The organism is Paenibacillus sedimenti (assembly GCF_014534655.1).
GTDB lineage: Bacteria > Bacillota > Bacilli > Paenibacillales > NBRC-103111 > Paenibacillus_E > Paenibacillus_E sedimenti.
Genome location: NZ_JACVVD010000003.1, coordinates 517,739 through 632,215 on the forward strand (window position 1 = coordinate 517,739; position 114,477 = coordinate 632,215).

Annotated in this window: 122 protein-coding genes and 2 riboswitches (2 of these 124 only partly in view); of the genes, 28 read left to right on the forward strand and 94 right to left on the reverse strand. The window is 47.3% G+C overall.

Annotated elements, in window-relative coordinates:
- Window positions 1-122, reverse strand: partial view of a glycosyltransferase family 2 protein gene (locus ICC18_RS11160; protein WP_188174463.1) — the 5' portion only. The gene continues 583 nt to the left of window position 1, outside the view; the window shows 122 of its 705 coding nt (coding positions 1-122); it begins with the start codon at window positions 120-122; its stop codon lies beyond the left edge, outside the window.
- The gene (steA, locus tag ICC18_RS11165) at window positions 119-1,273 is read right to left on the reverse strand and encodes a putative cytokinetic ring protein SteA (protein ID WP_188174464.1); all 1,155 of its coding nucleotides are present in this window, start codon (window positions 1,271-1,273) and stop codon (window positions 119-121) included. Before steA ends, ICC18_RS11160 begins: the two co-directional genes overlap by 4 nt.
- Window positions 1,274-1,401: 128 nt before the next feature.
- Between steA and ICC18_RS11170 the strand changes: the two genes are divergently transcribed.
- Complete coding sequence (locus tag ICC18_RS11170) at window positions 1,402-1,587, forward strand: hypothetical protein (protein ID WP_188174465.1); 186 nt, start codon at window positions 1,402-1,404, stop codon at window positions 1,585-1,587.
- 62 nt (window positions 1,588-1,649) lie between these two features.
- Here ICC18_RS11170 and ICC18_RS11175 read toward each other — a convergent pair whose 3' ends face one another.
- Window positions 1,650-1,826 (reverse strand): hypothetical protein, encoded by a 177-nt coding sequence (locus ICC18_RS11175; RefSeq protein WP_188174466.1) that lies wholly within the window; start codon window positions 1,824-1,826, stop codon window positions 1,650-1,652.
- A 257-nt stretch (window positions 1,827-2,083) separates the two neighbouring features.
- Between ICC18_RS11175 and brfA the strand changes: the two genes are divergently transcribed.
- Entirely contained in the window at window positions 2,084-2,365 is a 282-nt protein-coding gene (gene brfA / locus ICC18_RS35040; RefSeq protein WP_512699395.1) for a ribosome rescue factor BrfA, read from the forward strand.
- On the opposite strand, the gene ICC18_RS11180 is transcribed toward brfA, so the two are convergent.
- Window positions 2,284-2,535, reverse strand: a complete 252-nt coding sequence (locus ICC18_RS11180) for a hypothetical protein (RefSeq protein WP_188174467.1) — start codon at window positions 2,533-2,535, stop codon at window positions 2,284-2,286. The genes brfA and ICC18_RS11180 overlap by 82 nt on opposite strands.
- A gap of 144 nt (window positions 2,536-2,679) precedes the next feature.
- On the opposite strand from ICC18_RS11180, the gene ICC18_RS11185 reads away from it, so the two are divergent.
- On the forward strand, window positions 2,680-2,946 hold the full coding sequence (locus ICC18_RS11185; RefSeq protein ID WP_188174468.1) for a hypothetical protein: 267 nt from the start codon (window positions 2,680-2,682) through the stop codon (window positions 2,944-2,946).
- A gap of 53 nt (window positions 2,947-2,999) precedes the next feature.
- Here ICC18_RS11185 and ICC18_RS11190 read toward each other — a convergent pair whose 3' ends face one another.
- The 13 genes from ICC18_RS11190 to ICC18_RS11250 all read right to left on the reverse strand — a co-directional run bounded on the left by ICC18_RS11190 (window position 3,000) and on the right by ICC18_RS11250 (window position 15,807).
- On the reverse strand, window positions 3,000-4,385 hold the full coding sequence (locus tag ICC18_RS11190; protein ID WP_188174469.1) for a cobyrinic acid a,c-diamide synthase CobB: 1,386 nt from the start codon (window positions 4,383-4,385) through the stop codon (window positions 3,000-3,002).
- Complete coding sequence (locus tag ICC18_RS11195; RefSeq protein WP_188174470.1) at window positions 4,385-5,527, reverse strand: cobalt-precorrin 5A hydrolase; 1,143 nt, start codon at window positions 5,525-5,527, stop codon at window positions 4,385-4,387. The genes ICC18_RS11190 and ICC18_RS11195 overlap by 1 nt, the downstream gene beginning before the upstream one ends.
- On the reverse strand, window positions 5,524-6,300 hold the full coding sequence (cobM, locus tag ICC18_RS11200; protein WP_188174471.1) for a precorrin-4 C(11)-methyltransferase: 777 nt from the start codon (window positions 6,298-6,300) through the stop codon (window positions 5,524-5,526). The genes ICC18_RS11195 and cobM overlap by 4 nt, the downstream gene beginning before the upstream one ends.
- Entirely contained in the window at window positions 6,301-7,011 is a 711-nt protein-coding gene (cobI, locus tag ICC18_RS11205) for a precorrin-2 C(20)-methyltransferase (RefSeq protein WP_188174472.1), read from the reverse strand.
- Complete coding sequence (cbiE, locus tag ICC18_RS11210; protein WP_188174473.1) at window positions 7,004-8,239, reverse strand: precorrin-6y C5,15-methyltransferase (decarboxylating) subunit CbiE; 1,236 nt, start codon at window positions 8,237-8,239, stop codon at window positions 7,004-7,006. Before cbiE ends, cobI begins: the two co-directional genes overlap by 8 nt.
- Window positions 8,240-8,241: 2 nt before the next feature.
- Window positions 8,242-9,366 carry a cobalt-precorrin-5B (C(1))-methyltransferase gene (locus ICC18_RS11215; RefSeq protein WP_188174474.1) on the reverse strand — a complete coding sequence of 375 codons (1,125 nt, stop codon included), beginning with the start codon at window positions 9,364-9,366 and terminating at the stop codon, window positions 8,242-8,244.
- Window positions 9,367-9,375: 9 nt separating this feature from the next.
- The gene (locus ICC18_RS11220) at window positions 9,376-10,026 is read right to left on the reverse strand and encodes a precorrin-8X methylmutase (RefSeq protein ID WP_188174475.1); all 651 of its coding nucleotides are present in this window, start codon (window positions 10,024-10,026) and stop codon (window positions 9,376-9,378) included.
- A 5-nt stretch (window positions 10,027-10,031) separates the two neighbouring features.
- Window positions 10,032-10,808, reverse strand: a complete 777-nt coding sequence (gene cobK, locus ICC18_RS11225; RefSeq protein ID WP_188174476.1) for a precorrin-6A reductase — start codon at window positions 10,806-10,808, stop codon at window positions 10,032-10,034.
- Window positions 10,805-11,737, reverse strand: coding sequence for a sirohydrochlorin chelatase (locus tag ICC18_RS11230; protein ID WP_188174477.1), 933 nt, complete (start codon window positions 11,735-11,737; stop codon window positions 10,805-10,807). Before ICC18_RS11230 ends, cobK begins: the two co-directional genes overlap by 4 nt.
- A gap of 56 nt (window positions 11,738-11,793) precedes the next feature.
- Window positions 11,794-13,488: a precorrin-3B C(17)-methyltransferase gene (gene cobJ / locus ICC18_RS11235; RefSeq protein WP_188174760.1), complete on the reverse strand. Its 1,695-nt coding sequence runs from the start codon at window positions 13,486-13,488 to the stop codon at window positions 11,794-11,796.
- Between the two features lie 144 nt (window positions 13,489-13,632).
- Window positions 13,633-13,828: riboswitch (cobalamin riboswitch) on the reverse strand.
- Between the two features lie 43 nt (window positions 13,829-13,871).
- The gene (locus tag ICC18_RS11240; RefSeq protein WP_188174478.1) at window positions 13,872-14,033 is read right to left on the reverse strand and encodes a hypothetical protein; all 162 of its coding nucleotides are present in this window, start codon (window positions 14,031-14,033) and stop codon (window positions 13,872-13,874) included.
- Between the two features lie 161 nt (window positions 14,034-14,194).
- Window positions 14,195-14,623 (reverse strand): hypothetical protein, encoded by a 429-nt coding sequence (locus ICC18_RS11245; protein ID WP_188174479.1) that lies wholly within the window; start codon window positions 14,621-14,623, stop codon window positions 14,195-14,197.
- Between the two features lie 86 nt (window positions 14,624-14,709).
- Window positions 14,710-15,807, reverse strand: a complete 1,098-nt coding sequence (locus ICC18_RS11250) for an MBL fold metallo-hydrolase (RefSeq protein ID WP_312029515.1) — start codon at window positions 15,805-15,807, stop codon at window positions 14,710-14,712.
- A 216-nt stretch (window positions 15,808-16,023) separates the two neighbouring features.
- Here ICC18_RS11250 and ICC18_RS11255 point away from each other — a divergent pair, with 216 nt between their 5' ends.
- Entirely contained in the window at window positions 16,024-16,863 is an 840-nt protein-coding gene (locus ICC18_RS11255) for an ATP-dependent DNA ligase (protein WP_223192473.1), read from the forward strand.
- A gap of 86 nt (window positions 16,864-16,949) precedes the next feature.
- On the opposite strand, the gene ICC18_RS11260 is transcribed toward ICC18_RS11255, so the two are convergent.
- From ICC18_RS11260 to ICC18_RS11400, 29 genes are all read right to left on the reverse strand, one after another.
- Window positions 16,950-17,162: an alpha/beta-type small acid-soluble spore protein gene (locus ICC18_RS11260; protein WP_188174480.1), complete on the reverse strand. Its 213-nt coding sequence runs from the start codon at window positions 17,160-17,162 to the stop codon at window positions 16,950-16,952.
- 144 nt (window positions 17,163-17,306) lie between these two features.
- Window positions 17,307-17,984, reverse strand: a complete 678-nt coding sequence (locus ICC18_RS11265) for a hypothetical protein (protein WP_188174481.1) — start codon at window positions 17,982-17,984, stop codon at window positions 17,307-17,309.
- A gap of 378 nt (window positions 17,985-18,362) precedes the next feature.
- Window positions 18,363-19,214, reverse strand: a complete 852-nt coding sequence (locus ICC18_RS11270) for a hypothetical protein (RefSeq protein WP_188174482.1) — start codon at window positions 19,212-19,214, stop codon at window positions 18,363-18,365.
- A gap of 207 nt (window positions 19,215-19,421) precedes the next feature.
- The gene (spo0A, locus tag ICC18_RS11275) at window positions 19,422-20,219 is read right to left on the reverse strand and encodes a sporulation transcription factor Spo0A (protein WP_188174483.1); all 798 of its coding nucleotides are present in this window, start codon (window positions 20,217-20,219) and stop codon (window positions 19,422-19,424) included.
- A gap of 230 nt (window positions 20,220-20,449) precedes the next feature.
- Window positions 20,450-21,778 (reverse strand): SpoIVB peptidase, encoded by a 1,329-nt coding sequence (spoIVB, locus tag ICC18_RS11280; RefSeq protein ID WP_188174484.1) that lies wholly within the window; start codon window positions 21,776-21,778, stop codon window positions 20,450-20,452.
- Window positions 21,779-21,896: 118 nt separating this feature from the next.
- Window positions 21,897-23,624: a DNA repair protein RecN gene (gene recN, locus ICC18_RS11285; RefSeq protein WP_188174485.1), complete on the reverse strand. Its 1,728-nt coding sequence runs from the start codon at window positions 23,622-23,624 to the stop codon at window positions 21,897-21,899.
- Between the two features lie 15 nt (window positions 23,625-23,639).
- Entirely contained in the window at window positions 23,640-24,089 is a 450-nt protein-coding gene (gene ahrC / locus ICC18_RS11290; RefSeq protein WP_188174486.1) for a transcriptional regulator AhrC/ArgR, read from the reverse strand.
- Window positions 24,090-24,091: 2 nt separating this feature from the next.
- The gene (locus tag ICC18_RS11295; protein WP_188174487.1) at window positions 24,092-24,544 is read right to left on the reverse strand and encodes a hypothetical protein; all 453 of its coding nucleotides are present in this window, start codon (window positions 24,542-24,544) and stop codon (window positions 24,092-24,094) included.
- Between the two features lie 106 nt (window positions 24,545-24,650).
- Entirely contained in the window at window positions 24,651-25,478 is an 828-nt protein-coding gene (locus ICC18_RS11300; protein ID WP_188174488.1) for a TlyA family RNA methyltransferase, read from the reverse strand.
- Window positions 25,479-25,525: 47 nt separating this feature from the next.
- Window positions 25,526-27,415, reverse strand: a complete 1,890-nt coding sequence (dxs, locus tag ICC18_RS11305) for a 1-deoxy-D-xylulose-5-phosphate synthase (protein ID WP_188174489.1) — start codon at window positions 27,413-27,415, stop codon at window positions 25,526-25,528.
- A 112-nt stretch (window positions 27,416-27,527) separates the two neighbouring features.
- On the reverse strand, window positions 27,528-28,418 hold the full coding sequence (locus ICC18_RS11310) for a polyprenyl synthetase family protein (RefSeq protein WP_188174763.1): 891 nt from the start codon (window positions 28,416-28,418) through the stop codon (window positions 27,528-27,530).
- A gap of 16 nt (window positions 28,419-28,434) precedes the next feature.
- Window positions 28,435-28,689 carry an exodeoxyribonuclease VII small subunit gene (gene xseB, locus ICC18_RS11315; protein WP_188174490.1) on the reverse strand — a complete coding sequence of 85 codons (255 nt, stop codon included), beginning with the start codon at window positions 28,687-28,689 and terminating at the stop codon, window positions 28,435-28,437.
- A complete protein-coding gene (gene xseA, locus ICC18_RS11320; RefSeq protein ID WP_188174491.1) occupies window positions 28,679-30,046 on the reverse strand; it encodes an exodeoxyribonuclease VII large subunit in 1,368 nt (455 codons plus the stop codon). Before xseA ends, xseB begins: the two co-directional genes overlap by 11 nt.
- 8 nt (window positions 30,047-30,054) lie before the next feature.
- Window positions 30,055-30,921, reverse strand: a complete 867-nt coding sequence (gene folD / locus ICC18_RS11325) for a bifunctional methylenetetrahydrofolate dehydrogenase/methenyltetrahydrofolate cyclohydrolase FolD (RefSeq protein WP_188174492.1) — start codon at window positions 30,919-30,921, stop codon at window positions 30,055-30,057.
- 44 nt (window positions 30,922-30,965) lie between these two features.
- Window positions 30,966-31,433, reverse strand: coding sequence for a transcription antitermination factor NusB (gene nusB / locus ICC18_RS11330; RefSeq protein ID WP_188174493.1), 468 nt, complete (start codon window positions 31,431-31,433; stop codon window positions 30,966-30,968).
- An 85-nt stretch (window positions 31,434-31,518) separates the two neighbouring features.
- Entirely contained in the window at window positions 31,519-31,746 is a 228-nt protein-coding gene (locus ICC18_RS11335; RefSeq protein WP_188174494.1) for a DUF2273 domain-containing protein, read from the reverse strand.
- 12 nt (window positions 31,747-31,758) lie between these two features.
- Window positions 31,759-32,319 carry an alkaline shock response membrane anchor protein AmaP gene (gene amaP, locus ICC18_RS11340; RefSeq protein WP_188174495.1) on the reverse strand — a complete coding sequence of 187 codons (561 nt, stop codon included), beginning with the start codon at window positions 32,317-32,319 and terminating at the stop codon, window positions 31,759-31,761.
- Window positions 32,320-32,409: 90 nt separating this feature from the next.
- Window positions 32,410-32,823 (reverse strand): Asp23/Gls24 family envelope stress response protein, encoded by a 414-nt coding sequence (locus tag ICC18_RS11345; protein WP_188174496.1) that lies wholly within the window; start codon window positions 32,821-32,823, stop codon window positions 32,410-32,412.
- Window positions 32,824-32,945: 122 nt separating this feature from the next.
- Complete coding sequence (gene accC / locus ICC18_RS11350) at window positions 32,946-34,304, reverse strand: acetyl-CoA carboxylase biotin carboxylase subunit (protein WP_188174497.1); 1,359 nt, start codon at window positions 34,302-34,304, stop codon at window positions 32,946-32,948.
- Window positions 34,305-34,369: 65 nt separating this feature from the next.
- Complete coding sequence (gene accB / locus ICC18_RS11355) at window positions 34,370-34,870, reverse strand: acetyl-CoA carboxylase biotin carboxyl carrier protein (RefSeq protein WP_188174498.1); 501 nt, start codon at window positions 34,868-34,870, stop codon at window positions 34,370-34,372.
- 156 nt (window positions 34,871-35,026) lie between these two features.
- Window positions 35,027-35,794: a SpoIIIAH-like family protein gene (locus ICC18_RS11360; RefSeq protein ID WP_188174499.1), complete on the reverse strand. Its 768-nt coding sequence runs from the start codon at window positions 35,792-35,794 to the stop codon at window positions 35,027-35,029.
- A 40-nt stretch (window positions 35,795-35,834) separates the two neighbouring features.
- Window positions 35,835-36,473, reverse strand: a complete 639-nt coding sequence (spoIIIAG, locus tag ICC18_RS11365) for a stage III sporulation protein AG (protein WP_188174500.1) — start codon at window positions 36,471-36,473, stop codon at window positions 35,835-35,837.
- A 4-nt stretch (window positions 36,474-36,477) separates the two neighbouring features.
- Window positions 36,478-37,224: a stage III sporulation protein AF gene (spoIIIAF, locus tag ICC18_RS11370; RefSeq protein ID WP_188174501.1), complete on the reverse strand. Its 747-nt coding sequence runs from the start codon at window positions 37,222-37,224 to the stop codon at window positions 36,478-36,480.
- 51 nt (window positions 37,225-37,275) lie between these two features.
- Window positions 37,276-38,427: a stage III sporulation protein AE gene (gene spoIIIAE, locus ICC18_RS11375; RefSeq protein WP_223192529.1), complete on the reverse strand. Its 1,152-nt coding sequence runs from the start codon at window positions 38,425-38,427 to the stop codon at window positions 37,276-37,278.
- A gap of 178 nt (window positions 38,428-38,605) precedes the next feature.
- The gene (gene spoIIIAD, locus ICC18_RS11380; RefSeq protein ID WP_188174503.1) at window positions 38,606-38,995 is read right to left on the reverse strand and encodes a stage III sporulation protein AD; all 390 of its coding nucleotides are present in this window, start codon (window positions 38,993-38,995) and stop codon (window positions 38,606-38,608) included.
- A gap of 10 nt (window positions 38,996-39,005) precedes the next feature.
- Window positions 39,006-39,209 (reverse strand): stage III sporulation protein AC, encoded by a 204-nt coding sequence (spoIIIAC, locus tag ICC18_RS11385; RefSeq protein WP_056614718.1) that lies wholly within the window; start codon window positions 39,207-39,209, stop codon window positions 39,006-39,008.
- 58 nt (window positions 39,210-39,267) lie between these two features.
- Window positions 39,268-39,786, reverse strand: coding sequence for a stage III sporulation protein SpoIIIAB (gene spoIIIAB / locus ICC18_RS11390; protein WP_188174764.1), 519 nt, complete (start codon window positions 39,784-39,786; stop codon window positions 39,268-39,270).
- Between the two features lie 38 nt (window positions 39,787-39,824).
- Window positions 39,825-40,802, reverse strand: coding sequence for a stage III sporulation protein AA (gene spoIIIAA, locus ICC18_RS11395; protein WP_188174504.1), 978 nt, complete (start codon window positions 40,800-40,802; stop codon window positions 39,825-39,827).
- A gap of 72 nt (window positions 40,803-40,874) precedes the next feature.
- Entirely contained in the window at window positions 40,875-41,141 is a 267-nt protein-coding gene (locus ICC18_RS11400; protein WP_188174505.1) for a YqhV family protein, read from the reverse strand.
- Between the two features lie 343 nt (window positions 41,142-41,484).
- Here ICC18_RS11400 and comA point away from each other — a divergent pair, with 343 nt between their 5' ends.
- The 3 genes from comA to ICC18_RS11415 are packed head-to-tail and all read left to right on the forward strand — an operon-like array spanning window position 41,485 to window position 43,535.
- A complete protein-coding gene (gene comA, locus ICC18_RS11405; RefSeq protein ID WP_188174506.1) occupies window positions 41,485-42,291 on the forward strand; it encodes a phosphosulfolactate synthase in 807 nt (268 codons plus the stop codon).
- A 3-nt stretch (window positions 42,292-42,294) separates the two neighbouring features.
- Window positions 42,295-43,014: a 2-phosphosulfolactate phosphatase gene (locus ICC18_RS11410; RefSeq protein WP_188174507.1), complete on the forward strand. Its 720-nt coding sequence runs from the start codon at window positions 42,295-42,297 to the stop codon at window positions 43,012-43,014.
- Between the two features lie 56 nt (window positions 43,015-43,070).
- On the forward strand, window positions 43,071-43,535 hold the full coding sequence (locus tag ICC18_RS11415; RefSeq protein ID WP_188174508.1) for a DUF441 domain-containing protein: 465 nt from the start codon (window positions 43,071-43,073) through the stop codon (window positions 43,533-43,535).
- 15 nt (window positions 43,536-43,550) lie between these two features.
- Here the strand turns inward: ICC18_RS11415 and ICC18_RS11420 are convergent, their stop codons facing one another.
- The 9 genes from ICC18_RS11420 to ICC18_RS11460 form a co-directional block, all read right to left on the reverse strand.
- Entirely contained in the window at window positions 43,551-44,807 is a 1,257-nt protein-coding gene (locus ICC18_RS11420; protein ID WP_188174509.1) for an aspartate kinase, read from the reverse strand.
- Between the two features lie 83 nt (window positions 44,808-44,890).
- Complete coding sequence (locus ICC18_RS11425; protein ID WP_188174510.1) at window positions 44,891-45,109, reverse strand: hypothetical protein; 219 nt, start codon at window positions 45,107-45,109, stop codon at window positions 44,891-44,893.
- 21 nt (window positions 45,110-45,130) lie between these two features.
- Window positions 45,131-46,291, reverse strand: a complete 1,161-nt coding sequence (locus ICC18_RS11430; protein WP_188174511.1) for a Ger(x)C family spore germination protein — start codon at window positions 46,289-46,291, stop codon at window positions 45,131-45,133.
- Between the two features lie 6 nt (window positions 46,292-46,297).
- The gene (locus tag ICC18_RS11435; RefSeq protein ID WP_188174512.1) at window positions 46,298-47,845 is read right to left on the reverse strand and encodes a spore germination protein; all 1,548 of its coding nucleotides are present in this window, start codon (window positions 47,843-47,845) and stop codon (window positions 46,298-46,300) included.
- An 18-nt stretch (window positions 47,846-47,863) separates the two neighbouring features.
- Complete coding sequence (locus tag ICC18_RS11440) at window positions 47,864-48,946, reverse strand: GerAB/ArcD/ProY family transporter (RefSeq protein ID WP_188174513.1); 1,083 nt, start codon at window positions 48,944-48,946, stop codon at window positions 47,864-47,866.
- A 140-nt stretch (window positions 48,947-49,086) separates the two neighbouring features.
- The gene (gene efp / locus ICC18_RS11445) at window positions 49,087-49,644 is read right to left on the reverse strand and encodes an elongation factor P (RefSeq protein ID WP_188174514.1); all 558 of its coding nucleotides are present in this window, start codon (window positions 49,642-49,644) and stop codon (window positions 49,087-49,089) included.
- A 15-nt stretch (window positions 49,645-49,659) separates the two neighbouring features.
- Window positions 49,660-50,733, reverse strand: coding sequence for a M24 family metallopeptidase (locus ICC18_RS11450; RefSeq protein WP_188174765.1), 1,074 nt, complete (start codon window positions 50,731-50,733; stop codon window positions 49,660-49,662).
- An 18-nt stretch (window positions 50,734-50,751) separates the two neighbouring features.
- Window positions 50,752-51,183 (reverse strand): type II 3-dehydroquinate dehydratase, encoded by a 432-nt coding sequence (aroQ, locus tag ICC18_RS11455; RefSeq protein WP_188174515.1) that lies wholly within the window; start codon window positions 51,181-51,183, stop codon window positions 50,752-50,754.
- Window positions 51,184-51,308: 125 nt separating this feature from the next.
- A complete protein-coding gene (locus ICC18_RS11460; RefSeq protein ID WP_188174516.1) occupies window positions 51,309-51,791 on the reverse strand; it encodes a YqhR family membrane protein in 483 nt (160 codons plus the stop codon).
- Between the two features lie 197 nt (window positions 51,792-51,988).
- Between ICC18_RS11460 and ICC18_RS11465 the strand changes: the two genes are divergently transcribed.
- Both ICC18_RS11465 and ICC18_RS11470 read left to right on the forward strand, forming a co-directional pair.
- A complete protein-coding gene (locus ICC18_RS11465) occupies window positions 51,989-52,882 on the forward strand; it encodes a DUF1385 domain-containing protein (RefSeq protein WP_188174766.1) in 894 nt (297 codons plus the stop codon).
- Window positions 52,879-53,139, forward strand: a complete 261-nt coding sequence (locus ICC18_RS11470; protein WP_188174517.1) for a hypothetical protein — start codon at window positions 52,879-52,881, stop codon at window positions 53,137-53,139. Before ICC18_RS11465 ends, ICC18_RS11470 begins: the two co-directional genes overlap by 4 nt.
- Window positions 53,140-53,150: 11 nt before the next feature.
- Here ICC18_RS11470 and ICC18_RS11475 read toward each other — a convergent pair whose 3' ends face one another.
- The 11 genes from ICC18_RS11475 to ICC18_RS11525 form a co-directional block, all read right to left on the reverse strand.
- On the reverse strand, window positions 53,151-54,113 hold the full coding sequence (locus ICC18_RS11475) for a patatin-like phospholipase family protein (RefSeq protein ID WP_188174518.1): 963 nt from the start codon (window positions 54,111-54,113) through the stop codon (window positions 53,151-53,153).
- Window positions 54,114-54,261: 148 nt separating this feature from the next.
- Window positions 54,262-54,687, reverse strand: a complete 426-nt coding sequence (gene mntR / locus ICC18_RS11480; RefSeq protein ID WP_188174519.1) for a transcriptional regulator MntR — start codon at window positions 54,685-54,687, stop codon at window positions 54,262-54,264.
- A 92-nt stretch (window positions 54,688-54,779) separates the two neighbouring features.
- Window positions 54,780-55,493 carry a cytochrome c biogenesis CcdA family protein gene (locus tag ICC18_RS11485; RefSeq protein WP_188174520.1) on the reverse strand — a complete coding sequence of 238 codons (714 nt, stop codon included), beginning with the start codon at window positions 55,491-55,493 and terminating at the stop codon, window positions 54,780-54,782.
- Window position 55,494: 1 nt separating this feature from the next.
- A complete protein-coding gene (locus tag ICC18_RS11490; protein ID WP_188174521.1) occupies window positions 55,495-56,295 on the reverse strand; it encodes a metal ABC transporter permease in 801 nt (266 codons plus the stop codon).
- A 9-nt stretch (window positions 56,296-56,304) separates the two neighbouring features.
- Window positions 56,305-57,084, reverse strand: coding sequence for a metal ABC transporter ATP-binding protein (locus ICC18_RS11495; protein ID WP_188174522.1), 780 nt, complete (start codon window positions 57,082-57,084; stop codon window positions 56,305-56,307).
- 48 nt (window positions 57,085-57,132) lie between these two features.
- Window positions 57,133-58,050 (reverse strand): metal ABC transporter substrate-binding protein, encoded by a 918-nt coding sequence (locus ICC18_RS11500; protein ID WP_188174523.1) that lies wholly within the window; start codon window positions 58,048-58,050, stop codon window positions 57,133-57,135.
- Window positions 58,051-58,220: 170 nt separating this feature from the next.
- Window positions 58,221-58,505: a hypothetical protein gene (locus ICC18_RS11505; protein ID WP_188174524.1), complete on the reverse strand. Its 285-nt coding sequence runs from the start codon at window positions 58,503-58,505 to the stop codon at window positions 58,221-58,223.
- Between the two features lie 107 nt (window positions 58,506-58,612).
- Window positions 58,613-60,610, reverse strand: a complete 1,998-nt coding sequence (metG, locus tag ICC18_RS11510) for a methionine--tRNA ligase (protein WP_188174525.1) — start codon at window positions 60,608-60,610, stop codon at window positions 58,613-58,615.
- Between the two features lie 432 nt (window positions 60,611-61,042).
- Window positions 61,043-61,288 (reverse strand): membrane protein insertion efficiency factor YidD, encoded by a 246-nt coding sequence (gene yidD / locus ICC18_RS11515; RefSeq protein ID WP_188174526.1) that lies wholly within the window; start codon window positions 61,286-61,288, stop codon window positions 61,043-61,045.
- A gap of 528 nt (window positions 61,289-61,816) precedes the next feature.
- Window positions 61,817-62,626 carry a pyruvate, water dikinase regulatory protein gene (locus ICC18_RS11520; protein WP_376745620.1) on the reverse strand — a complete coding sequence of 270 codons (810 nt, stop codon included), beginning with the start codon at window positions 62,624-62,626 and terminating at the stop codon, window positions 61,817-61,819.
- A gap of 152 nt (window positions 62,627-62,778) precedes the next feature.
- A complete protein-coding gene (locus ICC18_RS11525; protein WP_188174527.1) occupies window positions 62,779-64,806 on the reverse strand; it encodes a beta-galactosidase in 2,028 nt (675 codons plus the stop codon).
- Window positions 64,807-64,934: 128 nt separating this feature from the next.
- Here ICC18_RS11525 and ICC18_RS11530 point away from each other — a divergent pair, with 128 nt between their 5' ends.
- Window positions 64,935-65,756 (forward strand): AraC family transcriptional regulator, encoded by an 822-nt coding sequence (locus ICC18_RS11530; RefSeq protein WP_188174528.1) that lies wholly within the window; start codon window positions 64,935-64,937, stop codon window positions 65,754-65,756.
- Here ICC18_RS11530 and thrC read toward each other — a convergent pair.
- The 3 genes from thrC to ICC18_RS11545 form a co-directional block, all read right to left on the reverse strand.
- Window positions 65,753-67,045: a threonine synthase gene (thrC, locus tag ICC18_RS11535; RefSeq protein ID WP_188174529.1), complete on the reverse strand. Its 1,293-nt coding sequence runs from the start codon at window positions 67,043-67,045 to the stop codon at window positions 65,753-65,755. The genes ICC18_RS11530 and thrC overlap by 4 nt on opposite strands.
- A 281-nt stretch (window positions 67,046-67,326) precedes the next feature.
- Window positions 67,327-68,097 carry a DeoR/GlpR family DNA-binding transcription regulator gene (locus tag ICC18_RS11540; RefSeq protein ID WP_312029516.1) on the reverse strand — a complete coding sequence of 257 codons (771 nt, stop codon included), beginning with the start codon at window positions 68,095-68,097 and terminating at the stop codon, window positions 67,327-67,329.
- Window positions 68,098-68,259: 162 nt separating this feature from the next.
- A complete protein-coding gene (locus tag ICC18_RS11545) occupies window positions 68,260-69,663 on the reverse strand; it encodes an MFS transporter (protein WP_188174530.1) in 1,404 nt (467 codons plus the stop codon).
- 224 nt (window positions 69,664-69,887) lie between these two features.
- On the opposite strand from ICC18_RS11545, the gene ICC18_RS11550 reads away from it, so the two are divergent.
- From ICC18_RS11550 to ICC18_RS11560, 3 genes are all read left to right on the forward strand, one after another.
- Complete coding sequence (locus ICC18_RS11550; protein WP_188174531.1) at window positions 69,888-71,975, forward strand: LTA synthase family protein; 2,088 nt, start codon at window positions 69,888-69,890, stop codon at window positions 71,973-71,975.
- Between the two features lie 66 nt (window positions 71,976-72,041).
- Window positions 72,042-72,422: a YmaF family protein gene (locus tag ICC18_RS11555; RefSeq protein WP_188174532.1), complete on the forward strand. Its 381-nt coding sequence runs from the start codon at window positions 72,042-72,044 to the stop codon at window positions 72,420-72,422.
- Window positions 72,423-72,496: 74 nt separating this feature from the next.
- Complete coding sequence (locus ICC18_RS11560) at window positions 72,497-73,324, forward strand: C39 family peptidase (RefSeq protein WP_376745628.1); 828 nt, start codon at window positions 72,497-72,499, stop codon at window positions 73,322-73,324.
- A gap of 45 nt (window positions 73,325-73,369) precedes the next feature.
- Here the strand turns inward: ICC18_RS11560 and ICC18_RS11565 are convergent, their stop codons facing one another.
- Together ICC18_RS11565 and ICC18_RS11570 are read right to left on the reverse strand one after the other, a co-directional pair.
- Window positions 73,370-74,353, reverse strand: coding sequence for an aldose 1-epimerase (locus ICC18_RS11565; protein WP_188174533.1), 984 nt, complete (start codon window positions 74,351-74,353; stop codon window positions 73,370-73,372).
- A 22-nt stretch (window positions 74,354-74,375) separates the two neighbouring features.
- Window positions 74,376-75,212: a CPBP family intramembrane glutamic endopeptidase gene (locus ICC18_RS11570; protein WP_188174534.1), complete on the reverse strand. Its 837-nt coding sequence runs from the start codon at window positions 75,210-75,212 to the stop codon at window positions 74,376-74,378.
- Between the two features lie 198 nt (window positions 75,213-75,410).
- Here ICC18_RS11570 and ICC18_RS11575 point away from each other — a divergent pair, with 198 nt between their 5' ends.
- Window positions 75,411-76,775, forward strand: coding sequence for a sensor histidine kinase (locus ICC18_RS11575; RefSeq protein ID WP_188174535.1), 1,365 nt, complete (start codon window positions 75,411-75,413; stop codon window positions 76,773-76,775).
- Window positions 76,776-76,789: 14 nt separating this feature from the next.
- Window positions 76,790-77,482 (forward strand): response regulator transcription factor, encoded by a 693-nt coding sequence (locus tag ICC18_RS11580; RefSeq protein WP_188174536.1) that lies wholly within the window; start codon window positions 76,790-76,792, stop codon window positions 77,480-77,482.
- On the opposite strand, the gene ICC18_RS11585 is transcribed toward ICC18_RS11580, so the two are convergent.
- Window positions 77,476-78,321 (reverse strand): YitT family protein, encoded by an 846-nt coding sequence (locus ICC18_RS11585; protein ID WP_188174770.1) that lies wholly within the window; start codon window positions 78,319-78,321, stop codon window positions 77,476-77,478. The two genes, ICC18_RS11580 and ICC18_RS11585, sit on opposite strands and share 7 nt — an antisense overlap.
- Before the next feature lie 284 nt (window positions 78,322-78,605).
- On the opposite strand from ICC18_RS11585, the gene ICC18_RS11590 reads away from it, so the two are divergent.
- Entirely contained in the window at window positions 78,606-80,717 is a 2,112-nt protein-coding gene (locus ICC18_RS11590; protein WP_188174537.1) for a sulfatase-like hydrolase/transferase, read from the forward strand.
- 53 nt (window positions 80,718-80,770) lie between these two features.
- Here the strand turns inward: ICC18_RS11590 and ICC18_RS11595 are convergent, their stop codons facing one another.
- The 3 genes from ICC18_RS11595 to ICC18_RS11605 form a co-directional block, all read right to left on the reverse strand.
- Window positions 80,771-82,153, reverse strand: a complete 1,383-nt coding sequence (locus tag ICC18_RS11595; RefSeq protein WP_188174538.1) for an MFS transporter — start codon at window positions 82,151-82,153, stop codon at window positions 80,771-80,773.
- Window positions 82,154-82,295: 142 nt separating this feature from the next.
- The gene (locus ICC18_RS11600) at window positions 82,296-83,315 is read right to left on the reverse strand and encodes a Gfo/Idh/MocA family protein (RefSeq protein ID WP_188174539.1); all 1,020 of its coding nucleotides are present in this window, start codon (window positions 83,313-83,315) and stop codon (window positions 82,296-82,298) included.
- Between the two features lie 24 nt (window positions 83,316-83,339).
- Complete coding sequence (locus ICC18_RS11605) at window positions 83,340-84,116, reverse strand: sugar phosphate isomerase/epimerase family protein (RefSeq protein WP_188174540.1); 777 nt, start codon at window positions 84,114-84,116, stop codon at window positions 83,340-83,342.
- Between the two features lie 152 nt (window positions 84,117-84,268).
- On the opposite strand from ICC18_RS11605, the gene ICC18_RS11610 reads away from it, so the two are divergent.
- A complete protein-coding gene (locus ICC18_RS11610) occupies window positions 84,269-85,060 on the forward strand; it encodes a helix-turn-helix domain-containing protein (RefSeq protein ID WP_188174771.1) in 792 nt (263 codons plus the stop codon).
- An 11-nt stretch (window positions 85,061-85,071) separates the two neighbouring features.
- Here the strand turns inward: ICC18_RS11610 and ICC18_RS11615 are convergent, their stop codons facing one another.
- Entirely contained in the window at window positions 85,072-85,701 is a 630-nt protein-coding gene (locus tag ICC18_RS11615) for a LysE family translocator (protein ID WP_188174541.1), read from the reverse strand.
- A 377-nt stretch (window positions 85,702-86,078) separates the two neighbouring features.
- On the opposite strand from ICC18_RS11615, the gene ICC18_RS11620 reads away from it, so the two are divergent.
- Window positions 86,079-86,306 (forward strand): 3-dehydroquinate dehydratase, encoded by a 228-nt coding sequence (locus tag ICC18_RS11620; RefSeq protein WP_188174542.1) that lies wholly within the window; start codon window positions 86,079-86,081, stop codon window positions 86,304-86,306.
- Between the two features lie 63 nt (window positions 86,307-86,369).
- Here ICC18_RS11620 and ICC18_RS11625 read toward each other — a convergent pair whose 3' ends face one another.
- Complete coding sequence (locus ICC18_RS11625) at window positions 86,370-86,882, reverse strand: DinB family protein (protein ID WP_188174543.1); 513 nt, start codon at window positions 86,880-86,882, stop codon at window positions 86,370-86,372.
- Between the two features lie 188 nt (window positions 86,883-87,070).
- Here ICC18_RS11625 and ICC18_RS11630 point away from each other — a divergent pair, with 188 nt between their 5' ends.
- Complete coding sequence (locus ICC18_RS11630) at window positions 87,071-88,171, forward strand: SGNH/GDSL hydrolase family protein (protein ID WP_188174544.1); 1,101 nt, start codon at window positions 87,071-87,073, stop codon at window positions 88,169-88,171.
- A gap of 53 nt (window positions 88,172-88,224) precedes the next feature.
- Entirely contained in the window at window positions 88,225-89,649 is a 1,425-nt protein-coding gene (locus tag ICC18_RS11635; RefSeq protein WP_188174545.1) for an MBOAT family O-acyltransferase, read from the forward strand.
- Between the two features lie 326 nt (window positions 89,650-89,975).
- Here the strand turns inward: ICC18_RS11635 and ilvN are convergent, their stop codons facing one another.
- The gene (gene ilvN, locus ICC18_RS11640; RefSeq protein ID WP_188174546.1) at window positions 89,976-90,458 is read right to left on the reverse strand and encodes an acetolactate synthase small subunit; all 483 of its coding nucleotides are present in this window, start codon (window positions 90,456-90,458) and stop codon (window positions 89,976-89,978) included.
- Between the two features lies 1 nt (window position 90,459).
- On the reverse strand, window positions 90,460-92,220 hold the full coding sequence (ilvB, locus tag ICC18_RS11645; protein ID WP_188174547.1) for a biosynthetic-type acetolactate synthase large subunit: 1,761 nt from the start codon (window positions 92,218-92,220) through the stop codon (window positions 90,460-90,462).
- Window positions 92,221-92,372: 152 nt separating this feature from the next.
- On the opposite strand from ilvB, the gene ICC18_RS33700 reads away from it, so the two are divergent.
- Window positions 92,373-94,340, forward strand: coding sequence for a LuxR C-terminal-related transcriptional regulator (locus ICC18_RS33700; RefSeq protein ID WP_223192475.1), 1,968 nt, complete (start codon window positions 92,373-92,375; stop codon window positions 94,338-94,340).
- On the opposite strand, the gene fosB is transcribed toward ICC18_RS33700, so the two are convergent.
- A complete protein-coding gene (gene fosB / locus ICC18_RS11655; RefSeq protein WP_188174548.1) occupies window positions 94,325-94,753 on the reverse strand; it encodes a metallothiol transferase FosB in 429 nt (142 codons plus the stop codon). The genes ICC18_RS33700 and fosB overlap by 16 nt on opposite strands.
- Before the next feature lie 116 nt (window positions 94,754-94,869).
- Here fosB and ICC18_RS11660 point away from each other — a divergent pair, with 116 nt between their 5' ends.
- Window positions 94,870-95,064 carry a hypothetical protein gene (locus ICC18_RS11660; protein WP_188174549.1) on the forward strand — a complete coding sequence of 65 codons (195 nt, stop codon included), beginning with the start codon at window positions 94,870-94,872 and terminating at the stop codon, window positions 95,062-95,064.
- Between the two features lie 89 nt (window positions 95,065-95,153).
- On the opposite strand, the gene ICC18_RS11665 is transcribed toward ICC18_RS11660, so the two are convergent.
- From ICC18_RS11665 to ICC18_RS11680, 4 genes are read right to left on the reverse strand one after another with little or no spacing between them, the layout of a single operon-like run.
- Complete coding sequence (locus ICC18_RS11665) at window positions 95,154-95,441, reverse strand: ferredoxin family protein (protein ID WP_188174550.1); 288 nt, start codon at window positions 95,439-95,441, stop codon at window positions 95,154-95,156.
- Window positions 95,438-96,748: an FAD-dependent oxidoreductase gene (locus tag ICC18_RS11670; RefSeq protein WP_188174551.1), complete on the reverse strand. Its 1,311-nt coding sequence runs from the start codon at window positions 96,746-96,748 to the stop codon at window positions 95,438-95,440. The genes ICC18_RS11665 and ICC18_RS11670 overlap by 4 nt, the downstream gene beginning before the upstream one ends.
- Window positions 96,745-97,890 (reverse strand): electron transfer flavoprotein subunit alpha/FixB family protein, encoded by a 1,146-nt coding sequence (locus tag ICC18_RS11675; RefSeq protein WP_188174552.1) that lies wholly within the window; start codon window positions 97,888-97,890, stop codon window positions 96,745-96,747. The genes ICC18_RS11670 and ICC18_RS11675 overlap by 4 nt, the downstream gene beginning before the upstream one ends.
- A gap of 20 nt (window positions 97,891-97,910) precedes the next feature.
- Entirely contained in the window at window positions 97,911-98,747 is an 837-nt protein-coding gene (locus tag ICC18_RS11680) for an electron transfer flavoprotein subunit beta/FixA family protein (RefSeq protein ID WP_188174553.1), read from the reverse strand.
- Between the two features lie 321 nt (window positions 98,748-99,068).
- On the opposite strand from ICC18_RS11680, the gene ICC18_RS11685 reads away from it, so the two are divergent.
- Window positions 99,069-99,878, forward strand: a complete 810-nt coding sequence (locus tag ICC18_RS11685) for a class I SAM-dependent methyltransferase (RefSeq protein ID WP_188174554.1) — start codon at window positions 99,069-99,071, stop codon at window positions 99,876-99,878.
- Window positions 99,879-99,942: 64 nt separating this feature from the next.
- Here the strand turns inward: ICC18_RS11685 and ICC18_RS11690 are convergent, their stop codons facing one another.
- The 5 genes from ICC18_RS11690 to ICC18_RS11710 all read right to left on the reverse strand — a co-directional run bounded on the left by ICC18_RS11690 (window position 99,943) and on the right by ICC18_RS11710 (window position 102,451).
- Window positions 99,943-100,455 carry a metallophosphoesterase gene (locus tag ICC18_RS11690; protein WP_188174555.1) on the reverse strand — a complete coding sequence of 171 codons (513 nt, stop codon included), beginning with the start codon at window positions 100,453-100,455 and terminating at the stop codon, window positions 99,943-99,945.
- An 8-nt stretch (window positions 100,456-100,463) separates the two neighbouring features.
- A complete protein-coding gene (locus tag ICC18_RS11695; RefSeq protein WP_188174556.1) occupies window positions 100,464-101,039 on the reverse strand; it encodes a hypothetical protein in 576 nt (191 codons plus the stop codon).
- Window positions 100,997-101,272 carry a hypothetical protein gene (locus ICC18_RS11700; RefSeq protein WP_188174557.1) on the reverse strand — a complete coding sequence of 92 codons (276 nt, stop codon included), beginning with the start codon at window positions 101,270-101,272 and terminating at the stop codon, window positions 100,997-100,999. The genes ICC18_RS11695 and ICC18_RS11700 overlap by 43 nt, the downstream gene beginning before the upstream one ends.
- A 16-nt stretch (window positions 101,273-101,288) precedes the next feature.
- Window positions 101,289-101,723, reverse strand: coding sequence for a GNAT family N-acetyltransferase (locus ICC18_RS11705; protein ID WP_188174558.1), 435 nt, complete (start codon window positions 101,721-101,723; stop codon window positions 101,289-101,291).
- Window positions 101,724-101,800: 77 nt separating this feature from the next.
- Window positions 101,801-102,451: an HAD family hydrolase gene (locus tag ICC18_RS11710; RefSeq protein ID WP_188174559.1), complete on the reverse strand. Its 651-nt coding sequence runs from the start codon at window positions 102,449-102,451 to the stop codon at window positions 101,801-101,803.
- Window positions 102,452-102,713: 262 nt separating this feature from the next.
- Window positions 102,714-102,805: riboswitch (cyclic di-GMP riboswitch) on the forward strand.
- Window positions 102,806-103,010: 205 nt separating this feature from the next.
- Here ICC18_RS11710 and ICC18_RS11715 point away from each other — a divergent pair.
- Window positions 103,011-105,383, forward strand: coding sequence for an EAL domain-containing protein (locus tag ICC18_RS11715; protein ID WP_188174560.1), 2,373 nt, complete (start codon window positions 103,011-103,013; stop codon window positions 105,381-105,383).
- 54 nt (window positions 105,384-105,437) lie between these two features.
- On the opposite strand, the gene ICC18_RS11720 is transcribed toward ICC18_RS11715, so the two are convergent.
- The gene (locus ICC18_RS11720) at window positions 105,438-106,757 is read right to left on the reverse strand and encodes an MFS transporter (RefSeq protein WP_188174561.1); all 1,320 of its coding nucleotides are present in this window, start codon (window positions 106,755-106,757) and stop codon (window positions 105,438-105,440) included.
- A gap of 231 nt (window positions 106,758-106,988) precedes the next feature.
- Between ICC18_RS11720 and ICC18_RS11725 the strand changes: the two genes are divergently transcribed.
- The gene (locus ICC18_RS11725) at window positions 106,989-107,753 is read left to right on the forward strand and encodes a sulfite exporter TauE/SafE family protein (RefSeq protein WP_188174562.1); all 765 of its coding nucleotides are present in this window, start codon (window positions 106,989-106,991) and stop codon (window positions 107,751-107,753) included.
- A gap of 73 nt (window positions 107,754-107,826) precedes the next feature.
- Here ICC18_RS11725 and ICC18_RS11730 read toward each other — a convergent pair whose 3' ends face one another.
- Together ICC18_RS11730 and ICC18_RS11735 are read right to left on the reverse strand one after the other, a co-directional pair.
- Entirely contained in the window at window positions 107,827-108,570 is a 744-nt protein-coding gene (locus tag ICC18_RS11730) for an ABC transporter permease (RefSeq protein ID WP_188174563.1), read from the reverse strand.
- A complete protein-coding gene (locus ICC18_RS11735) occupies window positions 108,558-109,283 on the reverse strand; it encodes an ABC transporter ATP-binding protein (RefSeq protein ID WP_188174564.1) in 726 nt (241 codons plus the stop codon). The genes ICC18_RS11730 and ICC18_RS11735 overlap by 13 nt, the downstream gene beginning before the upstream one ends.
- A 176-nt stretch (window positions 109,284-109,459) precedes the next feature.
- Here ICC18_RS11735 and panD point away from each other — a divergent pair, with 176 nt between their 5' ends.
- The 3 genes from panD (at window position 109,460) to ICC18_RS11750 (ending at window position 111,883) form a co-directional block, all read left to right on the forward strand.
- Complete coding sequence (panD, locus tag ICC18_RS11740; protein WP_188174565.1) at window positions 109,460-109,861, forward strand: aspartate 1-decarboxylase; 402 nt, start codon at window positions 109,460-109,462, stop codon at window positions 109,859-109,861.
- Window positions 109,854-110,588 carry a YheC/YheD family protein gene (locus ICC18_RS11745; RefSeq protein WP_188174566.1) on the forward strand — a complete coding sequence of 245 codons (735 nt, stop codon included), beginning with the start codon at window positions 109,854-109,856 and terminating at the stop codon, window positions 110,586-110,588. The genes panD and ICC18_RS11745 overlap by 8 nt, the downstream gene beginning before the upstream one ends.
- Before the next feature lie 83 nt (window positions 110,589-110,671).
- Entirely contained in the window at window positions 110,672-111,883 is a 1,212-nt protein-coding gene (locus ICC18_RS11750; RefSeq protein WP_188174567.1) for a threonine synthase, read from the forward strand.
- Between the two features lie 49 nt (window positions 111,884-111,932).
- Here ICC18_RS11750 and ICC18_RS11755 read toward each other — a convergent pair whose 3' ends face one another.
- Complete coding sequence (locus ICC18_RS11755) at window positions 111,933-112,571, reverse strand: hypothetical protein (RefSeq protein ID WP_188174568.1); 639 nt, start codon at window positions 112,569-112,571, stop codon at window positions 111,933-111,935.
- A 128-nt stretch (window positions 112,572-112,699) separates the two neighbouring features.
- Window positions 112,700-114,477, reverse strand: partial view of an arginine--tRNA ligase gene (locus ICC18_RS11760; RefSeq protein WP_188174569.1) — the 3' portion only. The gene runs 106 nt beyond the window's last position; only the last 1,778 of its 1,884 coding nucleotides appear in the window; its start codon lies beyond the right edge, outside the window; its stop codon occupies window positions 112,700-112,702.

Here is a 114,477-nt window from a genome sequence, read left to right on the forward strand (position 1 = left end):
ATCTCATAATAGAGTTCATCCTCCCAGGCAAGCTCCGCGCTTTCCTGCAAATAGCGAAGCGTGCGGGAAATCGTATGCTCTTCATTCCAGGCCGGTATGATGATTGATATGGACGGCTTCATCCGAATCCCCCCCAATTCCATACTACGTGGGAGATGCGTTTTGTAATCCAATGAATTTGCAGCAACCCAAGCGCTATGAAGCAAAGAGACATCAACAGGGTTACCCATGCTTCTTTTGTTTTGGAAGCGGACTGCCTGTAGAGGATGCTTAGGCTCTTAATATCCACCAAACGCGCGCCTAATTTCATACGTACAAGCAGCGTACTGCCCATACCTTCCCGTCCTTTTTCCATAAAATCGATCATATGCGTATGCGCACCGACCGTCACGATCCATTCTCCGCGTTTCTCATAGGCAAGCAGCAGCGCCGCATCTTCACTCGTCCCAAAGCAAGGAAATAAGTGAGCTTCCAGACCTAGCGCTTCAATTCTTGCCATGCCAGGCGCCGCTCCCTCCTGATCGGCATGGACAACCAATTCCGCACCGCAAGCCAGCGCTCGATCCGTCACACTATCCATATCGCCAATAATCATATGCGGCCGATATCCGCATTCCAGCAATGCGTCCGCACCGCCATCCACCCCAATCAGTATCGGCTTAACTTCGCGAATAAACGCCTTAGCTTCTTGCAGAGCTTTCTTGTATCCCTTTCCCCTCGAAACGATCATGATGTGCTTGCCTTCCAGATCCGTACGCAAGGCGATTAGTGGCAGCGGTGCCATCACGGCGCTTTTTTCCTGCATGGCGTAGGTTAATGTGTTTTCAATAAAATTCTCCAGAAGTAAGGAAACGTTGCTATTCGCGATTTGGTGCAGTCGCAGCCAGTCTTCTTTTGTAAATGCTTTACAAGGAATTGAATATTGGCCGCTTACAATGATTCCTTCGTAAACACTTAGCTCCGAATGCTCAATAAATGTCCCAAAGGCACTCGTCTCCACTTCCCATATTGGTATATTCTGCTGCAGCAGCATAAGCGGCCCCTGCGTCGGATATGTACCGCTCATCGTCATCTGGCAATTAATGACAGCCTTGACCTGATGATCAATCAGCTCCTGTGCAATGACCTCATCCAGATCGCGATGCTGAAGCACGACGATTCGTCCTGGAGGGAGATCGCGCAGCAATTCTTTCGTAATTGCTCCTACACTAGCCTTTCCTTTGCAGAGAGGTAGCGGTTTCGAAGAAAACATTGATAATGATGGCCAATTCATGATAAGCTCCGTCTTTCCTTTCACCTCATGTTAACCATATTTTGTCCCTTGCCGCTTTATTTATGTATATTTTACCTTTCATATGGCAAGTAATGGTTTATTATCTAATAGAAAAGGAGATGTAAACCATGGAGCTAAACATGAGTGCGGACGAAGTGCTAGGCCATATTGTGCAGCTTCACAATAACGGAGAATCGCTGGCTAAAAAAAATGTGAAGAAACAGCATCCTGATTTAATGAAAAACGCCTTGTACTATTACCCCAGCTGGGAACATGCATTGCAAAAAACAGGCGTAAATAACATCGTCAACTAACGTACATACGTCAGCATATGAACAGCTCCGTGAGGATTCCTCCCACGCCGGAGCTGTTTTTTTTATTCTAACACTTCCCATTCAACTTGTACCATTTGATCGACCCACGTTCGAATCTTGATCTCAATGGCGTTCTCAATCTCTTCGTCCGTTAATTCACCGAGCTTATGCTCGGCAATCTCAAGGACTTCTTCTTTGACTTTATCTCCTGCCACGGATAATTGAATTTGAATACGCATGTTTTCACCTTTTCCACGATGGTTATATATGCAAATTGAATAAAATATTGGAGCAAATATATTGATCGATCTGGGATGGTTGGAACAACTGCCGCAAGCCGCAGATCGAGATGCCTTAGTTGTAAAATAGAAGGTTAAAAAATCAACTGTCCATGTGTTGCTTCTTTGTTTTAAGAAAACTTGCCATTGTTTCAATCCTATTTGTATTTTACAATTAAATGGTAAGGTAATTTGATCAATGAAAAGAGGAGAACCCCATGTCCAAATCAGCAGCTCAAAAGAGAAGGAAACGTCAACTGCGTGAAGGTAAAATCGACCCGGCAATCAACCGGCTACACTGGAATGGAACGAACCCCGTAAGCAAAATGACTCCAAGCTTGCAGGAATCCGTTATCAGACAATCGAATAAGCACAAAATGAGGAATCTGAGCCGATTGCAGGGTGATGATTCCTTTTTTCATGTCTCTGTATGGATCGATATGCCTTGCCCTGCCGCAAAAAGGATCAATGCCTCTTTTTCCTCCGGACGAAAAGCATAACCGCAATCAAACCCGTTATAAAACAACTTCCATTCGCTAATACTTCCATCTTCATCTAATTCCAGCTCTGCTACGTAAAGCGAATCCGGCTCATCTTCGAATTGAAGACCCATATGAAGCTGCGTACGTCCCCCTTCGGTGATTTCCTTCTCGCAATAATCAATAATCATTCGATTAGGCCTCCTATTGAATAAAATCACTTTTATTTATATAATATACTAATGCACCCAAGCTCACAAAGATGAGATCATGCTGTCTTATGCTCACGCTTACGAACAAAGTTTTGCTTAGCAAAACTCTAGGAGGAATTACATATGGCTTACGATCCGCAGGTTGTAGATGCAAAAATGGTTAGTGATAACAAAAAGAACGGTCTTTTCGAAATCGTCGTCGTACTGAAAGACCGTAATCAATGCCGTCTTTTCTTCGAAAGAGATCCCGAAACCGGAGTCGGTAAAGTAACGAATTTGAATAGATTGCTGAAAGAACCTTGCCCAATCTGCCGCAAAGATTATCTTTGCAATTGCCTTGATCGCTACAAACAAACGATTGCGGATCAAGCGATGTCCTATATAAAATAATCGCAGAGCGACAATAACCCCCTAACCATACGAAATGGCTAGGGGGTTTGTGTTTAACGGCGCTGCCTATGGTACCGTTCACAAGCATCGATCCATATAGGCACGATACTCGATTGCGAGGCAAAATGAAGATGTGTATAGCCGGCTGCGACATTCGAACTTGTAAAGCCCTCCGCTTTCGTGCCAAATCTTCCCTTCGTTTGAAAAGCAGCCTCAAGCTCGACTCCTTCATTCGCCTGAAAGGTTGAGTAATGAAATTCATGTCCTCGAGCCTTCACGTTCCGGGAGAGTAAAAAGTTACCAGCAGTGCCCTCGACTTCTCGGTAACCGAGCGCAGCCAGCTTCTGCTGCATCGTGACATGACCGGGAATGATGCCAACCATCGAAAATATGTTTCCTGAGGTGTCTGCAATATACTCGGTCAGATACATGAACCCGCCGCACTCAGCGAGTGTAGGAATTCCTTCAGATATCCTCCTGCGGATTGACATCTTCACCTGTTCCTGCGCTGCGAGCCGCTCGGCGAATTCCTCAGGGAAGCCGCCGCCGATATACAACCCATCTGCACCGGCAGGAACTTCCTCTCCTGCCAAGGGGGAGAAATATATGATTTCCGCTCCGCCAGCTTCGAGCAGCTCCAGATTTTCCGGATAGTAAAAATGAAAGGCCGCATCTTTCGCTACTGCAATTTTGACGCGTTTAGAGACGGATGTGGCGTTAGTTGAGAATAAAGACGGTATGCTCTGCAATTCATCACACGCTGCCAGCTCCAAAATCTTGTCCAAATCGATATAAGCTGTCACCCGCTCCGCAAGCTTATCGAAGAACGGCTGCATCTCCCCCCTCTCGACCGAAGGAACCAGCCCCAAGTGACGTTCAGGCAGCTCAATATCCATGTCACGCGGCAAATAACCGATGACAGGAATACCGCATTCTTGTTCAATGGCTTGCTTCACCATCTTATAATGACCTTCGCTGCCAGCGCGATTGGCGATGACACCAGCAATACGATCCCCTAGACCAAATTGCTGGAAACCTTTCACTATCGCTGCCGCACTTCGCGCCATACTTGCGATGTTGACTACGAGAAGGACAGGGGCGCTCAAAATACGGCTAATATCAGCCGTGCTGCCTTCGTCCGATAATGAGTTTTTCCCATCGAACATGCCCATAACGCCTTCAATGATCGAAATATCCGCACCTTGGCAGCCGCGATGATAGATTTCCTCTACCGCTTCACGTCCGACCATCCATGAGTCCAAATTGCGCGAAGCTCTGCCTGTGACAGCTGTATGATAGGTGGGATCGATATAATCGGGACCGCATTTAAACCCTTGCACAACGATGCCCCGCTGCTGCAAAGCAGCCATCAGGCCTATCGTGAGTGTTGTCTTGCCGACCCCGCTCCCTGTGCCTGCAATAACGATTCTCCGTTCCATTACAAACCCTCCGGCTCAGAGAAATCTATCAATCCTACAGAAATCGTGACATTTCCTGATTTTTTCTTCACCAACGCGAGCCGTTCGCTGCCTGTGTACAGCTTGACCGCAGGTTCGCTAACGCCGTAGGCGCCGGTGAAACGGTGTACCGTGTCGGAAGGGGCTTCGATAGGAACTGTATTCAACTGTTCAGCCGGATAGTGAACAAATTCCCAGCCATACTTGCGAGTGACGGCAAGCAGACCTTCCTCGTCTTTTTTCAAATCGATCGTGCAGACCGCTTTCACGCTGCGAATGGAAAAAGCGAGCTCCTCTAACGTTTCGCTGATAACAGCTTCAATCTCCTCGGCTGTAGTCCCGCGGTTACAGCCGATGCCCAGCACAATGATCTTCGGTCGATACAATACCCCGTTACGCAAAATCGATTGCTCGTCTTCCGTGAGCAGCCGGTGTGAAACGAAAAGAACCGCCTGCGGGGCAAATGCCTGCGCTTCGTCGATTCGCGTAAACCTCTGGATATTCGGCGGCATCTGTCGATCGTGCGTCCACCAGTTCGGCTCGCCGGATTCTTGTATGACCGCGATCCGTTCCTCATTGACCACAGAAGCGCTCACCGGAGTCAGCTTATCGGCCGATTCCCATACCCAGCCGAACCGCCTGCCGAACAAATCGACCGGAATCGTCTTCTGGACGTCGGAAGCAGTTGTAATGACGGGTCTTGCCTCTATGGCAGCTGCAACCTCAAGCGTAAGCTCATTAGCGCCCCCCAAATGGCCGGACAGCACGCTGATGACGTGCTCCCCCTTGTCATCAATGACAACAACACCGGGATCTTTTTTCTTGTCCTGCAGCAGCGGAGCGATCATGCGTACGACAGCGCCAAGGGAAATAATGATGATGAGACCTTGATAAGCGGGAAATAAAGAGGGAAACAGAAGCCGAACGCTTCCGTCAAAAAGCTGGATCTGCCGCTGCTCCTCATCGCCTTTGGCAAACTTGCTCATATAATAAACGTCGCTTCCGCTCATTCGTTCATTCAGCTTGCGTGCAATATCCACGCCATGCTTCGTTATGGCTACGATCGCATACTCGCCCTTCTGGCGAATGACGGGAATGACGCCTTCCGTTAGCGAGATCGTCATGGCTTCACTCCTCTGCGGAAGCGATGAGTAAATGATTTATCGTATAGCTTGGAGCGATACTCCCCCTTGCCGTGGATCTCCGGATCCAGCGCCCAGCCCGCCAATATCATCGCATGCGAGCGAATGCCGTTCTGCCGCATATCAGCTTCTAATTGCCCAACCGTCGTTCGTACAATCAGCTGATCCGGCCATGTCGCCCGCTGCACGACAGCGACCGGCGTCTCCTCACTCCAGCCTGCTTCAACCAGCTCGCTGACAATTTTTTTGATTAAAGTCGCACTAAGGAAGAGCGCTATCGTACAATGATGCGCGGCCAGATCGCGCAGCTTTTCCAGCTCCGGCACCGGTGTCCGGCCTTCAGCGCGGGTCAGGATAACCGTCTGCGTCAACTCCGGAATCGTAAGCTCTGCGCCGACTGCGGCTGCCGAGGCGAAGACGGAGCTGACGCCCGGCACGATTTCATAGCCGATGCCTTCTTTGCGCAGTAAGGCAATCTGCTCCATCGTCGCTCCGAACATGGCGGGATCGCCGGTATGAACGCGCACGACCATTTTCCCCTGCCTGATCCGATCCACCATAATGGCTACCATCTCGCCAAGCTCCATGCCGGAGCTTTTGAGCACTTCGGCGTCAGGTTTCGCCTTGGCGATCAGCTCCTCGTTGACGAGCGAGTCGGTATACATGACAACATCCGCTTGCTGCAGAAGCTTTAAGCCTTTGACTGTAATTAAATCAGGGTCGCCGGGACCGGCGCCAATGATGTAAACCTTCATTTATTTTCTCACCACCATTAAGGTTAAATATTCCAGCTCCCGCCCTTGAAGCTCCTCGACATTCCGCCAAATTTCTTCTTCTGCAGAAGTCACTTTGGTAAGTACGGACGCCTTTTGAACAAGTCCCAAATCGCGCAGCACTGCGAGCATCAGGTCAATGACTTTGGCGACTTTGATAAATACGATGCAATCGTGTTCTTCAATCGCTTTACGCATTCGATCGTAGTCCTCGACAGCGGGCACAATGGCGATCTGTTCGTCCCCGTCAGCCAACGGGATGCCCAGGCGGGATGCCGAAGCGTTCACCGAGGAGATTCCCGGTATTGAAACAGCCCGAATCTCCGGATGCCGTTCGTTCATCAGCCGCATGAGATGGATATACGTGCTGTAGATCATCGGGTCACCCTCGGTAACGAAAGCTACATCCTTGCCTTGAACCAAATGCCCGTAGACAGTTTCAACCGTCTTCGTCCACTGCAGCTCCAGAGCTTCTCGATCCTTCGTCATCGGAAACGTCAGTCCGATCATCTCTTTTTGCTCCGTATTTACATAAAGCTCTGTGATGGCAAGGGCGTAACTCTTGGCTCCGCGCTTTTTCCTCGGATATGCGATGACAGGGCATTCTTTCAACAAACGAAACGCCTTGACAGTGATCAATTCCGGATCACCGGGACCAACGCCCAAACCATATAACGTACCAAGTTTACTCATCGCCAGTCGCCTCCTCTACTACTGCCAACTTGCGCTTGGCCGTGATGATGTAAATCGGATTCAGCGCATCAAAGCGCTTCATATGGAGAATCGGCTTACTGCGGGATACTTGTACCAGCGTAACGTTCACGTCAAAGCCTAGCTTTGTAAACGTCTGATCCGCCTCATATAAGGTTTCGATCGTAGCTGCATTCAGTACAATAGTTCCATTCGGCTTAAGTCGCTTGCTGCAAAGCTCCAGCAGCTCCTGCATTTCACCGCCGCTGCCTCCAATAAAGATCGCATCCGGATCCGGGAAAGCTTCCAAACCTTTAGGTGCTCTGCCCTGTACGGCTGTGATATCCGCTCGAAATTTGATGCAGTTCTCCATGCAGTTTTTCAGATCGTCTTCATTTTTTTCAATCGCGTATACCGCCCCTTCACGGGCAATCCGTGCCGCCTCAATGGCCACCGAACCTGTACAGGTGCCGATATCCCAGACGATGCTATCCGGCTGCAAAGCCATCTGGCTTAAGCTGAGGACCCTCACTTCTTTTTTGGTAATAAGGCCTTTATCCGGTTTCCGCTGAGCGAATTGCTCGTCATCGATGCCGAGTGACCATACGGGACCTGACGATTGCCTTTTCAAAATAACGACATTCAAAGGCGAGAATGAAACGGAAACCAACTGCTCCAAGTCGTACCATGCGCAGCGCTCGTGGGCGCTGCCCAGGTTTTCAGCGACAAACATCCGATATTCCGTCATTCCGAATGTCTGCAAATACACGGCAATTGCATGAGGCGTGTTCGTCTCATCCGTAAGCAGAGCTACCTTGTCTTTCCCATCCATTCGCTGGGCAAGCCCCTTCATGCTGCGCCCATGTACGCTCGTCACATATGCGTCCTGCCAGCTTTCACCCATCCGGGCAAAAGCCAGTTGAATGGAACTCGCAAGCGGATAAATCTCCACGCCCTCCAGTCTTTTCGCCACATAGCCCCCGATGCCATAAAACAACGGATCCCCCGATGCCAAAATAACAACGGTGCGCGTCTCGTCCTGAAGCTCCTTCATCAGACTGGGCAGACTGCCTTTTATGACGATTTTCTGCCCCCGATAACCCGGGAAAAAAGCCAGATTCCGCTCACCGCCAACGAGCACTTCGCTCTCTTCGATCCACTTCGCATATTGTGGCAGCAGACTTTCCGGACCATTATCGCCGATACCAATCATTTTCATATTTCTGCCCATGCCTAACCGCTCTCCCCCATCTTACCGTTATGATAAATCGCCGCTTTGCCTAAGAGCTCGGCTTTCATCGAAATCATAACCGTTTCAATAAAATCAAAACCATCGCGCTCAACCTCTTGAAGTCCGGATTCACAACACCTTTCACATAGTCGCTCAAAATAGCGCATCAATCCGCCTGCAGCCATCAAATCCCCGACCTGCGCAGCCGTATTGGCGCCCCTTATTTCTTCTACTAAAGTATCTGATGCTTCCGCTTCAATCGCTACCTGCGCGAGAAATTCGAAATCTACCGGAGCGCTCTTCGAGTGCACCATCATGACACCCTGCGCAACCTTGGAAAACTTGCCCATCATGCCGACCAGCGTTACCTTGCGTATGCCCTGTCTCTGGCATTGCGTTAAGGCGAAGCCAACGAAATCGCCCATCTCGATAAAAGCTTCTTCCGGCAGCCCGGGATAAAGGCTCATTCCGAACGTCTCCGTTCGACCGCCGGTCGACAGTACGATATGGTCGCAGCCGCATTGGACGGCTACGCGTATTGCCTGGGCGACGCTGGCCTTGTAAGCTGCGGTTGAAAAGGGCACGACGATCCCCCGTGTGCCGAGGATCGAGATGCCGCCGATAATGCCAAGACGCCCATTCAGCGTCTTCTTGGCGATCTCTTCGCCGGCGGGCACGGACACGAGCACGTCCACGCCGTGCTCGATCTCGTACCGGTCAAGCACCTCCTGCACGGTCTCGCGGATCATTTTCCGCGGGACCGGGTTAATCGCCGCTTGACCGATCTCGACCGGCAGGCCGGGCTTCGTCACGCGCCCGACGCCGATACCGCCATCGATGCCGACGCCCGGCTCGGCTCGCCAGCTCACACGCACGACGATTTCCGCGCCGTGCGTCGCATCGGGATCGTCGCCGCCGTCCTTAATGACGGCGGCTTCGCCCCACAGCTGCGTGTACGCGCAGCTGTGCAGAGTAAAAGCGACCGTATCCCCGATCGGGATACGGATAGCTACTTGCGCTTGCGGCGCCTGCTCGATGAGCGCCAGCAGCGCTGCTTTGGCTCCTGCGGTCGCGCAGGAGCCGGTCGTATAGCCGTGGCGCAGCGGCTTGCCCGGTTGTTCATCCATGGCGCGCTTCTACTCCTTGCGCGCCGCCATGATCGACAGCGCGTTGACGGCTGCGACGGCAACCGGGCTGCCGCCCTTGCGGCCGATGTTCGTGATGAACGGAACATCCAGCTTCGCCAGCTCTTCCTTCGATTCCGCTGCGGAAACGAAGCCGACCGGCACGCCAACGATAAGCCCGGGCTTGGCAACGCCTTCCTTGATAAGGCGAATGAGTTCCAGCAGCGCTGTAGGCGCGTTGCCGATCGCGAAAATGCCTCCTTCGGCTTCTTGAATCGCTTTGCGGATCGAGATAATAGCTCGCGTTGTATTCAGACGCTTCGCCTCCTCGATCACATCCGGATCTGAGATGTATACTTTGACGTCGCCGCCAAACTGCTCGATACGCGGTTTGCTGATCCCGACTTGAACCATTTGCACATCGGCTACCAATATTTTTCCAGCTCTAATCGCTGCGACGCCCGCTTCAATCGCGCGGGGATGAAAAACAAGGCTCCGCCCGAGCTCAAAATCGGCCGAAGCATGAATGACGCGCTGCACGACCGGATACTGATCCGCCGTAAACGAGTGTTCACCCAATTCTTCTGTAATTATTTCGAAGCTTTTTTCTTCAATTTCTTGCGGCTGCACGGTCAATGGTTTGAAATCCGTATGAAACTCCATATGAGTTAAGCCTCCTTTTGAACATGTGTTTCGAGATATTTGATAACGCCATCAAAATCCGAATACAGGTTGCCGTATTCAATCTCAGGTCTTCCGATTACGATCGTGGGAATACCCATCTCTAAAGCGGCTTCCAGCTTTTCATCGACAGCTCCGACTTTTCCGCTTTCCTTGGTGATCATTAACGTGACCTTGTAGTGGTTATACAGCGCTTGATTCAGCTCTTTGGAGAAGGGGCCCTGCATCGCAACGATGTTTTTTTGCTCGATCCCCAGCTCTTCGCATTTCTCCATGTTGTCTTTACGAGGAAGCATCCGTGCGATGAGGGTCGTATCCGGCAGTCCGATCAAGCGATCAGCGAAAATCTTCAACGTTTTACTGCCCGTGGTCAGCATAATGCTGCCCCGCTTCTCAGCTGCCAATTCCGCTGCCTGTTTGTAATCATCCACCGTGGTAACCAAAGCGCTCTGCTCGATGGACAAGCTTTTACGTTCGAAACGAACGTAGGGAACTTGAGCCAGCTGCGCAGCTGCCATCGCGTTCTTCGAAGCTTCCTCGGCAAATGGATGGGTCGCATCGACGACGATGCGAACTTCTTTATCAGCGATCAGCTGCTGCATGTCGGTTGCTGTAAGCCGACCTATTAGCACCGGAAGCTTCTCAGCTTCCATGCTTTTGGCCGCACTCTCCGTCACGACTGTCGTAAGCACCGCGTAACCTGCGGATCGAATGCGCAAAGCCAGCTCTCTGGCATCGCTCGTGCCTGCTAGTACGAGAATCATAGTTTGCTTCCTCCGGTTATCGCATGATCGTGATGGTGGTCATGGTCATGGTCATGGTCGTGATCGTGGTGGTGGTCATGCCCATGATGGTGATCGTCATGACCATGGTGATGGTGATGATGGTCAATGTGCTTCATTGCTTCCAGGCGATACTGGCACATATCGCAATTCATTTTCACTTCATCTTGAAGCGCTTCTTGAGAGCGACCGATTAATATATCTTGAAGCAGCGGATGGAAGCCGAAATAAGGCGCCATCTGAAACTCATGCTCCTTATACTTCTCCCGGTAACCTTGCACCATTTGCTCCATTCGCTGAATCAATATACCTGTGAACAGGAAGTAAGGTAAAACAATGACTCTTTTGGCCCCCAGCAACACGCATCTTTCTATCCCGGCATCCATCAGCGGTGCTGTGACGCCGATAAAAGCCGTTTCTACCCATTTCACTTGGAGCCGTTCCCAGAACAAGCGGGATATTTTAAACAAATCGCTATTGGCATCCGGATCACTGCTGCCCCGTCCGACAATTAGCAGAGCAGTCTCCTCCAGATCGCCTTTCAGCCTAATCCCCGTATCTTCAAGTCTGGAGGTCAAAATATCAAGAATTTGATCGTGCACGCCGATCGGTCTTCCGTATGTAAATTTGACGAACGGGTATTTCTTTTTCGCGTCGTCAATTGCAGATGGGATATGAATTTTGGCATGACCTGCAGCAAATAAGATGATCGGGATAACAACAACATGGGAAGCGCCAAGCTCCACACAGCGGTCAATGCCCTGCATAATTGTAGGCTCCACAAACTCCAAAAAGCAGGTTTCCACGATATGTCCCTGCATCTTTTCTGCAATTTCCTTTACAAACTGCCGTACTTCTTCATTTCCTTCATGCTCTCTGCTCCCATGACCCACAAATAAAACAGCATTCATAATAGCGTATCCCCCTTAGAGTTTTCCGTAGGAAAACGGCTTCGCAAGCTTTCACTTTAATCGCCGCAAACGGCGTTTTCAATCACGAATCCTACCATTTCCTGATGTTTGTACCCTTCAATTTCCTTCACTCGTTTAAAAAACTTATGAAACCGTTCATTCGGATGCCCTTCTGTTTGGTAACGCTCCACGATTCTGACGACCATATCGACAAGTTCCTCCGGCTCAATGCCTTCTGCAACTGGCTGTGCGGAGTGTGCATTCCGTCCAACCGTCTTGCCTCCAAGGAATAGATCGAATTTCTCTTTGCGATAGACGATGCCGATATCCTGCTGTACTGCTCCATAACAGGCCATACCGCAGCCATTAAAACCAATCTTCAGCTCCTTGGGTACTTCCAAGTTCCCGATTCTGTTGTGAATCGCTTCCGCATAGGGAATGGCCTCGCCCTTTTCCAGGTTACAAAAGTCGCAAGCTTTGATTTGGGCTACATCGCCAATCGGTGAAAGTAAAAGCCCTTGGCCTTTTAATTCTGTTGTAATCTGCTCGGGACTATCGGTCTTCACTCGAACAATTAGCTGATGATGCGGTGAATATTCAATATCACCACGATCGCCAATGATTTCACCTAGGGCACAGAGTTGCATGGCAGTCAGTTTTTTGTTCGCGATCCCTGGGCTTACCGCAAACTCAAAAATAGATTCAGTCGCTGTTAGCGTATGACCAAGCTCCGGTATAGCACTCTGACTCCCTTTGGTCACCAGTTGCAAGGCTTCCATGGCCAACTGCAAGGAACCGGCAGGTGGTTGTACCGCTGCTGAAGTGATTTCCGCGTCGCTGCCCGCAATCTCAGCTTCTTCGTCCCACTCCTCCCAATCCTCATCATCTGTCAATGAACCTTTCCACTCTTGCGGAGCCTCCATCTGCTCCAAAGCCCATGGCTCCGCTTCTGCTTTCAATCGTTGATGAGGTTTTAGCGGCTGCGTTTCCGCTCCGAGCGTATATTTCCGTTGGTAGCCCCGCGGAGTTATCATCAGCCCGTCATATAGCTTCGTAGCCGAGTTTCCGATAATAATCGTCGTCAACATGCCAATATCGTGATTCAACATGTCCGCCAGTGTCGTTACTACAACATGCTGACGATCGCGGTATGCGCTTTTTACAATACCGACCGGCGTTTGCGGTGAGCGGTACTCCAGCAGAATACGTTGTGTCTCTACAATCTGCCTCGTCCTTCTCCCGCTTCGCGGATTATAAAGAGCAATCACGAAATCGGCCATAGCCGCAGCCTGTACCCGCTTTGCTATGAGCTCCCATGGCGTCAGATGATCGCTAAGGCTAATCGTGCATGAATCATGCATGATCGGCGCACCTAGAAGAGATCCGGCGGAATGCACAGCAGATATTCCTGGAATGACCTCGACTTCCACGCCTCCCGCTTGCGTCCAGCCCTGTTCCATTAACACCTCATAGACCAGCCCGGCCATTCCATATACGCCTGCATCCCCGCTGGAGATGACAGCGACTTTCTTGCCTTGCTTCGCTTGCCGAACAGCTTCCTGGGCACGGCTCACTTCTTCCGTCATGCCTGTCCGTACAATTTGCTGATCGCTTAGTAAACCGGCAATAAGATCCACGTACGTGTTGTAGCCGATGATGACTTCACTTTCCTGTAACGCTTCACGGGCACGCTTCGTAATATGTTCAAAACTTCCCGGTCCAAAGCCGATAATAAGCAGCTTTCCTGCCATCGTCATTCACCCTCTCCACATCATTTACAGCAACAAAAAAAGCATTTCTTAACATGGGTCATGTTAGAAATGCTTGGTGGGTACATCTAGTCGAAGAACACAGGAGTATCCGCTCTCTAACACTCCCTAATTCCTCGTAGGGCATTCGTGTTGTTGAACCAGGCAGGTCTCCTGACTTGGATCGTTCTCCTTGCGCCTTCCCGAGATTAGCTCAGTGACTTCAAGCAAGGAGATGCCGTAATAACGGCGATCTTCACAGTGGCGGGTCCGTGCCGGTTTCACACCGGTCTTCCCTTTTAACTCTATGCTGACATAGAGCACCTAATTCCATTCATATGCAATTAATTTCATCCTATCATCTATCGAAAAGGTTGTCCACGCAATTATTCATAGATCGCTCGGTAAAGCCCCTCGATCAAGCTGGGGAAACTGATGGGATCATAGGTGATTTCGGCAAAACTGATATGAATCACTTTATTCGTCGTCTTCACTACAAAAAAGCTGTCTTCCGTGCTTTCGGGATCAATATAAGTATAGCATTCCACCTGTGTACTTCCTGTCTTTAGTCGCAACAAATCCGTTGCTTCGGTACTCAAATTGGCGTATTTGGGCATCATCTTGTTCCTTTCAATTAACTTTACATCGGCTATTATCTCGCATTTGAAGAGAGACCCGGTGCTTAAACCGAGTCTCTTTTTTATTCCCACTATGCTTTTGTTTTAGAACCGTTTTTCTTCAAGGCCAGATAGCCTCCGAGTAAAGAAATCGGTATGATCACAATGAAACCGATGAGTTCATACCATAACGGAATGTCACGACTGGTCAGCATAGAATCAAAACCAATCGCAGCAGCAATGACCCCGATGATGGATGCATTGAATACTTCTGCGCGCTTCGCTACCTTAGCAGCCACGTAACCACCGAGGAACGTCCAAAATAAGCCAACCGCCAGAAGCACCATTAATAGACCGACGTTCGAATAAATCTGGCTTAAATCATTCCCGTTCACCGGGTTAGCTGCAAAATAAGCGCTGCCGATCAACGCTGTCGAAACGAACGTCCCTAAATTATCAATGGATACACCTAGCAGCACACCCAGGAAATGAAATCTTCGTTCACTTTTTTGTTCTGCCATTAGTTATTATTACCTCTCCTGATCGCTTCTACTATCGACCTTATCCATAATACCACGGTCTGGATAGAGTATCCAGTTCTTCAATTTCAATCTTCCTGCCTCCACCAGGTTATTTGAGGGAAATCAGCGGCTCCGATGAACACGGTTTCCCCTATTTTTGGCGTAGAAATGGCGACATTACGCGCCTTGGCTGCCCTAGTTACTCGCTCGATTGGATCCATCCAATCATGGAAAGCTAACGTAAAGCCTGCCCAATGAATGGGGATCATCAGCTTTGCATTGACATCCAGATGAGCTTGAACACTCTCTTCCGGCATCATATGAATATCAGCCCAACGTTCATCATATTGACCGCATTCAATCAACGCCAGGTCAAACGGACCGTATTTATCCCCAATTTCCTTGAAATGAGGCGCATACCCGCTGTCCCCGCTGAAAAAGACACGGGTATGTTCACCTTTAATGACCCAAGAGCACCATAGCGTTGCATTTCGGTCGCTCAAACTGCGGCCTGAAAAATGTTTGGCAGGCGTGCAAACCAAGGTGAGCCCTTCGAATTGAAGCTCATCCCACCAGTCATACTCTTGAATCTTTGCCGGATCCACACCCCATCTTTCTAAATGACTGCCCACACCGAGAGGCACCAGGAAATTATTCACTTTATGCTTTATTTTCCGGATGGAACCATAGTCCAAATGATCATAATGATCATGAGACAGCAATACCGCATCAATGACGGGAAGCTCCTCGACTTTGAATGGCAATCCGCCGCTATAGCGCTTTATTCCAAAACTCGGTAATGGCGAAGGTGCGTTCCCGAACATGGGGTCTAACAGCAGCGTCTTTCCCTCCATGTTTAACATGGAAGCCGAGTGACCGAACCAAGTAAATTGCGCATGATTACTCTGCTGAAAGCTTGTGTTTGCCATAGGCAAAGGACGGTGAGGGCGTCCGTTTGGGTTGCCTTTGATAAAGTCTTTTAGCGTGCTGTACATCGTCTTCAGACTGGTATCCATAATCGTTGACGTCAGATTAACAAATTTCCCGTCGACAAGATGTTCAGATTTTCTAAAAGCTTGCACCTTCGTCTTCGACGGTCTTCGTCCAAAAACCGGATAGAGTCTCATGAAAAGAATGCCCGCAACGATAAGTCCAACAACGATACTAGTAATGTTAAATAACACTTCGATTGCCTCCAACCCTTTATCGCTTTCTTAATTGCTATTTGTAACAACGTAAGAACTCATCGTGCGGTTCCAATTTTTTAATAAGGACGTTAATAGCAAAAAACCAATAAATCGGTATGATTTATTGGTCAGTTTGGTATTTGGTATTCTTACCTACAACTCCCATTATGCATTGGCCATTCTTCGATGTAACATAGTTATTGGGTGATTTTTATGTTCATTTCTCCGATGCTTGTTCAGAACGCCAAAGATAATAAACCATTCAACAGAAAAAATGATATCGTTGAACAGAAACTGGATGGCATCCGATGTTTGATCTCCAAAATAGATAAACTGTACATTTATTCGAAGCATCAACAATTGATTACACACAAATTTCCAGAGTTACATAATTGTCCTTTTCCTGAAGAAACCATTATCGATGGAGAGCTCATAGTTCCAGATCATCAGGGTAATCCTGATTTTGAAGCTATGTCAGCCAGATTTTTCTCAACGAAAGATAAGACTCCTGTCATATTTTATGCGTTTGATATATTACGATACAAGGGAATTGATGTCACAAGTTTACCGCTGCTTGAGCGAAAAGATCTGCTTGAGAAAGCTTTTGTTGAAAATGAGAATTACAAAAAGGTCATTATCTTTGAAGGAAGAGCAAGCGATTATTTCAAGCAAATTCAACACCAAGGACTTGAGGGCATCGTAATTAAACGGGCAGATTCCAAATATGCCGTCAGCAGGCGTTTGAAATCATGGCAAAAAGTGATCAATTGGATTTATGCAGACGTGTATATTTCAGGATACCGGAAAGAAGACTTTAGTTTGTTAGCTTCTATAGACACTGCCAATGGCATCAAAATGCCTGTTGGCGTAATAGAAATGGGTTTAACCCCAGAACATAAAATGGCTATCCATAGCGTCAAGAATCGCCTTGTATATAAGGAAAATCATCATTTTGCTTACATGGAACCTTTATTAATGGCGAGAATAAAAACAAGAAACTGGACACGAAGCGGCAAGCTGCGATCCCCAGTTTTCATGGACTTCGTTATCTAAACGAACTAAACAAAGACTGCAATCACCAATGGAGGAAAAAATGGTGGCTGCAGTCTTTGTACGTGAAATGCTGTTAACCAAAAAAATCAGCGTCTGAAACCTTGTAATTGTTGCTCTGCGATCTGAACTAATCTCCGAGTAATATTGCCCCCAAGTGCTCCTGTATCGCGTGTAGCCATATAACCGTAATAACCATCTTGAGGAATCTGAATACCTAATTCTTGAGCAACTTCAAACTTCATTTGTTGCAGCGCTGCTTTTGCTTGTTGGACAACTAGTGTGTTGCTTCTTCTACTCATTTGATTCACTCCTTTTCGTGGTCTAAGCCTAGTTTGTGGAGTTGTTGGATTATTATTCATTAATCTGGAAAAATCATGGAATTCGCACTTGCTGCTACAAAATCACAAGTAGATAAAATAAGAATTATCGCAATCACAATGCTTCTAGTACAACGAGTAATCAATTTCATCACCCTCTGGCGTTACAAGCTGAAACAACACCGCTTCATTCGGATTATCAAGTTTCATATCAACTTTGTTCACCGTCAACGCCTGAACGCCATTTCTTTGCGGTCTAGCAACAATCACTACTTGAATACCGCTTGTCAGCACTTTTTCAATCTTCGCTTGCATAACAACAACTATAATTTGACCAAGCCATCTATCCCGATCCGCGTTTTGTGGTTGAGCCTGAACATTCATCAACTCTTCGCTTAAACCAAGATCATGGACGAAATCATAATAATTAGAAAGTGCGGCAGTCGGAGCTGTAAATAACCTATGTTGCGCATAATGAAGCCGATTCGGTACATACGACCAGCGCCCCGAAACACTACTGTGCCAGTATGATTTATAAACCGGGCGCTTCCAATCTGGTTTATCAAGTAGAACCTTATATTGAAGCTGTTTACCGCTGCTGAGTATTTCTTGTGGCGGTTTTAATTTTGACGGAAACGCTCGTTGACTAAACGGTGGATCAGAAATATCTTTTGGCTCATCCGGCTCCAAACGTTTTAGACGTTCAGTTAACTTATTTGCATCTTGTGTTTTTTCTGGCTTAGCGGTGACAACTGTAGGAATTAAGAACAATGTAATGAGTAGTAAAGACAGCAGCCGTGACAAAGGATCACCTCTCGATTCTTCGTTACTTATACTTTCCCTCCAAATTCAATTATTAACCAACAAAAAAAGACGCTGCATCAGCGCCATTCGCTAATCGGCAGCCCAAGCTGTTATGCAGTAACCCAATAGTGCCGCTTGCATGAATTTTGTATTCAATAATGGTTCAGTGATAGCATACAAAGCCTTCATCTGCGGCTGCTTCACGAAATATGCTATTGTATCGCCGCCATTGATGGTGTTACCCCATAACTATTCGTCGTTCCCGCCAAACCTTCATTTGCCCCATAATATACGAATGTAAAAACAAAGCGCCAACAACGATCAATGCAATCGGTATGATTATGCTTCTAAGCTGCTTCAAATCTGTTTCCTCCGCTTCTATTTAATTTCAACAGCGAACGCATAATCCGCACTTCTACTGTCATTCCAATATGAATAAACAATATAAGCATAAATACCTTTTTCTTTGGGTGCTTTAAACGATCCCTTAAAGGGTGTTCTATTCGGTGATAGCTTCCAATCACCAATTTCGTCCCTTGTTACTTGTTGATAAGACAAATGGTTTGGATATGGTTCATATTCAAACTTGACAGTTATTTCTGATTCAGCAGGAACAATGACTTTATTTCTTGGAACAAATTGATCCCATACGAAAATAGCATCCAATACACCCATCCACTCATACGATCCTAAATTCACTGGCAGCTTTTTATTATTTGCAGACACGAAGGGGATTGGTGGCTTATTTGGGTCAGCAACATCACTTATCTTATCTGGAGCAGTTTTCAGCGTATCAACAGCAGCTTGAATCTTATCTTCTAAACCTATAATCGGCAAGTAACGCATGTACATAATCAGGATATTTTTGGCCATAAACGGCGTTGGAGTGTGTGCAATATCATATAGAGCGTTTTGGTTGTTTATTTGTTTCAGTCCTCTTTCAACTTCAGCGGTTGAATCAAATACATAAACATATAGCTGCTCTTTACCGTTCAAATCAAAGCTGTATTCGGTTTTCAAACCGAGCTTAAACCATTTGTAATTGAACTCTGAAGGAATGAGTTCAACTCCTTGTTTTTGCATAGCAGCTTTAACATCATCTATCGAAAACATCTCCATTAAACCTTGTATTGAGGATACTTGTTCTTGATCTTGTCCTTTGTTCCAATCTTGATATGCCGCTAACGCAAAGACTGCGAAAACGACCAGAAACGCTATGTATTTTTTCATCGTGTACCTCCGGCTGCTTGGATATCATCATTGACGTTGAAGGTTGATACTTTGTTGCTAAAAGAAAAATAGCTGCGGATAACGCTATTATAATAACGTTATCGACAGCCAAATAAGTAATATCGTTAATCTATACAAATACAAACACCCAATAAATCATTACGATTTATCGGGTGAGATAGGACAAGTACAAAGATTCTAACTCTCTCAAGAAACCTTATGCTCAATGCGAAGCTTATCTGCTACCATGGCGATGAACTCTGAATTCGTAGGTTTCGATTTTGAAATGTTAATCGTATATCCGAAGATAAATGAAATCGAATCGATGTTGCCGCGCGTCCAAGCGACTTCAATGGCATGGCGGATCGCCCGTTCAACGCGGCTTGGCGTTGTTTTGTATTTTTCAGCGATGGCCGGGTAGAGCGTTTTGGTGATAGCTCCGAGAATCTCAATGTTGTTGTACACCATCGTAATCGCTTCGCGGAGATATTGATATCCTTTAATATGCGCAGGTACGCCAATTTCATGTATGATGCTGGTGATATTGGCGTCTAAATTTTTACCTTTCGGCATGTGAACGATATTTGCTTTTGGCGTGACAGTCGTTGTCGAGGAAGTCACATTGTTGGATACCAATTGACGAATACGGTTCGTGAGCACCTCCATATCAAAAGGTTTCAATATGTAATAGGAGGCTCCCAATTGAACAGCTTTTTGCGTGATATTCTCTTGGCCAAAAGCGGTCAGCATAATGATTTTGGGCTGTGGGTGAAGGTTCATTTCACGCAATTTCTCAAGTACGCCCAGACCGTCAAGATGAGGCATAATAATATCTAAAATAAGTACATCCGGTACTTCACGCTGCTGTTCCATAAAACGAAGTACTTCGTTTCCGTTGTACGCGACACCTACAATTTCCATATCCTCTTGTTCACCAATGAACTCCGACAACAAGTGGGTGAACTCCCGATTATCATCTGCTAACAGCACCTGAATTTTTTGCAACTTGAAATCCTCCTTTTAGCTACTTGTACAAGTTGGTAATTTTTCTCTTAGGTTAAGGTATTCGACACCCCAATTAAAATTCCTTCTGTCGAAAATTATTTTTCTTTTCTTTTATTTCACTTTCTTATATAATAATATATTTATCTTGTGTTTCCAACATTTTTCGACATAATCCATCTGAAATAATGCCATCCTGTAAAATAAGGATATAACAAAAGAATCAAAGGCAATTAGCTCGCCTTTGATTCTGCGGATGAAGGTCTGAGAACAATACCGGAATCTTGAAGCATCCATTCGATGAAGCAACCATATCCGCTGGTAGGATCATTCACAAATACATGTGTGACGGCTCCTATCATTTTACCGTTCTGGATAATGGGACTTCCGCTCATTCCTTGTACGATTCCCCCTGTCTTTTCAAGCAATCTAGGATCGGTAATTTTAATGACCATTCCTTTCGTTGCCGGGAAATCCTGCTTGGAGACATGAACGACTTGAATGTCGAACTTTTCTACTTTTTGCCCTTCCACTACCGTATAGATTTGAGCCGGACCTTCTTTCACTTCTTCAGCAAAGGCAACGGGAATTGCGTTCTTGTCCAAGCTGTGATCAGGTGCAGCGTACATTTTACCGAAAATACCAAAGGATGTATTTTTCTCAATGTTGCCAATCACTTTGCTGTCTTTGTATAGAGTGGCGCGCTTCTCGCCAGGTTCTCCATTATGACTCTTCGAAATTGAAGTGACATTGGAGTAGACGATATCTCCATCACCCACAATAATCGGCGTCTGGGTATCCATATCCGTAATCACATGACCGAGGGCTCCATACACCCCTTGATCTGGGGCATAAAATGTTAACGTACCGACACCGGCAGCTGAATCGCGGATATATAGACCCAAACGATAGGACTTATCCACTATATCATATGCAGGCTGCAGCTTGACTCTAATCTCTTCGTTATTTCGAATTATCGTCAAATCCAGTGGTTCTTTGCTTTCGCCGGATTTGGCAACGAGATCAGCCACTTTACTAACATCTTTGGATTCTTTGCCATTGATTTTCATGATCAGATCACCGACTTGGATTTTAGCTTCTTCCCCGGGAGAAACTTTTTGGTCTTGGGCAACAGCAACTAGATGGTGACCTACGACCAGTATACCGGCAGACTTTATTTTAACACCGATCGTCTGGCCGCCGGGGATCACTTTTAAATCAGGAACTACATTGACCTTAACCGTTTTAAACGGGATGGCCCCAAATAGTTTAAGCTTCATTACCGTTTGACCGGAATGGTCAGATTGCAAGGAGATGGGTTCATTCAAATTAACCTGAAATGAGTGCTTGGCATTGCCGTTGACTTTAACGATATCCGGATCTTTGACAGTGACCTGTGCATTGACCGGCATCGTTAATTGCAGCTGCTTTCCCTGGCCGCTGAATAAGCGTAATTCTTGGGGGAATGAGGCAAAGCTTTGAAAAGGCGGAGACAAACTAACCATACAAACGAAGAAGACGAGCAGGAGTCCAATCAATCTTTTTCTTTTGCTGGATTGCAAGTTCTTCACGCTCCTTCACACTTCCTTGAGCCCTGACGAACAGCTTCGTCAAATGCGTACCTATAAGTTAACCCCACTCTCCCCGTTTTATAACTGAAAATGATGACTATCTATACTTTCATACCCTAGATTTCTTGTTTCGTGCCATGGCAAGCATTTCCCCTGCGTGGTGGAGCGTTGTTTCTGTAACTTCTACGCCGCCAAGCATGCGAGCCAATTCTTCGATTTGTCCGGATTCCGGTAAATCTTGCACGCGAGTAAACGTTCGCTCCTGATCTACTTCTTTACGAATGTAGAAATGTACGTCAGCGAAACTGGCCACTTGCGGCAAATGAGTAATTGAAAACACTTGGCAGCTCGCGGAGAGAGCGGACATTTTCTCCGCAATGGCTTGCGCCGCGCGGCCGCTTACCCCAGTATCGACTTCGTCAAACACTAGCACAGGAATCTGATCCGTACGGGCGAAAATCGTCTTCATCGCCAGCATGATACGCGAAAGTTCCCCACCGGAAGCGATTTTGCTTAAACCGCGAAGCGGTTCACCCGGGTTAGGCGCCATAAGGAACTCTACCTGATCGATCCCTTCCCGTGAGAAGCGTACCTTGTTTCCGTTGGCCTCAATGCCGCGCTCGTCGAGAATCTGCTCGACTTGGACACGGAACTGTGTACGTTCCATTTGCAGGTCACGCAGCTCAATTTCGATCTGTGCAGCAAGCTGTTGAGCAATCCCTTTGCGGATATTGGACAGATCGACTGCAGCAATTCCAAGTTGTTTCTCCTCTTTGGCAAGCTGATCTTCGAGCTTACGAATATGTTCATCTTTATTTTCGATAGTATCGACTTCTCTTTTGATTTTATCCAAATAAGCCAGCATCTCTTGAATGTTTTCTCCATATTTGCGTCGCAATGTTGAGATCGTATCGAGTCTTTGCTCAATAAAATCCAGGCGTGCCGGATTGAACTCGATCCCATCCCGGTAATCACGGAGTTGATAAGCGGCATCTTCCAACTGATAGTAAGCAGATTGAGCTTGCTCTAATAGAGGGCTAAGCGTGCCTGGATCTAGCTGTACGATCTCTTGAAGCCGAGCTACCGCCTTATTGGCCGCATCCAGACCTCGGTTCGTCGCGTATAACAGATCGTAGGCTTCGGATGAGCTTTGGTACAGCTTCTCGGCGTTGGCGAGCTTTCGTTTCTCTTCGATTAATGCCTCGTCCTCCCCCACCTTCAGCTTGGCCGAAGAAAGCTCATCAATCTGAAATCGGTACAAGTCGAGCATCTGAAGTGCTTGCTTGCTTGTTTCCTGCAGCTCACGCAGATCCTTTTGCAATTTCATATAGGTATCGTAGGAAGTTTGGTAAGCTTTTTTAGCAGAGCGGATTTCAGCATCCGCAAACAGATCTAGTGAGTGAATGTGTTCTTCCACGTCAAGAAGCGATTGATGTTCATGCTGTCCATGAATATTAACAAGCCACTCGCCGGTTTCTCTAAGCATCGTCAGATTCACGAGCTGACCGTTAATCCTGCTGGAGCTTTTGCCTGATGCCGTTATTTCTCTGCGAATGAGCAGATGTTCGCCAGGATCGGCTTCAATGCCGAGGCTTGTAAGCGTATGCCAAACCGGATGTAAAGCAGGTAAATCAAACATGGCTTCAATCTCTGCCTTATCGGCTCCATAACGTACGAGATCGGATGAACCGCGTCCGCCGACAATCAGTGTCAACGCATCGATAATAATCGATTTCCCTGCACCGGTCTCACCCGTTAATACGTGAAAACCCGCTTTAAAACGAATATGTACATGTTCAATAACCGCCAAATTGCGGATAGAAAGTTCTGTGAGCATGTGCGCCTCCCCGGCTTAGGATAGTAAAGACATAATTTGATTTACAAAAGCTTGGCTGTTATCCTTGCCGCGGCAAATAACCAAGATGGTGTCATCACCGCAAATCGTTCCCATCACTTCATTCCATTCCAGGTTATCGATCAAAATGCATATCGTGTTAGCCGTACCTGGCAAACATTTCATCACAACAAGATTGTCCGTATGATCAATACTTACAAAATGCTCGCTTAGCGCTCTGCGCAGTCTTTGCAACGGGTTAAAACGCTGGTCGGCCGGCATCGAGTATTTATATCTTCCATCATCAAGCGGAACTTTCATTAGATGAAGCTCTTTAATGTCTCGTGATACCGTCGCTTGAGTAACGTGAAAACCGGCAGCCCGAAGCGATTCCACAAGCTCATCCTGTGTCTCAATTTCGTTGTTCGTTATGATCTCTCTGATTTTCACATGTCGTTGACCTTTCATGCTTACACCTCTATATGAAACGTGATTTTTTTAATTTTACTCTGCCCCATGTCCACATAGAGCACCCCGGCGGCTTCCGGGTAAATAAGACTGTAAGGAAGGAGCATATCTCGAACAGAACTGCCAGTCATTTCTAACGGCTTTCGCTCTTTGGCCAGCTTGACGAGATACAATTCTTCATTTCTCCGGACAAAATAGTCGATAAAAAGACGGCTTTCCAGCTGCTCGCTATCGCCTATGGTCATGGTGATGGGGATTTTCGTTTTGCCAGCCAGCACATCAAAGCCTGCACCCTCCAGAAGCTCCACCACATCATCCTCTGGGATCTCGGACTGCAACGGGATGCGGAACCTCTGTTTCATCGGTGTTTGAAGCCACTTCTTTAAGCGCCAAATGAGATAGCAAACAAAAACAATCAGGATTAGCAAAATGACTGTGACATCGCCTTTCTCCATGTCCATCACCTCGCCATAGTATTCGCGGATTTACTCGAAAAATCCTTTTTTTCCAGCAAAAAACCCATCTCTGGGCCGCGGACAATCGCGGTCTCTAAGATGAGTTTTATTTACCCTGCAATTTCTGGGCTTCTTTCACAGTTGCCGAAATTAGGGACTTCAAAGAACCTTCGGCAATAGGTGCTTCCTCGTTGCTGCAAGTCCAGTATGCTAGAAATTCGATATTCCCCTCGCCGCCTGTTATCGGTGAATATGTGAGGCCTTTTAATGAAAAGCCTAGCTCCGCCGCGAAAGTAAGCACATTGGTTAGGACTTCTTCGTGAACGGCTGGCTCACGGACGACGCCTGACTTGCCGACCTTTTCCCGGCCAGCCTCGAATTGCGGCTTTATCAGTGCAACAACACTTCCTTGATGCTGGAAAATCTCCTTAAGCGGCGGCAAAATGATGCGAAGCGAAATAAAAGAAACGTCAATGGATGCAAAAGTAGGCCGTGGACCGTTCAAATCCTCCGCTTTCGTAAAGCGGAAGTTCGTCCGTTCCATCACGTTCACGCGCTCATGGTTACGCAGCGACCAATCCAGCTGATTATAGCCAACATCGATGGCGTATACATAGGAGGCGCCATTTTGCAAAGCGCAATCCGTAAATCCTCCTGTGGATGCACCGATATCCAGCATGACCGCCCCATCCAAATTGATATCAAACTGCTTGAGTGCTTTTTCCAGTTTGAGACCGCCTCTGCTTACATAAGGATGCAGTGCTCCTTTCACTTTCAATACTGCTTTTCGGCTAATCTTCGTTCCCGCCTTATCAACAGGCTCTTCATCAGCAAAAACAAGGCCTGCCATGATGGCGGCCTTTGCTTTTTCCCTGCTTTCGAAATATCCCTGCTCAAGGAGCAGTATATCTAAACGCTCTTTATCTGATGCCATTATGTTCGTTTTTGCTCCTATCAAAGTGGGCTTTTTAAACAACCTTATTAAGCGCGTTGGCGTTTGCGGGGCATTAGTTTTTTTACTTCGGCAATCAAGTTCTGCATAGTCAGTCCGACTTCCTCACGCTGCTCCGACACTGATCCGTGTTCGACGAAGTAGTCAGGAACGCCCAGTACTTTAACAGGCAGCCCAATGATGCCTTTCCCTGCGAAAAACTCCATGACGGCGCTCCCTAATCCGCCTTGGATAGAACCTTCTTCCATGGTGATAATAGGCGTCGAATCGTTCGCCAGCTGCAGCAAGTAAGCTTCGTCAAGCGGTTTAATGAATCGCGCGTTGACAACACGGAGGTTGATGCCTTCCTTGGCAAGCTGTTCTGCAGCTGTTTCGGCGACTTGAATCATTGGGCCAACAGCAAGTACGGCTGCGTAATCGCCTTCCCGAACAGTTTCCCAAGTACCGATTGGTATCGCCTTTGGCGGCAAGTCAATACTCGCGCCTGTTCCATTGATACGAGGATAGCGATATGCAATGGGTCCATCGTTATACTCAAGCGCAGTCTGCATCATATCACGCAGCTCACGCTCATCCTTCGGCATCATCAGCACCATGTTCGGCAGGGTGCGCAGGAAAGCGATATCGTAGACGCCTTGATGCGTCTCGCCGTCAGGGCCTACGAAGCCGGCGCGGTCAATAGCAAATGTGACATTCAGCTTCGGACGGCAAATGTCATGGACGACCTGATCGTACGCTCTTTGCAGGAAAGTCGAGTAAACTGCAAATATCGGTTTCATTCCTTCGGTGGCAAGACCAGCGCAAAGCGTAGCGGCATGCTGCTCGGCAATCCCAACGTCAATCATCCGGGTCGGGAATTGCTTAGCGAATTTCAACAAGCCTGAACCGCCAGGCATCGCAGGGGTTACCGCGATAATTCTTGAATCCTTTTCCCCGAGCTCGATCAACGTATTGCCAAACACTTCCGTATACATCGGCGGTTGTCCGACCGGTTTCAGTACTTGGCCGGATTCAATCTTGTAAGGCCCAAGTCCGTGCCAAGTGTGCGAATCCTTCTCCGCAGGCGTATAGCCCTTACCCTTTGTCGTGACGACATGCACAAGCACAGGTCCGTTTACCTTCTCCGCTTGTTTGAGGGTATCCATCAGTACTGGCAGGTTATGTCCGTCTACCGGACCGATATAAGTAAAGCCCAGCTCTTCAAACCAGACTCCATTCAGCACAAAATATTTGAGACTGTCCTTCAGCTTCTCCGCAGTTTTGGCCAGCGTTCCGCCGATGGCAGGAATTTTCTTCAGTAAGTGTTCCACTTCTTCTTTAGCTTTCAAATAATGACGATCCGAACGAATTTTGCTTAAATAATTATGAATCGCCCCGACATTAGGCGCAATGGACATTTCGTTGTCATTCAGAATGACCATAATATTTTTCTTTTCATGACCGATATGATTCATCGCTTCCAACGCCATACCGCCTGTAATTGAGCCATCTCCAATGATCGCGATAACCTTGTTATGTTCGCCTTTCAAGTCGCGCGCCAAAGCCATTCCCATTGCAGCAGAAAGTGAAGTGCTGCTGTGACCGGCTTCCCAGACGTCATGTTCACTTTCGGAACGTTTTACAAATCCGCATAGCCCTTTGTATTTTCGCAGCGTATCGAATTTGTCTTTGCGGCCTGTCAATATTTTGTGAACGTAAGCTTGGTGTCCCACGTCAAAAATCAATTTATCATACGGGCTGTGGAACAGAGTATGCAAAGCGAGAGTGAGCTCAACCACTCCTAAGTTTGGCGCAAGGTGTCCGCCTGTGACAGATAGCTTTTCAATCAGAAATTGACGGATTTCACCGGCCAACGTCTCAAGCTCTGTCAAGGATAAACGCTTCAAGTCCTCAGGCTGATTGATATGTTCGAGCAGCACGCTTGTTTCCTCACTTTCAATGTGAAAATGCTAAGATTACACCATTATAACATAAATTTGGGGACTGCATGTAAAACTGGCGAAAAGCTGATGATTTGGATAAAGAAAAAAATTAATGATCTCTTTTCATCAGATAATCTGCCAGCTGCAGCAATCTCTCCGGATGGACTAGATTGGCTTGCAACAACGCTTCCTTACCTTGACTCGTCAATTCTCTAACTTTCTTTTCTGAGGCTTCCATGCCAATGAAATAGGGGTAGGTGACCTTTTGTTGCTTCTCGTCGCTCTTCACCGGCTTGCCCAGCTTCGCCTCATCCCCGATAATATCCAAAATATCATCTTGAATTTGAAAAGCGAGCCCAATGGCATGACCGAATTGACTAAGCGCCTGAAGTTGAGCATGAGATGCACCTGCGATATGAGCTCCGGCACGTAAAGAAAACACAATTAAATCGCTCGTCTTATGCGAGTGAATGTATTCGAGTTCCTCAAGCTTCGTGATCCCCTGCTCTCCGAGCATATCGGCTGCTTGTCCTCCAACCATACCTCGTGCACCTGCATAAGCAGAAAGCTCTTCGGTAATGGCCAATACGCGTTCAGCAGGTATTCCGTGCACTTTATGCGCTTGGGAGATGCTGTAGAACGCATGGGTCAACAGCGCATCGCCCGCCAAAATCGCCATCGCTTCCCCATAAACCTTATGATTGGTCAGCTTGCCTCTGCGGTAGTCGTCGTTATCCATGGCCGGTAAATCATCATGGATCAAAGAATATGTATGCACCATTTCAATCGCACAAGCGACAGGAAGTGCCGCTTCCTTTGTACCGCCTAGCGATTCAGCGGCAGCAAGAACCAAGATAGGACGCAAACGTTTGCCTCCTGCCATGAGCGAATAATTCATGGATTCTCGTAATGGAAGAGGAATCTGCCATGCCGGTGGCAACGATTGCGTTAAAGCCGATTCCACTATTTCTGTATTTGAAGTTATGTATTCGCCAATCATGTTCGTCTTATTCAACCTAATTCCCCTTATCTTCCAAGGCCGGCTGGAAAGGCTTCCGATTTACAACGCCCGCTTCCCCCTCAACCAGCATTTCAATTTTTTTCTCGACCTGTTCGAGCTTCACGCCGCACAGATGGGATAGTCGAACCCCTTCCTGGTAAAGCTCAATGGCCTTTTCCAAAGGAACATCGCCGCTTTCCAGCTGAGAAACGATACGTTCCAGCTGTTCAATGGCGAGCTCGAAGCTAATTTCGGTTTCACTATTTGACATCCTTGTTCTCCTCCATCCCCCATACATGACAATCCAACCTGCCGTCTTTCAGTCGAATCTTTACGACATCCCCGATTTGCACCTGTTCAACGGAACGGATGAGCTTCTGCTCCTGTTCGTCGTACGCCAAGCTGTAGCCGCGCTGCATGACTTTCAGCGGGCTGAGCGCGTCCAAATGGCGGACGCTGGACTGCCACTCCTGCTTCTTGCCGCGCAGGAGTGACTGCATGGCTGTGAGCAGTTGCCGGCTCCCGGCATCCAATCGGCGCTTCGCGAATACGGCCTGCTCTTTCGGGTTGAAGCTGGATAAGCTGCGTTCCAGCTTCATATGCCGCTCGGCAGCTCGCGACAGCCGCTGCCGCATCCGGTAACCGAGCTGCTCCGCCAGCCGGTCGAGCCTTTCCGCAGGCTGCATGAGCAGCTGCCTGCGGGGGTTCGTCAGGAACGGGGAGCGCTTCGCGCGCTCCAGCCTTTCCTGCTTGCGGCGCAGCTGCTGGAGCAGCCCGTAGTGCAGCCTCTGCGCTTGCTGCGACAGCTGCTGCTTCAGCTCGAGGTGGTGCGGCACCGCTAGCTCGGCCGCCGCCGTTGGCGTCGGCGCCCTTAGATCGGCGACGAAGTCAGCGATCGTGAAGTCCGTCTCGTGGCCGACGGCCGAGATGACGGGAATCGCGGAGCCGGCGATGCTCCGCGCAACCGCTTCCTCGTTGAATGCCCACAGCTCCTCGAGCGAGCCGCCGCCGCGGCCGACGATGAGCACATCGGCTTCACCGAGCCGATTCATCGCTTCGATCGCTTTGACGATCGAAGGCGCCGCTTGCGCCCCCTGTACCAGCACCGGGTACAGGAGGATCGGAACCGACGGGAAGCGCCGCTGCAGCGTGATGATGACATCACGTACAGCTGCCCCCGTCGGAGACGTGATCACGCCGATCGCGCGCGGAAACCGGGGAATCGGTTTCTTGCGCTCCGCCGCGAACAACCCTTCGCCTTCGAGCTTCTTCTTGAGCTGCTCGAACGCCAGATACAGACTGCCAATGCCGTCCGGCTGCATAGCCGTCACATAAAATTGATAGGCGCCGTCACGCTCATATACGGAAATGTTGCCGCGAGCGATGACTCGCGTTCCTTCCTTCGGCATAAATCCGAGCCGCTGGTTTTGTGAAGCGAACATGATGCTTTTCAGCCTGCCGTCCGCATCCTTCAGCGTAAAGTACATATGACCGCTGGAATGGTGGGTGAAATTCGATATTTCACCGCGTACCCATACATCTTGAAGACGGTTGTCGCCTTCCAGCATCATTTTGATATAACGGTTCAAATCCTTTACGGATAAGATCTTCGTCTCATTTTTCGCCATACTTCGGGTTACACGCTCACTTGAGATTTCGAAGCGCGGTAAGCCGCATCAACGGTATTACGGAGAAGCATCGTAATGGTCATCGGTCCTACGCAACCAGGCACTGGTGTAATCGCGCTCGCGATTTCTTTCACGGCTTCGAAATCTACATCTCCAGTCAGTTTGCCATCAGCAGGACGGTTCATGCCAACGTCGATAACAACTGCACCGGGTTTCACGTGATGCGCTTTTATCAAATGGGCTTTACCTACAGCTACGACAAGAATGTCCGCTTGTTTCGTAATCTCTTCCATATTCGGCGTGCGGGAATGGACGACGGATACGGTTGCGTTCTCTCTGAGCAGCAGCATCGCCATCGGCTTACCGACAATATTACTTCTTCCTACTACTACCGCATGCTTACCGGCAATCTCTACGCCTGTTCGTTTCAATATTTCAATAACGCCATGAGGTGTGCAAGGTTTCATCCCGTCTTTGCCAATCATCAGATTACCGACATTCACCGGATGGAAGCAGTCCACGTCTTTGGCTGGATCGATTTCATCCACAACCGCTTCTTCATCAATGTGTTTTGGCAGCGGGGACTGAACAAGGATCCCGTTAATACGGCTGTCAGCATTAAATTTATGGATAAGTGCGATCAATTCTTGCTGCGTTGTGCTCTCCGGCAGGCGATGTACCTCTGAATAGATACCAACATCATCGCAAGATTTGGCCTTATTTCTTACATAAACCTGGGAAGCAGGATCTTCTCCCACGATGACAACAACGAGGCCGGGCTGATGGCCTGCTGCCGTAAGCTCAGCGACCTCCGATTTAATTTCCTCGCGTATCGAGCTAACTAGCTCTTTACCATTAATGACTTGTCCGGACATGTTGATTCCTCCTAAGCGTATTCGTAAAAAATTGCAACGGTTTACTACGGGTTTTCCGTCTGCAAAGCTTTGCTTTTCAATTCGTCCAATTCTTTAATCATCTTCCCGAGAACCCCGTTGACGAACTTCCCTGACTCATCACTTCCAAAATGTTTCGCCAAATCAATCGCTTCATTTACGACAACTTTCGGCGGGGTATCTTCCCGATACAGCAATTCATACACAGCCAAACGCAGCACTTCGCGGTCAATTCTGGAGAGTCTGTCCATTTGCCAGCCCTTCAAATACTCTTCCAGCAGCTCATCGATCCTGACTTTATTGTTATATGTTCCTTCGACCAATTCATAAATGAAAGCAGGTGATATCTTCTCAGACGGAACATCAAGCTGCGCTTCATTATCGTTCTCCGCTTCATGAATCGCGCTTTGTACGGCCTCTTTGGGAGAAGCTTCATTCATTTGAATCTGATATAAACTCTGTAAAGCAATTTCTCGTGCAACTCTGCGCTTCATTGATAGCCCAACTTTCCTTTTCTACTAGTATACGTCATCTTTCATCGATTCCAAACAAAAAAATCCAAGGAACTACCCAAGGATTTTAGCGGAACATTCTCCATTTTTGCGTGAGATAACGCCAAATGTCTTCCAGCAGCACGAAGCTTTCCTTGCGATCCAGCTTGTTGCCGACATACAAACCTACAAGGACAATGAATGCAAAGATCAACATGTCCCAGAATCCGAAAAACAAATAAATGATGCCGAAGAAAACGCCTGCTGCCACTCCGATCACTTTGCCCCTATGCTGCTCCCACAGCTCATTCCACATGTGGGTTCACCTCTATTCGACTCGGCTTTTAAAAGTTGGCGCTGATTGCACGATGTTCGCTACGAATACGGTTACGGAAGCTACTGGGATGCCGGTAATATCTTCTATGTAACTCTTCACGGTGCTTTGCATGTCTTCGGTCAATTCCGGAATCGAGCTCTCTCCGTCAACAACGGTGCGAATCGTGATTTCCAGGCCGGATTGATTTACTTTTACACGCGCCCGCAAGTCCTTAACTCCCTTGGTTCGTCCTGCTGCTTTCAATGATAAGTTCTCTACCGTTTCCATCGAAATGCGGATATCACCGAAATCCGTACGCTGATCGATCGAAGGTGCTTGCGAACGGCTGCGGCGAAGCGCAATAATTAAAAAACGAATGCTGATGAGCAGTACGATTAAGCTGACGATAATTCCCGGATATGCATAGTTTTTTTCCACATAGAAATTACCCAGCACTTGCTCAGCCTGAGTTCTTGGGATCCAACTGCAAGCCGTAAACAAAACAATGATAGAAGCAGCGAATACAATCAGGCTATAGATAAGAAGTAAGAGCCTGTCCACAATTTTACCCACGTAAGCTTGTCCCCTTCCTATGGTGAGAGGAAACCCCCTGCAAACTTGTAGGGGGTCTCGATTGATCCATATGGATTCAGCAATCGCGCTTTATTTGACGCGATGTGCAGCTGATGTATCTTCTTCGATCGGTTTTTCTGCTTGTTTGAAATGGACGTCATGAATATGAACGTTCACTTCTACGACGTTCAAGCCGGTCATCGATTCAATCGCCGTTCTAACATTTTTTTGGATGTCGCTTGCGACTTCGGGAATTCGATTACCGTACTCGATGATGATGGAGACGTCAATGGCAGCTTCACGCTGTCCCACTTCTACCTTTACGCCTTTGGACAAATTTTTGCGTCCAAGCAATTCGGCAATGCCTCCTGCTAATCCGCCGCTCATCCCTGCTACTCCCTGTACTTCCACCGTTGCCAATCCGGCAATGATTTCGATAACCTCGGGGGCAATTTGGATGCTGCCCATGTCTGTTTTGACGTAGTCCGGAGCGATTGTGCTCATTGTGGCACCTCCTAAAAGTTTTGCGCCAGCAAAACTGGCATCGTAAGCATTTCTCTAGGCTATGGATAAGCCGTCCTAATTAATAACTATACCATTTCGCCAAAAATATGACAAATGTTTGTCTATGAATTCGGGTCGTTCACATCATGCTCTTCCAAGAACTTGATATCGTGATCGCCCTTTATGAATTTCTTGTGCTCCAGCAATTTCAGATGGAACGGAATGGTCGTATGCACGCCTTCTACCGCAAATTCGGTGAGCGCCCGCTTCATACGGGCAATCGCATCTTCACGCGTCGTACCCCAAACAATCAGCTTCGCTACCATGGAATCATAATGCGGCGGAATCGTATAACCCGGATATACCGCACTGTCAACCCTCACGCCAAAACCGCCAGGAGGCAAGTAAAACTTCACTTGACCGGCAGAAGGCATAAAGTTCTTGTTCGGATCTTCCGCATTCACGCGGCATTCGATCGCCCAACCGTTGATTTTGACATCTTCTTGAGTAAATGATAGAGGGTTCCCTTCTGCAACGCTGATCATTTCTTTAATGATATCAATACCTGTAATCATTTCCGTAACAGGGTGTTCGACTTGGATTCTCGTATTCATTTCCATGAAGTAGAATTTACCGTCCGGCCCCAGCAAGAATTCAAGCGTACCGGCACCGGAGTAATCCACCGCTTTCGCAGCGCGAACGGCAGCTTCTCCCATCGCTTCGCGGATCTCCGGCGTCAGGATCGGGCATGGCGCTTCCTCGACAAGCTTTTGTCTGCGGCGTTGTACGGAGCAGTCGCGCTCGCCTAAGTGAACCACATTCCCATGCTTATCTGCCAGGATTTGAATCTCGACATGCTTCATGCCTGTTAAATATTTTTCCAAATAAACACCGGAATTGCCGAACGCGTTCTGCGCCTCTTGCTGCGCAGTAGTAATTTGGTTAACGAGCATGTCCTCGTCATCCGCAATACGAATACCTTTGCCGCCGCCGCCAGCGGTTGCCTTGATGATAACCGGATACCCGATATCTCTAGCAATGCTGAGCGCATCTTCAATATTCTCTACCAGACCGTCAGATCCCGGAATGATAGGAACTCTGGCATCTTTCATCGTTTGCTTCGCAACCGCCTTGTCACCCATGCGGCTAATTGCATCAGGTGAAGGACCGATGAAGGTGATGTTGCAGCTTTCACAAATCTCTGCAAAATCAGCATTTTCCGCCAAAAATCCATAACCAGGATGAATCGCATCGCATTCGGTCAGCGTCGCTACGCTCATGAGGTTCGTGAAATTCAGATAGCTGTCTTTGGATGGGGTCGGTCCGATACAGTAAGCTTCATCGGCAAGCCGCACATGCAGCGCATCACGGTCCGCTTCCGAGTAAACAGCAACCGTGTAAATGCCGAGTTCGCGGCAGGCCCGAATAATACGAACGGCGATTTCTCCGCGATTCGCAATTAGGATTTTATGAAATTTCATTATTTTTCCTCCTGAGAGTTTTCCTCAAGGAAAACTGACATCGTAAGCATTAGCTTTAAACTCGCTTACTCCGGTCTTACCAAAAATAAAGGCTGTCCGTACTCGACTAGCTGTCCGTTCTCAACGAGAACTTCCACGATTTCACCCTTAATCTCAGCTTCGATTTCATTCATCAGTTTCATCGCTTCCACGATGCAGACAACCGTTTTGTCGCCTACTTTGGATCCAACGCTTACGAAAGGAGCCGCGCCAGGGGATGATTGCTGATAGAACGTCCCAACCATCGGCGAAACAATCTTATGTAAAGATGAGTCCTCTTGCTTAGCATTTCCAATATTCGCAGGTACAGAGGCTTCCAGTGCGGCAGCAGGCACGTGTTGCGGTACGCCGGCTTGTCCGACTGGAGCGTATGAGTGTTGTACAGGAGCCGTCGTAACAAGCACGGATTCTGTTTTATTCGGCTTGCGAATCAAAAGACGAGCGCCTTCATTTTCGATTTCAAGCTCTTGTAAAGAGGATTGATCGACGAGTTTGATCAACTCTTTAATTTCACTCAATTTGAACATTCAAGTCACTCCTTCAAAGTTGGTGAACCATAAACATGCGGGATTCCAATCGCCGCACCGTATGTATTATACCCATAAACGTAAGAAATGGAAAGAGTCCAGTTTATCCGGACCCTCTCCATCCTCTCGCATGATTCGGCACGCGTGTTATGAAATCTATGGTCTCACGTATTGAATCTTGATATTTTCCGGAGCAGCGCCGAGCTCTTTGATGACCATATCGACGATGGTGACGCCTTGGCTTTTCTCAAGTTTATCGCTTTGAACCGTTACTTTCCATTGGTTTCCGTCTTGATTCACGACGACTTGCGGGTAATCTTTTCTCAGCGTATCCTGCAGATTTTCCACTTTATCTTGAATGTCCGCCAGTTTTTGAAGATCATTTTGAGCTTTTACAACAGCTTCCGGCGTTTGTTTGGGATCAATTGCAATCTCCATCAAATCTGAGGACTTTTTAGCGAACATGTCGTGCTGTTTCATTTGCTCGTTCGTGAAATAGTCGCTTGCGGAAGTCGTTTTCGCTTGTTCTTCCACTTGTTTAAGAATCTGATCGTCTGTCTTAGCCGTGCTTGTTTGGGTAGATTTGGAAGTATCTGTAGTTGCTTTGGAAGTATCTGTTGACGTTGTTGTTTTGGATGCATCTGTCTTGCCATCTGTTTTCGTAGTTGTTTGAGCGTCGGATTTAGCTTCTGTTTTAGCGTCAGTGCCTGTAGTCGCTTTTACATCTGTTTTTCCTTTGTCCGCTGCTGCGGCTGCCGGATCGACCTGAGTCATATCGATTTTCACTTCTTGCGGTTTTGCGGCAGAATCTGTCGCAGCCAGATCCAGCTTATTTACATCCTCCGTGAACAGATAATAAGCGGAAAGCACCACCATTAAACTAAGCATGGATACCAGCCAAATTGTTTGTCTTTTCGCATTCATTGAAAATTCCTCCTTAAATTTAGGGTTATAGGTTTGTTCGTTATTCACCGGTTTTTCGAGGTAAGACGGAAATGCGGCTTGAGGACACATCCAGACCTCGCTCTACAGCTTCAATAATCATCTTTTTGACGGTGAGGTTTTCTGCGCCTTTTGCAACGACGATGACGCCTCTAATCTTGGGCTTGATATATTTGAGCACAAGCGGCTTCTGGTCACCTGACACCTGGTAGATCACCACTTCCCCGCTTCGCGTTACCTGGGATATGTTCCGGGTTGCCCCGTTTGTGTCGCGCTCTGTCGTCATTTGCTGATTGTCGTTATAATTTTTATCGACGTTCATTTCCTCGGTCGATTCGATCGTAACGAGCACTTCAACTTCGCCCACACCCACAATTTTCTGAAGAATCTCTCTAAGCTGAGACTGATAAGCCACTTCATAATCATGGAAAGCGGAGTTTTCTTTAGGCGAGCTTCCTAGAAATGTTTCTTTGCTGGGGGGTGGAGAGGCTCTGCCCTCATTGATGGGATCAACCTCTTTTACGGTTAAAAACGAATTCATAATCATCAGCGCAGCCCCCAGAAGTCCAATTAAAACAACCCATAACAGTGTGTTTTTACGTTTGGGTCCTCCCGGACCGCCGCCAAATTTCTGCTCCATCCATTGCAGCAATGTTCCCATCGATTCACCTCGCAATCGTTCCATTCGATTGTTGAAAACGGATGTCAATCTGTGCGGGTTCTACTTGCCAGTCACGTGCAATTCCCCTAGCCATTCGTTCACGTTCTTGCTCTTGTCGAGGGGTAAGCTCATCTTCCGTAACGGCATTCACTTGACTCAAAATGCTTCCTTGCAGCTTCGTTCCCGATTCGATCCGAATTGGATCTATCGGCTTGACCGGCTCCATAACTGCTATACTCTTTTGATGGGACGCTGCCTGCGGTTTCTTTGTCGTCTCTATATCATTAAGGGTTACCCAGACCTTGCTAATGCCGGGTTTCCCGTTATTGTCGAACTGCGCGAGTACCTGCACATCTTTGACCATCATGTCGGTTTGTTTTTGTAAATCTTCTTTCATCAAAGCCGCCAGCTGGGTCTGAACCATCTGCTCAGATTGCTTTTGGCCTTCTGCATGTAGCTTTTGCGCTTCTTTAGTTATGGCGTCGAGCGATTTCATATAGTTATTGCCTCCTCCGCCTGCAAGCATGGTGACTTCGTTCTGCTTCTTCTCAGCCGAGGTGATCAACTCATCCACGTTCCAATCCTTCTTAATCAGCTGCATGACCGGCGATAACAGCGTGAGGAGTACAAACAGGCTCATCACTGTTTTGACATAGCGCTGCATCGTGTTGCTGGGAAGCAGCAGATCTACAAAGGTCGCCAGCATAATGACCATGATGACGGCTTGCAGCCATCCTCCTAACCAATCCATGGCTTCGCTCCTTAAAGTTTTCGTCAGAAAACCGGCTTCGTTAGCATTCGCTCACCGCATCATGACCGAGACGTTGCTGACGGTAATCATGATGGTAATGGCCAGGAAGAACATCAAAGCAACCGCCGCCAAGGCAGCAAACACATACACGAGACTTTTACCAATCGTTTGGAGGCAGCTAATCATCGGATTATCGCCCAAGGGTTGCATGATTGCCGCAGAGGCATTATAGATGAAGGCGAGTGTTAGTATTTTGATCGCGGGAAACGCGCAAAGCAGGATCAAGACAACGACGCCGACAAGTCCGATGGCGTTCTTAACTAGCAGCGACGCGCCAATCACAGTCTCCGTCGCATCTGAGAACAGCCGCCCAACGACGGGAACAAAGTTTCCGGCAACATACTTGGCCGTTCGAATCGCCACACCGTCTCTAACTGCCCCTGCCGTACCCTGTACGGAAATAACCGCCAGAAACACCGTTACAAACACGCCCAGTATACTTAGGCTGATGGTGCGCAGCAGGTTGGCCAACTGGGTTACTTTGTACCTCTCGCTGATCGAGCTTACAATGTGCAGCACGGCCGAGAAGAACAGCAACGGAAAAACGAACACATAGATGGCTGTTCCAACGGAATGAATCATGAAGACGATTAATGGATGCAGAATGGCTACCGAAGTGACATTGCCCATCGAAGCTAACAGGGTCAATAAGAGCGGCACGATGGCAATCATGAACTGAATCATGGAGGTAATCGCTGTTTTGGCATACCCGATCGCAACGCTAAAGCTGTTAACCGCGATGATGATCAGCACCATATAGGTGATGGAGTAACCTAGTTTACTCACCGTATTTTTCTCAAATGAGCTTTGAAGTGTTTCCAGTATCATGCTAAAAACGGTAAGAACGACGATGGAAGCGAGCAGTTTTCCATTGACTATGATTTCATGGAACACATATTTCAGCAGACCTTTAAAGATGCTGCTCATGCTGATACCTTTAGTTCCCAGGAGCAGTTCCATGAACGTGGGCGTCTTGCTCTCCGGAAAATAACCGCCATAATCCTTCATCAGCTTATCCCAATATTGCTCAACCTGATCAGTGTCCAAATGGCTCGCCTGTTCTTTAATGAGGACGTCGGCCGGTGACTCGGCGGTCGATGAACCTGTCCATCCGAGCCACAATCCCATGGTCACGATGATCATGATGATCCAGCGGTTCTGCAGCGGTTGGTACGAATAGTGAGGGGTCATGGGTTCAGCTCCTCTGAGCTTTCCGAAGGAAAGCTGTCTTCGTAAGCATTCTCTGAGCTTTCCGAAGGAAAGCTGTCTTCGTAAGCATTCTCTGAGCTTTCCGAAGGAAAGCTGTCTTCGTAAGCATTACTTAAGCTGGTAACAATTTGACTACAGTCTCAATAATGACGGTGATGATGGGAATCGCCATGACCATGATGAGGATTTTGCCGGATAACTCAATCTTGGAAGCAATCGATTCTTGACCGGCGTCCCTTACGATTTGAGCTCCGAATTCGGCAATATAGGCTACCCCAATTATTTTGAGAATGGTTTTAAGGAACACCATATTGATGTTCGATTTTTGTGCCAAGTCCTCCAGCACCTGGATGACCGAAGAGATTTTTCCGATGAGAAACAAGAAAATCATGACACCGGTGAAAGCGGCCAACAGAAATGCGAATATCGGCTTCTGTTCTTTGATGATCAGCGACAATATGGTAACGATGAGCCCTAGCCCGACGATCTGAATGATTTCCATAGGGCCCACCTCATTGAAACAGGAATATCGTTTTAATTTCTTTGAACAAATTATCGAGCATACTGACAACCATGAAGAGCACGACCACGAAGCCGATAACCGTGACCCAGTGCGCCATATCCTCTTTGCCCATCTGCTTGAGCACCGAATGGATCATCGCGATGATGATGCCGATGCCGGCGATCTGGAAAATGGCGTTCACATCTACGTTCATTCCAGGCACCTCACTCTTGTTGACAACCTACATCTCATACGGATGTACGAGTTGCAACTTAATACATCAAAATCACGATCAATGCTCCGATCAGAACACCAAGGCTTTTCCACATTTTTTCGTAGCGCCGCTGTTCGTCTCTGGATTCCGTCTCTTCCGCTTGAAGCTGGCTGACGGCAAGCCGCAGATGCTTCACTTGATCGCCTCGATCCGTGAGCCCAAGCACGGTACCCAATTGCAGCATCACTTCCTGCTCCGGTTGTTTCATCGAAGTTCGTTTCCAGGTATCTCTAACCGTTTGCTGCCAAATCTCACGCGTCGATGTGCCCACACTTGCGAGCAATCGTTCTGATGTCAACCGGAACAACGACGATAAAGGTTCAGCGATCTGCTTGCTGAGTGAAGCGAACGCTTCCGGAAGCGGCGTCAGTGCATAGATAATTTCCGTCTCCATTCGCTGCAAAGCACTAATAAGCAGCCGTATTTGCTTGGGACGACGCGCGTAATTGGCAGCCTGGAGAAATCCTAACAGAGCGGCCGCACCGATAATGAGCACTGCGCCGACAAACTTAAGCATCATCCATCATCCTTTAAAGCTCCCCAGAAAATATTTCTTCACTTTTGCGGTCCAAGCTGCTTGCCTTGACGGTCCAAAACCCGAAATGGCGCCAGCCGGCCTTTCCTTCGATCCAAAATGACATAACGTGTAAACACCCCCTCTTCCATCAAATGCTTCAAGACAGGCCTCAATCGTGCATCTTCGTAATCAGCGCCATGAGCCGTAGCAATCATCCGAATGCCAGCGTGAAGCGCTTCATGTATCGCTGCCCCGTCTTCGGGACGACCAATTTCGTCGACCACCAGCACTTCCGGAGATAGCGAACGGATCATCATCATCATTCCTTCCGCCTTCGGGCATCCATCCAAGATATCTGTACGTGGTCCCAGATCAAACCTCGGAACTCCCTTGACACAGGCGGCAAGTTCGGAGCGCTCGTCAACGATCCCCACTTTGCGACCTGCAAGAGCTGTCGTAGAGCCGATACCGCCCCAATCTCCTCGGCTAACTAGCCTGGCCAGGTCACGAACGAGCGTTGTTTTCCCTTGCTGCGGCGGTGAAATAATGAGCGTATGATGGATGCTTCGAACTGCAGGATCGAAGAGATAAGGCATAATCGTTTTACCCACACCTTGTATGTCGCGGGCAATTCGAATATTGAAGGAGCTTACATCGCGAATCTGTTTGACTTGTCCCTGATCCAAGACCGTACGCCCGGCTAGTCCGACACGATGGCCGCCGGCGATCGTAATAAAGCCTCTCCGCAGCTCTTCTTCATACGTGTATAAGGAATGATTCGTAAGCTGCTCCAGCAAAGCCAGGCAATCTTGTGAAGTCGGCTTGTAAGATTGCGCTTCTTGATTCACGAGCCCGCCGCGTTCACTGAGAAAGGCGTACCGATCCTGGTAACTAATTTCCAGCGGACGCAATTCCCGGACTCGAATTTCCTCAATACTAGCTTGTACGTCATCAGGGAGCTGCGCGAGAATCCATCTGAGAGAATGGGGCATCAAGTTCATAATCGAATCCAGCATGGGCAGACATGCCTCCAAGTTGTCCAGTCTTCTATATTCATTTGTATGCCTGCTAGAAAGAAATATGACAGATTACTTTTTTAAAATACCGATAAATAAACAGCTTACGCCCGCAAGCACCCAGAGCATTTTGCCAAATGATAGTTTCTCCGCAATGCCTACTAGACCGATAGTCGTCGTTGCTAGAAGTACTAGAGGACCTACTAGAGCCAGTCCTGAATTGACCAGCAGCGCCTTCTCGATGTTCGCCAGCCTCAACATAATAATCGCCGCGATAATCTCGATGCTCCCCGACATCAGCCTGAGCGACGCCATGCTCAACACAATTTTGTTGATCATTTTTTTCTACCCTCCTTAAAAAGTTGGAGCTCTTTTGAACTCTGCCAACGTTGCACCGCGGAGCGATTTGAAATTTTACCGGAGGCGTACTTTTGTAGAGCTGTTCCAACCAACCGAAGGCCCATTAATGTAAGGAACAGTTTTACAACGGGAGCCGGAGGTAAATTTCAAATCGTGGAGCTCTCGGATGTAACTGTTTGCGAAAGCTCAACGGCACCTCATCCTTTTTACCCTACCTTATGCGAGCTCGTCTCATTTTAGGCATGATGGGCACCTCCCTACTTCAAAATGCATATGATGAACACAGAATTGAACCTTAGAGGGATAGTGAGGAGATTTACCGATGGAAGTGACCTCTCATCTAAAATGGAATCCGGTTCTGGCCGATCCCACGGGGCGCAGGCAGGCCAAACCAAGAACACTCGGCAAAACCATGGTAATCGATAAAGGTTTAGGATTGAACGCCTTTGAAGATTTATTAAGCACTTCAGAGGACCACTTGGATATGATCAAGATCGGTTTCGGCACCTCTCCGCTTTATCCGCAGCGATTGCTTAAGGCCAAAATCGATATGGCCAAAGCGAGCGGAATTTGCATTTACCCCGGCGGTACGTTTTTGGAGGTTGCGATCGCGCAAGACGCGGTATCATCATTTTTTGATATGGTCCTTGCGCTTGGCTTTAACGGACTTGAAGTATCAGATGGAACAATTGAAGTGAAACGGAAGTTGAGAAATGAGCTCATTTTGAGAGGTGTAAACGAAGGCTTGCAGGTCATTACCGAATATGGCAAAAAGGGGTGGGGTTCGTCCATCGAGCTCGATGAGCTCATCGAGACGGTGACCATCGATGCTGAATTCGGAGCAGATTTGATCACGATTGAGGCCCGGGAATCCGGGATGGGCGTTGGCATATTTGACACGCAGGGGAATTGTAAGGACGAAGAGCTGCACAAAGTGCTTTCCGCCATACCTGGGCAGCATTTGCTCCTGTGGGAAGCACCACTTAAAAACCAACAGGTACATTTGATGCAAATGCTTGGCCCGGACATCCATTTGGGAAATATATCGACGCACGATATTATTTCCTTGGAAGCATTACGTAGAGGACTTCGCTCCGATACGCTGTCCTTTGGAACCAGAAAGGAATAAACCATGCAAATCGATGTGGTCGCCAACATCGGCGAAGCCAGAACCGATGAATTTATCCATAAAACCGTCATCGTCATCGACGTGCTTCGTGCAACAAGTACGATGATTGCCGCATTAGGTAACGGCTGTAAAGCAGTGGTGCCCGTAGAAACCGTGCTGCAGGCCAAGGAATTACAAAAACCCGGTGATCTTCTCGGCGGGGAACGGTTTTGCAAGAAAATACCTGGCTTTGATTTTGGAAACTCTCCGAATGAGTACACCAGATCTGCTGTACAAGGCAAACGTATTATTTTGACCACAACCAACGGCACCAGAGGCATTCAAAAAGCAATGAAAGCAGACCATGTGCTGGCAGGCGCGCTGACAAACGGGGGTGCCTGTGCGAAGGCGGCCGTGAACTTTAAACGGGACATCGTCATCATTTGTGCAGGAACACAAGATGTCTTTTCCTTAGAGGATGGGCTTTGCGCAGGACTGATATTGGAAGAGATAGGTAAAATAGCAGGAGTCAAGAATCTTGCTATCAACGATTTCGGCTTAGCGATGCGAAGCTGCTACGCGCAAGCCAAGGATACGCTCCTCGATACTTTACTGATGTGCGCTAACGGAAAGCGATTAAGCAAACTCGGTTTTCAAGAGGATCTAGTGACATGCGCCAAAGTGAACGATACGATTCACGTACCTGTTCTGGATCGTGATCAGATGGTGCTTCTTCCGTTCTAAAAACAAGCCCCCCTCATAAACTAGGATTGACTACTCATGAGACAAGGGGTTTTGGCATGAACGGCGATTTGTTATTGGTCATTCTCATCATCATCGGCCTGGTTGGCCGATCACCAATCATTACGACGGCCGCCTGTATTTTGCTGGTATTCAAATTGATCGGCCTTGATCGTTTTTTACCGACGGTTGAGCGCAGAGGCCTTGAACTCGGTCTGCTTTTTTTGACGATGGGTGTGCTCGTCCCGTTCGCAAGTGAACGGATTTCGCTTAAAGATATTGCATCCGTATTTACGACATGGCCGGGAATTATCGCCTTGATCGGAGGGGCTATCGCTACTTACATGAATGGCAAGGGGCTGGAATTATTAAAAATAGACCCACAATTAATTGTGGGTCTTGTTATTGGCTCCATATTCGGTATCATCTTTTTGCGCGGCATTCCGGTAGGACCGTTGATGGCCGCCGGAATTACGGCTTTTTTGTTAAAATTGGCGTGCTTTATCGCGGATAAGATCCGCTGAAAAATTACGCACCGGTTATCTGCGATCCTGCGGTCCGCCGACAAATGCCTGATCAGCTGTGTCCAAGCCATAAGCGGTATGCAGCGCACGAATGACGTCAGTCAAGTGTGTAGCGTCAATGACACATGACATCTTAATCTCGGACGTGCTGACTAAGGAAATGCTGATGCCAAGGTCGGAAATAACTTTGAACATGGTAGCAGCAACACCCGGCGTACTTACCATACCTGCGCCAACGATGGAGACTTTAACAAGATTCACTTCGGAAGTCACTTCGCGGAAACCAATTTCGCCGCGAATGGATTCAATGACGTCGAGCGCTTTCTCTTTATCCGCCAAAGTCGTTGTAAAGGAGAAATCGGCTGAACCGTTGATCACGCCGCTTTGCACGATGATGTCTACGTCAATTTGCACATCGGCAAGCGCAGTAAATACTTTCGCCAGCTGCCCCGGTTTCTCGGGCACACCCAGAATACTGATTCTTGCCACATTTTTATCGTAAGCGATGCCTCGAACAACGATGCCTTGCTCCATGACTGCTTCCTCCTTCACGTTGGTTCCTTCATTGTAAGTAAAGCTTGAACGCACCACCAGGGTGACGTTATAATTTTTGGCATATTCCACGGCTCTTGGATGAAGCACGGCTGCGCCCAGATTGGCGAGCTCCAGCATTTCATCGTAAGAAATTTCATCCAGCTTTCTAGCCACTTTGACGATACGCGGATCTGTCGAGTAGACGCCGTCTACATCCGTATAGATCTCGCAGAGATCGGCTTTAATCGCAGCGGCGAGCGCAACAGCCGTCGTATCGGAACCGCCGCGGCCCAGCGTCGTAATCTCGCCCGCATCGGTCATCCCTTGGAACCCGGCAACAATCACAACGTTGCCTTGTTCGATAGCGTTAAGTACGCGATGTGGCTGAATATCCGTAATTCTGGCTTTACCGTGTACAGGCTCCGTATAGATGCCGCTTTGCCAGCCGGTGTACGAAACAGCCTTCTCGCCTAAACTATGTATCGCCATCGATAAGAGGGCTACCGACACTTGCTCTCCCGTCGTTAAAAGCATGTCCATCTCACGAGCCGGCGGGGCTCCATCATAAATTTGCTTGGACAGGTCAATCAAATCATCCGTTGTATCTCCCATCGCCGAAACGACAATCACACAGCTATGCCCATCTCGTTTTCGTTCTACGATTCTTTTTGCAACACGTTTCATTCGCTCCGCATCACCTACAGAGCTGCCGCCAAATTTCATCACTATAAGAGACAAAGCTGACTCACTCCCAACGCATACTAGTGCATAACAATACAGTATTATACCACAAAGCTTTAACGCTGTGGAGTAATATCGAATCATTTTTCATAGACGGGCACAAAGGTCTCAAATAAAGCTGAGATCCATTTATTGGGGCCAGGTACATGATATTTTAATATGTACAGCTCGCATAGCGTAAAAGCAAGCAATAAGGTTCCCCCATATACATAGAACTCCATTTTATTTGAATTCTTCAACCACGGAATTTCAAGAACCACGAGCACAAGAAATACAAGTATCAGAAATAATGTTTTCATCCGCCTCATCCTTTCTATGAACTATTCCTCCATCAATCGGTTCGTAGGCACCATGATCAAACCATTTCTTCTAATATTAGAATCGACTTTGATGTTGAACTGAACTTGAGACAAAATATCTTTCCAATCCTTCTGCATGCTGTCCCAAACATGGGGATAATACCTATGCAGGTTTCTTCCGATTCCATAAATGTCCGCTTTCATTTCGGCACTTTGTTTGAAGGTATTCAGGATGTATGTCTTAATTTGGTTCTGAATGTTTTTTTCGACATGCTGCAATATATCTTGTCGTAATAAATCTCCCGCACACGATTGGTCATTTAAATTTCCTTCTACAAAAATATTCATGCCTACCTTGATGATTTCATCATCTGCAGAAATGCTTTTATTAATCGTATAATCCGTGACCTGGAAGATGAAAAACGCGGACTTCTCGTTTGGACATGCAACCTTCAGCAATGCATTTTTATACTTATTGTTTACCATCTCCACAGCCGTCCTTTGCGCGCCGGAGATGTATCCCGCTAATTTATCCCCTCGAAAAACAGCGATATTGGCCACGGAATACGTCTCCGGTTTCCCACGTACACTTTTTACGTTAATAACATCAACAGCAGAATCAATTCCAGGAGTTGCCAGGAAGCTAATAAAGTCCCGTAATGTCATTTTTCGGGTCGGCAGCTGACGATTATCCGACGTTTGGATCAAATCGGCCATGGTTTTGGTAGGCACATTCCCCAGCTCGACTTTTTGGTTCAACAGGTCCTCTGCTTTTCCTTGTGTGACGGCCAATAACGTACTGGTACGGCTTTCCAGATCTCTGGCAAACCAGTTTAAATATGGTGCAATGCCTTCTCTAGCCGATGCATCACCAAAAATGATCATTTGCATATGCGACCAATAAAGCCGTCGCGGGGAAATTTCATTTAAGCGGGCAACTGCATCCAGCAAAGTATCTCCGTTCGCTGACAAGCTCCACGTTGGAAGTGAAGAACCGCCTGCACTGCCGCCTTGTTTGGTTGGCGGCTTAATAACTTGGGCTGTGACCCGTACTTCACCCTTAGGACCTTTGTCTATGCCAACCCCCATAACAACCGCCAATTCATTCAGTTCTTTTTTGTCCCAGCATCCGCTAATCACCATCATCAAGAGGAGGATAAGAAATAGTAACCATTTGTTCATGCTGCTTTACTCCTCCTCCATCCGGGTACTATTCTTTTTGGCCACCTCCACGGGACGCGTTTTTATCTTCGTCCAAGGCAGACGAATAAAGAGATCTTTCCAATCTTTTTTATGAAAAGGTACAATGGGGGTCATATAAGGAACACCAAAGGAACGAAGTGAATTAAGGTGCGTAAAAATCAAGATTACACCGAAAAAAAAGCCAAAAGCACCTAAGATCGAAGAGAAAAGCAACAGTAAGAAACGGATGAGACGGGCGGCAATTGCCATATTGTAAGCAGGCGTACAAAAAGAAGCAATTGCAGTCAGGGCAACTGTGATTACAGTTCCTGGGGCAACGAGTCCTGCTTCTACAGCTGCTTGTCCGAGCACTAGCCCCCCAACGATGGAAACGGCCGTTCCAACCGTCTTAGGGAGGCGGATGCCTGCTTCCCTAAGGATCTCGAAGGTAATTTCCATGATAACGATTTCGATTGCCGCTCCAAAAGGAACGCCTTCCCTTTGTCCGGTTAATGCGATGAGCAAAGGCGTAGGAATCATTTCCTGATGAAATGTCAGCAGAGCCACGTAAAAACCAGGCATCGCAAAAGAGAGAATAAAGGTAAACGTCCTCAATAGTTTTAAAAAGGAAGCAATATCATACCTCTGGTAATAATCTTCATTGGAAAATAAAAATAAGCTGATTGTGGCAGGTACGACAAGGCTAATCGGGGTCCCTTCTAATAGGATTGCAATGCGCCCCTCAAGCAGATTGGCTGCAACCCGATCCGGTCTTTCTGTACTTAAAATCGTAGGAAAGGGAGTGTACGCCCGATCTTCAATCATTTCTTCGATATATAAAGACTCAAGCACACCGTCAACGTGGATTTGTTTTAACCGGTCCCGTACCTTCTCTACAATCTCGGCATCCGCTATTTTATTAATATAAAGCAAAGCAATCGGTGTATTGGAAATTGTGCCTAATGACATGAGCTCGACCTGCAGCTTGTGAGTATTCAGCCGATGGCGAACAAGTCCCAGGTTCGTTTGCAAGGACTCATTGAATGCCTCGCGCGGTCCTCTGACCACATTTTCCATATTCGGTTCCGATACAGATCTCCGCTCTCCTCCGCTTGTTTCACAAGCCAAAGCCAGATTGCAACCTTGAAACAAAACGATGGTGTTCCCCTTTAAAAGGGAATCCGTAATTTCCTTAAACGTCGAGATGACTGAAGCACTGCTCGTTGATAACTGAATTCGTTGGATATCAAAAGGGCCTTCCTGTATCTCCTCCGAATATTTTTCTAATTCCATTTGAACGGGTTTGGCGACGTGCAAATCCAAAATGGATTTATCTATCAAAGAATTTATAAATACAATCGCAGCATTCAAGCCATCCTCTACCTGCATTCTCCGCAGCGTCAAGTCGCTATGTTCTCCGAACGTGTTTGTTAGACTTTGAATATTTTCTTCAAGAAAAAACGATATCGAAGGATATTCATTCCCACTGGATTGGAGTGTTTCAGAGGCAGTTTGATTTTTTCGAGCGTTGATTTTCAATAATTTTTTAAGCATACAACCCTTCCTCCAACCTTAATGACTTGGCCTTCGTACCATGGAAACCACAAGAAGTATGCAAGGTAACAAGAAGCCCAACAAAGTGGAATAATAAGGATAAATGTTTGTTAAAAATCGGTAAAGACCTACAAAATTATCCTCGTTTAATAAAGAAACAATAATCAGCAATATACCGAACGGGGTCGTTAATTTTGTATGGTTATTTAATCTGAACAGCTTGGCCGTTCCCATGCAGGTCGCATAAAGAAACAAGGATATTTTGGCGTACGATCCGAGACTCCAAAGTAAGATTCCGATGAAATCGAGTCTTTGCAGCTGACCTACTTTAATATCCCGCAAGATTTGAAAAGTAGGAAAACTAAGTCCTTGGCTGCGTTCAGCACCAAATAGAGCGACTGGACCGGTAATCGGACCCAAAAACATAATGATCAGAATTATCATCGTTAGCATACTGTATCGTTTCAATTGCTTGTCCGTCCTCACATAGGGAAAAATCATCCCCATCACAAAGAAAGTGCTGAACAATGAGAATAAACTCAAGGAACCCAGCAGAACTGGCTTCATCCCATGTTCCAAGACAGGTAGAAAGTTTTGAAAGTCTTTATCTTTATGAGTTAGCGTTGAAGCGAGTAAGCCGATGGGGATCATGGAAAATAAAAAAATCTGATTCGTGCGCGCCATTGTCTCAAGACCGCTCCGTACTGTAAATGCCGCGAGAAAGACGATGCAGCTCATATAGACAAGGATAGGGGTCCGAGGCGTTACCGCAGTTGTAAAAAATTCACCAAACCCCCTAATTGATATGGAAGCATCGTGAAAGAAATAAAATATGAATAAGAAAGCAAATAATTTGCCAAGCCATTTACCCATGATGTCTTCCGAATATTCCATGATGGTTTTGCCAGGGTATCGCTGCGCCAAATGCGCGGTTATGCAACCAAGAACCACAACCGGAATCAACGTGCATAACACAGATATCCATGAATCTCTGCCTGATTGATTTATAATAACTGGAATAAAAAGCAGGTGGCCTGTTACAGTGATGCTGGATATCCCAAGCATAAATGCTTGAGTCGTGGATATTTGAATTTTTTCCATGACACACCTCAAATTCCATTTTTTATTCCCTTAGGTTGTCCAGATTCTGAAAAAATATATTAACAGGTCCCCCAATTGCACATAACAACAAAAAAGCTCCCTGACATGGTCAAGGAGCTTGATTATAAGCTTATTTATCATTATGCGCGGGAAATGTATTTACCGTCATCCGTATCAATTAGAAGCACGTCGCCTTCGTTGATGAAAAGTGGAACTTGAACGTTAAGGCCTGTTTCCACTTTCGCATTTTTCGTAGCGCCTTGTGCCGTGTTGCCTTTGATGCCCGGCTCTGTTTCGACGACTTTCAGCTCAACGCTTTTCGGCAAGTTGATACCGAGAATTTCGCCTTGGAAGCTCATGATTTTGATCATCATGTTCTCTATCAGGAAGTTCAATTCCCATTTCAATTGATCCTGCTCCAAGCTGATTTGATCAAAAGTTTCTGTATCCATGAACGTATGTTCATTGCCGCTGGCATACAAATATTGCATTTCTCGGTTATCGATGTGCGCGCGGCCAACGTTTTCGCCTGCACGGAATGTACGCTCAACAGTGTTGCCATTACGCAGGTTTTTGAGTTTGGAACGCACGAATGCCGCGCCTTTACCTGGTTTTACGTGTTGGAAATCTTGAACCGTAAATAAATCGCCTTCAACTTCGATGGTAAGTCCTGTTTTAAAATCGTTAACTGAAATCATGAGTAGAGCCCTCCGCTAATCAATAATAAGAAAATCTTTGGTAGAATGGGTGAGTATTTTAATGCCGGTGTCGGTAATCACGACGTCGTCCTCGATTCTAACTCCGCCAAAGTCGGGGAGATAGATGCCAGGTTCAACGGTAACAACCATGCCGGGAGTTAAAATCATGTCTTCTGTCTTCGACAAACGCGGAGATTCATGAACCTCCATACCTAAACCGTGACCGGTACCGTGTCCGAAGTAATCGCCATAGCCGTGCTTCACGATTACATCACGGGCAAAAGCGTCGCCTTCGCTGCCCTTAATACCTGGCTTTAAGTTTGCCAAGCAATTGAGCTGTGCTTCCAGAACAATATCATAAATCTCTTTATGCTTGTCCGTCGGCTTGCCTAACATTACTGTTCTCGTAATATCGGAGCAGTATCCTTTATAATACGCGCCAAAATCCAATTTGACAAATTCATTTCCTTGCAAGACCCGATTACTCGCTTTGCCGTGCGGCAGAGCAGAACGTTCGCCTGAAGCGACTATCGTTTCGAATGAGGTCGATGTACCGCCATTTTTGCGGATAAACATCTCGATTTCGAGGGCTATTTCTTTCTCCACAGCACCTGGTCTAAGGAAAGACAAAATATGTGAAAACGTTTGATCCGCCAAATCAGCGGCTTCTTGCATAATTTGCAGTTCGCCCTCATCTTTGATGATACGAATCTGCTCCACAATGCGGCTCGTCGGCACGAATTCGATACCCGATAGACCAGCTTGATAGCTAAGATAATCACCGTAAGTAACATTAGCCTGCTCGAAACCAAGCTTCGAAATGCCTTGCTGCTGCAGCAAATCTTTTACAGATTCGATCATATTAGGCTTATGTTCAATAATTTCGAAATGCTTTGCTTGCTGAGGTGCTTGCGTCATATAACGAAAGTCAGTTAATAATATGGCCCGATCCATCGTAATGACAATATAGCCGGAAGAACCTGTGAAGCCCGATACGTATGTACGATTATAAGCGTTTGTGATGAGCAGTGCCGGCAAATCTTGCTGCTGCATAACTTTTCTTAAACGTTCAATGCGTTTCTCCTGCATCCAAATCACCAATCTTTCTCACATGTGAGGTACTAACGCTCTTAAACCTAATTCATAGCTCGCTGATCCAAAACCGCAAATTTGTCCTATAACCACTGGTGCAGTCACGGAAGTATGACGAAATTCTTCGCGTTTGTGGATGTTCGAGAGATGAACTTCCACCGTTGGCAACTGCACCGTTGCCAGCGCATCGCGGATCGCATAACTGTAATGTGTAAAAGCGCCGGGATTGATGAGAATGCCGTCCTTGGTGCCGAATGCCTCATGAATTTTATCGATGATGGCACCTTCATGATTGGACTGGAAGCTCTCGAGTTCGATCGACAACTCTTTGGCAAGTTCATTCAAACCATGGAGAATGGCACCCAGCGATGCCGTTCCATAGATCCCAGGCTCTCTGACGCCGAGCATATTTAAGTTCGGACCGTTAATGACCAGGACCTTCTTCAATTGGGAACCCCCTAAGATTTTTGCTTCAGCAAAACTTTCTTCGTAAGCGTTACTGTGTTTCCAGAGGATAACTATCTTCGCAAGCATTTGCTTGAGTTTTTAACTTAGCTATTTTACCATAACTTTCATGTCTTGTGTATAGGTTCTCTCGCTCTTTCATCCGTGTATTCAACTGCAATGGAATAACCAATGAACATACCCCAAACAAGGAATAGACAGAAATCGCTTATAACAGAGTTTAAATCCAAGTCATCAATCCAATATGTCATGCCGGCTAACGGACCAATCAGTAAATAAAGAGCACACCACCAAATTGCGCCGTAAGCGATTCCCCACCATGGCCCCTGCAATCTCCAAAGTGTTACCATATATAAGTATGCCGCAACAATTGAAAATAGCGTGAAGAATCCCCAACCAATGAGCGTTCCCTGCCAAGTAAGCAGAAAATCATGTTTAAAAAACGGTTCGACGAGAAACCCGATGACAATTTTCGTGAATTTCAGATATTGTTCGACAATTTTCAAAGCTCCCAAGATCAATCCGGCAAAAAAGCCGATATAGAGAGCAAAAAGCCATCGATTAGTTTTGATCATAACATTCTCACTCATGATACTCCCTCTTCCTTTCTCTGCACGAGCTGTTCGCAACTTCCTTAACAGGAATAGTATGTTCTACCTCCATCGGTAGCATTCAAACCGCGAATCCGTTACAATGAGGAAGTAGATAAAGAGCATAGATAAAGAAGGTGGATGAATTGGCAGAACAAAACAGTATATACGGAGGACAAGCCGTCATCGAAGGCGTCATGTTCGCAGGAAAAAATGTGCATGTTACCGCAGTGCGCAAAAAAGACGGTTCCTTAGAATATTTAGAAGTGCCCAAGAAAGAAATACCATGGGTCCAAACACTTAAAAAAATCCCGTTTATACGCGGAATTGTCGGAATTATCGAATCCAGCGCAAAAGGCGCGCAGCATTTGAACTTTTCTGCCGAAACTTTCGCCGAACAAGAAGGCGATGAGCAGGAAGCGCCGAAAAAAGAAGAGAAACCCGGTTTTTTCTCTAATATCTCGATGTTCCTTGGCGTTGCTGTCGTTGGTGTCCTCTCCTTCCTATTCGGTAAATTTGTATTTACGCTGGTTCCCGCTATCATTGAACAGTTTTTGTTTCAAAATGTATTTAGCAATCCAATTCTTCATAATCTTATAGAAGGCGTTATTAAAATCATTTTGCTTGTCGGCTACATTTACTTTATTTCCCTTACGCCGATGATCAAAAGACTATTCCAATATCATGGAGCCGAGCACAAAGTCATCAGCGCCTACGAGGCTGGCGTCGAGCTTACGGTCAGCAACGTGCAGAAGTTTAATACGCTGCATTATCGCTGCGGCAGCAGTTTTATCGTGTTTACCGTTATCGTCGGAGTTGTGATTTATTCCTTCTTTCAATATGACGGATATGTTGAACGCATTGTTCAGCGTTTGTTGCTTTTACCGGTTGTAATTGGCGTCTCATATGAAGTGCTGCGCTTCACCAATTCATTGCGTGATACGCCTGTGCTTCGTGTATTGGGTTACCCCGGCCTGTGGCTTCAGCTGCTGACAACCAAAGAACCCGAGGACAGCCAAGTAGAAGTATCCATCGCCTCATTTAACCGTATGCGCGAAGCGGAACAAAGAATTATGGAGGGACGGGCATGAGAAGAAGATTTTCCAAGGCCGAGATCATTATTGCGGTGCTGATTGCGATTGGTTTGCTTGTAAGTTTGCGGACTTTATTCATCCCCATACTCGTGCTAGGGATTATCTTCCTGATGTATAAGTTCCCGCCTTCACGTTGGAAATGGAAAGTACCGACTGGCCGTACAATGGCTAAGGGCAAAAGAAAGAGCGGGAAATTCCGTGTTATTAACGGTAACAAAGAACCAGATTCGGACGATTTCCCGAAATATCATTAATACTCAGGCATCTAACTTCTCCGACCGAGCACATATTTCTCGTAATCTTGTTCGTACGTTTCCATCGTCCACTTGGTGAAATATTGATCGGCAGCTTTTAAACCGGAATTAAATAAGTCCATACTTGTTTCTTTGGATAGATCAAATTGTGTATTTTGGACGCCAAGGGTTGGAATTTTTACCGTTCGAAAACGGTTTTGCTGTTCAATGTAACGTTCATCATGGGCATCAAGCATCGTGCTGAATAACGCTTCAAACATTGTTATGGGGCCTCTGATCTTGCGGTTTTGATAATCGCTTTTACCAACCAGTTGAAAGCCGACGACCGGAATTCGCTGCGTATTAGTTTCACGATCGAACACCCATAAAGGATAGTTGCTTAATAAACCGCCATCTACAATATAATAGAATTGTTGCTTGAAAGGCTCTGCTGCTGCAGAGCTTTTTATATTGCGGCGGATCATAACCGGATCAAAAAAATAGGGAATGCTCGTGCTCATACGCACCGCCTTAGCCACAGGAAGCTTGCGCGGGTCAATGCCGTATTGCGCGATGTCGTCCGGCAGTACCAGCAGCTTACCTTGCGTAATATCCGAAGCAATAATGCGAAGTTGATTCGGTTTTAAATCGCCAAACGTACGAATGCCTTTAGCAAGTAAGTGTAGAGATACCCACTGCTCGAGTGCCTCGCCGGAGTACAACCCTTTTTTAATCAGCAGCCGCGCGGCAGGCCCAATAATTTTCGCATTAAATATCGGGGATCTTTGCAGAAAGGATTTGAAAGGCGTTCTAAGGATCAGCTCCCTCATCTCATCACCTGTGTAACCTGCTGCCAGGAAGGCTGCTACCATCGATCCGGAGCTTGTACCCGCAACCTCATGAAACTCATATCCCCGTTGCAGCGCAGCGCTCACGCCTCCGGCGAGTGCAATCCCTTTAACGCCACCGCCTTCAAAAACGCCGTTGATCTTCATTCCACACTCCTCCTCAGAAGCCCGGCTGCAAGTACATCAGGCTCCATTGTTCTATATGCGGAAGGAGTTTGTTTATATAACCTTTAAATTCAACGAAAAAAGACAGAGCGCTGTAAGACAGCCTCTGCCTTTATAGTTAGAAAAGTCCTTAGCTTTCCGCTTCCATTTCTTTGCGTACTTGCAAAAGCTCGTCCATTCGATTCGGTTCGCGACGAAAATATTCCAACAACGTTTCGATACAAGTAATGGAATCCCAGCTTAGATGGTGCTCGATTCCTTCTACATCCTTATATACATTATCCTCATGGACACCAATGAGCGTAAGGAATTCCTCTAATAATTGATGGCGGTCCACTAATCGTTTGCCCATCTTCTTCCCTTTGGAGGTGAGCATAAGTCCACGATATTTTTCATAGACCAGATAATTGTCTTTATCCAGCTTTTGGATCATTTTCGTTACGGATGAGGGATGCACCTCAAGCCCTTCAGCAATGTCGGAGACACGAGCGTAGCCTTTCTCGTCAATGAGCTTATATATTCTCTCCAGATAGTCTTCCATGCTTGGTGTAGCCATCGCGTTGTTTCCCCCTGCTTCCTTTATTTCCGGTTCATAGCTTTACCTATCATAATGCATGAATACTGATACGGTCAAATATCCTGCGGGGGTTAGAACTTTAACCAATCAGGGGTTATAGAGTTTAGCCAGAGCGTAATTTGCGTCATTTTTCCAGTATAGAGCAGGATCGCAATAAACACCATCAGACCCCCGCCTATTTTCATAATCGTATTGGAATAACGCAAAATCCACCGTGTCGATCCGATAAAAAACGATAAGATGAAAAATGGAATCGCAAAACCAAGCGAATACGCGGTCGTAAGCTGAAACCATGTGCCAGGCTCCGTTGTGGCCAAAGCCAATATCGCCGATAAAATCGGTCCGATGCACGGCGACCAGCCTGCGGCAAAGCCCATTCCGATCACAACCGAACCAGCATAACCTGCCGGTCTGAACTTAATCTGCAGTTTTCGCTCCTTCATCAGCCATTGCGGTTGAAAAATGCCCAGCAGAAACAATCCCATAATAAAAATTAAAATGGCAGCGATTTGACGAAGCAAATCGCGATATTCTACGAAAAAATTGCCTAAAAAACCGGCGGTTAAACCAAGCGCGTAAAAGATAATCGAGAAACCAACGATAAAGCTTAAAGTGTGCAGCATCGTTCTTCGGCGTACATCTGAGGATGATTGCCCGGATTTTAATTCGCTAACCGAAATTCCCGTTATGTAAGAAAGGTAAGAAGGATACAGAGGCAAGCAGCAAGGTGAAATGAAAGAAGCGATTCCAGCCCATAACGCAATCCATAAATTTACCGAGTCCATGTCAGATTCTCAATCCTCTTTTCATGATAATTCCGATTAATAATGCGATTAATGTGAGCACAACCGTTCCGCCTGGTGCCAAGTCCCATACTCCCGCTAAAATGAGACCGATAATGACTGCAATTTCGGAGAAAAGCACGGCTAGAAACACCGAATGCTTAAAGCTGCGGGCGATTAATAGGCTGCATGCCACCGGTATGGTCAATAGCGAGGAAACCAAGAGCGCACCTACAATTTTGATCGCGACCGAGATGACAAGAGCGGTCAGCATCGTAATCATCATGTTATAAAATCGGAGCGGAAGTCCGCTTACGCTTGCCGCATCCTCATCGAAAAACATAAGGAAAAATTCCTTAAAATGAAACGCGATGACACCTACGACAAGAACACATACACCGAATACAACCCACAAGTCGGTTGAATCGAGCGTATAAATACTACCGAACAGATAGCTCATGACATTCATGTTAAACCCTTTGCCAAGCGTAAAAAGCAAAGTCGCCAGCGCAACACCGCCTGACATGATGATGGCGATGGAAAGCTCAGCGTAAGTCTTATACGCTTTGCGCAGCCGTTCAATGGCAAAGGAAGCTAATAAGGCGAAAACAAGCCCCACCCCAAGCGGATACACGTTAATGAGAAAACCGAGTGCAACGCCTGCAATCGATACATGCGCAAGCGTATCCCCAATCATCGACAATCGCCTTAGGACAAGAAAAACGCCCATCAGAGGCGCCATAAGCCCGATCAGAATACCTCCGATCAAAGCCCGCTGAAAAAAATATTCCGAAAAAATATCCAAGATGTCCTCCTATTGAACACCGATCATCTCACGAATTTGGCCGATGGAGTGAGTCAGGTTGGTCTCTCGGCAATCCTCGGGATCGTGGGTATGCTTTACATAAAATTTAATGCCGCCGCTAGACTGCTGCGGTTCCGAACCCAGATACGATTGCATCATGTCCATATCATGAGATACCATGATGAAGGTCATATGATGATGCTGATGCATGTGCCGGATCATCCGAAAGAAGCCTGCTTGCGTCTCCGCGTCGATACCGACCGTCGGCTCGTCCAAGATAAGCAGCTCAGGGTTGTTGACGATCGCGCGCGCGAGGAAAGCGCGCTGCTGCTGTCCGCCTGACAGCTGACCGATGCGCCGGTCAGCCAGGTCCTCGATGCGCATTGCCAGCATCGCGTCTTCTGCCTTCTTAACGTCGGCCTTGGATAGGCGACGGTATACCTGCTTCTTGCTATACATCCCAGACTGAACGATTTCCCGCACTGTAGCCGGGAACAATGGGTTGAACGCATTTTTTTGAGGAACGTAACCAATACGCTCCCAGTCTCTGAATTGGCTGAGCGGACGATCGAATAGCCGTATCTCGCCTTCAGTTGGCTTGAGAAGACCGACGAGCATTTTGAGCAGTGTCGTTTTGCCTGCGCCATTGGAGCCGATCACACCGACGAAATCCCGTTCAAGAACGTCAAAACGAAGCTTCTCTAGCACCTTTTTATGCTCATACGAAAAAGAAATGTTATCTATAGAGACAATACTGCGATGGCACGATTGCATACTGCTGTTTTCCATCTACGAAACTCCTAACTGGTTGAGTTGCCTAAGCAATACTCACTACTGCTATTGTAAAGCTTTCACAAGATTATTCAAATTTTCGTCCATGATTGAAATATAATCTTCGCCTGCCCCAATTTGCTCTTCCGTCAAACCTTCCAGCGGGTTCAATACCATCGTATCTACCTTAGCATCTTTCGCTAGTGTTTTAGCAAGTTTATCTGAAACCAGTTCTTCAAAGAAAATATATTTCACTTGATGCTCTTTAATGAATTCATTCATATTTTTCAAATCCTGTGCCGTCGGCTCCGAATCAGGCGATAAGCCCATAATGGCCATTTGCGTTAAACCATAGTCACGGCAAAGATAGGCAAAAGCCTGATGGGAAACAGCAATTTCCTTTTTGGACGTCTTGGAAAGTTCAGTTTTATAACGTGAATCCAAGTCAGCTAATTTGGCAGCGTAACTTTTAAAGTTTTGTTCATATGCAACTTTATGGGCAGGGTCCGCTTGAATGAGCGCATCTTTAATATTATTAGCCATTTTCACGGCATTTAACGGGCTCAGCCATACATGCGGGTCAAACTCATCCTTATTGTCGGAGGTTTTAATTAATTCAGCGCCCTTGCTTGCTTCAACAACTTTCAAAGCGGCATCTGCCGATACACTTCCAAGAAAGTCTTGCACCCAGCCTTCAAACCCCGCACCTTGGTAAACGAATACTTGTGCACTGGTCATATTTTTCATATCTTTGCTCTTCGGTGACCAATCGTGCGGCTCAACACCTGCCGGAACGAGATTTATCGCATTTACATACTCACCGCCAATATTGCGCGTAAAATCATAGAGCGGATAAAAGCTGGTGACGACATTTATTTTACCTTGTACAAGCTCAGCTTTCGAGCTGGATGCACCTCCGCATCCGGATAAAACCAATAAGAAAAGAGCCAATATGGATATATACACGAAACCTTTTTTTCGCACGATAATAATCCCCCTGCTACAATCTAAATCGTAATTTTTTTTATTAACGAAATTGATTATACGAGCAAGCCTTCCATGATGTCAATACAATCGATCTTCAACTCTGTAGAATTTTCAACAATATGAAAAAACCACCTGTGATTGTTCACAGAATGGCTATAGTTTGATCGTCATTTGTCGCTTTCTTCTTTCAGTTTCTTATACCGCTCTTCAGATTGCTTGATCATCTTTTTATCCTGCTCGATCTGATATTTGATGATCTCTTGGTATATGTCATATTGCTTCTGTAGCTCCTGGTCAATTACACTTTCTTTTCCCTTACCGCTTTGTGCTTTCTGTTGTTTCGGGTCCTCTTTCTTTTTGGCGGCATCGCATCCACCAAGTAAATTACAAGCTGTAAGCAATACTAAAAGCCCGGCGACATTCATTAATTTCGCGAAAAATATAACGTTCATGTGCCACACTCCGTTGTTTCTTTTTTCATTAGGATGCCCAGATTAAGAAAAAAGCCCCGCAAAAAAAAACCAATTCCATAAAACCGGAATTGGGATGTGTGTCGACCTTATTTCACGATAGCACCGTTCGGCATGCTGTCAGGAACCGTCGCCAGTGTCAATTGATCGCCGTGTGAAGCGGCGAGGATCATGCCCTGAGACAGCTCGCCGCGCAGTTTGGCGGGCTTTAAATTCGTGACGCATATCACTTTGCGTCCAGCAAGTTCCTCAGGCGAGTAGAACTTCGCGATGCCCGAGACGACTTGACGCTGCTCGTACCCGAGATCGAGCTGCAGCTTCAAGAGCTTATCCGCGCCCTTTACAGGCTCGGCCGAGAGCACTTGCGCCACGCGCAGCTCCACCTTGGCGAAATCGTCGATGCCGATTTCGTCCTTGGGCTCCGGCGCGGGAACTGAATTGGCGGCGATCGCAGGCACCGCCGCTTCCGCTTCAGTGGCGGTAGTCGCTGCGCCGCCGCTCATTGCCTGGGCGATATAGGCGATTTCAGCCTCCACGTCCAGACGAGGGAACATAGGCTCTCCCTTCTGCACGATGGTGCCGGTAGGGAGCAGCCCGAAGCTTTGCACGCTTTCCCAAGCGGTCAATCGTGGCAGTTCTTCGGCAGAGAGGCCGAGCTGCTGCCAGATCAATTGCGGCGTCTTCGTCAAGAACGGGCGAAGCAGCACGGACGAAATGCGCTGAGATTCCGCCAGCACATACATCACCGAGCCTAGCGTTACGCGCTTGGCTTCATCCTTCACCATCGACCACGGCTGGGTTTCGTCGATGTATTTATTAGTGCGGCTGATCAGTTGCCACACGGCAGAGAGCGCGATGGAGAACTCCATTTTCTCCATCGCTTCTTCGTACTTCGCTACTGTAGATCGGACAGTCTCAAGGAGACTTTCGTCAAATTCCGTAGCGCCCGGCACATAAGCGGGAATCTTGCCCACAAAATACTTATCGATCATCACGATCGTACGGTTCAGCAGATTCCCGAGGTCATTGGCGAGGTCATGATTGACCCGCTCGACAAAACTCTCCGGCGTGAACGTACCGTCAGCGCCGAATGGCACTTCGCGCATCAAGTAGTAGCGCAGCGCATCTAAACCATAACGGTCGATCAGTGTAACCGGATCGACCACGTTGCCTTTGGACTTCGACATTTTGCCGTCCTTCATGAGCAGCCAGCCGTGCGCAAACACTTTTTTCGGCAGCGGCAAATCCAGCGCCATCAACATAATTGGCCAGTAGATGGTATGGAAACGAACAATTTCCTTACTCATCAGGTGCACATCAGCCGGCCAATACTGTTTGAATTTACTATCGTCATCAGAACCGTAGCCAAGTGCAGTAATATAGTTGGAGAGCGCATCAATCCATACGTAGATGACATGCTTCGGATCTCCGGGCACCTTAATGCCCCAGTCGAACGTTGTACGAGACACTGCCAGATCTTCAAGCCCCGGCTTAATAAAGTTGTTCAGCATCTCATTTTTGCGCGATTCAGGCTGTATGAAATCCGGATTTTCTTCATAATACTGGACGAGTCGATCCGCATAATTGCTCATCCGGAAGAAATACGTTTGCTCCTTCATTTTTTCGACTGGGCGCCCACAGTCCGGACATTTTCCGTCGACAAGCTTGCTTTCAGGGAAGAAAGACTCGTCCGGGATGCAATACCAGCCTTCATATTCGCCTAAATAAATATCCCCTTGATCCAGCAATCTCTGAAAAATCTTGCCGACAGCATGTTTATGTCGGTCCTCCGTCGTCCGAATAAAATCATCGTAAGAAATGTCCAGCTTTGCCCACAACTCTTTAATTCCCGCGACGATATCATCTACGAATTGCTGGGGAGTCGTGCCTTTCTCTTGCGCTTTGCGCTCAATCTTCTGTCCGTGCTCATCGGTCCCGGTTAAGTATCTGACATCAAAGCCGCGCAGCCTTTTATAACGGGCCATGACATCACCGGCTACTGTGGAATAAGCGTGCCCAATATGCAGCTTATCGCTCGGGTAATAAATCGGCGTTGTAATGTAGAATGTTTTCGATTGATTTGTCATCGTTCGTTCCTCCTAATGTTCACTTGGGGCCCCCGCAAAGTAATAGGAATATGCTTCAGAACTTGGCGTCACTTTGTGGGGTATTCAAATAATTAACAACACAAAAAGCCCTCATCCATCTTGGGACGAGAGCTGAACTCACGCGGTACCACCCAGGTTCCCCCGCCTTTCACAAGATCGGGGCTCAGTAAGTCTGTTGCGACTTGCCCATTAACGCTGGGACACGAAGCCGGCTTACTCCCAAATTATGCTTTACAATCGCAATCTGGGCAGCTCGAAGGCTTATTCTCCGGGACCATCTTCCAAACCTGCTCCTATACCGGCTTTCACCTGACCCGGCTCTCTGTTAATAGGCATCCGCTTGTACTTATCCGTTCATCGAATCCATATTTAACGCTTTAAGGAAAATATATCGAAAAAGGAAGCTATATGTCAAGCAGGCTGGTCGGAACGAGGCGAATTGGTCGCCGGTGGAACATGATCGATGCCTCCCGGATGAAAAGGGTGGCATTTGCATATCCGTTTTAGAGATAGCCAAGAGCCTTTAAGCGCCCCATGAACTTCAAGCGCTTCAAGGGCGTATTGCGAGCAAGTGGGATAAAACCGACAGGTTGGCGGCTTCAAAGGTGAAATGAATTTGCGATAGAAATGGATCGGTACCTGCAAAGTCTTCTTCAACCACTCTCACCCTCCCCCAAAAAAACCGGCTGAATCGTTATACATTTATCATGCCTGAAAAAAGGGGGCGCGTCAATTCATGCTTAATTGTCTAAGCGTTAAGTTGATAGCATCGCTGCCGATAAGATAAAAAAAAAGAGTTCCTGTTATATCTGCAATTAAAGCAAAAATCAAATAAATTAGATTGGGATCTAAAAGCCTGCCTGATAGATTATTAGTTTTTTAGAGTGCTGTTCGGATTTTCGTTTTCTGTTATATCTACAAATTCGTTAAGTAGGGATTGTTAGTAAATGAAATGGGATTTATGACGCTCGCTACATTAGCTGATTGGCATCCTATGAACAGGAATTGTATTTATCTCAGTATTGTTGTTATTTATGAAATTGGAACGGTCTATACAATTGTGAAAAATAACTTTTGTACGCATATTTCAGAATTGCCGCCGCTCCGTATTTCATAATTCAGAAAAAGTAAAAGTGGTTGGTGATGATGCCTGGTGAAGAAAAAAACTTCGAAGTAGAATTGCTATCAACTGCGGATTTGAATGGTTTCAACGATGATTCCAGCTGTTTCTTCGATGGCTTTGTTCGTTACGTTGATAACCGTACAGCCCAGTTGTTTCATGATGCTATTCGCATATTGGAGTTCTTCTTGGATACGCCCGGAGGTGGCGTACTTGGAACCGAGCGGCAATCCGACGGCTTTGAGTCTTTCTTGGCGAATTTGCAGGATATGGTCGGCGTCCATAGTGAGACCGATGATGCGGTTGTTTGGGATTTTGAACAGCTCGGAAGGAAGCTTAACTTCCGGGATAAGAGGCAAGTTTGCAGCCTTGATTCCTTTGTGTGCCAGGAAGATGCTTAGTGGCGTTTTGGATGTTCGAGACACGCCGATGAGAACGACTTCCGCTTGGAGCATGCCGCGGGTATCTTTTCCATCATCGTATTTCACTGCGAATTCGATGGCATCGACTCGACGAAAGTAGTCGGCATCCATTTCGTGGAGTAAACCGGGTTTACGTTTGGGGGAATCGCCATATGTATCCATGAACGCTTGCAGCATGGGTCCCATGATATCCACTGCCCTGACTCCCAAACGATGAGCCTCTGCTTTCATGGTATCCCGGAGCTCCGGCTGGACCAGGGTGTAAGCGACAAAACCGCCTGCTGCAGCGGCTTCTTGGAGCATGAGTATGATCTCTTTTTCTTGACTGATATGGCCATAGCGTTTGATTTTGACCTGTTCGGTATTGAATTGACGAATGGTAGCTCTTGCTACCGCGTCGGCGGTTTCTCCTATTGAATCTGAACAAATATATAAATGCTGTTGTTCGTTCACAGTGATTCCTCCCTTTACTCTACCTTCAGAATCTCTATCTCTCTATGAACTAACTATAGTAAAATATTTCCTAAAAAGCAAAAAAACCTCTGTCTTCAATAGATACAAGACAAAGGTTTTTCGTACATATGACTGGCATTTGTTAATAAATTCTATTTGATTTCTAAAACGAGGACTCCTTTAGCCGAGAGAGACTCGCTGCTCGATATGCTTTGACCGGTTAATAAATCTATCGCTCGCAGGTTCCCAAGTTCCAAGTTAACCGAGCTATCGTTATGATTCAAAATAAACAAGAATGATCTGTCATCTTTGATTCTTTGGGAAATTTCTACGCCTGGGATTGGAGCAATCGGCGCTACGATACCTTTGTCTCTGCACAGGTTGGATATAAATCCTTGCAAGAACGATGGCTCCGGACTGGAAGCCACATACCAGGCTTGCCCTGACCCGTATTGATTGACAGTAAGCACCGGCATTCCTTGGTAGAAATCACTGCCGTACACAGCTTTTACTTGTGCGCCTTCTGTATGAATCAAATCGCACAGCAGTCCGCATGAATAGTCTCCGCTCAACTCTCCCCACGGTTCGCTCATCACGATTTGATTGCTTTGATCAGGGAACAACGCATCGATTTCTTCCGCCCAAATGCCCAATACGTTCCTTAGCTCTCCGGGATAACCACCCAACGTTACGATATCGTTCTCATTGACAATACCACTGAAGAAGGTTGTTAAGAAGGTTCCGCCGGAACGAACAAAATCTTCCACGCGCTTGGCATAACCCTTTTTCACCATGTATAAGACCGGCGCAATAACGATATCATATCCCGAAAGATCCGTGTCGGTGCCGATCAGATCGGCCTGGATATTTTGTTGAAATAACGCATCATAGTATTTGTGGACTTCATCCACATACTTCAATGCAACGGTTGGACCGCTGGACAACTCAACAGCCCATCGATTTTCCCAGTCGTAGACGATAGCAACGCGTGCTTGTACTCTAGAATCGAGTAAGCTGTCTGACAATAGCTGCAGCTCGGCCCCAAGCTCTGCACATTCGCGGAATACGCGAGTGTTTTCATGTCCTACATGCTCAATCACTGCACCGTGATACTTTTCGCAAGCACCAACGGACCTACGGAGCTGGAAAAACATGACGGTATCCGCGCCACGCGCAACCGCCTGATAGCTCCAAAGCTTCATGACGCCTGGGCGTTTGAGCGAATTATATGGCTGCCAGTTTTGTTGGCTCGGCGTTTGCTCCATCAGCATGAATGGTTGACCTTGCTTCAAGCCGCGCATCAAATCGTGGGTCATCGCCGTCAAACTGACTGGCGTATTGAGCGAAGGATAGTTATCCCAAGATACGACGTCCATATATTTGGCCCATTGGAAATAGTCCAAAGGCTTGTAGGTTCCCATTAAATTGGTTGTGATCGGCAAGTGCGGCGTATGCTTTTTGATCGCCTCGTATTCGAGCTTATAGCAATCAAGCAAGCTATCAGACATAAACCGGCGATAATCAAGCGAGATGCCCTGGAAGTTCGTATTATCCGTACCCCACTCTTCGGATAAAGCGTTAGGTGGAACGATTTCATCCCATTCATAGAAGGTGTGTCCCCAGAATCGAGTATTCCACGCCTTGTTCAGCGTGTCCAGCGTTGCATACCGTTCCTTGAGCCAACCGCGGAAAGCATCGGCGCAATGGTCGCAATAGCAGTAACCGCCGTACTCATTGGATATGTGCCAAATCAATAGAGCGGGATGGTCCTTGTAGCGTTCAGCAAGCTTTTCAGCAATGAGTGCAGAATACTTGCGATATGTTGGACTATTCGGACAAGAATTATGACGTCCTCCGAATTTTCGTTTGCGTCCTTCAAAGTCTACGCGTAGTACATCCGGGTATTTTTTGGCCATCCACGCCGGGTGTGCGCCTGTACTTGTCGCCAAGCATACATAGGTCCCACTCTCGTGGAGTCTGTCCATGATTTCATCTAGCCATTGAAAGTCATAATTATCCTCATCGGGTTGTGATAGCGCCCACGAAAAAACGTTCAATGTAGCTACATCAATACCCGCTAGCTTAAACATTCGTAAATCTTCTTCCATTACGGGTTTGTCCCATTGCTCCGGATTATAATCCCCGCCGTACCAGATCTTTGGCAGTTTTTCGTTAATCATGAAGAACACTCCTTGGATTGTGGTTTATACTCGATATAAGAATATATCCATTGTATTGGATTCTATTTTCGCTTGAAATATAATATTCTTACAGATGATATAAGAAAATGGAACTGAGGAATTTGGAAATGCACAAAAGATTCGAATTAACTCCTTCTGCCGGGCAACCGTTTCCATTATTTATCGAAAATATCGGTCATCACGAGGACCAGGAGAAGCTTGTTAGGGATGAGGGGTATCCATGTTATCATTGGCTGCAATCCTTTTCGGGTGAGGGTGAATTCTGGCTGGAGGGTAAAAGCTTCCGCATGAACAGAGGCATGGGTGTACTGATGCTTCCAAGAACGCCACATGCGTATTGGGCTGTCACAGAAAGATGGTGTACACAGTACGTTACGTTTGGCGGCAAGCTGGCTGATGCTATCCTGAGCACGCTCGATTTGCATGAATCTGCCCTATTCCGGTGGGAGGAATATTCTCCGCTGCAAACCGCGCTCGAGCGAATGATTGTTCATGCCGAGGCGGGGGCAGAGTATACGGGTTATGATGCTTCATCGGATTTGTATCATTTTCTGACCACGCTCAAAAAGCACGGTCAAGTGAATAACCGCGCTTCGATTACAAATCAGATTATGCTGCTTCAGCCTTTGCTGGATTGGCTTGAGCGTGAATATGGGAATCCGGATATAGGGTTAGAAAATATGGCTCTTATATTAGGCGTGACTTCAAGGCATATGAATACTTTATTTCAGCATGCCTTCGGACTTTCGCCCTATTCGTACTTGATTCTCCTCCGGCTCCGCAAATCCAAGGAAATGCTGTTGAACCATCAGCACATGACCGTGAAGGATGTCGCGGAGCAGGTGGGGTTTCGCGATGCAAGCCACTTCGTGGCCAGCTTTCGCAAGCATGTCGGACTGACGCCGGAACGGTTCCGTCAGTTGAACTAGCTCCGCGCGGCTTCGGCAGCGCGGAGGTGCTTGCTGACGTCTTCGCGTATAAGCGAAGACGCGACCAATGCGTTGCGATGCGCAGCGGAGGGCCACTTGGCGTCCAAGTGGTACTCCTTCAGCGCATCGGTATCTTTGAGCAGATGGCCCGTCAGGATGCAGACGGCCGTTTCGTCCTTGTCCGCGATGCCGGCGCGGACGAGCTTGCGAAGTCCGGCGAGCGCAGCCGCCGACGCGGGCTCACAGCCGATGCCGCTGCGGTCGATGACCGCTTTGGCATCGAGGATCTCGGCGTCGCTAACGCTTGTCGTGACGCCGCCGGTCTCTTCCAGCACCCGCCGCGCTTTGCGCCAGCTTGGCGGGTTGCCGATGTTCAGCGCAGAGGCGCGGGTGTAGGGCTCGCGCTGCGGCGCGAGTTCCTCCATGGCCTCTGCCATCATCTGGTGGAAGGGACTCGCCCCTTCCGCCTGAACAACCGCGACGCGCGGCAGCCGCTCGATAAAGCCGAGCTCCTTGAGGTCGCGGAGCCCTTTGCCGAGCGCCGTCGCGTTGCTAAGGGCTCCACCCGGAAGTACGATCCAATCCGGGAGCTGCCAGTTTAAGGATTGAGCAATCTCGTATACGATGCTCTTCTGCCCTTCGATCCGCAACGGGTTAACGGAGTTGCAGACATACAACCCCAGCTCATCCGCATGCTTTTCCAAAAAGAGAATGCCGTCGTCGTAGGTGCCGTCAAAGCTGATCACCGTGGCCCCATAGGCGAGCGTTTGCAGCACTTTATTGATGGAGATATCTTTATTCGGCACGAAAACGCAGGATGATTCCCCGCCAAACGCAGCGTACATCGCTAGCGAAGAGGAAGTATTACCTGTAGATGTACATGTAAATTGCTTATAGCCGAGTGATCGGCCATGTGAGACCGCGACCGTCATTCCGTTATCTTTGAATGAGCCGCTCGGATTTTCACTTTGCGCCTTGAACCAAAGTCCTCTAACTCCTGCAAAACGGTTAAGGGACCAGGAAGCTGGATAGAGACCGGTATTGCCCTCGTATTTTGTGCAAATCATCTCCTCAGGCTGCTCGGGAGCGATTAGTTCCTTATACCTCCAAACGCCCGATGCGTAAGGGCTCATCCGCTCCGAAAGACGTTCCGTGAACAAGCGTTTGAGGCGCTCAGCGTCTACTCCCCGAAAATCATGAATGACTTCCAATAACCCGCCGCAAGCGCATTGATACGCAAATTTTCCAATCGGAAGCTGCGTTCCGCAATCGATGCATACAAAATTCATATGACCATCCTCCTAATAAAAAACTGTCATTCCTGAGATAACTGCAAAAAGTTTTGAAAGATTTCTGTGCGCGATAAGGATGATGCTGAATTGCTGTTGGGTTGCTGTTTGGGTTGCTGTTTGGGTTGCTTTTTGGGTTGCTTTTTGGGTTACTTTTTGGGTTACTTTTTGGGTTGCTGTTGTGATGTTGTTGCCGATGCTGCTGTGATGATATTCAGTTGCAGTTGAGTTGCTGCTCTGAATGAATTGCAGATATCACAGTTTTTTTGTTTTTACCGATATCATGCCTTCACCATGGCAATCCCTTTCTTCTCCCACTTCTTAGCCAGCGCTTCGGGCAAGCCGTTGGTTACAATTGTGTGGATGGCATCTATGGCGCAAACATTGTAAACATCGCGACGACCCCAGTCCTGTTCGTCGACTAGAACAATTGTACGTTCTGATTGTTTCAGCGCCGTTTGCTTGACTGCCAAGCTTTCCTGCAGTCCAGTCGTCAGTTTGCCATCTTCCGTAATGCCGGCAGGCTTTAGGAAGCATTTATCAAAGTTTATTTGCGACAGCATGTAGAGGGTAAAAGGTCCGTAGCAAGCCTCGTCCTGCTTGTGAACGGTGCCGCCAAGTTGAATGAGGTTCACTCTGCGTACAAGTTCGGGCAACCCGTAAATACTGTTCGTAACAACGGTCACATCCGGCATGTTGCCCAACTCATAGAACATCAAATGCGTGTAGCTGGACGACTCGATAAATACGGTGTCTCCAGGTTGAATTAAAGCAACTGCCGCACGCGCGATCGGGCGTTTCCGCTCAGGCTCACCGCGTTCCTGATAAGGAACGAAGCCGGAGACTCGAGTTACGGGGACGGCTCCGCCATGTGCTTTTTGAAGGAGCCCCCGGCTTTCCAGAGCCCGCAAGTCTTTGCGGATTGAATCTTCGGTCACCCCAAATAGAGCCGCTAGACGCTTTACTTCCACTCTTCCCTCTTTTTCCAATAAGGCCACGATTTGATTTCGCCGCTCCTCATTGAACAATGAATTAGATCCTAGTTTGTTCACTTGCTGCCGACCCCCAATGAATTATTATTTATTATTATATTTTATTATTTAATATTATTCAATATTATATATTCGCAAAAATAAGAAAACCCGCCTCTCACGAAGATGAGAGATCGGGTTGAAGATTTCGAACTGCGGCTATGTTTTGTAAAGCCTTGTTGATTAAATCGTTTCGGGACTAGTTGGAGCAGACTTCTTCCCGAAAATACGTATATAGAAAATACTACTGATGATGACGACGCCTGCAAAAATGAGCAACAGATTGCTGTAAGGAACGGCTTTTGTTGTACTCAAGATAGGATTCGTATAGAAATCCATGAGTCCGCCATCTATCAATTTCGCAACCAGCGCTGTACCAACAGCCCCGGAAATAAAGCTGATCAGATTGAACAACCCCATCCCGACACCTGTTTCATGCACTTCCAGTGTTAATGATACTCGATTTGCCAGCGCGGTTTGGACAAACGAGAAGCCGACATATGTCGGCAAAAGCGCTGCAGAAACCAACCATGGAGAGTATCCTACCATGAGCGCTATGGCAGCGAGACTTACGAAAAGCAGCCCCATGCCAATGTAAATGACAAAGTTATTTCCTTTGCGGTCCGCCAGATTGCCTCCAATGGTACCGAATATGACGGAACAAATCGCGCCTGGAAACAGGATGAGCCCGATCGTGCTCGTGCTCAACTCGTTAACGGAGGCAAGCATCAAAGGAATTACAAACATAATGCCCATAACGGTGCAAAAAATGAGAAAACCGATGAGAAGACCGCCGCGAAGCAGGCGATTTCGAAATAAGGCCGGCTGGATGAATGGATCTTTGGCCCGGCGTATATGAACAATGAACCAAATAAGCAATGCGACGCTGATCGCGAGGTAATACCATTCAGGGAACGATAAGTATACGATGAGACCTGCAACCGTAAAAGCGACAAGGGCAGCTCCGAGTACGTCTACGCTCCCTTTTTTGCTCTGCTCATCCGGCAATATTTTTCGGAAAAAAGGTATAGAAATGAGTGTAAACAATGGAATAATAAACAAGTAAGTCCAATGGAACGTTGCTGATATAAATCCTCCGATTACAGGTCCGACTGCAATGGCAAACGATACCGTAGATGTTAAGATGCCAAATATTTTACCCCGATCTGCAGGAGAAAAGTATCGAGCCACGACAACCATGATGAGAGCCGGAATGGCTGAAGCGCCTGCGCCTTGAATCGCTCTGGCAAGGATGACAGTCGGGTACCAGGCCTGCAGAGCAAAACCTATAACGGAGCCCGCGCTATAAATGAGAATCCCGACAACGATCAGCTTCTTCAAACTGAAGATGTCCGACAATCGGCCATAAATAACGGAACCGATACCGAAGAAAATGATGAATGTCGTAAGCACCCAACTCACGCCTGTCGGGGTGATCGCATACTGCTTCGCGATTTCAGGTGTGGACACGTTGAAAACCGTTTCGTTCAACACGCCGAAAAAAATAAGGAAAATAATCCAAGGCACCGCCTTTTTAGCATCTATCACGCTCTCTTGTGCCATGGTTGTTGCTGTTGCAGCTTGCATGGTTCCACCTCCACTTATCTTTATCTTCAGCCATCTTATCATAAGCAGGCATGAAGCGGTCCGGAAAAAACAAGTTAAATCAACTTAACTGTAATTTTTTCCATTACATTTTATCTGTAATGATAAATGTTATAGTTAGCACTGTCAATAGCTGCCTTCCCTCTTTACAAAATATATAAGATAATGAACGAATGAAAACCGATATTAATGACAGGAGCTTTTCAATGCAGATTTTTGTTCTAATTCTTAAGCGCTTGCCATCGCGCATCATGATAGTCGCACTCCCTTTTCTGCTAATGATCATGGTCGAGTTCCTGGAACGCGGAACCTTTCATGAACTGTACAAGTGGGCGACGAATCACCCGCTTTCAATGGTTCTTGCCTACTTCGTTGCGGGAACCCTCTACTTGTTCCTCATCGCTGTCACGGGGAAAAGCCGCTTATCATTCTGGATACTATGCGCTGCATTGCTCCCGCTTGGCGCCATCAGCGGTGCCAAATTAAAAGCCATTGGAGCTCCTTACTATCCATGGGATCTTGTGTTTCGCAATCAAATCGTAGAATACCGCGCATTTCTTAGCCAGTATTTAAGCCTTAGCATCGTGGCTTGCGTAATCGGCTTTTTGACGCTTATAGCGCTTCTGTTTCATTTATTATTGCGGCAACGTCCGATTCGCTTCCCTTGGATCGAACGATCGGTTTATGCACTGATCGCTATTGTGATGATGACTAGTCTATATATGGACAAGCCGATTCCGTTCATGAAGATGTATGGCCTATATACCGTACCATGGGATCAAACGATCACTTATGACGAGAACGGTTACCTGTTTTCGTCTGTCCAGATGCTCGGCTTCCTGGATGTTGCCAAACCGGACGATTATAGTAAAAAAGCGATTACTTCGATATTGAATCAAATTCCCGAGAAAAAGGCAGCCGCTGGCAAGAAGCCGAACATAATCGTCATGCTGAGTGAGTCATTCTGGGATCCAACCGTCATGAAGAATGTCAAATTCAGCGAAGATCCGATTCCTTTTTTACATGATCTACAGAAAACGTATACAGGCGGCTGGATGCTTTCCCCACAGTTCGGAGGCAGTACGGCGAATGTAGAATTTGAAGTTTTATCAGGGAATTCCATGCGCTTTTTTGGCAAATCGCCAGATAAAATACTGCCATATATCCAATATATGAACCATGGCGTCGACTCGCTGGCCAGCATTACGACCCGACAAGGCTATTCGGCAACGGCGATCAATCCTTTTTTCAACTGGTTCTTTGACAGCAGAAAGGTGTATAAGCATTTTGGGTTTTCACGTTTTATCTCCAGCGAATTTTTTCCGAACGACTTCGAGGGACCGAACTATGCAGACCGTGCAGTAGCCCGGAAAATAATAGAAGAGACGGAGAAAAGCGCCGGACCCGACTTTATTTTCGCTAATACGATGGAAAACCATCATCCTTACAAACCGGGTAAATTCTACAAAAATACAATTGAGGTATCTGGAGATATTTCTTCTGAATCCAAAGGCATTTTGGAAACTTATGCGCAAGGAATCAAAAATGCCGACAAATGCCTGCGAACGCTGGTCGACTACTACTCTAACCAGTCTGAGCCGACGATCATCCTGTTCTTCGGGGATCACTTACCGTTCTTCGAAGACAATTATAAAGTATATCGTGACGCGAAGTACGTTCTTCCTGACGATCCAGATCTATATACAAAGACACATTATACGCCATTCGTGATCTGGAATAACTTCTTACCTGCAGGGCAAGAGAAGTTGGACATGCACCTTAGCCCTTCTTACCTCGGACCTATCGTACTTCATATGGCTGGTGTGCAGGGCAGTTATTATACGGACTATATATACAATTTGTCGCAAAAAATACCTGTCATTCCTCCGAACGGCATGTGGGACAAATATCATATCAAAGCTAGCGATTTAAGCGATTACGCCAAGCTTCAGTACGACAACTTATTCGGCAGCCGCTACGGATACGAGATCAAAGGCTACAAAGACAAGATCGTGCAGCCTGCTTATACACTCGGTTATGGAGATCCTGTCATTAAGAACGTCATAAAGCAAGATAAAAAGCTGAGAATTGAAGGATCCAACTTCTTCTATTCCTGTAGTGTCTATGTGGATGGAATAGAGTTTAATTCCAGCTTTGACGGCTCGAATACTCTTTACGCAGAGCTTCCGGAAGGTACCACCTTCGATACGAGCAAAATGCATCAAGTTGAAGTACGTATCATTGATGATAAGAAAATGAAGATTGGCCAATCGGGCAAGTACAACATCCCATAAGTCATAGACTATGCCCCCCTTCGAATAGGATGAAACCATATCCGTCGATAAAGGGGGTTCTTTCGTATGCACAGCATTATTCCGCCAGCGCATGTCCATTTTTTTACGATGAAAACCTCTGAAGACCTAGGTCATCATCATCTGCTTCGCCTTTATACGTTCAATAATAACGGCACCGCCTATGACGGTCATGTTCATCAATATCAAGGTATTACAGGCATTGTCTACGGCCATTATCATAACTATTATGGCACTACCGGCCCCGCCATTTCCCTACAGAACGGAACGCATATCCACTTGCTGGAAGGAATCGTGGAGTACAACTTATATAACACCCCTCGCGGAAGAGCGCTTCTCATCTCAGCTCAGAAAGATGGATTGATCCGGGAGCTTCACCGGCATACGTATTCCGGTTATTCTTCGATCGGTTTCGGGTATGAACGTTAGCATTGTATACAAAAGGAAAATTCCGCTCACTATAAGTGAAGAATTTTGTAAATCAAGGAATTAAAGGAGCAGCTATGAAGATCTTTATATTTGCTTTAGTTTGTTGCTTTTGCTTTGAACTAACAGGCTGTGCGAACCAAAATCAAGGTTCTGAATGGAATACGCAACAAATAGCAAAGGAACAAGGACAAGCAGAGCAGACGCCCGAAGTAAACATGTCATCAATAGCGGAAATGAGGAATGTCCCTTCCGACTTCAGCAGTGAAAAACTTACTCCCGGCCCCACTGCACCAGCTGCAGAAAAAGAAACGGTGCTACTGGATATTCCTATCATCAAACAAAATCCGGAATTGAAATACGGCTGTGAAGTGACAAGCTTAGCCATGGTATTAAAGCATGCAGGAGTAAAAACGGACAAGCTGAAGCTGGCTGATGAGCTGCCGAAAGACGAAGATCCTGTGAAGAAAACAAAGTCTGGCGATATCACACGATGGGGTAATCCCGATCATGGCTTTGTCGGTGATATCACAGGCAAAACGGCAGGTTATGCCGTATACGCCGGACCGCTTGAAAAGCTAATGATGCAATATTTGCCAAACCGTACGGTCAATTTAACAAGGAAATCATTTGACGAAGTTTTGGCGCAATTAAAGAAGGAGAAGCCCGTCATCCTCTGGACCACAGGTGATTATAAACTTCCGGACCGTTGGGAATCCTGGAAGCACGGTAATGAGGAAATTAAGACCCCCCTTGATCTGCATGCTGTCGTGCTTGTGGGGTTCGATCAAGAACATATTTATGTGAATGATCCATTGACAGGTAAAAAAGCGCATAAAACAAAAAAAGACTCTTTTCTGGAGTCTTGGAAAGCACTGGGGCAGCAGGCGCTTTCGTATAATTAAATTGTAAGAGAGCCAAAGGCTGATAAATATCCCTGGCTCTCTTTGTTAATTTATATCGTCCACACGGATGGACCACTCAAATGTAAAACTTCCGTCGGCTGCAATCCCTTGAGCGCCCGAAATATCCGCCGAAAAAGGTTCATTAAACACATTCATGATGGAGGTGTACGGTTCCAGCGATACGGCATCTGCCCATGGCGCCGTAAACAGCACGTGGATGGGGAACCGGTCCCCCATATCGTACACTAGCTTCGTGCCTCTCGCCTCATAGTGCAGCTCGCAGGACTGACGCCCCGGCTCCATGGTCAGCATCTGCGAGCCACCAGGATAACCCGGCAGCGCCGTGACGGCCTCGCCTTGCTTCAGCGCGGCTGTCAGCTGTGAAGGTGCCGGTTCGCCGGCCGCGTAGCCGTCCTCGCCGAGCGGCCACTCCGCCGCTGCAGGGATCACCACCCGCACGCGGCTTGCTTCTTCCTTCGCGAAGGCGAAGTAAGGGTGGAAGCCAAGCGAGAGCGGCATCGTCTGCCCGCTGCGGTTGGCGATCTCGCCCTGCAGCGACAACGTACCGTCCTTCAGACGGTACGTAAAGCGAAAACATGCGGCATGCTTGAAATAGGCCAGCATGTCCGGATGCTCCGCGAAGTCGATCTCCGCGGAGACATACGCCCCGCCAGCGCTGTCCGCGCCGCTGGCCACGACCTTCCACGGCCGCTCGCGCAGCTCGCCGTGGGCATGGTGCGGCTCCCGATTCGCCGGGAGCCGGTATTCGCGGCCTTCGAAGGTGAAGGCCGCATGTTTGACGCGCCCCGGCGGGAACAGAATGGGCACGCCGTAACGCGAAGACTGCTCGCGAAGCACGGCCAGAGAGGCCGGCTTCGCGATATAGGCATGGTTCCGCACATCGAAGCGGAACAGATGGAAACCGACGGCCGGAATGACTTCGGCCTCGGCCTCGCTGGCGCGGTCGAGGAGCCGGAACGTCGGCACACCGTCCCACTCGCTTTGAATAATCTCATAATTTGCACTCATGATGATTTCTCCCCTATCCTATCTAATTATCAAACTTGGTTCTGCGATAATACTTGTATAAAAACGCTATGCCCAGCAATATAATCACGCTGGTAATCAGACTGCCTTCAGCGCCGAAAGAGCCGCCGGACAAGAGCGTTGATCCGCTCTCTTCGATGCGAACGATCGATGCGGTTTGCGTACCGGATACCTCGAAGCCGTAGACGTTGCCCTGTAAGAAATTCCAGGATAGGTGCATGCCGATCGGCATCCACAAACCGCCGGACCATTCCCGGCTTACGCCAAACAACAGTCCCGCTAAAAGCAAGTTCAATATCGGCATAGGCGTACTCCACATGCCCGGATTAAAAGAATGAAGCAAAGCGAACACGATCGTGGATACGGTGACTGCCGCTACGGCACCGAACCTTGCTTTCACAAGCCCTTGCAAATAGCCGCGTGCAAACAATTCTTCATTAGTAGCTACGCCGATGAACAGCACAAATCCCCAGAAAAGTTCCATGGCAATCGTGCTGTTCCACTGCAAACCTAGCAGCTTTACCCCGCCAAACAACCAAATGAGGCCGCAGCTTATGGTGATGAGTATCGCCCCGGAAGCGAGGCCTTCTCCCGCTCTCTTCCAGAATTGGTGCAAACTCATGCCCATGGACCATCCCTTTCTTCTCTCGAAGATGGCGTAGGCAGCCATAACACCGCCAATGAATCCGATAATCTGGGCCCACAATGCCGCTTTAATGAAAAAGGCATCTTTGGCAATCGCAGCGATTCCCATTTCCAATGTGGGCTGCCTCAAGATAGCGATAACCGCAGCAATGATGGACAGTAATACGGTAATGATGATGATGAAAACGGCGGACAATAGGACTTTCCCCACTATGGCAAGGATAGATACGAACGTTCCCTTATGTTCGTTAATTGGTATCCTCCTCCTCTCTATCCAACATTATTCGAGAGAAGCCGCCCATTTCCTGCCATTTCCATGGAAGTTCACTCTTGTGCAAATGGTTGTGCCATGACACAATATAGGAAATATCGTGTAACGGAGGAATTCAGCTTCATGCTGTTCGTATTATTTACGTTGTGGATCATCGCCCTGCTGCTGTTGATGATTGATCCAAGATCAAGCACCATGCGCTGGATGAGCGCCGTAGCGTTCACCGGCGGAATTGGAGCGCTTGCTGCAGTTCTGTCCGAAAACATCGTTCCGTATGTGGAGCAAACGATTCCGAATCGCTCTGTAAGCGCCCTCTTATATCGCATACAAGCAACAAGCTCCTTGCTTTCCTACTATGGATTACCCTATTCGTTCGCCATGCTGGCGCTTCAATATAATCCAACCTGGCCGGGTCGCAAGATAAGAACCTATCTTCCTGTTCTTATGTTATTGCCGCCAATAGCCTGTGTACTATTTACGCCGGGTTATAATGAAGTGATGCCGATCACGTTCCCGCTTGTTGCCAGCTGGGCAGTTCCTTATATTCTTGGCGGAGCCGTTTTAATTGCGATCAAAAAAGAACGGATGCCAGCCATGAGACGAACTCATTTGTTCACTTGTTTGGCGCTGCTGCCGCCTATTATTTGCTTTGCTGTGCTTAATTACGTCATGCCGAGCCTTGGCTTCTACCGCATGTGGGTGTACCATACGTGGATTCTTGCTTTTGTTGTGCCCTTTTTCATATACACCTTTTTTAAATATGGGTTTCTTGGCATCCGCCTGCTTATCGAGCGTCGCAAACTTGACTCAACGCTTCGCGCCATTACGTCAGGAACAGCGATCCTTAACCACGCTATCAAAAACGATGTCGGCAAGATGAGTCTGTTCCTTGAGAAAATGAAGCAGCACGCCGAGGAAACGAACCAACCGGAGCTCATGCAGGATCTGGACGTCGTAATGAATGCATCCATGCATATTAGGGATATGATTTCACGGGTTCACGAACAAACGCAGGAGCTTCCTTTAAAGACAACACCTGTTAAACTTGAGGAGCTTCTGTCTGAAGTACTGAATCCGCTAGCCCCATATCTCTCCAAAGTGAAACTCAAGCAAAGCATTCCTCCGGAGTTAACATTGGAATTGGACCGCATGCAGGTTGCCGAGACCCTGACCAATGTGCTGATGAATGCGGTTGATGCCATGCCGCAGGGCGGCGAGCTTACAGTGAAAGCTTTTGTAACCAAGAAGAATGTGGTGCTGGAAGTGCGTGACAACGGTTCCGGCATGGAAAAATCAATCCTAAAGCAAGCTATGGAGCCATTCTATACAACGAAAAGCGGGAGCCGCAACAACTTCGGGTTAGGGCTCGCGTACTGTTATAGCGTGATGAAAAAACATGGAGGCTCCCTGGAGCTTAGTAGTGAACCCGGCAAAGGTACGAGCGTTTTTCTTACTTTTCCAGGCACTCGTTTATTAGAACATATTTAAAAGGGGATCTATCTATGGAGCAAATTAGAATTATCATCGTCGAGGATGACCGGGATTGGCTGCGCGGCTTATCCTCCTACTTAAATCGTGAGCCGGATTTAACGATAGTAGCCACAGCTTCAACTGTTGAAGATGCGCAAGAGCTGTTACGCGGGACTGAACCGCTTGCTGATATTATTCTCATGGATATTATGCTGCATGATGAGCCGGCCGGCATCCGCTTGGCGGAGCAAGCCCTACTGGCTTGGGGCGTTAAGGTCATTATGTTGACTTCCATGGAGGAAAAGGATTTTATATTCCGTTCGTTTCAGGCTGGAGCGATTGATTATCAGATTAAATCGAGGTTTGAAGAACTGCCTGCTGTTGTCCGCGCGGCGCATGCACGCAAGTCGTCCATCAATGCCGCTGTAGCCGAACAGATGCGTGAAGAATTCCGCCGGCTTAAGCGTCTTGAACACGAATTCAAGGTCAAAGAGGTTAAAGATCTGATTACGCCGACGGAGCTGCAAGTGCTCGAAATGATCGATCAAGGTCATACGCAGACGGAAATTGCGAATCGCTTCTTCATTTCGCTGCGCACCGTGAAAATTCACGTAGGCCATATCTTGAAAAAGCTGGGTAGTTCCAGCAGCAAAGAAGCCGCCCAGAAACTCAGGGATCTCGGCCTATTTGAAGATAAACAGCGTTCGGATGAGAAAAATCAGTGAATATCGCGTTTCTTAAAGCGTCCGCCCTTCACATCATGGATGTTGCCGACGGCCAGAAACGCGCCAGGATCAAGCTCTTCCACGATCGATTTCAACTTTGCCTCCTCCAAGCGGGTAATGACGCAAAAAATAACTTTTTTGCTATCGCCGGAGAACCCGCCTTCCCCTTCCAAATATGTGACTCCCCGGCCCAGCCGGTCTAATATCGCTTCGCCAATGGTCCGGAACCGGTCACTAATGATCCACACGGATTTAGACTCGTCAAACCCTTCTATCGTGACGTCTATCATTTTGTAAGCGATGAAATAAGCAATTAATGAATACATGGCGCGATCCCAGCTGTATACAAAACCGGCGCTGCCCAGAATGAACAGGTTAAAAAACATCACAATTTCGCCGACGGAAAATGGAACCTTTTTCGAAGTCAGAATCGCAACAATTTCCGTACCATCGAGGGAGCCGCCGAATCGAATCACCATGCCTACGCCGATACCGAGGATAATGCCACCAAAAACGGCTGCAAGCAAAGGATCGATTGTCAAAGGGCGAACCGGATGCAATAAAAAAGTGCCCGCCGACATGATGAGAATAGCGAAAAGCGTAGATAAGGCGAACGTTTTACCGATCATTTTGTACCCGATATACAGAAAGGGAAGGTTTATGAGCGTCAGAAATATTCCCACCTGGATATTCGTTAAATGTGACAAAATAATTGAAATTCCCGTAATGCCGCCATCAATAATATTGTTCGGAACAAGAAAAATTTCCAGCCCTACCGACATGAGCACCGCACCGAAGAATAGAAACACGCCGCGCCTTAGCAGAGTGCTTTTTGTCATCTTTTTATGCTGTGCGTGCAGGGTTGTTTTTTGTTGAAGATTGACCTGTTGGTTCGTCACCGTGATCGCCTCCTTCTATGGATTGTTTTATTGTTCAGTTCTAGCCTCAACCACCATTTTCCTTCTAATTCAATACATTGATCTCATAATGGAAATATATGCGGTCCGGCTTCGATCCTTACGAAAAAAGTTATAAGAGATACCATCGAATAATATCGTCCAGCATGATATAATGTCAGATGTCATTTACAATTTCTTTAATTTCTGAAATAGTAGGAGAAACTATGAAACATCAACTAAATCGCGTAAAGCAGATAGGCAAGCAATGGTTACCGCTATTATTGACCGCAATTATTCCTTTACTGCTTATGGAAGCCTTGAGCCGCGGACAATATCTTGAGATTTTATCCTGGGGCGCCCATCACCTGATGGAACTTTTCTTTAACGTTTGGATCGCTCTCGGTTTCTTGTTTCTGTTCATTGCTGCAATCGGCCGAACAAGAGTCGCCTACTGGTTATTTTCGGGGCTTCTGATCATACCGGCCCTTATAAGCGGCATTAAACTAAAAATATTGGGCGTCCCTCTCACACCCTGGGATCTCGCTCTAGCGGGCGAAGGGTCCGATATGGTGAAATATATCAGTAATTTACTGAATGTACGTACGATTATCGGCCTGCTCATATTCATCGGACTTAGTTACCTGCTCCTCTACCGTACTAGTTTGATTGTGAAGACAACAGCATGGAAAGAACGCGGAATCTTTGCTGTGCTTGCCTTATTAGTGTTAGCCGCAGTATATACAGATAAGCCCTTGCCTGTACAGAAATGGCTAGGCATCAAAGCTGATACTTGGAATCAGGTAGAGAACACCCAAACTAACGGCTTTGCACTTGCAAGCTTACTGAATACGAAATCGATGTTAAATGATAAACGCGAAGGTTATGATGATAAAGCGATTGCGGCGATCGTCAGTCAGACGCCTAATCCGGATAAAGCCGGAAGTGTTTCCGGTAACGTAAAACCTAACGTGATCGTCGTACTTAGCGAAGCTTTTTGGGATCCGACATTGATCAAAGGCGTGCAGTTCAGCCGTGATCCGATTCCTTTCTTCCACAAATTGCAGGAAACCGTAACGAGCGGTTGGATGCTGTCGCCGCAATACGGCGGAGGTACGGCGAACGTAGAATTCGAAGTGCTTACCGGTAATTCGATGCGTTTCTTGCCGCAAGGTTCTGTTGCTTATAATCAGTTTATTACGAATGAAGTAGATTCTTTAGCCAGTATCTATGCTCGGCAAGGCTACACGTCAACGGCGATAAGCCCTTTCCATAACTGGTTTTTCAATAGTAAAAAAATATATGAGGATTTCGGTTTTTCCAAATTCATTCCGATTGAGTATATGAAACCAAATTATTCCGGCCCTTATATCGCTGACAACGAAGTGACGACCAACATCATTCATACAACGAATTTAAGCGACGGACCTGATTTCGTGTTCGCCAATACAATGGAAAATCATTTCCATTTTTATCCGGGTAAATTCCCGAAAAACACCATTGATGTCAAAGGCGATATAGCCCCTGCCTCTCAAGGCATGCTGGAAACACTGGCACAGGGAATCAGCGCGGCAGATAATATGCTAAAAGAGCTCGTTGATTATTATGCGAAATGCGGCGAACCGACGATCATCGCTTTCTGGGGTGACCATCTCCCCGCATTAGGCGATGATTACGCCACATACATCGATACCAAATATATTAGCGGTAAAGATGATCCGGATTTCTTGAAAAAAATGTACAGCGTCCCGCTTGTCGTTTGGAACAATTTTGATACGAAACGGAAGGATAAGCTGAACATCAGCCCCTCTTTCCTGGGTCCCTATTTGATTGAATTGTCCAAGCAGCAAGGCAGCTATTATACGGATTATTTGCGGGAGCTATCCAAGAAACACCCTATTATTCCACCCAAAGACCACTATGCGTCAATGAATATTAAAGAAGAAGATCTAACAGATTACGAAACGCTTCAGTACGATATTCTGTTCGGAGATCGTCATGCTTACAAAGATTATCAAACTCCGATCATCGATTCGCGCTACATGCTAGGTTACGGCCCGATTACGATTGAAAAAGTTGATGCGGATACGCAAGATTTGTCCGGACAATCAAGCGTAACGATATCCGTAGGCGGTAAAAACTTTCCGCCGCTCGGCGTCGTAACGCTGAACGGCAAACCGCTGCCGACGACTTGGCAAGACGAACACGCATTGACAGCCGTGGTCGAAGGCGATGCGCTGAAGCCCGGAAATTGGGACATCCAAGTTCAAGTGAAAGATTCCAAAGAATCCGTGATCGGTAAATCGAATACGCTGCCTATTCATATGGGCGGGCGATAATACGTGCACGAAATCCCCTGACCGCCCGCGGTTAGGGGATTTTTGTGTGCGCATCACGTTGTTTGTACAATTGCCGTTTGTCTCGTTCGGTATACATAGTAGCTAATTACGGCGAGCAGGAGGATACCTGCTATTCCCCAGAATATATTCGCATATACGTCAGCAGGCGGAAGCGATTTTTGCCACGCGATACTCTTACCGCTCATCGCTACACCGAATGCGCCGCCGACGAATTGGATCAATTGAGACAGCCCCATCCCGGCCCCAATTTGCTCTTTGGGCAGGATGCGCGACATTTCATTCGACAGGCTTGTCGTTAACATCGTTACGCCTATACTCATCGGAATATAGATGAATAGAATGCCAATTGGTGAAGTGCCGGACAACCATCCGAATAATACAGCCCCCGTAAGCAGCAGCAAGCTTCCTGCACGGAGCATGTAATGATTGCCATACCGGTCGATCATTCGGCCAATTGGATTGGATAAAAATGCAGATAGAATCGCGCCCGGGAAAATCAATAGCCCCGTCATCGCCGAACTTTGCCCGAACAATCGGGTTAACATGAGCGGCATCAAGAATAAGGTCGCAAAGTGAGCGGCAAATGCGGCAAAACCCATAAAGGTGAGCAGCATATAAGACCTATTGCCCAGCAGCTCAGGTTGTACGAAAGGCTGATCATTACGCTTAATGCGCATCCAGAACGCAAGTAAAAGCAAGATTCCAGCACCCAGCGCCAGCAGGTTGCCTGTCGTCATGAATAGCAACAGACCAGTTACCCCGATTCCGATAAACAAGGCACCCGCAAAATCGAAACGGACATGATTCCCCGCTTCTTTAGGAAGCAATTTATATAAAACAGGCAGTAATAGTATAATCAGACTCGTGATGATAAACAGTCCATTCCAGCCCCAATACTGGGTGATGACGCCTCCAACTACGGGTCCAAGCCCCATACCAAACGTAGCCGTGGAAATAATCGCCGACATCGATCTTCCCCTTCTGCTCAAGGGAATATAGCGGGTTACGAGCACAACGCCTAACGCAACTCCTGAACCGGCGCCAGCTGCTTGCAGCAATCTTGCAGATAACAACATGACAAATGTATGGCTGAATATACCGAGCAGCGATCCTGCGCCGAGGCAAGCGATTCCGATCACAAACAGCCTTCGGACAGACAAATAATCGGATAAGCGGCTGTACGTAATGGAGGATAAGGCGAAGACGATCGAGTATCCGGTGACAATCCAAGAGGCGGTTGTCGAGGACAAACCGAAATCCTTCATAATTTGCGGCAGCGCGACATTAAACATCGTTGTATTCATCACGATCAGCATAACGGCCACACTCCAGAAAACAAGGACCAGCCCTTCTCTCAGCACTATGGAATCTGTATGTGGGGCAGCTTGGGGTTTTGCCGTATTCGTAGTGGTCATGCAAGGTAACCCTCCTTTATTAATTGTTCGAAAATTATCGAACAATTAAACTTTATCACAATCGTTTTCCATATACAAGGAAAAAAAGAAAAGCCGCATCTACAAGTATAGATGGGCTTCTCGATCTGATGATGTAAGCATATTATAGCGAAACGATTTTACCCGTTGCTTGCGACTCGAATGCCGCCAGGATTACGTTCAGCGAACGCATTCCTTCTTCTCCGGAAATGCGCGGCTCTTTCCCTGACAGAATGCTCGCGACGAATTCGTCAATAACGCCGCTGGAAGTTTGCTTCTCATTCGTTGCGATTGCTCCGACTTTATAACGCTCAACCGTACCATCTCGCAGCTCAACGATCACTTGATCTTCCGGATGTGTACCGATTTTCATGACGCCATTCTCGCACCATAAAACTGTGGAGTTATCCTCACCTTTATAGTACGTCCAGCTGGCAACGAGAGAACCGATTATACCGCTCTTCATGCGCAGCACGCAGGTTGCATTGTCGTCCACTTGCGTACCTTCTTTGTGCAGCGTTCCGACGAAAGCTGCCACTTCAGACACTTCATCGCTGAGCAGCCAGCGGATCAAGTCGGATTTATGTACGCCGAGGTCGCCCATTGCGCCCATAATCGCTTCTTCTTTGCGGAAGAACCAGCTTTCACGACCGTCAACGCTCCAGCCTTCAGGTCCGGGATGACCAAAGGAGGTGCGGAATGTCAACACTTTGCCCAGCTTGCCGCTGTCCAAAATCTCTTTGGCTTTCACATGCGGCGGCATTAACCGTTGGTTGTGACCAACCATTAGGAATACGCCGTTTTTCTTCGCCGCAGCGATCATCGCTTCCGCCTCTTCAGCGGTCGAAGCCATAGGCTTCTCAACAAGCACGTGTGCCCCTGCATTAGCCGCTGCAATGGATACTTCCGCATGGAGGAAGTTCGGCGTACAGACGCTGACAGCATCCACTTTTTCTTGCTTGAGCATTTCCGCATAGCTGCTATACGCTTTACCGCCATACGTTTTAGCGTAGTGCTCTGCTCTTTCAATAATCGGGTCAACGAATGCGACCAGCTCCACATTAGGATTCCAGCCGTACTCCGGGATGTGTCTATGTTTGGAAATGGAGCCGCAACCTACGACGGCTACTTTAATTTTACTCATGATTTGTTGGTCTCCTTTATATTATTAGTTGCGAACAATTGTGTAGTGCTCTTTCACCCAGTTTAAACTATTAGCAACGCTAGTTAAAGGCGGCTTCTGACAGTGATCCTGTTCCACAACCAGCCATTCCACACCAGCTTGCTCTGCTGCTGTGATGACCTTCTTCAAATCCACGTTGCCGAGTCCGAGCTCCAACGTGATGATTTTGCCGTCTTCGTCTTTGCTAAAGTCTTTGAAGTGAACGAGCGGCAAACGTCCCGCATATTTCGCGATATAGGCTAATGGATCTTGGCCGGCGAATTGAACCCAACATACATCCATCTCCACGTTGATTGCATTCTCGCCTGTTTTGGCGTATATGGCGTCAAATACGAATTCGCCTTCAATGTTCACATGGAACTCGAAATCGTGGTTATGATATAGGAATTGAAGTCCCTGTTTTTTGGCTTCTGCCGCGAAGGTTTCGAACTCGGCAATAAGTTTAAGCCATTGTTCCGCAGTTTGACGCTCTTCATTGAATACACCCGGGCAAATGATGTATTTCGCTCCGAGCGTGAGGAGATAGTCTATCTCTCCTTGCAGGTTGTTTCTCAAATTGTCTAAACTCACATGTGCGCCAATCGCTTTCAGACCGATCTCATCCAATAACTGCTTCAGCTGCTCAGCCGGTTTACCGAAGTAACCCGCGAACTCGACGCCCTCATATCCCAAGGTGGCTACTTGGCGCAGCGTACCTTCCATATCTTGAGCCATGTCATCTCTTAACGTATACAATTGCAATCCAATGCCAATACGTGCCATTTCGCTCTTCTCCCCATTCATTCGCTCATTTTTGTAAGGCGGTCGTGAAACAACAATTACCAATATGAAATTATTATAACGGACCGTAGCTTCATATGACCATTCACGATATAATTGAAACATCTCCTATTTGGCTACGAAAGGTGAACGTAATGGAAACGGAACTGTTAACCTGCGGCTATTCCTACCATATGGAAAGGTTCGAAGTCAACAGCAAAAGCGGACTTAACTCTTATCTTTTTCGATTACAAACGGAAGGGATCTGCGAAGCGCTCGTACAAGGGCGGTTCCGCCAGATAGAAGCCGGCGATTTAATGCTTTTTAAGCCCGGCGACCCTTATGAGTTGCGCATTGCGGAGCAACCTGACGGCAAAATCGCAAGTGGCGACTACTATCTCTTCTGCAAGGGCACATGGATAGACCGCTGGTGGAACCGCAGCACGAAGCCCGAATGTAGCCGCATCGACCTGGACCCGCGGCTGATCTCGCTTTGGCGGCAGCTTATTCTCGAAAAACGAAGAATGGAAGAGGAAAACCGTGAGCTCAGCGGCTATTTACTGCAAGCGCTATGCTTGTACCTGGAGCGTGCCGCTACAGAAACCGTTTCCCTGCAAGGCCGACCTTTCACGGGAACGCGCATGAAACGGTTTATCGAGGCCCATGCGACCTCGACGTTCAAGATCGAGGACGTCGCAGCTCATGTCGGGCTAAGCGTCTCCCGCGCTGTGCATCTGTTCAAGGAATGCTTCGGCAAGACGATGATGCAGTACGCCCTTGAAGTGCGCCTCTCCAGCGCAGTAGAGCGCATGCATGACATCTCGATGTCGCTGGAGCAAATCGCACTGAGCTGCGGCTTCGGCAGCTATCCGTACTTCCACCGGGCCTTCAAGCATAAGTTTGGGATCTCTCCCAAAATGTACCGGCTGAAGGCTCAGCAGAATTAGCCGAGGGCGGCCTATGAAGGTTTCACGGTGCGCAGCAATTTAATGCCGAGAGCAATGAATATAATACCCGTCAGCTTATTTAAGTACTTCGCCATCGAGCCCGAACGCAGTCTGCGCGAAGCCAATTCCGTGCCGAGCACGATTAAGCAGCACCAGAGGGTCCCGGTCGTAATAAATGTAAGACCCAGAATGAGAAACGGAATTGCGCCGTACGAATTATCGGCCGACACAAACTGCGGTAAAAACGCCAAGTAAAACAAAGCGACCTTGGGATTCAACAAATTCGTCAAAAATCCTTGCATGTAAATTTTGCGGTTTGCGGTCCGTTCCATTTGTTTCATGCCAGACGCGTCAGATTTCGAGCGCAAGGCTTTGATCCCCATATAGATCAAATAGGCTGCTCCAATCCATTTAATAAGCTGGAAAGCAAGCGCGGACTTCATCAAAATGAGTGAAAGCCCGTAAGCGGCAAGCACCGTATGCACGATCGCTCCGCTAATAATGCCGAAAACCGACATCATCCCGGCAGCTCTGCCCTGAGCTAAACTTCTCCCCAGAATATAGAGCGTATCACTCCCTGGCGTGATATTCAGTACCACGCACGAAACCAAAAATACAGTGTAATGATCAATCCCCAACATGCGAATCCATCTCCTTCAACTCTATATATACCTATAAGATAACATAACGAAGGATACCGTAAGCTATAATTTTTTACACACAATAACAAGAATTTGACACATTTTTTTGAACTACAACAAATCCTGGGGCGTCCATATAGTGTTGGATTAAAAATGGAAATATCAATCTGCAATAATTGAAACATTTTAATACGAACATTCGTAATAAAGTCTAAGCAGGAAAAACTATACAAAAACCAGACTGAAACTGGAGGAATTCGCCGAATAAAGTATAAAACCAACACATTGTTTTAAAATTGTAAAACTATTTTAATGTTACATTAATAATCCTCATATATGCTTATTGATATATCCAAATCTTAGGATGGTGAAAATCTATGAAAATGTTTATTACAATTCAAAACAAAACCGTGCCTGTCTACTCCGATGAGAAAAATAAAAAGAAATTCAACTTATTGAAATCAGCACTGGAAGCGAAGGTCAGCAAAGGCAGAAATGCGATTAAGAAATGCTTGGATTCCATCATCAGCATTGAGATTATTGGTTGTGAAGCGATTCTCCACTCTCTGAACGAGCGTGATTCACTCGCCTTATCTCTCTATTAATCTGTTGTTGGCACAAAAAAAGGAACGCGTTTCCCTCGGGAAACGCGTTCCTTTTATTTTATCTCACAGATATCTCTGTTGGATCACATTTAGATGATGCTGGGCGTGTCCGGCAATAATATAGGCGAGTGAACGAGCGGTTACGTCCCTCTCGCTTACATTGCCCGTCCGCTCCCATGCTGAGTCGGGGATCGTGCCAAGCAGTGTGAAAGTAGCTTTTCGAACGGCTACGAAATCCTCAAGCAGAGCCTTTAACGTAAACTCGCTGAACGAGCCATTGGCTATTAGGATATCTTGATCAAAACCAGGCAGCTTGGTAAAATCCCCGCGTGCAATGCGCATCATACGATAACTCATCACACGCTCAGTATCGGTCATATGCCCCAGCACTTCTTTCAAGCTCCATTTGCCCGGTGCATAACGCCCTTCACCCTTTTCTTCAGAAAGCTGGGAAAACAGGTCTTTAACTTCATCAAGTTGATTGCGAAGAAATTGATCATAGTCTTCATCAGGTACAGCATCGATATAAGTGGAAAAGTATGGCGCGTACTCGTTGCGGTCAGGTCTTTGCAACATATCAATCAGTCTCCCTTCCATGATAAAATTATTTCTATCATACCTTATCGTGGAAAAATTCGGAAGTAGTTCGACCAAATGTAGTCTGTTGGAACAATTGACGGAAAGGATTTCCAGTAGATATGATAGAATAGTATAGTAGAATCACCCACATTCTAACAGTTCATCTACGAAAAGGGGATCGTGCGATGAAGCCTCACATCTGGAAATCTCCAGCAAAGACTTTCATTTTTGTACTCATTTACGTGTTCATCATCCAATTATCGTTTCCGGCTTTGTTTTCCACGGATGTCTTTTATCACAACCGAATGGATTACGCGCGGGCTAAGGATAACCCTCACGATTTTCAAATCACGCTGGAAGCCGTGAAGCGAGATATCGATAGCAAACATCTGCAGCAGTACCTCATTATTTTGGGCGATTCCGTGATGTATGGCAGTCCCGGCAATTCCAATCAAAATGTTAATGCCTACATGAAAGATTCTTCCAAACTTCCGATCTATAATCTATCATTCCCTGGTTCCCAAATCGGAGATTTGTATGCGATGCTGTTGAAAATGGACGCTTTGGGCATTTCAAGCGATCATCTCATGTTTAATATACGGTACTCAAGCTTTGTTAAAAGAAACTATTGGCAGCCGGTTCTGGCATGGTTTCAGAACGATTTGCGCACATTGGAACCGGATACCTATCAGCACATGCTTTCATTACCTGATGTCGAAGATAACGACACTCCAGCCAACTTTTATTCCAAATCGCAAAAAAGCCTTAACAACTACGTCCTGCCACATTTCGTGCCCTATCTGTACAAAGACTATTGGGATAAATGGGTCCAGCAGCTTGTTTTGAAGCTCGCCAATCGACCGCCGCCGGATGACACGTTGGAAGGCGGAGATCCCAGGCCTTGGACGGAAAAAGAAGACGTATCCGAAAGAGTCAAAGACCCTAATGTGATTGCTGCCTTTGACCCGAAACCGTTTAATATGACGGATACGAACCCCGATATCTATTTCTTAAAGAAGATTATAGAGCATCAAAAGGGTAAACAAACACTCGCTGTATTGACAGGTACGAATCACACGCTTGCTCAGACCTTTGTGGAAGATCCGAAATACGTTGCTAACATGCAAGCTCTCGATCAATTCATGCAAAACATTCAAAACGGTTCGTTCAAGTATGTAAACATGGAAAAGCAGATCCCGGACGCGTTGTTTACGGATCATTTGCATTTAACACCGGACGGTTACCGGCAACTGGCTGACAAGCTGCTGAAGGCTTACGATTTTTAAGCATATGCTTACGAAGTAAGTTTGCTAAGCAAAACTATCAGGAGGAAGTTTACATGCTTTTTCATACACCAGAGTTTATGATTCTGCTTTTAATCACGATTGCGCTTTACTATATATTTCCTGCTAGACGGCTTTATACCTTGACAGCCGCCAATTTGCTATTCTACAGCGTTAGTGGGCTTGGCATGCTCGTGCTTTTTGCCATCATGACGGTGTTCACGTATTACAGCGCCCGTTTCTTGAACGGCTCATACCGGAAATGGGTACTGTGGACGATTTTACTCGTGAATATAGGGAATTTATGCTTCTTCAAATACTCGGTATTTTTTATCCGGAATATGGAAAAAGTGCTGTCTATCAAGCTGCTGACCGAAGATTCTTTCTGGCTTTCCATTGTGCTGCCGGTTGGAATATCCTTTTACACTTTCGAATTCATTTCATATGCCGTAGACATATATAAACAGAAAATAAAACCAGCCCGGTCCCTGCTGGAATTCTGGATGTTTATTTCATTCTTCGCACACTTGATTGCGGGGCCCATTATGCGGGGAAATGAATTTTTACCTCAAGTTGAGAAGCTGACGGCGCTGCGGTGGAACAATGAAAATTTCAGGATCGGCTGCTTTTATCTGTCGTTAGGGCTGATGAAAAAAATGATGCTGGCCGACCCCATCGCCGATCGGGTAAATGTTCTATTTGCGGATCCGTATGCATTAACCGGTTCCGCCGCTTGGATTACATCTTATTTGTTTGCGTTCCAAATTTACTTTGATTTCTCCGCTTACAGCGATATGGCGATCGGCATCGGGTATTTATTCGGGCTTCATCTGCCGCACAATTTTATGACGCCTTATTTAAGCTCTAATGCAACTGAGTTCTGGCGGAGATGGCATATTACACTATCCAACTGGATTCGCGACTACATCTATATCCCGCTCGGCGGTTCACGTAAAGGAACGGTCCGGAAGTACCTGTTTCTGTTCGTTGCAATGACGGTCTCAGGCTTTTGGCACGGTGCGTTATGGACGTTCATTCTATGGGGGATGTACCATGGCTTCCTGCTCATCGCTCATAATCTATTTCGTGCGGGCAAGCAGAAGCTTGGTCTTGAGAAATGGGATCAATTCTTAGTCTACCGCTGGCTGACGATTTTTATCTTTTTCCATTTGACTTGTATCGGCTGGGTCATGTTCCGCATTCATGATCGGCATGCCGTATTCATGCTTCTGAGACGCATGTTGTCGCCAGATGCTATCCATGTCCCTTCTTACATGCTGGTGTATTTGTACGTGGCGATCTTGCTATTCGGGATTCATCTGTTAGAACACTGGCTGCTCAAGTATCGTTCGCGCATTGCCGAAGTGTGGCATCGATCCTTGCCGTCGCCGGTACGCGCTGCTTGCTACACGCTGCTTTTCGTTGTATTGATTATCATGCTTCGCAATGGCGATACCAGCTTTATTTATTTTCAGTTTTAAAAAAGGAAGTCCTTCAAGTGTCCCAGTGGCGGTAAATCGCCCAAAATCATGCATAAAGTGCCTGTTTATCTAGCCTTAAGCGTTTGCCGGGACATAATCCTGCTAAAAGTGACGTTAAAATAACCCAAACGGCTGTGCAAAGCCCAATGTGAAGAATTTACATGCACTAAATGCATATAAACGGCCCTTTTGGACGAGAACTCGCAAAATTACGGCACTTTTTGCAGTTAGATGGGCTGACTGTGGTTGAGAATCGGCACTTTTTTGCAGTTATATTGCAACGATGGTTGAGGGGATCGCAGATATGTCACAAAAAAAGAATTGAATTATGATTTCAGCGAGATGGCTGCCAGGCCTGTTCGAGCCAGTTGTACGATAGGGAATTCGCTTATACGCCGTAAGAAGCGCTCCAGCGATTCAGTATCTCCCGAAATTTCAATGGCGTAGCGGTCCGCGGCTTTATTTACAATCTTGCCCCCGCCTTCTTCAACAATTCGCGCCAGGCGACGTGCATATGCTGTCTCAGACTTTACGCTAAGCAGCAGCAATTCACGTTCAAGCGCATAAGGACGCACAATAGGTTCAATGTGAATGACATCGATCAGCTTTTTCAGCTGATGAGCCATCTGGTCAATCCTTCCTGCATCCCCGTATGTTTGAATCGTCATTCTGGCAAGACTGCTATCCTCTGAAGGGCCTACCGTAATGCTTGCGATATTAAATCCTCTTTTTGAAAAGAGCACACATATCCGATGCAGGACCCTGGGATGATCGTTAACCAAAAGCGACAATAAGTAAGAGTTCTGCATGCTAACGGACCTCCACAATCATATCGGATAACGTTTTGCCGACTTGAATCATGGGCAATACGAGTTCGTCTTTATCAACCAAGAAATCAATAAGCACTGGACCGTCATGCTCCAAGGCTTCCTTCCAAACAGCTTGCGCTTCCGCTGGCGAAACCGCTCTCAGTCCCTTCACACCATAAGCTTCGGCCAGTTTGACAAAATCGGGGCTTCCCGATAAATCGATGTGGCTGAAGCGACTGTCATAAATCATTTCTTGCCATTGGCGAATCATGCCTAATGTCTGGTTATTAATCACGACCACCTTGACCGGGATATGGTGAATGGCGCATACGGCAAGCTCCTGTGCGCACATCTGCATCCCGCCATCACCGTTGATGGAAATAACCAATTTATCGGGATGTCCGATCTGCGCACCGATCGCTGCCGGAAAGCCGAAGCCCATCGTACCTAGGCCACCCGAAGTCAAAAGCGACCGAGGATGTTTGAACCGATAAAATTGGGCTGCCCACATTTGATGCTGCCCTACATCCGTCGCAATAATCGCATCGCCTTGCGTGCTCTCCATAATCAGATCTATCACATACTGAGGTTTCAATCCGGTAATATCTTGCTTATAGCTTAGCGGGAAGCTTTTTTTCAGTCCCAACAGCATCTGAATCCAAGGTTCGATTCTTCTCGCAGAGTCAGCGGATGCCTTAAAACGACTGTTCATATTCATTAATACGTCTTTTACATTTCCCGTGATCGGAAAATCGGCTTTTACATTCTTGCTCAGCTCGGCGGCATCGATATCAATATGAGCAATTCGAGCATTAGGAGCGAAGCCCTTCAAGCTCATCGTTACGCGATCATCGAATCTAGCTCCGAGCGAGATAAGCAGATCGGTCTCGACCAGCGCGCGGTTAGCGGCCACAGTCCCGTGCATGCCCGGCATCCCCAGCCATAGCGAATGGCTGCCGGGAAATCCGCTCAGACCCATCAAAGTCGTCGTGATCGGAATTCCGCTTGTGTCGATAAAACGGATGAGCTCCTCGCTGGCATCGCTGTGAACAATGCCTCCACCGGCTAGGACGATAGGGCGTTGGGCTTTTTCAATCGCTTGAAGCAAGCTCTCTATGACGTTAGTCTGAATATCCGGATAAGGCTTATACCCTCGTACCTCTATCCGTTGCGGATAATGGTAAGTTGTCCTTTTAGCGGAAATGTCTTTGGGAATATCAATAAGAACAGGCCCCTTCCTTCCGGTATTTGCCAAATAAAAGGCTTCACGAATCGTTCTGGCCAACTCCTCGACTTTACGCACCTGAAAACTATGTTTCACGATCGGCATTGTGATTCCGACGATATCCGTTTCTTGAAACGCATCCGTTCCAAGCTGCTCCGAGGGGACATTTCCCGTAATGACGACAAGCGGTACGGAATCCATCTGCGCAGTCGCGATCCCGGTCACCAAATTCGTTGCGCCGGGACCTGATGTCGCGATACAAACGCCTACCTTTCCCGTTGCTCTTGCATAGCCGTCAGCAGCATGAATGGCTCCTTGTTCATGCCGGGTCAACAAATGCCGAAAATGCTCATTCCCATGCATAGCATCATAAATGTACAAGACGGAACCTCCCGGGTACCCGAAAACACACTCCACATTTTCGAGCAATAACGTTCTTAACAAAATTTCAGAACCCGTAAGAAGATCAGGCTTATGTAATTCATTACGCCAGTTGTCTTTATGTTTAAAAGTTTGAGCGTACTTGATCTGCTCCATGCTTTCCCTCCTATACTCGTTTTCACTGAAGTTTACCAAGGGAGAGTGCAGCTTGAACATTATACCAGCGTATAAAAAAGCCTATACGCGAAGTTATCCCCAGTTGTATACTGGCACTATATGTGAATAAATCCAACGCTAAGGTGAGGCAGATGAATAAACGTCATTCAGAAACTTGGGCTGAACGAATGGAGCAGCTCGAGAACCATTTTTTTGTCGGTCGCCAAGACGAATTGAAAGCCATCGGCAACTGGTATAGCGATTCATTTACAACGACTCCCGTGCTTAATCTGTTCGGGCTAGCGGGAAGCGGCAAATCTTTGCTTTTGCATATGGCCAAAAAAAGGGCTCATTCACAAGGTATCGCTTTTCATGTGCTGGATTGCCGCAGCATGCTGAATGTTACCGATTTGAAACATGAGCTTCAAAAGCTTGACCTGCGTGATCGTGACAACAGCACGACGACGGTTGTATGCTTCGATCATTACGAGGAAAGCGGCTTGTGGGAAACCTGGCTCAGAGAGAATTGGCTCCCTTCCCTTTCCACGCGAATACGACTCATTCTTAGCAGCCGTTCAGAGCTTCAAGGTCCCTGGAAACTTCACCCGACTTTAAAATACCTCGTAAGTCCACTATCCTTAACCATGCTCGATTACGCTGCTGTCGAACAGTTTGCAGCTCGCCATGGTCTCACAAATGTTTCGCAAGTTCACGGGTTGTGGGTCGCTTCCAAAGGACATCCGTTGACCTTATCGTTAGCGACCGAAGTAGTTCTCAATTCGGGAACTCCCGCCAACGTTTTCACCTCATCAAGCTGGCACGATGTATTCGCAGAATGGCTTCGGGAAGTGCCTGATGATGCAACGCGAGAATTGCTGGAGGCTGCGAGTGTCCTGCGCTTCTTCGATCAAAGCAAACTTGAATTCGTGCTCGGGCAGTCGATATCCACAAGCTCGCTCGAGTCGATCCTTCGACTTTCGCTTGTCGATCGAAATAGGGATGGCTGGAACGTCCACAATCCGATACGGGATGCCGTCCGACTTTCCCTCAGGGCCCGGAATCCCGAACGATTTGAGAAATGGGAGATGCGAGCAGCGCTTTTTTATCAGCAAAAACTCATGAATCCTTCAGCTGAAATTCGCTTATCGAATCCACTTGGCGATTTGCTCTATCATACGGGGAACCCGGTCATCCGAGCGCATTATCATTGTTCCCGAACTTCAACCAACACGCTGATTCAAGTCCGTAATGTAGAAAATGACGAGTACCTGGGCGAACTGTTCGCATATATTCGCAAAAGAAAGAGGCACGCACGCAGCCAATCGATATGGTGCGGAGAGAATGATCAAGGACATTTGTTTCAGTACGAAATGACGAAGGAGCAAAGCTTGTATAGCTTATTGGATGAAGAGGAAGCGCTAGAACTTATTGCAAACGGGGCGGACGTAAAGCTGCTACTGGACGAATATGGATCAACCGTCGGCTGCTGCGCCCTGATTCCCATCCGTACGGCGACGAAGCCTTATTTGCAGCATCATCGGCTTGCTTCCATTTATTTTAATGGACTAACGGAAGAGGAATGGAGCCAGCTGTTGAAAGCGGAGGGCTGGTATATTCGTACGATCGACATCGAGAATCCGGAGAATGAAGCGTTAAGGCACGATTCCTTCCGAATCAAGCTCTCGCTTATACAGGCAGGCAGTGTGATCGTTTATTGCCCGCCGCCACTACCTTTTTATGAGGATGCTACTCTCAATCTCGGTTTTACAGCGGTCGATCCCTACCGTCACGCACTCTATGGTGAGTCTGCGCCTGCCCCTTTTTATAAATTGGATTTGCGAGGAAAAAAATACCGGGATTTCATTTCGGCTCTGGTGCCATGGGAAGTTCCGAAACGTCAGATGATGTTAGATGCAAATGAAGAGGAATTAACCAGGAAAGAGGCAGAAGTGGCAGAGCTTTTAATACAGGGCTTAGCAAATGCAGAAATAGCCAAACAATTATTCGTCAGTGTCATTACCGTCAAAAAACATTTAAGCTCGATTTATCATAAATGGAACGTTCGCAATCGGGCACAATTCATGACAAAATGGATGGATCGCCGTCACTCCACATCATAGAAAGTCATATGAAGCTTTTCCTCCCGATAATACCTCATCCTGTCTTCGAGGGTACCCGTATGAAATTCAAATTTATGGCCGTCTGGATCCGTAAAATAAATCGATAGCTCGTCTTTCTCGCTGCGAGGGCGACCGGGAAGAATGTTAACGTTCAATTGGGTCAATCTTTCCAAATGACGCTCATAGTCTTCCGCTTGGATAGTGAAAGCCATGTGTGTGTAGGATTGATGAATTTCAAACCGCGGGATATCCTCTTCGACATTGAGCGCAAGCCATAGGCCGTCCAAGTCGAAATAGGCCAGTTTTCGTCCTTTCACTAACAATTTCGCGCCGAACACCTGCTGATAAAAGTGTATGGATCTGTCCAGATCGGATACGGAGAACAATAGATGATTGATGCCTTGAAGTTTCATAAGACAAGCGGCCTCCTTGCCGGGGGAAGTTTTAGCGTCATTATAGCATATTTGAAATTTCCGTTCGATTGAGAGTAAGATAGGAGAAAACTAGATTTCCACGAGGTGCAACTGTCATGAGAACCGAAAGTCAAATCAAACGAAAATTAAATGAACTTCTCCAGCAGCAGCAGACGATTGAAGCGCGAATTGAGCAAGCAGGCAGTGGGGTTGAGCGCGAAGCGCTAACTGCACAGAACGAGCGCATACTTGATAGGATCGACATGCTGGAATGGGTGCTGAACGAGCCGGTGGGGAGCTATCACGCCTGAGGGATGAGTGATGGGTCAAACATTCGAGCTATCCGAATTAGAAAAAGGAGGATCCGCTTTGGAAGCCGGTCCTCTTTTTTTTCTGCACCTTATCCGTACTTGTAGGTGATTCCGTATCCGCCTTTGGGATAAACCCAATCGATGTTGTCGGATGGACACGCAATACGGCAAGTGCCGCATTCAATGCAGTTCTCAAACGCAACGGTCGTAATTTTCAGCTTTTTCTCCCACTCGTACACATCCGAGGGACAGAAGTAGTTACAATCTTTCGTCGTACAGTTTAAGCACGTTTGTGTATCCTTAATAATCAGGTGCGATTTGTCATCGCATTTGTATCGAATGGTGAACAGCTTCTCTGATACGTCAGTCTGGCTCATCCGTTCATCGCCCTCCATCCTTTATAGCCCAGCTTCATCAGGTTCACCGTGCCGCCGGCTGCATTTTTGATGAGCTTAGCGGCTAATTTTTGTTTGTCTGCCTTCGGTACGCCATCCACGAGAAACATATTGTATGCCGCTTCGTTCAGCGCTCTGGGCAGCTTATCGAATAGCAGCTCGGGGTCCTGCTCTTTGAGGAATTGATGCATACCCTTATATTTCTTCAAATCTTTATGCACAAACGATTCGCGGATTTTACGGTCGTAGGTTTGCAGTGAGGCGGCAGAATAGTCGCCGCGTTCTTTTGCCTCGATGATGGCTTCACCCGCCAAGCGTCCGGATGTCATCGCGAGGTTCGTGCCCTCGCGGTGGACGAAGTTGATGAGCTGCGCAGCATCGCCGCAGACGCACCAGCCATCGCCGGACAACGGCGGAATGGAGTGGAAGCCACCCTCCGGAATCAAATGTCCGGAGTATTCCTTCGTTTCTCCGCCTTGAATGAGCTTCCGGATCATCGGATGCTGCTTGACAGCGTCCAGCACCGCGTATGGTTTTATTTTTTTATCGCGCAGATGGTTGACCATCACGCCGACGCCGAGCGAAATCGTTTCTTTATTCGTATAAAGAAAGCCCATTCCGGCCATGCCGAGCGACGTCTCGCCCATAAATTCGATGGTGACGCCTTCGTCGCCTTCCAGTCCGAACCGGTCTTCGATCTTCTCCTTGGGCAGAGCAATGACTTCCTTCACAGCCAAAGAAACTTCGTCCGGCTGCCATTCCTTATGGATGCCCATCGCCTTGCCCAGCAAGGAGTTGACGCCATCTGCTATGACGACAACGTCGGCGTAGAGATCTCCATACTCCCGGTCGGTACGGACACCGACGACGCGATCGCCTTCGCGAATGACGTCCAACGCGACGGTTTCATAGATGGGAAGCGCACCGGCAGCAACAGCTTTGTCGGCGAACCACTGATCGAATTTTACCCGTAATCCGGTAAAACAGTTGTAGGGTTCCTTATACGCTTCGTTCCTGTGACCGAACGTCACCATCGACTCCTTGCCCATCATCCATATGCGCTGTTCCACAATATACCGTTCCATGGGGAAGTTTTTCTCTTTCCAAAACTCCGGCACGAGCTCTTCAATTTGTTTGCGGTAGAGTACGCCGCCGAAAATGTTTTTGGCGCCGGGGAACTCCCCGCGCTCCAGCAAAACGACCGATAAGCCGGCTCGTGCCATCGTCAGGGCTGCTGCTGCACCAGCAGGTCCGCCGCCAACGACAATCGCGTCAAATTTTTCACTCATCTGGCTTTACTCCTTTCCCTTACGGCGATTTCCGAATCCGTAGAAACCGCTCCTGCAACAGACGATTCGGTTTGTTGCTGCAGCGGAATGCCAAATAATGACCGACGCTTCCGGATCTCTTCCGTGATGGCCGGCACGATCTTAAACAGATCGCCGACGATGCCGTAATGGGCAAACTGAAAGATCGGCGCTTTCTCATCTTTATTAATTGCTACGACGACGTCGGCGTTGCTCATACCAACGGTATGCTGTACAGCGCCGGAGATGCCGATCGCAAAGTACAGCTTCGGCCGCACCGTCGCACCGGTCTGACCGACCTGGTGCTCATGCCCGATCCATCCCGCGTCGACAGCCGCGCGGGATGCGCCAACGACGCCGCCGAGCGCTTCCGCCAGCTCGGCGAGCGGCCTAAAGGCGTCGGGCCCGCCAAGCCCGCGGCCCCCCGCCACGATAATCTCGGCTTCCTCGAGATTAATCTTGCCCGTCTCGCGCAGGAAATCGAGCACCTGCGCGGCGATCTCTTCCTCGTGCATCGGTGCGAAGATGCGCACGATCTCGCCTTGTCGCGCCGTGTCCTTTGGCAGCTCCTGAAACACCCCGGCGCGAGCCGTCGCCATCTGCGGCCGATACTGCTTGCAGAGGATGGTCGCCATCATCTTCTCCGAAAAGGCCGGCCGGCTCGCCAGCAGCAGCCTAGACGGCGCCGGCTCGACATCGAGCTGCGTCGTGTCGGCCGTCAGCCCTGTCGGCAGGTGCGTCGCAATCGCGCCTGCCAGGTCGCGGCCCGTCGCTGTCGCGCCGAACAGAACGATCTCGGGCTTCTCTTCCACGATAAGCTTGAGGCAGACCCGGCTGTACGGCCGGGTCCTGTACGTGCGAAGTTCCGGAGCTTCGCACAGATAAACCCTGTCCGCGCCGTAGTGCACGGCTTCCTCGGCGAGGTGTGACACCTTATCGCCGATCACGAGCGCCATGAGCGGCACGTCCAGCTTCGCAGCCAGCTTCTTGCCTTCGCCCAGAAGCTGCCAAGACACCTTCTTCGCTTCGCCGTCCCGCTGCTCCACTACGATCAACACCCCACGATACGCCGACCAATCCGGCATCGCTTGTTCAGACGGTTCTCCTGTCTGTTCGTTTGCCATTCTTTCTTCCACCCTTCTCTTTATGAAGTCCATCCCAATCGGGCCGGTATTTCCTTCTCCCAGAGCTGATCGGCCAGCTGCGCAGCCGCTGCTTCCGGCGAATCATAGGCGATCATTTGCGTTTTTACCGCTTTTATTTCCGGTACCCATGTTTTGGCTACAATGGTCGGAGACCCTTTAAGCCCGATTTTGGCCCTTTCGAGGTCCGGGAAATCGGCCGTTGTCCAAACGACAGGTTTGTATCGGGCCGCACGAATCATCCCAGGCATGGATGCCCGCCTTATTTTGTTCAGCTCTTTGAGCGCTGTAATGAGAACCGGCATGCTTGTCTCAACGACTTCGACGCCGTCTTCCAACAGTCGATGCACACGCACTTTGCGTTTCTCTTCGTCGACATCGACCACTTTATTCACATAAGTAAGCTGTTCCAAATCCAGTCTGCACGCCACACCCGGACCCACTTGACCGGTATCGCCGTCCAGCGTCTGCTTCCCGCAAAAAACGATATCGACAGGTCCCCATGTCTCCTCGATTTTGCGAATCGTCTTAGCCACAACGTAGGAAGTGGCCAGTGTATCTGCGCCCGCAAAACCGCGATCCGTCACCAACACAGCCTCATCCGCGCCTAGGGAAATGCATTCCTTTAAACCCTTTTCCGCCGGCGGCGGCCCCATTGTCACGACTGTGATTCTCGCGCCGTGCTCATCCTTAATCCGCAGCGCCTCTTCCAATCCGTGCATATCGTAAAAATTCACAATGCTCGGAACGCCTTGGCGTATCAACGTATTATTTTTAGGATCAATCCGTATTTCCCTGCTGTCAGGTACCTGTTTGATACACACAACAATATGCAGCATCACTGCACCCTCCTGTTCTGTAACGATATCCTGCTTGTTCAAGACCAAAAACGTAAGTTCTTCTAAGCAGCTTGACTTCATTGTGAAATTTGTCACGTAATTATGCGAAGGGAACCGCTTTCAAATAATGCTGTTAAAGCACGGGAATCTACAACAATATATGCAAGAAAAATTTTAAAATGAACCTCAATAGCCTTTTTGTCGCTTGTATTTTTTACTCCTATTTTCTTATCCTTGGAAGCATGGTATGATGAAGACGTTAGTTTCATCATATGATATATAGTTTCAATAAATGAAACTATATCTATGGAGGTGCTTGAAATGAAAAACGAATACGGACAACGTATCAAACAGCATGTGCAAGAACAGTTTGGCAAACATGCAGACAAGTACGTGACTAGTTCGTCTCATGCCAAAGGCGATGATCTTGCATTGATTCATAGTTGGCTGCAGCCTCAATCAGACTGGATCGTTTTGGATATTGCAACCGGTGGCGGCCACGTGGCGAAACAACTGTCTCCCCACGTGCAGCATGTCATCGCAACTGACCTGACACCTCCCATGCTGGGCGCCGCTGCGGGGCATTTGAAAAAGGCGCAGTGCGGTAATGTCACTTTCGTGGTCGCAGATGCCGAGCAGTTACCGTTCCTTGATGATTCTTTCGATGCGGTGACTTGCCGCATTGCCGCACATCATTTTCCACATCCCGACAAGTTCCTTCAAGAAGCCGCGCGTGTCCTTAAACCAGGCCGCAAATTCATTTTCATAGATAACATTGCTCCTGAAGACGAAGTGCTTGGCCATTTTATGAACGCTTTTGAAACCATGCGAGACACCAGTCATGTTAGGTGCTTATCTGTAAATGAATGGACGTCATTAGCTATGGAGGCAGGATTGCAAGTCGAACAGTCGGTCACGAGCCGCAAGCAGCATCATTTCCCCGTTTGGGTCCGACGTACTGCGGAAAACGAAGAACAAATAAAAAACGTCGAACAGTTCATCGCTGAAGCTGATCCGACGTTTCATCAATATTTTTCTGTACTCATCGAAGATGGAGGCGTTCAATCCTTGCAGATCGATGAATGGCGAGCGCTCATGAGTAAGCCGGCCTCTTACACATCCAGCATATAAAATTTGAGGTCACCGAGCACGATTAGAAATGTGGGAGGGAACTGAGGGGCTTCCAAGTGAGCCCCTAGCCTTGTTCCTCGTTTGGGACGACCAAATCCCGAATGGTTTCAAATGTGATGGGGGTATAGTTCCAATGTTCCACACAGACGTTAAAATAGTTAAGTCCCTCATATTTCTGGCCATGGATATGTCCATGAACATTGACATAAGGCATATGTTTATTCATGTACATCGGTTCATGCGAAAGGAAAAAGAACTGGTTATAAATGATCGGGTGCTCACTCACCTCATCGAAACCAACATCCAGCCACCAAGACCTCGATCTGCCTCTGTCGTGATTGCCCAAGATAAGAAACTTATACCCGTTAAGCCTGGTGACGATGTCTGCGGTTTTTTCTTTATTTAGAAACGAAAAGTCTCCAAGATGAAATACCTTATCCTCTTTCCCTACTGCCGAATTCCAACTTTCGATCATACTTTTCGTCATCTCTTCACCATGACTAAAGGGTCTTGATTCAAAGTCAATTATATTTTTATGACCAAAGTGATGATCTGACGTGAAGAAAGATTTTGTCACGATCTATATTAATCCTCCTTTGAGATGTACCCGCTTAAATTTTTTTCCCAAATAGCATCATCAGAACCATCAGCTTCAAATGATTGTAATGTTGCAATTTTTATTCCTTTTTCCCCTATATTGTAATTAATTAATGTATGGTATTTCGATTCTTCGCCATGCACATTAATTATTAAATCAGCACTTCCGTAAACCCAACCATCATTAAATCTCGTCTTAAGAGAACTGTATGAAGATAAATAAATTCCCTTATTCTTCATTTCTTTTACACGGTCAGTCCATTTATGCTCGGCGTCATCATATTCTATTGTCGGGTCATAATCGTATGGCCCATCGTAATAATAAACATTTTTAAACGCTTCATCGTAATGACCTTTTACTATATTGTCAAGCAAATTAATTGCGATAAATCTAGCTTTATATGCTGTTATTTGCTGTTTAGCGTGAAAGCCTATAAAAAAAATTAAATAAACGGCAACTATATAAAATAGGATTTTTCTTATCTTTTTCATTAAATCACTACTTTCTTTTTGAATCCTCTTTAAAGTCTCAACAATGCCCTTCTCTCTGCTTGCGGTTTGCAACTATCGCAGACTCCAACTACTCCGCCAACTTCTGTAGCATAAAAGGAAAGACGTTTTGCTTTCTTTTTGCAAAATGAGCAGGTCTTTTTGTTAGCTTTTGACGATCTTCCTTTATTTAGACTGAATTTGATTACTTTATTGGCCACTGTTTTATCTCTTACCTTGATTGCAAATTTATAAAGTATGATAATCACAACAATGCTTGCAATAATCATAAAAAATTGATACATCATTTATTCCCCTCTTTTGCTACTCGCCCGATTCTTCGTCAATTTCATAAGTGCATCGGAATCTCTCGACTCCCGGATAAACTTCACCCAAGCTGTTAATCACGAACCCGATATTTCTATAAAATTCAACCGCTTCCTCATCCGTCTCAGCAACGATTCTGGCAGGCTTCGCTTCTTCAATAATCTCAAGAATAATACCGCGCCCAAAACCGACTCCACGGCTCTCCGGTTCAACAGCCAGATGGGTCAGAGTCATCTCATTCGACCCGTTCAGGCGAAAACCGATGATACCGACCATGACGCCTTCAGATTCATAGCCGAACAACAGTAATTCCGAATCATTTTTATAAAGCTCTATTGTGCTATCCAAGTCCTCGGGATCCGGAAACACACTATACCCAAGCAGTTCTTGTATTTGAGATTCTTCTAATCTTGATTTTACTTCAACAAGCATCCCTATTCACTTCTTTCTCGTATTATCTTAGGCAGAAATCGAATCTCTATTAAACCATGATTACCATATTTCTTCAACTAAACATAATCAAGCAACTGCATGAGATCATTGATATGAGCCACTGTGCGAATTCCCTTCTCCTCCATCAACAATCCTGATCTGCCATAGCTGATAAAAGGTATGCCGGCATCCATCGATGCGCGGCCATCAATCCACGAATCTCCGACGGAAATCCACTCATCACTCTTCACACTTGAAAAATGCTGCTTGGCAGCCAAATATCCGGATGGCGACGGTTTCATGGCCTGCATTTGCTCTCTTCCAACGATTAAATCAAAATTACTCTTGATTCCTGTTATTTGAAGAGCCTGACTGGCAGCTTGAAAGGAATTATTCGTTACAATAACGAGAACATACTTCTTAACTAAAGCTTGTAACAATCCCAATGCTCCAGGTTCCAGCCCGGCTCCTTCCATGCCACGCACTTCATGATCAACTGCAATTTTCATTGCTGTTTCATAGAGCTTCTTGGATACTCCTTTTAGCTTTACATGTTCAATGATTGTAGATGCAGTATGTTCCGCGATGGGAAAAGTCTCAGGAAGTAAGCCATTTTCCATAAAAAAACCGGCAATTTCAAGTTTCATACTTTGAAAATCTATATGGGACTTCAGCAGGGTATTATCCATATCGAACATGATACCTCTGATTTTATTTATGTTATTCATCTACGATACCTACTTCCTAAGACTCAAAGGGAGCCTCTGTTCCTTCCTACGTAAATTCCCCGCCTTCATCGATAATTCCTGCTACGGTTGATTTGTAAAAGCCCCCCGTTTCTAGGTTGTAAGCTAAACCTTATCGTTTCTTTGTTTCATTCGACATAATTCGATATTCTCATACATTTAGTGCTATAGACATGCTTATAAGAGCTATCTATAATAAGTCTCATATTGTATGCCATACATATTGAACACCAATAAATTACCAAATTGATAAAGGCAAATCATTGGAAACAATGAGACGCAAAGCCATGGCCTAAGGCATCCTTATTGGAATGCTACGGTTGTCAGGTTACCGGGTATGAAGGGTCCATCCTCTATTCGGGATGGGCTTTTTTATTTTTAAGCTCACATAATTCTGGGAGGCCTACTATCGTGATTAAAGAAAAAAACCGTGTTATGCAATTCATCACAATCGGGACCCTTGTCCTATCTTTGTTGGTTCATGCCCTGCGCCACGAAGAAAACTTTCTCCCTGCATTAGTTTAGAAATGAGGATGATCCCATGCATCACTCTGCAACTGATACTTATAATATTTACCTTGTGCTGCTTTCATTCGTTATCGCTCTCCTCGCCTCTTATACGTCCCTTAATCTGGCTAGGAAAGTATCGGTTTCATATGGTTGGTATCAGAAATTACGGATACTGTGCAGCGCTGTCGTCATGGGTGTTGGAATTTGGTCCATGCATTTTATCGCAATGCTGGCCTATCCTTTACCGAGCGGCGTCACCTATCATACCTACACCGTTATAATTTCCACTGTTGTTGCAATCACTGGCGCATTAGTCGGCTTTTTCGTCACCTTCCACTCGAAATTAAAAATACCGAAGCTAATTATCGGCGGTACTTTTATGGGTTTTGCAATTAGCGGTATGCACTACATTGGAATGGCTGCTTTGCAAAATGTAACTATACGATATCAGCCTGTTCCGTTCACATTATCGATTATCATCGCCGTAATCGCGTCGATAACAGCTCTTCATTTATCATTTAGCCGCAACCAAAAAATGACCATTAGCGGATTGATAATGGGAGCTGCAATTACAGGTATGCACTATACGGGAATGTCGGCTGCCGTCATGACACCCATTCATCAACCCAGCTCTAATGCCACGAATATGGATTTCTTTGTTATGGCGATGTATATCGCTTTTGGCACCATTGTAATTTTTGCCATAAGTTTGATAAGTTCTCTCTCTGCTGATCGGCGTTTGGCTGAGCAGATTGCTCTCAAAGCTTCGATTCTGGAATCGGCTGTCGATAGTATCATGATGTTTAATTCCCGCGGATGGATCATTGAATTTAATCCGGCGGCAGAAGCAACATTTGGTTACTCGCGCAAAGATGCTCTCGGTCGAACGTTATTCGATTTTCTGTTTCCATTTGATCAGGATGGTCAGGAAGCGGCCGCATTGTACCGGCTCCTGGCAAAAAAAGATGATTCTGTGATCGGCAAACGTATCCAAATGAAGGCGTACCGATCAGATCGAAGTGAATTTCCGGCGGAAATCACCATAACGGGAATTCATTATGATGGAAAACATGTCTATACGGCTTACCTTCGCGACTTGACCGAGTTGAAGAAATCCGAGGAGATGATCCGGCAGCTTGCCTACTTTGATCTTCTGACTGGCTTGCCGAATCGCAATCAGTTTAATCAACTTTTCATTGATACTTTAGATAAGGCCCGATTGCACCATCAGAAAGTAGCTGTACTTTTTCTTGATATTTATCGCTTCAAGCTTGTTAACGATACCTTAGGCCATCAGGTCGGAGATCAAGTGCTGCAAAAGTTCTCAGCATTGCTCTCTCGCTGTTTGGAGGACCAAAGCTCTGTTTCCAGATTGAGCGGCGATGAATTTGTCATTTTGTACCCGCTGGAGAATCGGGAAGCTGCAACACATCAAGCGGAGAGAGACATTTTCGTGTCCACCAGTATTGGTATAGCCTTGTACCCTGACGACGAAGTTAGCCCTGAGATTTTATTGAAAAACGCAGATCAAGCGATGTATGCGGCCAAAGAACGCGGTAAAAACAACTACCAATTTTTCGAACAAGAAATGAATTTCATCTTTTCCAGGAAAAATGCAATCGAACAATCGCTGCGCCATGCCATCGAAAATAATGAACTGTCCCTTGCTTATCAACCTAAATTTCATATTCCTACCGGTAAAATTATTGGGGTAGAAGCTTTAGCGAGATGGGACAGCGCTCAGATGGGGAGCGTCTCACCGAAGGAGTTTATTCCGATTGCCGAAGAATCCGGACAAATCGTTGCCATCGGCGAATGGGTGCTGTTAACAGCCTGCTCACAAATGAAAAGATGGCATGATGCGGGGATGGAGCCCGTTCCCATCGCAGTTAATCTTTCCCCTTCACAGTTTCATCAAGAGCATGTGGTGAATACGATTCTTAATCTACTGAAGCAATCCCGACTGGATGCGAAGTACTTGGAGCTCGAGATCACTGAGCGTATCGCGATGAATATGAGTAACCATACGATCGAAAAGCTTGATGACTTAAAGCGCGAAGGCGTTAGTATCACCATCGATGATTTCGGAACCGGTTCTTCTTCATTAAACTATTTACGAAAGTTTCCGATTGATACGATCAAAATCGATAAATCTTTCGTTCATGACATCTCCGCCTTTTCCAAGGATTCTTCCATCATAGAGGTCATTATAGCCATAGCTCGCAGTTTTAAACTGGACATCCTGGCCGAAGGTGTTGAAACGCAAGAACAACTTGCTTTTCTTGAGAGTCATGGCTGTCAACAAGTGCAGGGATATATGTTTTGTGTTCCTTTATCTGCTGAGCAATTCGAAGCGAATTATATCTTCTCAAATAGAGCTGCAGGTTCAAAAAGAGCCAGATGACGGTTAGCATCCGTCTTCTGGCTCTTCTTATTTAAGCGTTTCTTCGTCCCCTTATTATCCTGTACGTTTAGCCGTCGATCGTATTGCAAACGGCATCGCCAAGGCTGCCAGACTCGCAATAAGGCCGAACACGAACATGCTGTGGATTCCCGCGTAGAAACTGCCTGATTTGGTCAAAATTGCCCCCATAATCGTGACGCTGACTGCTGTGCCGATATTCCGGGCAAATAGCTGCAAGGAGGTGGATATCCCCTTCTGATGTGCATCCACAAGCTGCTGAGAACCAATCGTTGAAATGGTGAAGATCATTCCAAACGCGAGTCCCAGTACAGTTAACGCGGTAAAGGAATACCAGAAAGGCGAGTTTTCTCGAAGAAAGAACAACATGATCGCTGTAGCTACCAAGAACAGATTCCCGATAATAAGCAGCGGTTTGTAACCAAAGCGCAGCACCCATCTACCCCCAGGCACAGCAACCATCATCCAGCCAATGGACGTAGATAATAAAGCAATACCGCTAATAAGCAGCGAATATCCTTGCGTTTGCAAAAAGAGCGGCATGTAACTCGAAGTGCCGAAAAGCGCAATGCAACTGAGGAAAGATCCCGCATTCATGATTGCAACCGGACGGTTACGCAGCAAGCTTAAAGGAACAATCGGAGCGCTTTGTTTGCGTTCATATAAAAAGAAAGCGATCATCAACGTTACGCCAGCAATTCCGTACAGATAGCTGTAATGTTCCACGGCTGTTGTAAGCAGAAGCAGCGAAATCCCGCCGCCAAACAGAAGCGCACCTCCATAATCGATCGAGGACCTCTTTGGCTCATACACTTCCTTATACGGAAGCAAAGTAAGCAGTGAAATGATACATGTTGGAATGTTCACGAAGAAAATCCATCGCCAACTCATGTAGGTGACAAAGAATGACCCTAATAAAGGCGCTATAATTGCCGATAATCCCCACATGCCGGTGAAGAATGCCTGCACCTTCCCTCTCTGTTCGATAGCATAGAGGTCACCTGCAATTATCGAAGGAAACGGCATCATGATCCCTGCGCCTATCCCTTGAATCGCTCTAAATATGATGAGTTGTACCATGCTTTGGGACAACCCGCATAGAACGGAACCTCCAAGAAACAGCGCGATCCCTATCGCAAATATCCTTTTTCGCCCGAAGATATCTGACAATCTTCCCGCTACGGGAGCTAATACAGTGGAAAGCACCATATACGAAGTAAACGCCCAGGCGTATAAGTCATTGCCGCCGATTTCCTTCACAATAATGGGCATGGTCGTGTTGGCAATCGTGGAATCCATAGATGCGACTAACATCGCGAGTACGATGCTGACCATAACCGTTGATCGATTACTCACCTGCTGTTCCCCCTGCTATGTCATTTTTGTCATATCTTCACATTGTAACTGATGACAAAGCCTGTTGTATAGATTCGACTTGCAAATACGATCATACCGGACATTCACCCACTTCACCCTCATTCAATATAATAAACGGTGGTTAATAAAGTTTTCCTTTACAAACAGGTTTTATGTGGATTAAAATAAATCCAATAAGATTAGTAGGAATTTGATTGGGGACATGACAACATGACTTTGAGTATCTTACTGATGGGTTTATTGGTCGGATTTTTGGTCGGGTTAACCGGTGTTGGCGGGGCTTCGCTGCTCACTCCCATTTTAATCATGATGAACATTCATCCTTCCATTGCGGTTGGAACAGACCTTCTGTACAACTCCATCACCAAGCTTTTCGGAACTGTCCAGCATTGGCGGCAAAAGACCATCGATTGGCGGCTTGTCAAGCAATTGGCCGTAGGCAGTATCCCTGGCGTTATTCTCGCCGTCATTTTCTTGAAATTATTCGATTCGTATTATCACAATCAGGAAGTTATCATCAAACATGCACTTGGCTACGTGTTAATTCTGGTTGCCATCGCGACTTTATTCAAAGTGTTCTTCGGTCACAAAATCAAAGAGAACCGTTGGCAGCTAAAAAATCTGGAAGAAAAACGCGGACTCACCATCACGATAGGCGCTGTTCTTGGCTTCATCGTCGGTCTGACTTCCATCGGCTCCGGCTCGCTATACGCAATCGCGATGCTTTATTTCTTCCGAATGAGCGCTTCCACGTTAGTCGGCACTGACATCGCACATGCCTTCTTCTTGGCGACTACCGCGGGCATCCTTCATGCCAGTATGGGCAACGTGAACTTCACGCTTGTGCTGAATCTTCTGCTTGGTTCGATTCCCGGTGTGCTTATCGGCAGCATGCTTGCTACGAAAGCGCCGACGAACGTGCTGCGTACGGTCATAGCCAGTCTGGTTTTGATCAGCGGTTTGAAATTGATATGAAAAAACTTGTAAATCCCCATCAGATGGGGATTTTTTTTGTCGGATTGTGCGCTTCCCCAGGAAATAGAACTCTTTATCTCAGCGTCATTTCCCGCGTAAACCAAAGCTTATAACTGATCATGCTTAAAATAATGCTCGTAATCGCCGCCGAAGCTGTAAAGGCAAACAAAATCAAAATCTGATAACGAACCGCATCAATCGGATTCGCGCCTGCGACAATCATGCCCGTCATCATACCGGGCAGCTGCACCAGCCCGACGGTCTTCATGCCGTCGATCGTCGGGATCATGCTGGCTTTGACGGAGCGCTTCAGCGCTTGTTGGATCGCTTGCCGGACAGATGCGCCTAGTGCAAGCAGCGCTTCGATCTCCGCACGGGATGAGGAAACTTCGCGGTTCATATGATTCAAGAATAACCCGCAAACGATCATCGAACTTCCAATCGTCATGCCGCTAATGGGGATGATGTATTGTGTGGTTGGCTCGATAATGCCGAAGCCTAGCATGAGCGACAAAGTAACGGTTTCTGTCGCTGCGATGGAAACCGCAATTCGCAAGTGAATGCCTCGTAAGCCTTCTCCCCGTTTGCCGGCGTTATGAGTGGCAACGAGTATCATTATCGCGATAATCGTCAATATGAGCCAAACATTTGCTGACTTAAAAACAAAGTGCAATACATACCCGATTACTAATAGCTGCAGTGCACCGCGAATGGTACCTATTGCAATATCCTTTTCAAGGCCAAGCTTCTGCCATTTGGATAAAGCCATGGTGATGACCACGAAGGTTAAAGTGAAGCCTAACGCTAAAGTAGACATTCATCTTCTCCCCCAACGCCAACCGAGGTTATGTCGGTCCGACTCCATCCTGCAGATCCGGCATTTTCGGACAATTGGCCGCCCTGCAAGTGCCACAAGCGATGACTCACGTTCATCGCCTGCTCCCGATCATGCGTTACCCAAATAAGCGACGTACCCTCCCGCTCGCTCCACTTCACCAACAAGCTCTCAACCGCATGCTTGCTATTCACATCCAAAGCCGATGTCACTTCGTCCAGCAGCAGTACATCCGGACGCAGCATTAAAGACCTCACGAGCTGCAATCGTTGTTTCTGTCCACCCGAAAGATCGGCAGCTTTTTGACGCCAGTCTAATTGTGCAAGACCGACTTGCTCCATGAGCTCGATCGCCAGCGGCTTATCAAATGGCTGCCCGTGAAGCTGGCTCACGGCGGATAAATTATCTGCAACGGTCACCGGCAGCATGGCCGGCAGCTGCGGAACATAGCATACTTTTTTCCGCCAATCGCATGGGTGCCATTTCGTTACATGCCGTCCCTGCAGTGTCAGGCTGCCGCCATCGAAAGGCTCCAATCTGGCCAGCATGCGAAGCATCGTGCTTTTACCTTGACCTGACTGGCCCAGTATGGCAACGCGCTCACCCAAACTGACATTCGCATTTATTTGATCAAACAGAGCGTTTGGCCCTCCGTTCGGGTGATGTTTATGCAGTCGTTCAATAACGAGAACCATCAGCTGTTGAAGTCACTCCTTGTGCTATTTTTCCATTGATAATCATTGTCATTATATCACATCACCGTGACAGGAACCCATTTTCCCGCGAAATAGATACATGCCCACACCAAGACGATCGCCTTGTTCATACGTTGTGATGAACACCCAATGACATGATAAAGGAGCTACTGCGCATGCAGCGATTAATGTGTAAAGGAAAAATTCACCGGGCTACGGTGACTGAAGCGGATCTGGATTATGTAGGAAGCATCACGATAGATGGCTTGTTAATGCGCAAAGCAAATATTTTACCCTATGAAATGGTCCAAGTCACAAGTCTCCGCAATGCTACGCGGTGGAAAACATATGCCATCCCGGCTCCTGAAGGCAGCGGCAAAATCGGCTTAAATGGTCCGCCCGCCCACCTCTTTCAACCCGGTGACCTCGTTATTATTCTTAGCATGGGGCTCATGAATCAAGAAGAGATCAGCGTGCTTAAGCCGCAGGTTGTCTTTGTCGACAGCCGGAACCAGCTGATAACTGTAGAAGAACACGATCTCGTCATCACGAAGCAGGAAGCGAAGTCCAATGGCTAAATTATGCACGAGCAAATGGACCAAATATAAAATTTTGCGCAGATCGGAGAAACTTAAGGCCAGTCTTCCCGAAACAGCGTGGCTCAACGAAAGTTCCTTCTGGCGTATGATCGATAAATACGGGCAAGTCATCATTAAGCCAACCGGCAGCTATGGCGGCAAGGGCGTCATTCGCATCAAAAAAATCGAACCTGAAAGCTTCCAGGTGCATGATGGCCCTCAAAAAAAGATTTTTGATGATAAATCGAAACTTTATACCCACATCAAAAAGAAAATCAAAAGAAACTACCTCGTCCAAGAGAGAATCCCGCTAGCTACGGCGGGTGGCCGACCCTTTGATTTAAGGGTAATGGTTCAGCGCCGCACCAAATCCCCTTGGCAAGTTACGGGCAAACTGGCTAAAGTCGCAGGAAAAGGATTTATCGTGACTAATGTTCGTATGAGCAGCGGTAAGGTCGTCACCGTAGATCATGCTTTGAATCATTCTGAATTAAAAAGTATGTCAAAGTCTGCTCTCCTTTCTCAGATGGATAAAGTCGCATTAGCTTCATCGAAGCAGCTCAGCCCCTCATACCCCTGGGTGCATACGATGGGGATCGATATGGGACTGGATAAAAAAGGGAAAGTTTGGATCATCGAAGTGAACTTCGCCCCAATGCTTGGACTCTTTTTGAAGCTTAAAGATAAATCCATGTACAGCAAAATCAAATCATTCCGCAAGAAATAAACCTGACCAATAGACGCAAGCCGTCTCCTTCTTCATCCCTTGATAATAGTCTAAGGTAGTGTTTGACGCTAAGGAGGCTGCCTATGAACCGGTTTAGGCTTGTTTGCTCGCGATGCTCGCTGACACTCCCTTTTCGCTATAACGAAATGAAATGCGCCTGTGGAGGTACGCTGCTGGTCGACTACGATGTAGAGCAAATTGCTAGAACATTTACAAAAGAGGCGCTTGCTGCACGCTACCCTACGATGTGGAGATATAAAGATCTGCTTCCTGTAAACGAACCGGATTGTATCGTCTCCTTGGGAGAAGGCTGGACACCGCTTCTCCGCATGCGGGAATGGGAACGGAAACTGCCCATCCGGCAGCTGTGGATCAAACGGGAGGAACAGAATCCGACGGGCAGCTTTAAATCAAGAGGATTTTCGGTTGCCGTATCGCTGCTCAAGGAAGCCGGCGTTACCCAAGCTGCCGTTCCCTCGAACGGCAATGCGGCTGGTGCGTTAGCCGCTTATGCCGGACGCGCCGGCATTAAGGCATATGCGTTCATTCCTTCGGACTGCCCGCCGCTCATCGTACAGGAATGCGTTCAGTACGGCGCGCGCACCTTTCTGGTGGATGGCTTTATTCACGACGCCGCTGCGATTATTGAAGCCGGAAAAGAAGAGCAGGGTTGGGTCAATGTAGGTACGCTGAAAGAAGCCGGACGGGTAGAGGGCAAGAAGACGATGGGACTAGAGCTGGCGGAGCAGCTGGGCTGGAAGTTCCCTGATGTTATTATCTATCCGACCGGCGGCGGTTCCGGCATTATCGGCATGTGGAAAGCTTATATTGAATTGAAAGCATTGGGTTGGATCGACGGACCGATGCCGAGATTCGTCTGTGTGCAAGAAGCTGGCTGCCAGCCGATTGTGGATAGCTTGGCGGCCGGCGGCCAAGCGGCGGCACAGCCGGCAGGGGTGCCCGCCAGCCCGACAGGCATGCGCGTTCCGAATCCTCCGGATTTGGAGCTCATCCTGTCGATCGTGGAACAAAGCGGCGGCACGGCTATCGCGCTTAGCCGCAGCGAGATCGCCAGCGCGGTCGAGACCCTCGGTGCGCAGGGCATCTCCGCGTCGCCGGAGGGAGCGGCGACGTGGGCCGGCCTGCTCGCCAGCTGCGAAAGCGGCTGGCTGCGGCCGACCGATTCGGTCGTGCTATTCAACACGTCGCACGCGCTGAAATATTCGAAGCTCGCTTCGCTTGCGCAGCTGCCGACGATCAGGAACTACCGGGACTTCTGCAATTACTGGAAATGATTGCGATAAAAGAACAGCCAGAGGATGATCTCCCCTGGCTGTTCTTATTTTAATTGGACTCGCTTACGCCCAGGCCATTTTCTTCATAAAGTCGATACATCGCTTGTACCATCGGCTCGGCCGGATCACGATTCAGCAAGTATAGCGTCATCAAATATTGCAGTGGCAGCGCGCAAGTATTGTTGCCTTCTTCAACAGCAACGAAGCCTGCTTCCAAGACGGGACCGTGCTCCGGATGAAGCTCCAGATCCACATAAATTTTCTGATCGGGGAACTCTTCCCGAACCGTAGTGGCGCAATAGGGAACGATATGCTTATCGAGCAGCGCTTTGGCTTCATCTTCAGATTGCGGCGGGTTCGGCAGCGGATGACTTTCCGGACTGCGCAGCAAATCGACAAAGAACGATGACAGCCAGAGTGCGGCATTCGGATTGGTTTGGAAATTACGCATAATTTCATTAAGGAAAAATCCGCATGAGCAGGTTTTTCCTTCTTTGGTGAGAGTAAAAGCAAACATCGGACCATAGGTAGGATTATTACCGATTTGTCCTTCTACTTCGTATTCTTCATATTGTTCTTTTAATACTTGCTGTATGTGCTGAAACCACGTGAGGATCACTTGCGCTTGTGCTTGTTCTTGTTCTTGTTCGGTTTGTTCAGCTTGTGTATCAATATCTTTTTCAGTCATTAGGTTTGGAGCCTCCTGCATCATTCAAATTGGCACGAATATCTCTATTGTACCGCATTTGTCCGAGATCAGAAAGCTCTTGTTGCAGTTGCGGCCGAATTCGCACGACACCGGTCTTTTTCAATAGTCTACATACGCTTGGGCGTAGGAAGCCCGAGTACTTGCAGCGCCTGGTGCAGCGTATCCTTATAGGCTTGCGTTATCCACAAACGATGGGCAATAAGTTCTTGTTCCCCCTTAAGTACAGAGCAAGAGCCATAAAAGTGGTTGAACAAAGATGCCAACTCGAACGCATAGTGACAGATCAGGCTAGGCGCCAGCTGTTTGATTGCGGCCCCCAGCGCCTCCGGCCAATAAGCGATGTGCCTCAAAAGGCTATATTCGGGTAGTTCAAGCTTGGCAGCATCGAACCCGGGCGTGATCCCCTGAAGATGCGTTTCTTTTTTTGCTTTGTCCAAAATGCTGTTCGCTCTCGTATAGGCATACAGCAAATAAACGCCGGAATTGCCCGTCACTTCAGTAGCCTGCTGCAAATCAAATACGACTTCCGTCTGCAAATGGTATTTGAGCAAATAGTATCGAATCGCCGCCGCTGCGATCGATTTGCTGGAAATGCCTGCTTTTCTCGAACGCTTGGCGTCAATGACGCTTTCCATGTGCTCCAGCAGGTCGGCTACCTTGATCCCGATCCCCTGGCGTCCGGACATCGCATAGGCGCTTTTACCGTCCGAAACATCAATGCCGAGTCCCGCGGCGGTTTCCGGACTCAAGGAAACGACGCCATAGCTCACATGCTTAAGCTGGTTGGCTTGCTCTTCATACCCAAGCGCGTTCAGCGCCGATTTGACCATAGTCTGCGGATATTGCTGGCGATGATCGATGACGTTGATCACCGCATCGGCATGGCCGATTGCCTTTTTACGGCCGACAGACGCGGTCGACCACAGCCCGTCATCCCATTTTTTATACACGAAATCGTTCGGCAAGATGCCGAATTTCCACAAATGATAGGCGATATCCTTGGCTGTGTAAGTCAGAATGCCGTTGGAACGAACAAGTACTTTATCCGCTTGGAAGTCTGCACCTTCCTTGGATTCCACCGTCTCGCCCGCTTGCTTCAGCACCCAGCAGCCTGCGAGTTTCCCTTCCGTCACCTTATAGAACAACCCCGTTTGCTGCAGCAGCTTGAACGCGGCATCCCATAATCCCTCCTTGACAATACTGCTCTCCCAAACCAGCACATCATAGCTGATACCAAAATGTTTCATCTCCTCGAGCTGCTCGAGAACAATGCGTTCGGCAACTAACGATCCGACCCAGGCGAGATTGGAATTACCCGCCTCCAAGGCGTGCAGCACCGACGAACGCTCTTCCAAAAGCGATAGATTGTCTTTATAGGCCTGATTGACCTTCGCATAGGTCTCCCAGCAGAAATCGCCGAAACGGACATAAGGCTGCTCAGTCTGTGTATGAAGAATGCCCACAACGGTATCAGCCAGCTGATTGCCCAGATCATCGATATAATTGTGCACCTCGACCTGATAACCCGCATGGCGCAGCATGCGAGACAGAGAATCTCCAATGCAGGAGTTTCTGAGATGACCTACGTGTGCCGCTTTATTGGGATTAATCGACGTGTGCTCAACAAGCACCTTACTCTTCTTCTCCTGCATGCTGTTTGCCGGAGCCAGGTGCAACTTTTTGTCGGCCCATTCCTGCCAGTTCACATAGAAATTGAGGAAACCTGGCGGGGCGACAGCCACTTTGGCGAATAAACCCCGGGCATTTCCCTGCTCTTCGATAAGCTGCTGCAGCTTTTGAGCGATATGCAGCGGGGGCTTGCGCAACATTTTGGCTAACATCATTGCGATATTCGTACTATAGTCGCCATATTCCTTGAGAGCAG

Bases quoted from the DNA above. Each gene is read 5' to 3' on its own strand.
- steA (WP_188174464.1), bottom strand. From the start codon at position 1,273: ATGAATTGGCCATCATTATCAATGTTTTCTTCGAAACCGCTACCTCTC.
- ICC18_RS11170 (WP_188174465.1), top strand. From the start codon at position 1,402: ATGGAGCTAAACATGAGTGCGGACGAAGTGCTAGGCCATATTGTGCAG.
- ICC18_RS11175 (WP_188174466.1), bottom strand. From the start codon at position 1,826: ATGCGTATTCAAATTCAATTATCCGTGGCAGGAGATAAAGTCAAAGAA.
- brfA (WP_512699395.1), top strand. From the start codon at position 2,084: ATGTCCAAATCAGCAGCTCAAAAGAGAAGGAAACGTCAACTGCGTGAA.
- ICC18_RS11180 (WP_188174467.1), bottom strand. From the start codon at position 2,535: ATGATTATTGATTATTGCGAGAAGGAAATCACCGAAGGGGGACGTACG.
- ICC18_RS11185 (WP_188174468.1), top strand. From the start codon at position 2,680: ATGGCTTACGATCCGCAGGTTGTAGATGCAAAAATGGTTAGTGATAAC.
- ICC18_RS11190 (WP_188174469.1), bottom strand. From the start codon at position 4,385: ATGGAACGGAGAATCGTTATTGCAGGCACAGGGAGCGGGGTCGGCAAG.
- ICC18_RS11195 (WP_188174470.1), bottom strand. From the start codon at position 5,527: ATGACGATCTCGCTAACGGAAGGCGTCATTCCCGTCATTCGCCAGAAG.
- cobM (WP_188174471.1), bottom strand. From the start codon at position 6,300: ATGAAGGTTTACATCATTGGCGCCGGTCCCGGCGACCCTGATTTAATT.
- cobI (WP_188174472.1), bottom strand. From the start codon at position 7,011: ATGAGTAAACTTGGTACGTTATATGGTTTGGGCGTTGGTCCCGGTGAT.
- cbiE (WP_188174473.1), bottom strand. From the start codon at position 8,239: ATGGGCAGAAATATGAAAATGATTGGTATCGGCGATAATGGTCCGGAA.
- ICC18_RS11215 (WP_188174474.1), bottom strand. From the start codon at position 9,366: ATGGATGAACAACCGGGCAAGCCGCTGCGCCACGGCTATACGACCGGC.
- ICC18_RS11220 (WP_188174475.1), bottom strand. From the start codon at position 10,026: ATGGAGTTTCATACGGATTTCAAACCATTGACCGTGCAGCCGCAAGAA.
- cobK (WP_188174476.1), bottom strand. From the start codon at position 10,808: ATGATTCTCGTACTAGCAGGCACGAGCGATGCCAGAGAGCTGGCTTTG.
- ICC18_RS11230 (WP_188174477.1), bottom strand. From the start codon at position 11,737: ATGAATGCTGTTTTATTTGTGGGTCATGGGAGCAGAGAGCATGAAGGA.
- cobJ (WP_188174760.1), bottom strand. From the start codon at position 13,488: ATGGCAGGAAAGCTGCTTATTATCGGCTTTGGACCGGGAAGTTTTGAA.
- ICC18_RS11245 (WP_188174479.1), bottom strand. From the start codon at position 14,623: ATGGCAGAACAAAAAAGTGAACGAAGATTTCATTTCCTGGGTGTGCTG.
- ICC18_RS11255 (WP_223192473.1), top strand. From the start codon at position 16,024: ATGTTCATTTCTCCGATGCTTGTTCAGAACGCCAAAGATAATAAACCA.
- ICC18_RS11260 (WP_188174480.1), bottom strand. From the start codon at position 17,162: ATGAGTAGAAGAAGCAACACACTAGTTGTCCAACAAGCAAAAGCAGCG.
- ICC18_RS11270 (WP_188174482.1), bottom strand. From the start codon at position 19,214: ATGAAAAAATACATAGCGTTTCTGGTCGTTTTCGCAGTCTTTGCGTTA.
- recN (WP_188174485.1), bottom strand. From the start codon at position 23,624: ATGCTCACAGAACTTTCTATCCGCAATTTGGCGGTTATTGAACATGTA.
- ahrC (WP_188174486.1), bottom strand. From the start codon at position 24,089: ATGAAAGGTCAACGACATGTGAAAATCAGAGAGATCATAACGAACAAC.
- ICC18_RS11295 (WP_188174487.1), bottom strand. From the start codon at position 24,544: ATGGAGAAAGGCGATGTCACAGTCATTTTGCTAATCCTGATTGTTTTT.
- ICC18_RS11300 (WP_188174488.1), bottom strand. From the start codon at position 25,478: ATGGCATCAGATAAAGAGCGTTTAGATATACTGCTCCTTGAGCAGGGA.
- ICC18_RS11310 (WP_188174763.1), bottom strand. From the start codon at position 28,418: ATGATTGGCGAATACATAACTTCAAATACAGAAATAGTGGAATCGGCT.
- xseB (WP_188174490.1), bottom strand. From the start codon at position 28,689: ATGTCAAATAGTGAAACCGAAATTAGCTTCGAGCTCGCCATTGAACAG.
- xseA (WP_188174491.1), bottom strand. From the start codon at position 30,046: ATGGCGAAAAATGAGACGAAGATCTTATCCGTAAAGGATTTGAACCGT.
- folD (WP_188174492.1), bottom strand. From the start codon at position 30,921: ATGTCCGGACAAGTCATTAATGGTAAAGAGCTAGTTAGCTCGATACGC.
- nusB (WP_188174493.1), bottom strand. From the start codon at position 31,433: ATGAAGCGCAGAGTTGCACGAGAAATTGCTTTACAGAGTTTATATCAG.
- ICC18_RS11335 (WP_188174494.1), bottom strand. From the start codon at position 31,746: ATGTGGAATGAGCTGTGGGAGCAGCATAGGGGCAAAGTGATCGGAGTG.
- ICC18_RS11345 (WP_188174496.1), bottom strand. From the start codon at position 32,823: ATGAGCACAATCGCTCCGGACTACGTCAAAACAGACATGGGCAGCATC.
- accC (WP_188174497.1), bottom strand. From the start codon at position 34,304: ATGAAATTTCATAAAATCCTAATTGCGAATCGCGGAGAAATCGCCGTT.
- accB (WP_188174498.1), bottom strand. From the start codon at position 34,870: ATGTTCAAATTGAGTGAAATTAAAGAGTTGATCAAACTCGTCGATCAA.
- ICC18_RS11360 (WP_188174499.1), bottom strand. From the start codon at position 35,794: ATGAATGCGAAAAGACAAACAATTTGGCTGGTATCCATGCTTAGTTTA.
- spoIIIAG (WP_188174500.1), bottom strand. From the start codon at position 36,473: ATGGGAACATTGCTGCAATGGATGGAGCAGAAATTTGGCGGCGGTCCG.
- spoIIIAF (WP_188174501.1), bottom strand. From the start codon at position 37,224: ATGGATTGGTTAGGAGGATGGCTGCAAGCCGTCATCATGGTCATTATG.
- spoIIIAE (WP_223192529.1), bottom strand. From the start codon at position 38,427: ATGATCATCGTGACCATGGGATTGTGGCTCGGATGGACAGGTTCATCG.
- spoIIIAD (WP_188174503.1), bottom strand. From the start codon at position 38,995: ATGGAAATCATTCAGATCGTCGGGCTAGGGCTCATCGTTACCATATTG.
- spoIIIAC (WP_056614718.1), bottom strand. From the start codon at position 39,209: ATGAACGTAGATGTGAACGCCATTTTCCAGATCGCCGGCATCGGCATC.
- spoIIIAB (WP_188174764.1), bottom strand. From the start codon at position 39,786: ATGCTTAAGTTTGTCGGCGCAGTGCTCATTATCGGTGCGGCCGCTCTG.
- spoIIIAA (WP_188174504.1), bottom strand. From the start codon at position 40,802: ATGCTGGATTCGATTATGAACTTGATGCCCCATTCTCTCAGATGGATT.
- ICC18_RS11400 (WP_188174505.1), bottom strand. From the start codon at position 41,141: ATGATCAACAAAATTGTGTTGAGCATGGCGTCGCTCAGGCTGATGTCG.
- comA (WP_188174506.1), top strand. From the start codon at position 41,485: ATGGAAGTGACCTCTCATCTAAAATGGAATCCGGTTCTGGCCGATCCC.
- ICC18_RS11410 (WP_188174507.1), top strand. From the start codon at position 42,295: ATGCAAATCGATGTGGTCGCCAACATCGGCGAAGCCAGAACCGATGAA.
- ICC18_RS11415 (WP_188174508.1), top strand. From the start codon at position 43,071: ATGAACGGCGATTTGTTATTGGTCATTCTCATCATCATCGGCCTGGTT.
- ICC18_RS11425 (WP_188174510.1), bottom strand. From the start codon at position 45,109: ATGAAAACATTATTTCTGATACTTGTATTTCTTGTGCTCGTGGTTCTT.
- ICC18_RS11430 (WP_188174511.1), bottom strand. From the start codon at position 46,291: ATGAACAAATGGTTACTATTTCTTATCCTCCTCTTGATGATGGTGATT.
- ICC18_RS11435 (WP_188174512.1), bottom strand. From the start codon at position 47,845: ATGCTTAAAAAATTATTGAAAATCAACGCTCGAAAAAATCAAACTGCC.
- ICC18_RS11440 (WP_188174513.1), bottom strand. From the start codon at position 48,946: ATGGAAAAAATTCAAATATCCACGACTCAAGCATTTATGCTTGGGATA.
- efp (WP_188174514.1), bottom strand. From the start codon at position 49,644: ATGATTTCAGTTAACGATTTTAAAACAGGACTTACCATCGAAGTTGAA.
- ICC18_RS11450 (WP_188174765.1), bottom strand. From the start codon at position 50,733: ATGCAGGAGAAACGCATTGAACGTTTAAGAAAAGTTATGCAGCAGCAA.
- ICC18_RS11460 (WP_188174516.1), bottom strand. From the start codon at position 51,791: ATGAGTGAGAATGTTATGATCAAAACTAATCGATGGCTTTTTGCTCTC.
- ICC18_RS11465 (WP_188174766.1), top strand. From the start codon at position 51,989: ATGTTCGCAGGAAAAAATGTGCATGTTACCGCAGTGCGCAAAAAAGAC.
- ICC18_RS11470 (WP_188174517.1), top strand. From the start codon at position 52,879: ATGAGAAGAAGATTTTCCAAGGCCGAGATCATTATTGCGGTGCTGATT.
- ICC18_RS11475 (WP_188174518.1), bottom strand. From the start codon at position 54,113: ATGAAGATCAACGGCGTTTTTGAAGGCGGTGGCGTTAAAGGGATTGCA.
- mntR (WP_188174519.1), bottom strand. From the start codon at position 54,687: ATGGCTACACCAAGCATGGAAGACTATCTGGAGAGAATATATAAGCTC.
- ICC18_RS11485 (WP_188174520.1), bottom strand. From the start codon at position 55,493: ATGGACTCGGTAAATTTATGGATTGCGTTATGGGCTGGAATCGCTTCT.
- ICC18_RS11495 (WP_188174522.1), bottom strand. From the start codon at position 57,084: ATGGAAAACAGCAGTATGCAATCGTGCCATCGCAGTATTGTCTCTATA.
- ICC18_RS11505 (WP_188174524.1), bottom strand. From the start codon at position 58,505: ATGAACGTTATATTTTTCGCGAAATTAATGAATGTCGCCGGGCTTTTA.
- metG (WP_188174525.1), bottom strand. From the start codon at position 60,610: ATGACAAATCAATCGAAAACATTCTACATTACAACGCCGATTTATTAC.
- ICC18_RS11525 (WP_188174527.1), bottom strand. From the start codon at position 64,806: ATGATTAACGAAAAACTGCCAAAGATCTGGTACGGCGGGGATTATAAT.
- ICC18_RS11530 (WP_188174528.1), top strand. From the start codon at position 64,935: ATGCACAAAAGATTCGAATTAACTCCTTCTGCCGGGCAACCGTTTCCA.
- thrC (WP_188174529.1), bottom strand. From the start codon at position 67,045: ATGAATTTTGTATGCATCGATTGCGGAACGCAGCTTCCGATTGGAAAA.
- ICC18_RS11545 (WP_188174530.1), bottom strand. From the start codon at position 69,663: ATGCAAGCTGCAACAGCAACAACCATGGCACAAGAGAGCGTGATAGAT.
- ICC18_RS11550 (WP_188174531.1), top strand. From the start codon at position 69,888: ATGCAGATTTTTGTTCTAATTCTTAAGCGCTTGCCATCGCGCATCATG.
- ICC18_RS11555 (WP_188174532.1), top strand. From the start codon at position 72,042: ATGCACAGCATTATTCCGCCAGCGCATGTCCATTTTTTTACGATGAAA.
- ICC18_RS11560 (WP_376745628.1), top strand. From the start codon at position 72,497: ATGAAGATCTTTATATTTGCTTTAGTTTGTTGCTTTTGCTTTGAACTA.
- ICC18_RS11565 (WP_188174533.1), bottom strand. From the start codon at position 74,353: ATGAGTGCAAATTATGAGATTATTCAAAGCGAGTGGGACGGTGTGCCG.
- ICC18_RS11575 (WP_188174535.1), top strand. From the start codon at position 75,411: ATGCTGTTCGTATTATTTACGTTGTGGATCATCGCCCTGCTGCTGTTG.
- ICC18_RS11580 (WP_188174536.1), top strand. From the start codon at position 76,790: ATGGAGCAAATTAGAATTATCATCGTCGAGGATGACCGGGATTGGCTG.
- ICC18_RS11585 (WP_188174770.1), bottom strand. From the start codon at position 78,321: ATGACAAAAAGCACTCTGCTAAGGCGCGGCGTGTTTCTATTCTTCGGT.
- ICC18_RS11590 (WP_188174537.1), top strand. From the start codon at position 78,606: ATGAAACATCAACTAAATCGCGTAAAGCAGATAGGCAAGCAATGGTTA.
- ICC18_RS11595 (WP_188174538.1), bottom strand. From the start codon at position 82,153: ATGACCACTACGAATACGGCAAAACCCCAAGCTGCCCCACATACAGAT.
- ICC18_RS11600 (WP_188174539.1), bottom strand. From the start codon at position 83,315: ATGAGTAAAATTAAAGTAGCCGTCGTAGGTTGCGGCTCCATTTCCAAA.
- ICC18_RS11605 (WP_188174540.1), bottom strand. From the start codon at position 84,116: ATGGCACGTATTGGCATTGGATTGCAATTGTATACGTTAAGAGATGAC.
- ICC18_RS11610 (WP_188174771.1), top strand. From the start codon at position 84,269: ATGGAAACGGAACTGTTAACCTGCGGCTATTCCTACCATATGGAAAGG.
- ICC18_RS11615 (WP_188174541.1), bottom strand. From the start codon at position 85,701: ATGTTGGGGATTGATCATTACACTGTATTTTTGGTTTCGTGCGTGGTA.
- ICC18_RS11620 (WP_188174542.1), top strand. From the start codon at position 86,079: ATGAAAATGTTTATTACAATTCAAAACAAAACCGTGCCTGTCTACTCC.
- ICC18_RS11625 (WP_188174543.1), bottom strand. From the start codon at position 86,882: ATGTTGCAAAGACCTGACCGCAACGAGTACGCGCCATACTTTTCCACT.
- ICC18_RS11630 (WP_188174544.1), top strand. From the start codon at position 87,071: ATGAAGCCTCACATCTGGAAATCTCCAGCAAAGACTTTCATTTTTGTA.
- ICC18_RS11635 (WP_188174545.1), top strand. From the start codon at position 88,225: ATGCTTTTTCATACACCAGAGTTTATGATTCTGCTTTTAATCACGATT.
- ilvN (WP_188174546.1), bottom strand. From the start codon at position 90,458: ATGCAGAACTCTTACTTATTGTCGCTTTTGGTTAACGATCATCCCAGG.
- ilvB (WP_188174547.1), bottom strand. From the start codon at position 92,220: ATGGAGCAGATCAAGTACGCTCAAACTTTTAAACATAAAGACAACTGG.
- ICC18_RS33700 (WP_223192475.1), top strand. From the start codon at position 92,373: ATGAATAAACGTCATTCAGAAACTTGGGCTGAACGAATGGAGCAGCTC.
- fosB (WP_188174548.1), bottom strand. From the start codon at position 94,753: ATGAAACTTCAAGGCATCAATCATCTATTGTTCTCCGTATCCGATCTG.
- ICC18_RS11660 (WP_188174549.1), top strand. From the start codon at position 94,870: ATGAGAACCGAAAGTCAAATCAAACGAAAATTAAATGAACTTCTCCAG.
- ICC18_RS11665 (WP_188174550.1), bottom strand. From the start codon at position 95,441: ATGAGCCAGACTGACGTATCAGAGAAGCTGTTCACCATTCGATACAAA.
- ICC18_RS11670 (WP_188174551.1), bottom strand. From the start codon at position 96,748: ATGAGTGAAAAATTTGACGCGATTGTCGTTGGCGGCGGACCTGCTGGT.
- ICC18_RS11675 (WP_188174552.1), bottom strand. From the start codon at position 97,890: ATGGCAAACGAACAGACAGGAGAACCGTCTGAACAAGCGATGCCGGAT.
- ICC18_RS11680 (WP_188174553.1), bottom strand. From the start codon at position 98,747: ATGCTGCATATTGTTGTGTGTATCAAACAGGTACCTGACAGCAGGGAA.
- ICC18_RS11685 (WP_188174554.1), top strand. From the start codon at position 99,069: ATGAAAAACGAATACGGACAACGTATCAAACAGCATGTGCAAGAACAG.
- ICC18_RS11700 (WP_188174557.1), bottom strand. From the start codon at position 101,272: ATGATGTATCAATTTTTTATGATTATTGCAAGCATTGTTGTGATTATC.
- ICC18_RS11705 (WP_188174558.1), bottom strand. From the start codon at position 101,723: ATGCTTGTTGAAGTAAAATCAAGATTAGAAGAATCTCAAATACAAGAA.
- ICC18_RS11710 (WP_188174559.1), bottom strand. From the start codon at position 102,451: ATGAATAACATAAATAAAATCAGAGGTATCATGTTCGATATGGATAAT.
- ICC18_RS11715 (WP_188174560.1), top strand. From the start codon at position 103,011: ATGCATCACTCTGCAACTGATACTTATAATATTTACCTTGTGCTGCTT.
- ICC18_RS11725 (WP_188174562.1), top strand. From the start codon at position 106,989: ATGACTTTGAGTATCTTACTGATGGGTTTATTGGTCGGATTTTTGGTC.
- ICC18_RS11730 (WP_188174563.1), bottom strand. From the start codon at position 108,570: ATGTCTACTTTAGCGTTAGGCTTCACTTTAACCTTCGTGGTCATCACC.
- ICC18_RS11735 (WP_188174564.1), bottom strand. From the start codon at position 109,283: ATGGTTCTCGTTATTGAACGACTGCATAAACATCACCCGAACGGAGGG.
- panD (WP_188174565.1), top strand. From the start codon at position 109,460: ATGCAGCGATTAATGTGTAAAGGAAAAATTCACCGGGCTACGGTGACT.
- ICC18_RS11745 (WP_188174566.1), top strand. From the start codon at position 109,854: ATGGCTAAATTATGCACGAGCAAATGGACCAAATATAAAATTTTGCGC.
- ICC18_RS11750 (WP_188174567.1), top strand. From the start codon at position 110,672: ATGAACCGGTTTAGGCTTGTTTGCTCGCGATGCTCGCTGACACTCCCT.
- ICC18_RS11755 (WP_188174568.1), bottom strand. From the start codon at position 112,571: ATGACTGAAAAAGATATTGATACACAAGCTGAACAAACCGAACAAGAA.